Annotated in this window: 85 protein-coding genes and 2 tRNA genes (2 of these 87 running past the window's edge); 53 read left to right on the top strand and 34 right to left on the bottom strand. The window is 41.4% G+C overall.

Going from position 1 to position 115,343, the window contains the following annotated elements:
* Window positions 1-2,152, bottom strand: the 5' portion of a protein-coding gene (locus tag K2F45_RS00300; protein WP_248932762.1) for a carboxypeptidase-like regulatory domain-containing protein. 521 nt of this gene lie to the left of the window's left edge; 2,152 of the gene's 2,673 nt are visible here — the first part of the coding sequence; its start codon is at window positions 2,150-2,152; the stop codon falls past the left edge of the window.
* A gap of 123 nt (window positions 2,153-2,275) precedes the next feature.
* Here K2F45_RS00300 and purD point away from each other — a divergent pair, with 123 nt between their 5' ends.
* From purD to K2F45_RS00320, 4 genes are all read left to right on the top strand, one after another.
* Window positions 2,276-3,550 (top strand): phosphoribosylamine--glycine ligase, encoded by a 1,275-nt coding sequence (gene purD / locus K2F45_RS00305; protein WP_248932763.1) that lies wholly within the window; start codon window positions 2,276-2,278, stop codon window positions 3,548-3,550.
* A gap of 88 nt (window positions 3,551-3,638) precedes the next feature.
* Window positions 3,639-3,710, top strand: a tRNA-Glu gene (locus K2F45_RS00310).
* 399 nt (window positions 3,711-4,109) lie between these two features.
* Window positions 4,110-4,442, top strand: a complete 333-nt coding sequence (locus K2F45_RS00315) for a hypothetical protein (protein ID WP_248932764.1) — start codon at window positions 4,110-4,112, stop codon at window positions 4,440-4,442.
* Window positions 4,443-4,719: 277 nt separating this feature from the next.
* Window positions 4,720-5,598 carry a hypothetical protein gene (locus tag K2F45_RS00320; RefSeq protein ID WP_248932765.1) on the top strand — a complete coding sequence of 293 codons (879 nt, stop codon included), beginning with the start codon at window positions 4,720-4,722 and terminating at the stop codon, window positions 5,596-5,598.
* An 83-nt stretch (window positions 5,599-5,681) separates the two neighbouring features.
* Here the strand turns inward: K2F45_RS00320 and K2F45_RS00325 are convergent, their stop codons facing one another.
* The 4 genes from K2F45_RS00325 to K2F45_RS00340 all read right to left on the bottom strand — a co-directional run bounded on the left by K2F45_RS00325 (window position 5,682) and on the right by K2F45_RS00340 (window position 8,671).
* On the bottom strand, window positions 5,682-6,494 hold the full coding sequence (locus K2F45_RS00325) for a hypothetical protein (protein ID WP_248932766.1): 813 nt from the start codon (window positions 6,492-6,494) through the stop codon (window positions 5,682-5,684).
* A gap of 22 nt (window positions 6,495-6,516) precedes the next feature.
* A complete protein-coding gene (locus K2F45_RS00330) occupies window positions 6,517-6,969 on the bottom strand; it encodes a hypothetical protein (protein ID WP_157625826.1) in 453 nt (150 codons plus the stop codon).
* Between the two features lie 19 nt (window positions 6,970-6,988).
* Window positions 6,989-7,933 (bottom strand): class I SAM-dependent methyltransferase, encoded by a 945-nt coding sequence (locus tag K2F45_RS00335; protein WP_248932767.1) that lies wholly within the window; start codon window positions 7,931-7,933, stop codon window positions 6,989-6,991.
* 387 nt (window positions 7,934-8,320) lie between these two features.
* Window positions 8,321-8,671 (bottom strand): hypothetical protein, encoded by a 351-nt coding sequence (locus K2F45_RS00340; RefSeq protein ID WP_157625828.1) that lies wholly within the window; start codon window positions 8,669-8,671, stop codon window positions 8,321-8,323.
* Window positions 8,672-9,309: 638 nt separating this feature from the next.
* Between K2F45_RS00340 and K2F45_RS00345 the strand changes: the two genes are divergently transcribed.
* The 8 genes from K2F45_RS00345 (at window position 9,310) to K2F45_RS00380 (ending at window position 19,492) form a co-directional block, all read left to right on the top strand.
* Window positions 9,310-10,776 carry an IPT/TIG domain-containing protein gene (locus tag K2F45_RS00345; protein ID WP_248932768.1) on the top strand — a complete coding sequence of 489 codons (1,467 nt, stop codon included), beginning with the start codon at window positions 9,310-9,312 and terminating at the stop codon, window positions 10,774-10,776.
* Between the two features lie 13 nt (window positions 10,777-10,789).
* Window positions 10,790-13,879: a SusC/RagA family TonB-linked outer membrane protein gene (locus tag K2F45_RS00350; RefSeq protein ID WP_248932769.1), complete on the top strand. Its 3,090-nt coding sequence runs from the start codon at window positions 10,790-10,792 to the stop codon at window positions 13,877-13,879.
* 11 nt (window positions 13,880-13,890) lie between these two features.
* Window positions 13,891-15,948 (top strand): RagB/SusD family nutrient uptake outer membrane protein, encoded by a 2,058-nt coding sequence (locus tag K2F45_RS00355; protein ID WP_248932770.1) that lies wholly within the window; start codon window positions 13,891-13,893, stop codon window positions 15,946-15,948.
* Between the two features lie 15 nt (window positions 15,949-15,963).
* A complete protein-coding gene (locus K2F45_RS00360) occupies window positions 15,964-16,947 on the top strand; it encodes a DUF4973 domain-containing protein (RefSeq protein ID WP_075990489.1) in 984 nt (327 codons plus the stop codon).
* A gap of 56 nt (window positions 16,948-17,003) precedes the next feature.
* Window positions 17,004-17,750, top strand: coding sequence for an aspartate/glutamate racemase family protein (locus K2F45_RS00365; protein ID WP_075990490.1), 747 nt, complete (start codon window positions 17,004-17,006; stop codon window positions 17,748-17,750).
* Window positions 17,751-17,848: 98 nt separating this feature from the next.
* Window positions 17,849-18,562: a pirin family protein gene (locus tag K2F45_RS00370; RefSeq protein ID WP_075990491.1), complete on the top strand. Its 714-nt coding sequence runs from the start codon at window positions 17,849-17,851 to the stop codon at window positions 18,560-18,562.
* Window positions 18,563-18,647: 85 nt separating this feature from the next.
* Window positions 18,648-19,292: an MgtC/SapB family protein gene (locus K2F45_RS00375; RefSeq protein WP_248932771.1), complete on the top strand. Its 645-nt coding sequence runs from the start codon at window positions 18,648-18,650 to the stop codon at window positions 19,290-19,292.
* A 47-nt stretch (window positions 19,293-19,339) separates the two neighbouring features.
* Window positions 19,340-19,492 (top strand): hypothetical protein, encoded by a 153-nt coding sequence (locus tag K2F45_RS00380; protein ID WP_216640420.1) that lies wholly within the window; start codon window positions 19,340-19,342, stop codon window positions 19,490-19,492.
* 224 nt (window positions 19,493-19,716) lie between these two features.
* Here the strand turns inward: K2F45_RS00380 and xseB are convergent, their stop codons facing one another.
* Together xseB and xseA are read right to left on the bottom strand one after the other, a co-directional pair.
* Window positions 19,717-19,938, bottom strand: coding sequence for an exodeoxyribonuclease VII small subunit (gene xseB, locus K2F45_RS00385; protein ID WP_075990493.1), 222 nt, complete (start codon window positions 19,936-19,938; stop codon window positions 19,717-19,719).
* Window positions 19,939-19,979: 41 nt separating this feature from the next.
* Window positions 19,980-21,266, bottom strand: coding sequence for an exodeoxyribonuclease VII large subunit (gene xseA, locus K2F45_RS00390; protein WP_075990494.1), 1,287 nt, complete (start codon window positions 21,264-21,266; stop codon window positions 19,980-19,982).
* Between the two features lie 196 nt (window positions 21,267-21,462).
* Between xseA and K2F45_RS00395 the strand changes: the two genes are divergently transcribed.
* From K2F45_RS00395 to radA, 3 genes are all read left to right on the top strand, one after another.
* The gene (locus K2F45_RS00395) at window positions 21,463-23,187 is read left to right on the top strand and encodes a serine hydrolase domain-containing protein (protein ID WP_075990495.1); all 1,725 of its coding nucleotides are present in this window, start codon (window positions 21,463-21,465) and stop codon (window positions 23,185-23,187) included.
* Window positions 23,184-24,344 (top strand): dipeptidase, encoded by a 1,161-nt coding sequence (locus tag K2F45_RS00400; RefSeq protein WP_075990496.1) that lies wholly within the window; start codon window positions 23,184-23,186, stop codon window positions 24,342-24,344. The genes K2F45_RS00395 and K2F45_RS00400 overlap by 4 nt, the downstream gene beginning before the upstream one ends.
* A gap of 234 nt (window positions 24,345-24,578) precedes the next feature.
* Entirely contained in the window at window positions 24,579-25,964 is a 1,386-nt protein-coding gene (gene radA, locus K2F45_RS00405) for a DNA repair protein RadA (protein WP_075990497.1), read from the top strand.
* Window positions 25,965-26,116: 152 nt separating this feature from the next.
* Here the strand turns inward: radA and K2F45_RS00410 are convergent, their stop codons facing one another.
* Window positions 26,117-26,800 (bottom strand): peroxiredoxin family protein, encoded by a 684-nt coding sequence (locus K2F45_RS00410; protein WP_075990498.1) that lies wholly within the window; start codon window positions 26,798-26,800, stop codon window positions 26,117-26,119.
* Window positions 26,801-26,872: 72 nt separating this feature from the next.
* On the opposite strand from K2F45_RS00410, the gene K2F45_RS00415 reads away from it, so the two are divergent.
* The 3 genes from K2F45_RS00415 to K2F45_RS00425 all read left to right on the top strand — a co-directional run bounded on the left by K2F45_RS00415 (window position 26,873) and on the right by K2F45_RS00425 (window position 32,743).
* Window positions 26,873-28,021, top strand: a complete 1,149-nt coding sequence (locus K2F45_RS00415) for a methionine aminotransferase (RefSeq protein WP_075990499.1) — start codon at window positions 26,873-26,875, stop codon at window positions 28,019-28,021.
* 141 nt (window positions 28,022-28,162) lie between these two features.
* Complete coding sequence (nagB, locus tag K2F45_RS00420) at window positions 28,163-30,091, top strand: glucosamine-6-phosphate deaminase (protein ID WP_075990500.1); 1,929 nt, start codon at window positions 28,163-28,165, stop codon at window positions 30,089-30,091.
* A gap of 162 nt (window positions 30,092-30,253) precedes the next feature.
* On the top strand, window positions 30,254-32,743 hold the full coding sequence (locus tag K2F45_RS00425) for a TonB-dependent receptor (RefSeq protein ID WP_248932772.1): 2,490 nt from the start codon (window positions 30,254-30,256) through the stop codon (window positions 32,741-32,743).
* Between the two features lie 190 nt (window positions 32,744-32,933).
* On the opposite strand, the gene K2F45_RS00430 is transcribed toward K2F45_RS00425, so the two are convergent.
* Window positions 32,934-35,450, bottom strand: coding sequence for a family 20 glycosylhydrolase (locus tag K2F45_RS00430; protein WP_248932773.1), 2,517 nt, complete (start codon window positions 35,448-35,450; stop codon window positions 32,934-32,936).
* A gap of 140 nt (window positions 35,451-35,590) precedes the next feature.
* Here K2F45_RS00430 and K2F45_RS00435 point away from each other — a divergent pair.
* The 3 genes from K2F45_RS00435 to K2F45_RS00445 all read left to right on the top strand — a co-directional run bounded on the left by K2F45_RS00435 (window position 35,591) and on the right by K2F45_RS00445 (window position 37,578).
* A tRNA-Glu gene (locus tag K2F45_RS00435) sits at window positions 35,591-35,662 on the top strand.
* A 211-nt stretch (window positions 35,663-35,873) separates the two neighbouring features.
* A complete protein-coding gene (locus K2F45_RS00440) occupies window positions 35,874-36,860 on the top strand; it encodes a phosphotransferase (protein WP_075990502.1) in 987 nt (328 codons plus the stop codon).
* An 82-nt stretch (window positions 36,861-36,942) separates the two neighbouring features.
* A complete protein-coding gene (locus K2F45_RS00445) occupies window positions 36,943-37,578 on the top strand; it encodes a carbonic anhydrase (RefSeq protein WP_075990503.1) in 636 nt (211 codons plus the stop codon).
* 197 nt (window positions 37,579-37,775) lie between these two features.
* On the opposite strand, the gene K2F45_RS00450 is transcribed toward K2F45_RS00445, so the two are convergent.
* The 8 genes from K2F45_RS00450 to prfB all read right to left on the bottom strand — a co-directional run bounded on the left by K2F45_RS00450 (window position 37,776) and on the right by prfB (window position 52,000).
* Window positions 37,776-40,157: an outer membrane protein assembly factor BamB family protein gene (locus K2F45_RS00450; protein WP_075990504.1), complete on the bottom strand. Its 2,382-nt coding sequence runs from the start codon at window positions 40,155-40,157 to the stop codon at window positions 37,776-37,778.
* A gap of 63 nt (window positions 40,158-40,220) precedes the next feature.
* Window positions 40,221-42,026 carry a RagB/SusD family nutrient uptake outer membrane protein gene (locus K2F45_RS00455; protein WP_075990505.1) on the bottom strand — a complete coding sequence of 602 codons (1,806 nt, stop codon included), beginning with the start codon at window positions 42,024-42,026 and terminating at the stop codon, window positions 40,221-40,223.
* Between the two features lie 11 nt (window positions 42,027-42,037).
* On the bottom strand, window positions 42,038-45,436 hold the full coding sequence (locus K2F45_RS00460; RefSeq protein WP_083663777.1) for a TonB-dependent receptor: 3,399 nt from the start codon (window positions 45,434-45,436) through the stop codon (window positions 42,038-42,040).
* Window positions 45,437-45,672: 236 nt separating this feature from the next.
* Window positions 45,673-46,782 (bottom strand): FecR domain-containing protein, encoded by a 1,110-nt coding sequence (locus K2F45_RS00465; protein ID WP_075990507.1) that lies wholly within the window; start codon window positions 46,780-46,782, stop codon window positions 45,673-45,675.
* A gap of 139 nt (window positions 46,783-46,921) precedes the next feature.
* Window positions 46,922-47,464, bottom strand: a complete 543-nt coding sequence (locus tag K2F45_RS00470) for an RNA polymerase sigma factor (RefSeq protein ID WP_075990508.1) — start codon at window positions 47,462-47,464, stop codon at window positions 46,922-46,924.
* Window positions 47,465-47,681: 217 nt separating this feature from the next.
* Window positions 47,682-48,983, bottom strand: a complete 1,302-nt coding sequence (locus K2F45_RS00475) for a nucleotide sugar dehydrogenase (RefSeq protein ID WP_075990509.1) — start codon at window positions 48,981-48,983, stop codon at window positions 47,682-47,684.
* A gap of 34 nt (window positions 48,984-49,017) precedes the next feature.
* Entirely contained in the window at window positions 49,018-50,463 is a 1,446-nt protein-coding gene (locus tag K2F45_RS00480; RefSeq protein ID WP_216640422.1) for a glycosyltransferase family 2 protein, read from the bottom strand.
* A gap of 453 nt (window positions 50,464-50,916) precedes the next feature.
* A protein-coding gene (gene prfB, locus K2F45_RS00485) for a peptide chain release factor 2 (protein WP_157625830.1) occupies window positions 50,917-52,000 on the bottom strand; the annotation gives its coding sequence in 2 pieces (ribosomal slippage) (window positions 50,917-51,939 and window positions 51,941-52,000; 1,083 coding nt in all).
* Window positions 52,001-52,218: 218 nt separating this feature from the next.
* Here prfB and pgi point away from each other — a divergent pair.
* On the top strand, window positions 52,219-53,889 hold the full coding sequence (gene pgi, locus K2F45_RS00490; RefSeq protein WP_075990511.1) for a glucose-6-phosphate isomerase: 1,671 nt from the start codon (window positions 52,219-52,221) through the stop codon (window positions 53,887-53,889).
* Between the two features lie 110 nt (window positions 53,890-53,999).
* Here pgi and K2F45_RS00495 read toward each other — a convergent pair whose 3' ends face one another.
* Together K2F45_RS00495 and K2F45_RS00500 are read right to left on the bottom strand one after the other, a co-directional pair.
* Entirely contained in the window at window positions 54,000-55,916 is a 1,917-nt protein-coding gene (locus tag K2F45_RS00495; protein WP_075990512.1) for a heavy metal translocating P-type ATPase, read from the bottom strand.
* Between the two features lie 260 nt (window positions 55,917-56,176).
* On the bottom strand, window positions 56,177-56,518 hold the full coding sequence (locus K2F45_RS00500; RefSeq protein WP_075990513.1) for a phage holin family protein: 342 nt from the start codon (window positions 56,516-56,518) through the stop codon (window positions 56,177-56,179).
* A gap of 383 nt (window positions 56,519-56,901) precedes the next feature.
* Between K2F45_RS00500 and K2F45_RS00505 the strand changes: the two genes are divergently transcribed.
* The 4 genes from K2F45_RS00505 (at window position 56,902) to typA (ending at window position 62,286) form a co-directional block, all read left to right on the top strand.
* Window positions 56,902-57,327 (top strand): DUF2147 domain-containing protein, encoded by a 426-nt coding sequence (locus tag K2F45_RS00505; protein ID WP_248932774.1) that lies wholly within the window; start codon window positions 56,902-56,904, stop codon window positions 57,325-57,327.
* A gap of 154 nt (window positions 57,328-57,481) precedes the next feature.
* Complete coding sequence (locus tag K2F45_RS00510; protein ID WP_201666888.1) at window positions 57,482-58,729, top strand: ABC transporter permease; 1,248 nt, start codon at window positions 57,482-57,484, stop codon at window positions 58,727-58,729.
* 482 nt (window positions 58,730-59,211) lie between these two features.
* Window positions 59,212-60,402, top strand: coding sequence for a glycine C-acetyltransferase (gene kbl / locus K2F45_RS00515; RefSeq protein ID WP_075990514.1), 1,191 nt, complete (start codon window positions 59,212-59,214; stop codon window positions 60,400-60,402).
* A gap of 78 nt (window positions 60,403-60,480) precedes the next feature.
* A complete protein-coding gene (gene typA / locus K2F45_RS00520) occupies window positions 60,481-62,286 on the top strand; it encodes a translational GTPase TypA (protein WP_075990515.1) in 1,806 nt (601 codons plus the stop codon).
* Between the two features lie 94 nt (window positions 62,287-62,380).
* On the opposite strand, the gene K2F45_RS00525 is transcribed toward typA, so the two are convergent.
* Window positions 62,381-62,887 carry an ecotin family protein gene (locus K2F45_RS00525; RefSeq protein WP_075990516.1) on the bottom strand — a complete coding sequence of 169 codons (507 nt, stop codon included), beginning with the start codon at window positions 62,885-62,887 and terminating at the stop codon, window positions 62,381-62,383.
* 420 nt (window positions 62,888-63,307) lie between these two features.
* On the opposite strand from K2F45_RS00525, the gene uvrA reads away from it, so the two are divergent.
* The 5 genes from uvrA (at window position 63,308) to K2F45_RS00550 (ending at window position 72,226) form a co-directional block, all read left to right on the top strand.
* Window positions 63,308-66,109, top strand: a complete 2,802-nt coding sequence (gene uvrA, locus K2F45_RS00530; RefSeq protein WP_248932775.1) for an excinuclease ABC subunit UvrA — start codon at window positions 63,308-63,310, stop codon at window positions 66,107-66,109.
* 140 nt (window positions 66,110-66,249) lie between these two features.
* Window positions 66,250-67,893: an alkaline phosphatase PafA gene (gene pafA / locus K2F45_RS00535; RefSeq protein ID WP_248932776.1), complete on the top strand. Its 1,644-nt coding sequence runs from the start codon at window positions 66,250-66,252 to the stop codon at window positions 67,891-67,893.
* A 91-nt stretch (window positions 67,894-67,984) separates the two neighbouring features.
* On the top strand, window positions 67,985-68,425 hold the full coding sequence (locus tag K2F45_RS00540; RefSeq protein WP_046673766.1) for an RrF2 family transcriptional regulator: 441 nt from the start codon (window positions 67,985-67,987) through the stop codon (window positions 68,423-68,425).
* 217 nt (window positions 68,426-68,642) lie between these two features.
* Window positions 68,643-71,435, top strand: coding sequence for an outer membrane beta-barrel protein (locus K2F45_RS00545; protein ID WP_248932777.1), 2,793 nt, complete (start codon window positions 68,643-68,645; stop codon window positions 71,433-71,435).
* Complete coding sequence (locus K2F45_RS00550; protein ID WP_236590154.1) at window positions 71,432-72,226, top strand: GLPGLI family protein; 795 nt, start codon at window positions 71,432-71,434, stop codon at window positions 72,224-72,226. Before K2F45_RS00545 ends, K2F45_RS00550 begins: the two co-directional genes overlap by 4 nt.
* Window positions 72,227-72,307: 81 nt before the next feature.
* Here the strand turns inward: K2F45_RS00550 and metG are convergent, their stop codons facing one another.
* Window positions 72,308-74,377 (bottom strand): methionine--tRNA ligase, encoded by a 2,070-nt coding sequence (metG, locus tag K2F45_RS00555; protein ID WP_083663428.1) that lies wholly within the window; start codon window positions 74,375-74,377, stop codon window positions 72,308-72,310.
* A gap of 409 nt (window positions 74,378-74,786) precedes the next feature.
* Between metG and K2F45_RS00560 the strand changes: the two genes are divergently transcribed.
* Complete coding sequence (locus K2F45_RS00560; RefSeq protein WP_248932778.1) at window positions 74,787-75,689, top strand: S66 peptidase family protein; 903 nt, start codon at window positions 74,787-74,789, stop codon at window positions 75,687-75,689.
* 39 nt (window positions 75,690-75,728) lie between these two features.
* On the opposite strand, the gene K2F45_RS00565 is transcribed toward K2F45_RS00560, so the two are convergent.
* Window positions 75,729-76,559 (bottom strand): universal stress protein, encoded by an 831-nt coding sequence (locus tag K2F45_RS00565; protein ID WP_248932779.1) that lies wholly within the window; start codon window positions 76,557-76,559, stop codon window positions 75,729-75,731.
* Window positions 76,560-76,783: 224 nt separating this feature from the next.
* Here K2F45_RS00565 and K2F45_RS00570 point away from each other — a divergent pair, with 224 nt between their 5' ends.
* Window positions 76,784-77,191: a DoxX family protein gene (locus K2F45_RS00570; protein WP_075990522.1), complete on the top strand. Its 408-nt coding sequence runs from the start codon at window positions 76,784-76,786 to the stop codon at window positions 77,189-77,191.
* A 146-nt stretch (window positions 77,192-77,337) separates the two neighbouring features.
* Here the strand turns inward: K2F45_RS00570 and K2F45_RS00575 are convergent, their stop codons facing one another.
* The 3 genes from K2F45_RS00575 to K2F45_RS00585 form a co-directional block, all read right to left on the bottom strand.
* Window positions 77,338-78,168, bottom strand: a complete 831-nt coding sequence (locus K2F45_RS00575) for a universal stress protein (protein ID WP_201666879.1) — start codon at window positions 78,166-78,168, stop codon at window positions 77,338-77,340.
* Between the two features lie 335 nt (window positions 78,169-78,503).
* Window positions 78,504-80,624 carry a carboxy terminal-processing peptidase gene (locus tag K2F45_RS00580; protein WP_201666878.1) on the bottom strand — a complete coding sequence of 707 codons (2,121 nt, stop codon included), beginning with the start codon at window positions 80,622-80,624 and terminating at the stop codon, window positions 78,504-78,506.
* Between the two features lie 207 nt (window positions 80,625-80,831).
* Window positions 80,832-81,935, bottom strand: coding sequence for a tetratricopeptide repeat protein (locus K2F45_RS00585; RefSeq protein ID WP_248932780.1), 1,104 nt, complete (start codon window positions 81,933-81,935; stop codon window positions 80,832-80,834).
* A gap of 314 nt (window positions 81,936-82,249) precedes the next feature.
* Between K2F45_RS00585 and K2F45_RS00590 the strand changes: the two genes are divergently transcribed.
* Entirely contained in the window at window positions 82,250-83,530 is a 1,281-nt protein-coding gene (locus K2F45_RS00590) for a replication-associated recombination protein A (protein ID WP_120335710.1), read from the top strand.
* Window positions 83,531-83,591: 61 nt separating this feature from the next.
* Here the strand turns inward: K2F45_RS00590 and K2F45_RS00595 are convergent, their stop codons facing one another.
* From K2F45_RS00595 to K2F45_RS00615, 5 genes are all read right to left on the bottom strand, one after another.
* Window positions 83,592-85,418, bottom strand: coding sequence for a PepSY-associated TM helix domain-containing protein (locus K2F45_RS00595; protein ID WP_248932781.1), 1,827 nt, complete (start codon window positions 85,416-85,418; stop codon window positions 83,592-83,594).
* 11 nt (window positions 85,419-85,429) lie between these two features.
* Window positions 85,430-85,705 carry a hypothetical protein gene (locus K2F45_RS00600; protein WP_075990528.1) on the bottom strand — a complete coding sequence of 92 codons (276 nt, stop codon included), beginning with the start codon at window positions 85,703-85,705 and terminating at the stop codon, window positions 85,430-85,432.
* A gap of 3 nt (window positions 85,706-85,708) precedes the next feature.
* Complete coding sequence (locus K2F45_RS00605; protein ID WP_248932782.1) at window positions 85,709-86,041, bottom strand: hypothetical protein; 333 nt, start codon at window positions 86,039-86,041, stop codon at window positions 85,709-85,711.
* A gap of 80 nt (window positions 86,042-86,121) precedes the next feature.
* Complete coding sequence (locus K2F45_RS00610; RefSeq protein ID WP_248932783.1) at window positions 86,122-87,351, bottom strand: DUF4374 domain-containing protein; 1,230 nt, start codon at window positions 87,349-87,351, stop codon at window positions 86,122-86,124.
* A gap of 11 nt (window positions 87,352-87,362) precedes the next feature.
* Window positions 87,363-89,717, bottom strand: a complete 2,355-nt coding sequence (locus tag K2F45_RS00615; RefSeq protein WP_075990531.1) for a TonB-dependent receptor — start codon at window positions 89,715-89,717, stop codon at window positions 87,363-87,365.
* A 264-nt stretch (window positions 89,718-89,981) separates the two neighbouring features.
* Here K2F45_RS00615 and K2F45_RS00620 point away from each other — a divergent pair, with 264 nt between their 5' ends.
* A complete protein-coding gene (locus tag K2F45_RS00620; protein WP_075990532.1) occupies window positions 89,982-91,478 on the top strand; it encodes a S41 family peptidase in 1,497 nt (498 codons plus the stop codon).
* A gap of 190 nt (window positions 91,479-91,668) precedes the next feature.
* Here the strand turns inward: K2F45_RS00620 and K2F45_RS00625 are convergent, their stop codons facing one another.
* From K2F45_RS00625 to K2F45_RS00640, 4 genes are all read right to left on the bottom strand, one after another.
* Window positions 91,669-92,583 carry a hypothetical protein gene (locus K2F45_RS00625; RefSeq protein ID WP_075990533.1) on the bottom strand — a complete coding sequence of 305 codons (915 nt, stop codon included), beginning with the start codon at window positions 92,581-92,583 and terminating at the stop codon, window positions 91,669-91,671.
* A 176-nt stretch (window positions 92,584-92,759) separates the two neighbouring features.
* The gene (locus K2F45_RS00630) at window positions 92,760-92,975 is read right to left on the bottom strand and encodes a hypothetical protein (protein ID WP_172840626.1); all 216 of its coding nucleotides are present in this window, start codon (window positions 92,973-92,975) and stop codon (window positions 92,760-92,762) included.
* A 221-nt stretch (window positions 92,976-93,196) separates the two neighbouring features.
* Window positions 93,197-94,852 (bottom strand): hypothetical protein, encoded by a 1,656-nt coding sequence (locus tag K2F45_RS00635; RefSeq protein WP_083663429.1) that lies wholly within the window; start codon window positions 94,850-94,852, stop codon window positions 93,197-93,199.
* Between the two features lie 119 nt (window positions 94,853-94,971).
* On the bottom strand, window positions 94,972-95,160 hold the full coding sequence (locus K2F45_RS00640) for a hypothetical protein (RefSeq protein WP_075990536.1): 189 nt from the start codon (window positions 95,158-95,160) through the stop codon (window positions 94,972-94,974).
* Between the two features lie 595 nt (window positions 95,161-95,755).
* On the opposite strand from K2F45_RS00640, the gene K2F45_RS00645 reads away from it, so the two are divergent.
* The 18 genes from K2F45_RS00645 to K2F45_RS00730 all read left to right on the top strand — a co-directional run.
* Window positions 95,756-96,340 carry a helix-turn-helix domain-containing protein gene (locus K2F45_RS00645; protein ID WP_075990537.1) on the top strand — a complete coding sequence of 195 codons (585 nt, stop codon included), beginning with the start codon at window positions 95,756-95,758 and terminating at the stop codon, window positions 96,338-96,340.
* A 658-nt stretch (window positions 96,341-96,998) separates the two neighbouring features.
* Window positions 96,999-98,198: an OmpA family protein gene (locus K2F45_RS00650; protein WP_075994573.1), complete on the top strand. Its 1,200-nt coding sequence runs from the start codon at window positions 96,999-97,001 to the stop codon at window positions 98,196-98,198.
* A gap of 31 nt (window positions 98,199-98,229) precedes the next feature.
* On the top strand, window positions 98,230-98,736 hold the full coding sequence (locus K2F45_RS00655) for a thioredoxin family protein (protein ID WP_248932784.1): 507 nt from the start codon (window positions 98,230-98,232) through the stop codon (window positions 98,734-98,736).
* 51 nt (window positions 98,737-98,787) lie between these two features.
* Window positions 98,788-99,936: an MraY family glycosyltransferase gene (locus K2F45_RS00660; protein WP_248932785.1), complete on the top strand. Its 1,149-nt coding sequence runs from the start codon at window positions 98,788-98,790 to the stop codon at window positions 99,934-99,936.
* 16 nt (window positions 99,937-99,952) lie between these two features.
* Window positions 99,953-100,954 carry an NAD-dependent epimerase/dehydratase family protein gene (locus K2F45_RS00665; RefSeq protein WP_075990539.1) on the top strand — a complete coding sequence of 334 codons (1,002 nt, stop codon included), beginning with the start codon at window positions 99,953-99,955 and terminating at the stop codon, window positions 100,952-100,954.
* Window positions 100,941-101,828, top strand: coding sequence for a polysaccharide pyruvyl transferase family protein (locus tag K2F45_RS00670; protein WP_075990540.1), 888 nt, complete (start codon window positions 100,941-100,943; stop codon window positions 101,826-101,828). Before K2F45_RS00665 ends, K2F45_RS00670 begins: the two co-directional genes overlap by 14 nt.
* A gap of 13 nt (window positions 101,829-101,841) precedes the next feature.
* A complete protein-coding gene (locus K2F45_RS00675; RefSeq protein WP_075990541.1) occupies window positions 101,842-103,302 on the top strand; it encodes a lipopolysaccharide biosynthesis protein in 1,461 nt (486 codons plus the stop codon).
* A 10-nt stretch (window positions 103,303-103,312) separates the two neighbouring features.
* Entirely contained in the window at window positions 103,313-104,254 is a 942-nt protein-coding gene (locus K2F45_RS00680) for a capsular polysaccharide synthesis protein (RefSeq protein ID WP_248932786.1), read from the top strand.
* 1 nt (window position 104,255) lies between these two features.
* Complete coding sequence (locus tag K2F45_RS00685; RefSeq protein WP_248932787.1) at window positions 104,256-105,152, top strand: beta-1,6-N-acetylglucosaminyltransferase; 897 nt, start codon at window positions 104,256-104,258, stop codon at window positions 105,150-105,152.
* Window positions 105,112-106,035, top strand: coding sequence for a GT-D fold domain-containing glycosyltransferase (locus K2F45_RS00690; protein WP_248932788.1), 924 nt, complete (start codon window positions 105,112-105,114; stop codon window positions 106,033-106,035). Before K2F45_RS00685 ends, K2F45_RS00690 begins: the two co-directional genes overlap by 41 nt.
* Before the next feature lie 15 nt (window positions 106,036-106,050).
* On the top strand, window positions 106,051-107,049 hold the full coding sequence (locus tag K2F45_RS00695; protein ID WP_248932789.1) for a glycosyltransferase family 2 protein: 999 nt from the start codon (window positions 106,051-106,053) through the stop codon (window positions 107,047-107,049).
* A 4-nt stretch (window positions 107,050-107,053) separates the two neighbouring features.
* Window positions 107,054-108,346, top strand: coding sequence for a hypothetical protein (locus K2F45_RS00700; RefSeq protein ID WP_248932790.1), 1,293 nt, complete (start codon window positions 107,054-107,056; stop codon window positions 108,344-108,346).
* Window positions 108,312-109,451: a glycosyltransferase family 4 protein gene (locus K2F45_RS00705; RefSeq protein ID WP_248932791.1), complete on the top strand. Its 1,140-nt coding sequence runs from the start codon at window positions 108,312-108,314 to the stop codon at window positions 109,449-109,451. Before K2F45_RS00700 ends, K2F45_RS00705 begins: the two co-directional genes overlap by 35 nt.
* A complete protein-coding gene (locus K2F45_RS00710; RefSeq protein WP_248932792.1) occupies window positions 109,448-110,554 on the top strand; it encodes a glycosyltransferase family 4 protein in 1,107 nt (368 codons plus the stop codon). The genes K2F45_RS00705 and K2F45_RS00710 overlap by 4 nt, the downstream gene beginning before the upstream one ends.
* A gap of 33 nt (window positions 110,555-110,587) precedes the next feature.
* On the top strand, window positions 110,588-111,697 hold the full coding sequence (locus K2F45_RS00715) for a glycosyltransferase (protein WP_248932793.1): 1,110 nt from the start codon (window positions 110,588-110,590) through the stop codon (window positions 111,695-111,697).
* A complete protein-coding gene (locus K2F45_RS00720) occupies window positions 111,684-112,775 on the top strand; it encodes a nucleotidyltransferase family protein (RefSeq protein ID WP_248932794.1) in 1,092 nt (363 codons plus the stop codon). The genes K2F45_RS00715 and K2F45_RS00720 overlap by 14 nt, the downstream gene beginning before the upstream one ends.
* 130 nt (window positions 112,776-112,905) lie before the next feature.
* Window positions 112,906-113,643 (top strand): polysaccharide biosynthesis/export family protein, encoded by a 738-nt coding sequence (locus K2F45_RS00725; protein WP_248932795.1) that lies wholly within the window; start codon window positions 112,906-112,908, stop codon window positions 113,641-113,643.
* An 11-nt stretch (window positions 113,644-113,654) separates the two neighbouring features.
* Window positions 113,655-115,343, top strand: the 5' portion of a protein-coding gene (locus K2F45_RS00730) for a GumC family protein (protein WP_248932796.1). It continues 708 nt past the right edge of the window; the window shows 1,689 of its 2,397 coding nt (coding positions 1-1,689); the start codon lies at window positions 113,655-113,657; its stop codon lies off the right edge, out of view.

Below are 115,343 nucleotides of genomic sequence, written 5' to 3' on the forward strand. Positions count from 1 at the left end.
GCCGTCCATTGAGGCATTGAGCAAAAGTAGCACAGCCGGATAATTCGTCCGCAGAGATGACCTGATCGGCATTTCCTGGTCCATTGAGGTTTCTGGAGTTCTTGTCAGCTTTATTTGTTCGTATTCTATTGACCTGTACCTCTTCCAACCGAATGCTCTTTTGTATTATGCCCGCAGCTTCCAATTCGCCAAGGAATTGTTGGCTATTTTTCAGTTGTGTAAGCAGCGTGGTATTGATGTCATTAACCAGTAATGGTTGATCTTTACTCGTATTTGGAGGGGGGGTGAGTGGGGTGTCTATAACAATATCAACTCTTTTTTTCTCCTTAGGGCCATCACCTGTCACAATAAACTTGACGCTGTCTGCAAATAAAAGTTCGTCAAATGAAAATCGGCCATTATTGTCTGTCAGCGTATCTACACTCAGCAACATATTGCTCGTCGGTATTAGGGTTACTTTGGCATTTGGAACCACAGCCTTTCGGGCCGTTTTCTTGATGGTCCCAGCGATGGTAAGTCCTTTTTCAGGAAGGAACGAAGTTGTTGATGTACTTATGTAATTCTTCCAGTCCAACTTGCGCCAACCTTGGATCAACATAAGATTGTCCAGCTCTGTCAGTTTAATGTTCGTTAAATCCTCAAAGTAATAATTGGGCCGTTCAATAAAGCCACGAAGATCAGATTTCAATAGGAGCTCCGAGACAATAGATGAATAATAACGGTTTGTCGTGGAATCAACCTTGCTGAGGTTTACCACTGATGCGGAGAGCGCAGCAAACCTAGTGGTGTCACTATCATCATATTTAACGGAAAGATCAGCAATCACTTTATCGCGTGTTGTGAAGCTGGATTTGTTGAGTTCTATGGAGACAGGAAGTAAGGTCGATGTCGTATTGTAATTAAACACCAATCTTTCCACAATAGGAACCATTTGATCTGTTAAGATGGATAATTGTAAAACTCCAGAAGGTAGGTTTTTTTTGGGGATATTGAATAAGATCTCCGTTCCATTTAATTTCTGCTTAGCGGCATGAAGTACAAGGCCATTGTATTGGGCTACCAGATAAATATCTTTGCCATTGGCCAAGTCTGCAGTAGCGGAAAGTTGTGCTGCAATCTTATCCTTTAGTACTGAATTTACGGTTAGAACATATCCGGAATTTTGAACAGGGGGTAAAGAAGCACTTGTTGACGATCCATCTTCGAAAAGGGCTGTAGCGACGTATTTTTTTCCTGCCTGTAAGACGAGTGGTATACTTCCCATCCCCAGTGAATTTGTTTCAAAGTCTGCAATAGTCGTTTGATTTTCTTCCACCACGGTTATTTTGGCTTTTTTTCCCAATCCAGCAGGAGAAAGGATTTTGAATCCTGTCTTGCATAATATGTTGCTGACCAGTTCGCCACTTTCGGGAAAAATTTGAATGCTATTTTGGCTGTTTGGATCCGGGATAACAAAACTTTTGAGAATACGTCTTTTATCCAGAGAAAGAAATTGTAGAGACAGTGTTCCGCCTTTAAAGTCATCTTTCAATTCCAAAGCTATTGTTCCATTATCATTCGATTTTAATCGGCCGGATTTTTCTTTATTGTTGTTAGGTTGTAGGGTATAACTGATGCTGTTATTAATCAGTGGGGCTCCCTGAATGGTTTTGAGATTAATCTGGAACAAGTTTTCTGTTCCGTTTTTGACCAGTTCACTTCTCGTTATGATATTATCAGATCGACCATTTGTAATGGGAACGACGCGTTCGTAGAAATTGGCTACAGAGTCATTTTGCATCCATCTGGTAAATGATCTAACGCGATATGAGCCTTCTTCCAAGGTGTCCGGCAGATTGAAGTCGCCTATACTTAGACCGAGTGTAATTGGAATTTTGATACTTTTGATGATCTTATTGGTTGGAGATATCAATTCTACATTAGCAATTTTACTCATGTTGCTCAAATAATTAAAAGGGGCGGTGGTGCAGTATAATTTAAACCAAATGGTTTCTCCGGCCGAATAATCATTTTTGTCCAAATGGAGATAGATTTTTTCCTTGATGTGCTGCGCATGGTAAGTATCCAGTTTCTGCAACGTCTGATCGATCTGGGCCGACGCCAACAAAGCGAATAGGAGGCAATTTACTAACAGCAGTAATTTAGCGTACATATGACTAATGTTTTATGAAAATTAGAAAATATTTTCCTTTAATCAATTTATAAATCAAAATATTAGTCTCATTTTAAACGATCTGATACCTTAAAATTAGCATAAAAAAAATATCTTTGTGTTATGAATATCCTAATAATCGGTTCAGGAGGTCGTGAATCCGCCTTCGCCTATAAGTTGTCGAAAAGTCCACGTTTAGATCAATTGTTTATTGCTCCAGGAAATGCTGGAACAGGTGCGTATGGTCAGAATGTAAATATTAAAGTTACTGACTTTGCTGCTATTGCTTCCTTCGTTTTGGAGAATAACGTGCAAATGGTGCTCGTCGGTCCCGAAGAACCTTTGGTAAAAGGTATTCATGATTATTTTTTAAATCGGGAAGATTTAAAATATATCCCGGTAATAGGGCCACAACAAGAGGGGGCTCAATTGGAAGGCTCAAAAGATTTTTCAAAGCAATTTATGGATCGCCATGGCGTACCTACGGCTGCTTCAAGATCGTTTGATGCAACATCATTGGAAGATGGATTGGCTTACCTTGAAACGCAAAAATTGCCGATTGTGCTTAAGGCCGATGGTTTAGCTGCAGGCAAAGGGGTGTTGATCTGCGAGACGCTGGAAGATGCTAAAGCGGAGCTAAAAGCGATGATCGCAGATTCAAAGTTTGGAGAAGCTAGCCGAGTTGTGGTTGTTGAAGAATTCTTAAAAGGAATTGAATTGTCTGTTTTTGTTTTGACAGATGGGAATTCATATAAAGTGCTTCCTTCTGCAAAAGATTACAAACGTATTGGAGAGGGGGATACAGGCCTAAACACGGGTGGTATGGGATCGATATCTCCGGTTCCTTTTGCAGATGAGACATTTTTAAATAAAGTAGAAGAGCGTATTATCAGACCAACAGTTGAAGGACTTAAAAAAGATGGTATTCCGTATAAAGGATTTATTTTTATCGGTCTGATGAATGTAGAAGGAGAACCTTATGTCATCGAGTATAATGTTCGTATGGGAGATCCGGAGACTGAGTCCGTATTGCCTCGTATTGAATCGGATCTATTGGATTTACTGGAAGGTGTTGCACAAGGCAATTTGGATCAACGTTCGTATACGGTATCTCCTAAAACTGCCGTAACGGTGATGTTGGTTGCGGGAGGTTATCCTGGAGATTATGAGTCGGGAAAAGAGATCGTCAATATTGAAAACGTGAAAGAATCCATCGTATTTCAAGCAGGTACGAAAGAGGTGGGTGGTAAGATCGTTACTGCAGGCGGACGTGTAATTGCTGTTACCACATTGCAAGATACACTGTTTGAAGCCCTTCAACAGGCAACTGCAGATGCTGGAAGAATATATTTTGAAGGGAAATACTTCAGAAGAGATATCGGTTTCGACCTTGTTTAAAAAATATTTAATTTTTTTTTGGAATACTGATTTTAAGGTCTATATTTGCAACTCCAAAAACAACAATGTTATTGGAGTTGCATAAAAAGGCCCGTTCGTCTAGGGGTTAGGACGCAAGATTTTCATTCTTGAAACAGGGGTTCGATTCCCCTACGGGCTACACATCTAAAAGTCAAAACATACAAAATCCTGCAAATTAAACGTTTGCAGGATTTTTTGTTTTTCAGCATTTACAAAACCTATAATAATTCCCAATAAAAAAGTGAGTCATTCAGTGAGTCATTTTATCGAATGTGCTTACTCACTGAAAAGTGTTTAACATTTTGATTATCAATATGTTCAAAATTTAAACATCTTGCCCCGTTTTAGTTGCAAGGCTAATTTTGCATCGCTGAAATCTGTTTTTCAGTGGTGATGCAGAGCTCGCCGCAAAGGCGGCTCGGTTTGTTTCACTTAAATGACGTTGTTATGAGTACAAATTATTCCTTGTTCTTCTATCTGAAGAAACCTAAAAATTATGTTAACGGTCCCAAGCCGATCTACATTCGGATTACCGTAGATGGTATCCCAAAAGACGTTGCCACTGGACGGGAACGCGATCCACCTATGGAACTCCAAAGCCAACCGTGCGAAGGGAACTACCGAAGCAGTAAAGATCCTGAACAGCTGTCTTGAAACCCTCGTAACTAAAGTAAGTACGGTCCATGCGGTTATGGTTGCGGCAGCAGAGGAAATTACAGCGGAGTCCATTAAGCTGCGGTTTCAGGGAAAGGGTATCAAGCGAAAGCAATTCCTTGACGTTTTTAGAGAACATAATATGCAGATGGAAGCATTGCTTGGCAATGGATTCAAACCCAATATAGAAACCGGAAAACATCTGGCCTTTGGCTAGATGGAATTTTCGCCTGTCATAGGAGTTTTAGCATTTATCCAAAATTTGTTTCATACATTTTCTAGAAAAGCACGCTTACTCTACACCCCATTTGGCGACCCAATATTCACTATTGTAGCGGATTATCATTTTTAACGTTTATTGAAATATAAGTCTTTAATACATAACTTTACAGTTAATAATCTTTATATGATCATTCCTTTCTGCCATATTTCTAGGTTTAGATCGCTGGGGAAGGATACTGATAAAATTTAATTTAATATAGTCATACTTCATTATGAAATCTTCGACCTCTATCCTTTTGCGAAATTTCGGAATGGCATTGATTGCGATTATTTTTGTGTCGTCCTGCAAAAAAGAGAAGCAGCCTGAAACGCAAGACCTCAAATTTCAACTGGAATCTTATTATGTAACCTCCGGGAATGAAATATCCATTGATATACAGACAGGAAACAATAGATACTCCATCCAGTCTCCTGATGATAATAATTTTGTAGTGGATATCAATGAGGATGCCTGGCCATCGGGGAATATCCATATTAAGGGACTTAATAAAGGACACTCGACACTGATCATCAGGGATGAAATTACAGGTCAGAAAAAAGAGCTAAATATCCACGTGGTCGCTCCGTATCTGACAATGAGAGCCATAGGGCTCATCAGTGGAGTTTTAGGCGCTCCATATGGTAAAGATAATGCTATCCGAAAAGAAGTGAAAGAAGGAGCTGCATACAATGTCGACTTCTTTGGGAAAGACGAACTGCTTGTTCTGCAAGGAGGTAATTTTTTGGTTTTCGGCAATGAAAATGATCTGGCAAACGGTGAAGTATTGACATCTGGAAGCTATAGGATTAGCTTTGAAGGAGAGCTTGGGCATTTACTTCTCTCTTACGGAGATAACAAGCGAACAGTAGACTTTAGAATACCGGAAGGTACGTCAAGCTATTCCATTTTGAAGAATTTTTCAAATGGTATTTTAGCAGGGCCAAAGGATTTCAATCCGCAGAATCCATATCCGCATCTTTATCTTTCAAAGGATTTTACTGCAGATTTTCAGAAGGCCTATCCGGAAATAGAGCGTGTGGACCTAACAGAGGAGATGTACCTGTATCCTTATTTTCATCATCTGAAGATTGCCCAAGGAATTCTGGATTGATTCACATGACGAAAATCGGGAAGCAAAATAAATCTGCTTCCCAGATAATACATTAGCTAAATGAACTTGCCTCTTTCATTTCCCTAAATATCGGATGGAATGTAATCTTTCCAGTTCGAAGAGTCCAAATAGGCCTGTACGCCAAAATTTGATCCCGCCTCTTTCATAATGATCTGCATTCTGGTTATTGGGGAAGATTTTGTTCCAGGAACGGGATCTAAGCCCCAATTAACACCGAAAGCCAAACGGAAAAGTTCATACACTTGTCCATTGCTTCCCCTTAGGTCGAATTTATGGATCACAGAGGACTCAGTTGTCCCCGTAAAATGCCCGTTTTTATCCGAAGTATAGCGTAAGATCAGATAGGGAATCTTGGTCCCACTTTCCTCTTCGCTTAAAAATTCATAGCTCCCCTTTTGCTGTAGCACTAATTTTCCATCCTTTTCCAGAAAGAAAAAGGCATCTTTTTTTTCATTATTAACTAAGTAAAACCGCATGTTCTGTAACAGCGCAGGGTGGTTACTATTCGAAATGACCAATGGAAGATAAAAATCGGTAACTTTAAGCTTTACTTCTTCGACCGTTCCGGTTACCTTGTCGGTTATTGACATAATTGTTTCTCCTTTTTTCTTTCCCGAAATAATGATCGACCCAAAATTTAGGCTACCACCTCCCATAAAATCAGCCGTAGCTATATCGCTATTCTCGATTTTAATGGAATAGTCACTGTTTCCGCGGACTATGGGAAGATAACTCTGGCTATTTAAAGGAGCTTCCATTGTGTTTGTCGGCAGTATGAAATCAAATGTTTTCTGTTCTTCTTTTTTGCAGCCCATCAAAAAAATAAAGGTGAACAGTGCAATCCATATTCTGTATGGAATATCTAATTTAATCATGTTAGGGTTTTATTTGTTAGTTCTATTTTGTAAAAATCCAAACCTGAGTCTTTTCGTCATATTGACCGGCAATATCATTATGTTTTAGTTCTTTTAATAACATTGCGCTGCAGGGGATGTTTTTATCGGCTTCATTTCTAAATGTTATTTTGTCTATCAGGTCCGGTTTTAGTTCTATATAAAATGTTCCGCTTTCACTACGGTCTATATTTACAGCTATAAATTTCTCATTTCTGTTGATGCTGAAATATACCTCTAACTTCTGCCCGTTGGGCAATATTTGATAGATTTTCAAGTCCTCTGCGGGATAGGATGGATGATCTCCGAAGAGAAGGTCCTTTCCGTCTTTGTCCAGATAATTTATTTTAGTCAGTACCAACATGTCCAATTGCCCGCAAATGGTCTTCTCCTTTTTACATGAATTCGCGGAAACAAAAATCAATGATAATAAAAGTAAAATAGAATAATTTTTCATAGCTATCTTCTCTAAGGGATTAATAAGATGGATTTTTAATATGTGGGTTTTTCGGGATCTCGACCAATCTATATCCTTCCTTGGTAAGGGATTTCTTCAGGGATTCATTGGGCATATTCTTAAAGACGGCAATGGAAAGCGTCTGGCTGGGCAAGATTCCCCAATTAGAAAAAAAATCACGTATTTTCTTTCTGAAAAGAATACCCCTGAAAACCTTCTCCTTCCTGTCAGCTTTGATATGTTCACTCCCCGGAAACCAAAAGTTGGGGTTGAGTTTTTTAATAGCAATCAAGGGAAGATTGAGTCCGGCAGCAAATTTTTCAAATTCCCGTTCTGACACCTTATAGATAAAGTTTCCCACCGTTTCATGGGAGAACCTATTTTTCCAGATCTTATTGATCATCCTGTCGTTGATCCTTCCCAGTAGGTTGGCTAAATATAATAAGGCAGGCATCTTTGATATCGGATCCTGCGGTTCAATAATTATAATGGCTTTTCTGGCTACCCGGATCATTTCGTAAAGAGCTGCGTAGGGTCTTGGAAAATGATGGTAGCTTTCCTTACAGAGTATATAATCGACACTATTGTCTTCCAACGTTAATGATTCAGCGTTTTGGGCGGAGAAATCCTTGATAAACTCTTGTTCATGGGAAACTTTAAGGAAACTGTCATCTAGGTCACTAGCGGTAACATTATGGATATTTTGGTCAAGCAGGTAGCGGGCGTCATGTCCATAAGCATCACCAAGGGTAAGCCATTTCGCATTCTTATCCTTGGTGAAAGGTTCCAGGCATTTGAAAAAAAGCTCCTGGAGCCAGTGATTTATACTTCCTTTATAGCTATTTAGTGACTTGATTACTTTTATTTTTTGTTCTTTTTCTGGATATAGGGTATTATACCAATTGGCATGGAGGTCATAGCTATGTTCATTGAATTGATCCTGTTTTCGCAAATTATTTTCCATGATTAAGTTTATAGTAGTTGCATCATCTGATATTGATCAGACAAATAAATATTCTTTTCTTGATCTTAACCTTTCTTTAGTCTTATTTATATAAACGGATAATTATTTACGAACGCTACAGTTAAATTAAAATACTGGAATACAATTTATAATTATTGAGATATCGGAGCTATATATATTCGATGGTATGCTTGCTTATAGGGCATTTATCTGGATAATTAGCCTATTGGATATATAGCTTATCGCTGTTAAATTCAAATCTGGCTTAAAGTATACTGGGCGGTATACTAAAAAGAGGCTTAATGGTGTCATTAAGCGAAGAGAGTATCCCCGGAGGATACTCTAACCCCATTTTAGGTAAATAGGGCAAGAAAAGTAGGGCTCTGCCTAGCTTCTGCTTGCTCTATGATAGGTCCTAAAAGGATTTTGAATCTTAGGCGAGATAAAGTTTTTGAGCTGCGGGTTTAGTTTTATGCCTAAAAGAATCGGTGAATTAGGCATTTGCATTAAGCCTTTGCCCGGCAATGTTTTGTTGTTGTGAAAGTCCTTGAAGATATGCGATATATATTTATCGAATTTTACAAAGACAATATCACTTCTTACCATCGTCCGTTTATCTGTAGAATAGCCATTAAAATGAAAATTTTCTCCAAAATAATAGTCATTCCCCTGAGGGTCTTGTGCTGAAGCTCTGAATATGTGAATTAATAAAAATATTAAGAGTAACCTTTTCATCATTTATAGTTTATAAATCGAAAATGCTCAACATATATTGAAACTGCGAATAAGGTTGAGGGATTGGAATGATTTGCTGAGTATTCGGAAAATACACAGTTTAATAGCATCACTTTGTTGATACAAATAAGCAGTTTATTGAGATAATTCTATAGTATCAGAATCTTTACAATCCCTAAATTTGAGTAATCAATTATAGAAAGAAAACCTTAGAGAAGCATTTAGAAAGTCAAGATAGAATTTATCCATTCATTTCCTCGGTAAAAAGAAGAGTAGACAAACCGTCGAAATGAAAAAGGATTAAGGTCGACAGCTATTGTTAGTTTAAAAAAGAAAATAATTAGAAAAGTAATTTTGAAAACAGGAAGACTTTGAAGCAATTGTCATAAAGTCTTTTTTTAGCTTAAGAGGGCTAATACCATTTAGCTTTATATAAAAGTAACCAATTATGTGGAAATTAAAACAAAGTGTTCGTCTGATAATAGGGCGGGTATCGATCCGTTCGTCCTAAAACTATCCTATAAATAGCAGTGATGTTAAAGAAATTTTAAGGAATATATCGCAAAGTCAGCGAATCGAGATTCGACGATGCTGATATAGTAAAGTTTATAGAATAAATTCTAACCAATATATAATATCTTATGAAAACTAAACAAGCAGCGGGCTTTAGCTGGCTATTGTATCGATTAATCTGGGCTGTTGTCGGGCTAAGTTTAAGCGTTGTAAGTTGTAAAGATGATAAGCCTGTCAGTGTCAACGAGGGGATCCCTTTTGATCCTTCCCAACCTGTTGTCGTTTCTGACTTTGCCCCATCATCTGGCGGGGTAGGTCAACGTCTAGTAATCTACGGTAAAAACTTTGGTAATGACCCGAAGAATGTAGCGGTCTTTATCGGCGGAAAACAGGCTGTCGTTGTCAATGCCTTAGGAGAATCTCTGTATTGCCTTGTACCTAAACAGGCATTTAAGGGGGATATTGAGGTCCGCGTCGGTAATCAGGACAAGCAAGTTGTAGGTAAAGCTGAGAAAATATTCGATTATCAACGCAAGATGGTTGTGTCCACACTAGCGGGCTACAGAAATGCGCGTGGTGATGAACCCTGGCGGGATGGGAAATTCAAGGACGCAGACGAAAATAAAATGGCAAGCGGGTTTTGGGAGCCTTCTTTTATGAAGTTTGATCCTGCCAATCCTAAGCATCTTTGGATGACCTTTGACAATAATAATGGGTTATACCTTGTCAATTTTGAGGATAGTACCATCACGAAAAAACGTTCGGATTTTGATCGTCCACGTAGTGTTGATTTTACTTTAGATAAGAAGTATATGATTATTGCTGAGGATCGCGGCGGCGAGAATGACCGGGCAACATATCGCTTATCGCGTGACAAAAATTGGCAGGATAGGGAAGTTCTAACTACTTATAAACAGTGTAATGGCGCCTCAATCCATCCGGTGAATGGAGAGATGTATTTCAATAGCTATGAAAAGGGTCAATTTTTTCGATTTGACCTCAATAAATACTTTAGTGAAGGTTTAGGTGTCAAAGATTATGAAACGTTATTTGTTGTGCATGATCCACAATGGGAGTACAAGATTTTCATTCATCCAACGGGCAACTATGCTTATATCGTTGTCATTAATCAAGGCTATATTCTCCGTGTAAACTACAACTGGGAAAAGAAACGATTTACACAGCCCTACCTCGTATGTGGTCAAATTAGAGCGTATGGTTATCAAGATGGCGTAGGCTCTTCAGCGCGCCTAAATAATCCTTATCAAGGTGTATTTGTAAAAAATCAAGCCTATGTTGATGCAGGTAAGAATGACGCGTATGATTTCTATTTTACAGATCAGATGAATCATGCGATTCGGATTTTAACCCCTGAAGCAAGTGTTACAACCTTTGCAGGTAGGGGAAGTTCTAGCCTCAATAGTAATCCTTATGGCTATGTCAATGGGGATCTACGTTTAGAAGCACGTTTTGATCGCCCTTCAGGTATTGCCTATGATGAAGCTGAAGGTGCGTTTTATATTGGAGATCAAGCCAATCGTCGTATTCGTAAGATTGCGCTGGAAGAGATGGATCAAGCTAGCCAAAACCAATAAAATAAAAAGAATTATGAAAAGATTATTACTGCTATGTACGCTACTGCTCACGGTAATTGGCCTAACCATGGCCCAAGAAAGCGTGGAGGTTATTGGCCTTGTGTCCGATGTTCAGAAGACACCTATGGTTGGTGTGAGCGTGTCGGTAAAAGATGCTCCGGGATGGGGCGTGGTAACCGATAATAATGGACGTTATAAAATCAAGGTTGATCGCTATAAAACCCTTATTTTTTCTTCTGTTGGCTATCAAAAAAAGGAGGTTTTGGTAAAAGATAATTTGACAGTCAACGTAACCCTGCTGGAAGCGGAAACGAGTGTTTTAGATGAGGTTGTTGTAACGGGTACAGGTACGCAAAAAAGACTCACCTTAACAGGAGCTGTAAGTACAGTAGATGTGGAGACCATGAAATCAAATCCTACATCCAGCATTACAAATGCTCTCGCCGGAAATGTCCCTGGGGTGATGGCTATGATGCAGTCTGGTCAACCAGGTAAGAACATTTCTGAATTTTGGATACGTGGGATCTCGACTTTTGGCGGTGGAACCGCTGCGCTGGTGCTGGTTGATAATATAGAACGGGATATCAATGATATCAACATCGAGGATATTGCTACCATTACTGTCCTCAAAGATGCAGCTGTAACGGCAATTTATGGTTCTAAAGGAGCTAATGGCGTTATTTTAATTACAACCAAACATGGTAAAGAGGGTAAAATTAGCATCAATATAAAAGATGAAAATATCTACAATACACGTACCATTACGCCTGAATTTGAGGACGGTGTAACCTATGCAAACTTGCTGAATGAAGCACGTGTTACCCGGAACAATGCGCCGGTCTATCAGCCTGAGGAGCTCGAAATCTTACGGTTGGGCTTAGACCCCGATCTTTATCCGAATGTGAACTGGAAAGACCTGTTGCTCAAAAAAGGAGCGATGACTTACCGTGCTAATTTAAATTTAAGTGGAGGTGGACCAACTGCCCGTTATTTTGTGTCAGGAAGCTATGTTGATGAGGGCGGGATGTATAAAACAGACGAAGCTTTACGCAAGGACTATAATACAAATGCAAATTTTAGACGTTGGAACTATCGTCTAAATACCGATATCGATATAACAAAATCGACTTTGCTTAAGGTTGGTGTGGCTGGAGATCTCAGTAAAAGGAATAGCCCTGGACTAGGTGATGATTTCTTTTGGGGAGTATTATTTGGATATTCCCCCATAAGAACCCCAATAATGTATTCTGATGGCCGGGTACCTGCAATTGGCGAAGGCAATATGACAAATCCATGGGTAGTGGCAACACAAACAGGTTTCAATGAGAACTGGACAAATAAAGTACAGACCAATATTACCCTCGAACAGAATTTCGATTTTATTACAAAAGGTCTTCGTTTTCGTGGAATTGTCGGCTACGACACGTTTAACGAAAATAACATACAGCGACGAAAATGGCCGGAGCAATGGCTCGCCGAACGCGCAAGAGATGAAAACGGCGAAATAGTTTATAGACATATATCAGACCCGAGAGAAATGTACCAATACAGTCTATCCAAAGGAGACCGGCGTGAATTCTACGATATGATGTTTAATTATGATCGAAATATTGGCGATCACCATATTGGAGGGGTCGCTAGATTTACACGTGACGCACTTGTCAAAACGGTCGATCTCGGAGATGATATTAAAAACGGCATCGCGATACGTAATCAAGGGTTGGCCGGCCGTGTGACCTACAATTGGAAATCACGTTATTTTGTGGATTTTAATTTCGGATATAATGGGTCTGAGAACTTTGCCATTGGTCAGCAGTATGGGTTTTTCCCTGCATTTTCAGGGGCTTGGAATGTTTCTGAGGAAACTTTTATCAAGGAAAATATGCCTTGGATGAACATGTTCAAGATTCGTTATTCTTGGGGTAAAGTGGGGAACGATCAGCTTAAAATTGGAAATGATCTGGAACGCTTTCCATATTTATATACAATTTCTGGTATTTCTAGTGTTTACAGATGGGGAGACTATGGTGTTGATCGGAATTATACGGGTTTAAGGTATAGTCAGGTTGCGTCACCTTATGTGACCTGGGAGATGGCTGTCAAGAAGAATCTGGGATTTGATCTCGCCCTCTTTAAGGATAAAGTTATCGCCAACTTGGATTTCTTTGATGAAAAACGGACCGGCATTTATATGGAGCGTAGGTATTTGCCAAGCTTGGTGGGATTGGAAAGTACACCAAGGGCAAATGTGGGAGCGGTTAAATCACGTGGTTTTGATGGACGTTTGGAGTACAAGGGAAAATTGGGCGAAGTTAATCTGACAGGACGAAGCAATATTACTTACAGTAAAAATGAAATTACGACGATCGATGAAGAAAATAATGTGTATGGTTATCAAAATCAAAAAGGCTACCGTGTAGATCAAGCTGTTGGATTGATCGCTTTGGGGCTTTTTAAAGACTATGATGACATTCGCAATAGTCCAAAACAAACCTTCGGAACCTACCAACCCGGCGATATTAAATACAAAGATGTAAATGGTGATGGTGTTATCGATGATGGCGACCGCGTTGCTGTCGGTGCAACTAGAAGACCTAATCTAATCTATGGTGTGGGGGCGTCAGCAAGCTGGAAAAATCTAGATATCAGTGTGCATTTTCAAGGTGCAGGCAAATCCACGTTCTTTACTTATGGCAAGACCGTATATGCCTTTAGCGAAGGAGAATGGGGCCAAGTAATGAAAGGTAGCATGGGCGATAATCGATGGATTTCAGCTGATATTTCTGGAAATCCAGCAACAGAAGATCTAAATGCTTCATATCCTCGCCTTAGTTATGGACCTAATCCGAATAATTTTCGGGAGTCTACCTTTTGGCTGCGTAACGGCCAATATCTTCGACTTAAAACGGTGGATATTGGTTATAGCTTGCCCAAACATCTGGCCAATCGTATCCGGGCAAATAGCATTCGATTTTTTGTCATTGGCAGCAATCTCGTAACCTGGTCAAAATTCAAATTATGGGATCCAGAACTGGCAAGCCCAAGGGGAGAAGATTATCCATTGCCAAAATCGTTCACTTTCGGTGTCAATGTTAACCTATAAAATTTAAAGAAATGAAAAATAAGAAATTATATATTGTATTCATGCTTCTGCTTGGCACAGGCGTCATTTCTTCTTGTACAAAGGATTATTTAAAGTCTGATCAATATTTCAAGGATCGCCTCACAACGGAGAAAGTCTTTAAAAGCAAGCTCTATTCGGAAGAATGGTTAGCAAATGTATTTTTAGAATTCAAAGGTGAAAATGCCGATGTGGCAAGTAAAGGGCTTACTCCGCATTGTTTTGCAGATGATATGTACTATGGTGATCGCGATAAAGATTATGATCCATCAAAAAATGAACTGTCCTACAACATGTTTAAGATGGGCCTCTATACGGAGAATGACAAACAGGGCACATGGGCGCAATGCTACCGTGGGATTCGGAATGCAACCACCTTTATTCAGAATATCTATATGAATACTGAAATGTCTGCTGCTGAAATTGCTGACTATCGCGGGCAGGCACGTTTTGCAAGAGCTTATTTCTACTGGCTTTTGCTTCGTAAATATGGCCCCATTCCAGTGCTGCCAGATGCGGGATTAGACTATACAGATAGTTATGATAATTTGGCGGTTCCACGTAATACATATGAAGAATGTGCCAATTATATCAGCACTGAAATGCTGCTGGCGGCAAAAGAAATGGAGGCTTTGGGTATGAAAAGAAGCCAAGATGGCTCCGCCCGTCCGAGTGTAGGTGCAGCTTTGGCAACGCGAGCTAAAGCCTTATTGTATGCAGCAAGCCCGCTGGCCAATGGTAATAATACAAGTATTGGGGCGAGGTTGATTGATAATAAAGGAAAACGTTTGCTGTCTGCGGAATATAACGAAGAGAAGTGGGCAAAAGCAGCGGCGGCAGCACGGGACGTAATGGAACTAGGGGTATATCAATTGTATTGGACAGGATTGCAAACAACAGGAAATGATGCTACAGTAGTACCACCAAAAGACAATAATTTTTCAGAAAAGAGCTGGCCCGATGGCTGGGCAAATATCGACCCGGCTAAATCTTATGCTCAGGTATTTGACGGTACGTTGCCAGCCTCTGGAAATCCTGAGTTAATCTTCACACGTGGTACCAATCAGGAGAACGAGGGGATTGATGCTATGGTTGCCCATCAGCTTCCGCGCTCGGCAACGGGATGGAACACACACGGGCTGACGCAAAAGCTTGTAGATGCTTACTATATGGATAATGGTTTGGATATACCGGGAATGGATAAAGAAATAGGTCGTGGAAATGGTTCAAATCGCTTGAGTGGCTATGTATCGCAAGAAGATTATGACAAGGGAAAATACAAGCCCTTGCGCCCGGGAGTCTCTTTACAGTATGCGAATCGCGAACCTCGTTTTTATGCTTCTGTTGCTTTCAATGGTAGTTTCTGGACGCTGTTGAATGAAACACAAGAGCGTAATCGGAACCAGCAGGTGTTCTATTATCGCGATAATGACAGGGGCAATGGGTTTAACTCGTCCAATGCTTATTGGCTTCGCACAGGTTTCGGTGTTAAAAAGTTTGTCCATCCCAATGATACTTATGAAGGGGGAAGTATGGCTCGTATCGTACCGAAAGCAGAGCCAGCAATTCGCTATGCGGATATTCTGCTCATGTATGCAGAAGCATTAAATGAGCTGGGTGGGTCCTACAGTATTCCATCTTGGCGAGGCGGTGTTTACACAATCAGCCGCGATATTGCAGAGATGAAAAAGGGGATACAGCCTGTACGGATTCGTGGTGGCGTGCCAGATTATAGTGCAAATGTATACAGTAGTAAAGTCGAGCTTAGAAAAACCTTGAAGCGCGAGCGCTTTATCGAGCTTATGGGAGAGGGCCAACGTTACTATGATTTGCGTCGTTGGATGGATGCTCCTGTTGAAGAGGCTTTACCCATCTATGGCTGTAATATTCTCATGAATCAAAAAGATCGGGATCTTTTTCATCAGCCAGTTGCGGTATGGGCTTTAAAAACCACTTTTGCCGACAAAATGTGGTTTTGGCCAATTAGTCATAGCGAACTTAAACGCAACAAAAACTTAACACAAAATCCGGGATGGACTTATAACGATTAACCAAATAGATGTTTTATGAACAAGTTATATATACAATTCATTCTATTGCTGATACCCTTCATTTTTGGAGCCTGCAATGATGAATGGAAGGAAGAACAATATGAACATTATATTTCTTTTAAGGCTCCTTTGGACAACAATGGAGTTTCCAATATTTATGTTCGCTATAAGGATGCTGCGAAGAGCACATTTTTACAGCCTTTGATTGTCAGTGGATCAACCAATAATGAATCAAATTTTGAGGTTCGAGTCGGAATTGATGCGGATACCTTAAATGTGCTGAATTTTGAACGATTTCAAAACCGAAAAGACTTTTATTACCAACAATTAAGCAGCAATTATTTTTCGTTTCCCGCGACAGTCAATATCAATTCGGGCGAAAACACGGGCTTACTGGCAATAGATTTCTCTTTGAAAGGCATTGATATGACTGAAAAATGGGTGTTGCCGCTGACGATTATGGATGATCCATCTGCAAACTATAAAGGACATCCTCGAAAGTATTACAAGAAAGCAATACTTCGGGTTAATCCATTCAACGATTATTCCGGCAATTATTCAGGTGCAGCTCTCTTAACTAGAATGGAGGGACAAGAAAATGAGACACCGGTCGTAAAAAGCGAAATCCGGAGTTATGTCGTCGATGAAAATACTGTTTTTTTCTATGCAGGAAATATTGACGAGGAAAGACAAGATAGGCGGAATTATAAGATATACGCAACCTTTACTAAGACGGGTACAGTGACTTTCCGTTCGGATAATCCTAATATTAAGTTTGTTGTGAACAAAGATGCAAGTTATACCATGTCAGAAGCAATGGATAAAGTACGGCCCTATTTGAAATGGCGTTGGCTTACAATCAATAATATCGATTATGAATTTACAGACTATACGATGATTCCCAATGTGCCAATCCGCTATAAAGTCGCAGGATCTCTCACTTTAGAACGAAAATTGAACACGCAGATACCTGACGAGGACCAAGCTATAGAATGGTAATTTCTACAAACCATTTGTAAGACTATTGGTTATATCTATGATATAAAAATAGTTTTATGATTGGAATAGTAGGTGGACTAGGCCCTTATGGCGGCTTGGATATTACGAAGAAAATTATAGATGAGACGGCGGCAAGATCCGATCAGGAACACTTGCCGCTCTTGTTATTCTCATGTCCAAATTTGATCTCTGACCGAACGGCGTATTTATTGGATAAATCCAATGTTAATCCCGGTAAGGCTATCGCTGCAATTTTAAGACAACTTGAAATGGCCGGAGCGACCATTGCGGCGATTCCGTCCAATACGGCACATGCAGAACCGATTTTTTCTGTTGTTCAAGATGAGATGGCCCGTGTGGGGAGCACGTTGAAGCTATTGCATATCGTCTATGAGACTGTCCGATTTGTAGACGAAAACTATCCCGACACGACAGTCGGGATTTTGTCTACCGCAGGAGAACAGATCTGCAGTTTATATCGGGAAGCATTTATTCGAAAAGGTTTCGTTGTTGTCGAGCCGGAAGGACCGCAGCAAGAGAAGGTAAATAATGCAATCTATGATGAAGATTATGGAATAAAGGCCCAACCCGTACCGATTGCCAATAAAGCAAGGGAAGATCTATTGTTGGTCATGGATGATCTGAAAAAGAAAGGAGCGCAGGTCATTATTTTGGGTTGTGCAGAGTTACCTTTGGCTATCCCTGAACGGGATTACAATGGGATGACTATCATAGACCCGAATAGAATTCTCGCGCGTGCACTTGTTCACGCGCTAGCTCCGGATAAATTAAAGCCACTGTAGTCCTCTCTTTTGACAAATTGTCAGATTTTGGGTTTATATTCCTGTTGGTATGGGTTTTGTCCTTGATAGTTAGAAGCTTATGCAGTAAGGAGGACAACATGCAAAAGATTATACATCGGGAAGGTGATCGTGGCCACGTCGATTTCGGCTGGCTGAAAAGTGCGCATTCATTCAGTTTTGGACAGTATCTTGATCCCGAAAGGATGAATTTTGGTGCCCTGAGGGTATTGAACGATGATCAGGTGGAAGGTGGTCAAGGTTTTGATCGGCATGGACACGACAATATGGAAATTGTTAGCATACCACTGGAGGGGGCACTGGCACATCAGGATAGTATGGGCAATGGCTGTACGATCCATACAGGAGATGTGCAGATTATGTCTGCAGGTACTGGTGTGCAGCACGCCGAGTTTAATAACGATCAGAAGAATCTTGTTAAATTTCTACAAATTTGGGTAATCCCCAACGAAATAGGGTTGGAGCCTAGATACAATCAGAAATCCTACCTTCAATTAGATCGGCACAATAAATTTGCAACGATTGTTTCACCGGATAAAATGGATAACAATGCTGTACACATACATCAGGATGCATATTTTAACTTGGCAGACATCGAGGCGGGTAAAAAGATAGAATATACTGTTCATTCGGAGCAAAATGGGCTTTATCTTTTTGTTTTGGAAGGAAAGATCGGCGTAGCAAATGAAACGCTATCAAGAAGGGATGCCATTGGTTTATACGAAACAGAAAAAATAGCGATTGAAGCTTACTATGATACATCATTACTGCTAATTGAAGTACCAATGTATTAGGTCGAAGAAAAGCTATTCTTTAATAGGGAGATCATTTGATAGATCTCCCTATTTTTCTTAAATTGGATGAAGAAGAAATAAACTCATGGATAGCCTATTACAACCTTTTGAATCGCGTGACGTTTTACATATCATCTTATCAGTCTTAATAGGTCTGCTGATTGGGATTGAACGTGAATATCGCAATAAATCCGCGGGTTTGAGGACGTTTATATTGGTGAGCTTTGGATCTTGTCTTTTTACTATTCTTTCATTAAAAATTGGATTGGCAAATCCAGATCGATTGGCGGCAAACATTATTACTGGTATCGGTTTCCTAGGAGCAGGCGTGATTTTCAAAGAAGACAATAAAGTAAGTGGTATAACGACCGCTACGACAATTTGGGCTGCAGCTTCTTTGGGTATGTGTGTTGGTGCTGGATATATATTTTTAGCGTTTATTGGTGTAGGCTTGGTTCTGATGATTTTAGCGCTGCTAACTTATTTGCAAACCTATATTGACAATTATCACAAGATAAAAGACTATGAACTGCAGACCTCATCTGAGGCAGATTTTGAACATACCGAGCAGTTAATCCGAAGCATGGGCTTTAAGGCAGTCATTGTCAGTCAACGCTATAACAAAGAAAGTTTGAATACAATTTGGCGATTGACGGGAAATGTGACCAAACATCGGGAGTTTGTAGAAACGGTACGCCGTGATAGGCAGGTCGTGGCTTATCAATATTAGCAAGCTTTAGGATGAGCTGAAATGTATTAGGAAATGATAGCTATATTATGAGTACAGTTAAAATTGAAAAAGGACAGGCTTTTTGGTTAGCGGATCCCCAGGAACATGACTTCCCCGCAGCTTGCGATTATTTGGAGCTTTTATTTGTTCCGGAAGAATGTAAGGCCTTTGTTGAAAACTTAGAGGAGCAACTACGATAAAAAAGAAATCCAAGGATATTTTGCGGGCTAGTGCACTTCCGCTGCTTCCTGATACCAATCGCCACGTCAAGGAAAATCTAAGAAAGATCAAGAAGAAGGAAAAGTTATCTCCAATTCTGTTGGTTCGGGCAAATGGGAAACTTATCATAGCAGATGGTTACCACCGCTTATGTGCCAGTTATTATTTTACCGAGGATCTTGATGTGTCTTGTCGTTTGGTTTAACTATTCGTCATCATCCGTTTCCTGAGCTGGGGATATTTTCTGTAATAAACTGTTTACCTCGTCCTCCGTCGCTGTTAACTTGGCTTTACAGACTTGAATGAGGTCAGAAGCCCTTTTGATTTTTCCCGCGAGCTCATCAATATTTGTTGTGCCATTTTCAATTTCCCTTACGATTGTTTGCAATTCGTTAAAGGCGTCTGTATAGGTATAATTCTGTTCCATTATGATATGCTTTCTTTAAAATTTGTGTACCGATGGCCAAATTAAGCCTGGTTCGCATCCAGACCTTCTTTCGGAGATTTATCCGTTACAGTACTGGTAAGTTCGCCATATTCGAGTATCGTCTGTATCACATCGCCCGGGGATACCTGTGTCACCGACTGCAGTAGTTTTCCGTTAACCTTAGTAATTGAAAAACCTTGTTTCAATAACCGAATTGGATCAGAGAGTTGAATAATTCGCTCGGTATGAGCCAAAGCCGTCTTGTGCTCGTAAAGCCGTAATTTTATCAAGGAGTTCAGCTCATGTTGAAATTGCTGAACAGCGGCTCTCGAGGTTTGAATTTCCCTTTTGCCAATCCATTGTATATGTGTTGCGAGCTGAGATAGTACATTGCGCTCTTCTTTAAATCGGGTAAGAATGAGTTGTTGTATACTTTCCGTTGCCTTATCAACTGGAATAGCAAAGTTATGAAACTTCTGAATCAGAAAATCGGCTAGCTCACTGGGAGTGATCGCGTTTTTATAGGCGACCATTTCGCTAACCGTGTAATTCGTCGAATGTCCAATGCCCGTCAATACAGGGATTGGGAAGATAGCGATAGCACGTGCCAATAAGTAGTTGTTATAACTGGAAAGCCCAACCTCACCACCTCCTCCACGTATGATGGCGACGATATCGTACTTGTCGATTTTTTCAGCAATAACTGCAAGCTGATTGATAATAGAAGGTACTGACTTGTCTCCTTGTAATAATGCCGGAAAGAGCGTGCATTCTATGCGGTAACCCCAAGGGTTTTGATTAATAATTTTGTAAAAATCAGAAAGTCCCTTACTTGTTTCTACTGAAATAATCGCCAATCTTTTGGGAACCACCGGAAAGCCCAATAATTTATTGGACTCATATATGCCCTCTGCTTTCAGCTTTCGAATACTGTCTAACTTCTCCTTTTCAAGTTCACCTAAGGTAAAAGTCGGATCAATATCAACAATGCGCAAACTTAATCCGTACATGGGATCATAGGAAATACTTGCCTGAAATAACATCGTGATCCCTTCTCGCAAAGGTTCTTGGGCGACTTTAAGAAAATTGTTGTTGATACGATTGTAATCAGCTTTCCATAAGATGGACCGAATTTCAGCGACAATTTTACCATCCTGTTTCTCAACCAGTTCAGGATAACAGTGGCCAGAATGCGTATAATGATTGAGCTTGTTCATTTCGGCTTTGATCCAGTACAAACTCTTATACCGCTCCGCAAGTGTCTTTTGGATACTGCGGCTGACTTCCAGCAAGGAAAATATTGTTTTATCTTGAATCAATTCTGGCATTAGTCAAACTTACAGAAAAAACCTTCATGATGCAATCCGGGGATGGTTGAATCTGCTATGACCAAAGGGAGACAGTATTTATTAACCCCGATAGTCAAGTCGAGTAACAAAATTGATTTTTTTTCGAGCGAGTATATTCCTTCGTTATTTAATTCGTATTTTTATTTGATAGAACCTAAAAAACGATAAAAGCAGAATGAAAAAACGATTTTTTGGGGCTTTATTTGCAGGTTTGTTCTGTATTAGCCCCCTGTTTGCTCAATATAAGTCTACAATTAAGAACGAAACGATACTGTTTAATAACCTCGATCAGTTGCTGCCTTTAGAAAACCTGGATCAACTTCGTATTGCAGTTGTCGTTCCTAACGCTGCAAAATATGCGATGTTCACAGAACAGTTGGCCCGCTATGCAAACATCAAAATTTTTGATTTTAATAAATTTGATGAGGACATCAAATATTATAACACCGTTATTGTTGCTGGAAAGGAAGATGACTTAGATGCAGCTTGTCTAGCACAGTTGAAGCAGGCCGTATTAAACAATAAAAAAGTTATCCTTTGTCATTTTTTTGAAAATGAAAAGAGCAAAAAGAGTTTATCGGAGTATCCTCAGTCTGATTTGATCGAATTGCTTGCTCCTTTTTCAGAGATTGGACAGCGTCAGATGGCAATGTCTATTTTTGGTGGGATTCCTATAACCGCCGGTCATGTCAAAACCACACAGACAAGGCTGCAATATGGCGCTGCATCAAGTTCTAATCTGAACCTGACCAAATTGACGAAGAAAATTGATGCCATTGCACAAGAAGCCATCGATAAGCAAGCAACACCGGGAGCTGTTGTCATGATCGTGAAAGACGGGCAAGTACTCTTGGAGAAATCTTATGGATTTCACACATATTCCAAAGATATTCCCACAAAAACAACTGATATTTTTGATCTCGCATCTGTCAGTAAGATTGCTGGTACTACTCCTGTGATTATGCGTCTTACCGAGCGGAATATTATTAATTTGGATAGTACCATGGGACATTACCTATGGCAGGCAAAGTATACCAATAAAAAGGATATCAAGCTTCGTTCCGTCATGTTGCATGAAGCAGGATTTACACCTTTTATTCCCTTCTATAAATATCTGAAAGTTGGAGACGTTGTTTCGGTCCGCGATGATAACCATCAAGTAAAAATGGCCGACAATAGCTATATCCTCAATAATTATTACCGCGATGTTATGTGGCCCGAGATGCTAAAATCACCTGTAAAACCCACTGGAAATTATGTGTATAGTGATATCAGTATGTACGTGATGAAGGAAGTTGCAGAACATCAGACCGCTGAACCGCTGCAAGATTATGTGCAGGAGAACTTTTACAGGCCATTGGGGATGACGCGTGCGGGTTACCTTCCCCGAGAGCGTTTTGAAAAGAATGAAATCGTTCCTACCGAGCAGGATACCTCCTTTCGGAAAACATTACTAGAAGGCTATGTACACGATCAGGGTGCGGCAATGGCTGGCGGTATTGCCGGGCATGCCGGATTATTTGCTACAGCAAATGATTTGGCAATTTATGGTCAACTGTTATTGAATAGAGGAGAGTACGGGGGGGAGCGCTACTTTAAAACCGAAACAATAGATTTATTTACCTCCAGGCAATCGACAAGCAGTCGTCGGGGCTTAGGTTTTGACCGTTGGGATCCAAACCCAAAAAATGAATATCCATCTAAGTTAGCAAATAGCTCTGTATTTGGACATACTGGCTATACAGGGACATGTATCTGGATTGATCCACAAAATCAACTGATCTATATCTTTTTGTCTAATCGCGTACATCCTCAGGTGAGTACTAGGCTGTTGGATCTAAATATCAGAAGCAGGATTCAGGACGCTATTTATGAAACGATCAATGAAAGTCAAAAATGATAAAAGGCCCACTATTACTTGGACTAGCAATGACGACACTCAACAATGTTGGATATAGTCAAGACTATAAACAGATACACCAAGATTTGGTGGTCGTCGACGGACACAATGATGTGATTTACGAATCCATTTTCCAGGGGAAAAATATTGGTCAGCGAATAAGTACGGGAGCTACTGATTTACCGCGACTGCGGGAGGGAGGTGTCGATGTGCAGGTATTTGCTGTGTGGTCCGATGATGCGAAGTGGAAATCCGGGGCATTTAAGCACGCAAATGACCAGATAGATGCATTGGAAAAGATAATTGCGGCGAACACCGATAAAATAAGTTTGGCAAAATCTTCACGTGATATCGATTCGATCTTAAAAACGGGAAAAATAGTCGCTTTGATTGGGGTTGAAGGCGGAAATATGATTGAGGGAAGTGTTGATCATTTAATGCGACTCTATGAGCGTGGTGCCAAATACCTCACTTTGACCTGGAACTACAATTTGTCCTGGGCGAGTTGTGCAGCTATGGAGTCAGGTCGTATGGATCCCAAGGATAAAGGGTTGACGGCAAAAGGTCGAGCAATTATTCGGAAGATGAACAAATTAGGGATGATGGTTGATCTGTCGCATGGAGGAGAGCAGACTTTCTATGATGTGCTGGCGATAACGACCAAACCGATCTTGGTGTCCCATAGCAACGCCTATGAATTATGTCCACATTTCCGCAATCTGAAAGATGCACAATTGGAAGCTTTGAAAAAAAATGGGGGCGTTGTTGGTGTCAATTTTTATTCAGGTTTTTTGGATCCGGCCTATGAAACAAGGCTTAAGGATTTGTATGTGGGTAAATTTGGTGATAAGGGGGATACAAAATTGAGTACTTGGTCTATGTATGAAAAGTTGCCAAAAGAACTTCAACGGCAAGCCGATGCTCCACTGTCGAAATTATTGGATCATATCGACTATTTGGTCAAAAAAGTGGGTATTGATCATGTTGCTGTAGGCTCGGACTTCGATGGCATAGAATCCTCACCCCAAGGTCTGGAAGATGTTTCTAAATTTCCACTACTGACCAAAGCGCTGTTGGAGAGAGGTTATACAAAGACAGATGTTGCGAAGATCATGGGACAAAATTTTTTGCGGATCTTAAAAGAAAATGAAGAATAAACACTTCGGTTTTTTTAAGGTTTGTGAGTAAGGTTCCAGTATACACGCAGCATTGTTGACGGATTGTTAAAATAGTGATGTGGTATATAGTAATATACTGTATATTGACTTAAGCCGCCATAGGAGTAGCATTATGGAAAGGCTGATCAGTCCGTGCATAATATCCTGGGTAATATTATATGTATGGGGCATGATATTACGCTTTTAACAGCTATAAATTTGTAATTTCGTAGCATGGCAAAATCAAAATCAGCATACTTCTGTCAAAACTGTGGCTACGAATCTCCCAAATGGATGGGACAATGCCCTTCTTGCAAGCAATGGAATAGTTTTGTTGAGGAAGTCGTCGAAAAGACGAGTTCAAAAGTGCCCGAATGGCGTAGTTCTACCACAGGCGGAAGCACGAAAAGAGCGAATAAAGCTGCAATCATTCACGAGATTGTCTATCAGGATGAATTACGGATATTGACTCCTGATCAGGAATTTAACCGGGTTCTTGGTGGTGGTATCGTTCCGGGTTCATTGGTACTTATCGGAGGCGAACCCGGTATTGGGAAGTCTACGTTGATGTTACAGCTCGCTTTATCGATCCCACAAGTCAAGACACTTTATATTTCTGGGGAAGAAAGCGAACAGCAAATTAAGATGCGGGCAGAGCGATTGTCACAATCTTCTAAAGCAAATTGTTATATCCTTACCGAGACATCGACTCAAAATATTTTCAAGCAGATCGAGACGGTACAGCCTAATGTCATTGTCATAGATTCTATACAGACTTTACATTCCGCACAAATTGAATCGGCACCAGGGTCGGTTTCTCAGGTACGCGAGTGTACCGCAGAACTGCTGCGGTTTGCAAAGGAAACCAGTACACCGGTTTTTATTGTAGGGCATATTACCAAGGACGGGTCTATTGCAGGTCCCAAGGTTTTAGAACATATGGTGGATACAGTGCTTCAATTCGAAGGGGATCGTCATCATGTATACCGAATTTTACGGGCCGTAAAGAATCGTTTTGGATCTGCTTCAGAACTGGGTATTTATGAAATGCAGGGGTCGGGGCTTAGGGAAGTGTCAAATCCTTCGGAGATTATGATTTCCCAGCGCGATGAACCTGTTAGTGGCGTTTCCATTGCGGCGATGCTCGAAGGAGTGCGGCCTATGATGATTGAAGTACAGGCACTGGTGAGTAATTCGGCGTTTGGAAATGCACAGCGCTCTTCTACAGGTTACGATACGAAGCGATTAAATATGCTGCTGGCTGTTTTGGAGAAACGCTTTGGCTTTAGGTTAAGTGCACAGGATGTATTTTTGAATATTGCCGGTGGGTTGCGTGTTGAAGATCCTGCGATCGATTTGGCTGTTGTTGTTGCAATTATTTCTTCACAACAAGATATCGCGATTCGATCCAATCTGACTTTTGCCGGTGAGGTTGGTTTATCGGGTGAGATAAGGGCCGTAAATCGCATTGAACAGCGTATACAGGAGGCCGAGAAATTGGGCTTCGATGGTATTTTTATTTCTAAATTCAATACCAAAGGATTGGATGCTAAAAAATATAATATTGCCATTCGTCCGGTTGCCAAATTGGAGGACATCTTCAGTGCTTTGTTTGGCTAAGCGAGAAAAAGGGGTAATCAATCGTTTAATATCGTAATTTACTGGGATCATCTTAAAATAGATTTTTTCAGAAAAATGGCCTTCTTCAAAGAATAAAATAAAAAGACCATGCTTTTACTAAAACATGGTCTTTTTTATGGATCGTCTATAGTTTACTTTTTCAAGACTTCTTTCAATTTTGCGCGTAAAGCATCACCATGTAAATTCTTGGCGACGATTTTCCCATTGGGATCGATCAGTACATTCTGAGGAATAGATTTTACGCCGTATAATGTTCCGACATCATTTTGCCAACGTTTGAGATCCGAAACATGACGCCAGTGCAATTTATCTGCATGGATGGCTTTAATCCAAGAATTGCGATCCTTATCAAAGGATATACCCAATATTTCAAAGTTTTCACCTTTAAATTGTTGGTATGTTTTTACAAGATCTGGGCTTTCGACACGGCAATCCGGACACCAAGATGCCCAGAAATCAAGGAGAACATACTTTCCTTTAAAGTCCGAAAGCTTTACAGGGTTACCAGTAGTATCATTTTGCGTAAACGCGGGAGCTATTTTTCCAATTTGAACCGTTTCCAATGTATTTAAGTAGTCTTGGAACTCTTTTCCTTCACTTGAATTCTTGACATTTTTACTCAAGGTATTATAAAGCGCTTGAAGCTCAGGGTATACAGGGTCATAACCGCCGACTCTACGCAAGTCAACCAATGTCGAGATTGAATCCGGAGCGGCCTTAACGCGTGCAATATACTCCTCTTTGGTAAGTTCTTTTTTTTGTGCAGAACCAAAGAACGGCAGAACTAAAAAAAGTAGTGTGATGTATTTTATCATGTTATTATTCTTATATATATTTACAAATATAAGAAAATCCACTAATTTAGTAGATTAATAAAATGTCAAAAAATGAACTTCAACCTAACTTCTAAACTTCCACATGTCGGCACGACGATCTTTACCAAAATGACGATGCTCGCCAATGAACAACAAGCCTTAAATCTGTCGCAAGGTTTTCCTGACTTTGAGACCGATCCGAAGTTGGTTCAATTGGTGTCTAAGGCAATGGAACAGGGGCATAACCAATATGCGCCAATGATTGGGGCACAGGCATTACGTGATATTATCGCAAAAAAATATCGTGAAGTTTATGACGTGGCGGTTGATGCAACGGCAGAGCTTACTGTGACATCTGGTGGTACACAGGCAATTTTTACAGCTATTGCCACTGTTGTTAGGCCACAAGATGAGGTTATTATCTTTGAACCGGCATACGATTGTTATGCGCCGACGATCGAATTGTTCGGTGGTAAAGTTGTTCCCGTGCGATTATTGGCTCCTGATTTTCAGATTGACTGGGATTACGTAGCTACGTTAATTAATTCCAAAACCCGTTTAATCATCATCAATAATCCGAATAATCCAACAGGCAAAGTACTCGGTAGAGAAGAATTGATTAAACTTGGGGATTTGTTATCAGGTACCAATGCGTTGTTGCTGAGCGATGAGGTATACGAGCATATCGTATTCGATGGTGCTTCCCCACAATCGGTGCTGGAAATCCCGACTTTGCGCGAGCGAAGCTTTGTAATTGCTTCCTTTGGAAAATTATTGCATACAACGGGTTGGAAAATTGGTTATTGCATTGCCCCGCCGCAATTAACTCAAGAATTTAGAAAAGTGCATCAATTCAATGTGTTTAGTGTAAATACGCCCATGCAATTCGCTATCGCAGCATATCTAGAGGATATAAGCTATGTCAAAGGCCTATCGGACTTTTTTGAGCGGAAAAGGAATTTGTTGAAGGACGGATTAAGGGGATCCCGGTTTAAGATTCTTCCTTGTGAAGGAACTTATTTCCTTAATATAGATTATACTGCTATCAGTCAGGAGAAAGAATTTGAGTTTGCATGTTCGTTAACTAGACAACATAAAATTGCAACAATCCCACTTTCGGCATTCTATAAAGAAGCTACAAATCAACAAGTTTTGCGGGTCTGTTTCGCTAAAAAGGATGAAACACTAGTAAAAGCAGTCGAGATTTTGAATAAGGTATAACCCTATTATTGAGCTAACAGAATAGCTAAAAGGTTTTATTTAAAATATCGCTAAGAAAGAACCACTTTATTAAAATTTTACTTCAACTTGAGGTACTAATTTTATAAATTTGTAATTCACGTTTATCAACATACCCATAAAATGGCTAGATTAAATTTATTGGAAGAAACGCGCTTCGAAAAAGTCCCTGTGAGCGTCTATCCAGATCAAAATTCAGCTTCGAAAAACGTTGCAAATCGTATTGCTGAAATTATTCGTGCAAAGCAAGAGAAAGGTGAGAAAGCTGTTCTGGGCCTTGCCACTGGTGCCACACCGGTAAAAGTCTATCAAGAATTGATTCGTTTGCATAAAGAAGAAGGTTTAAGCTTTAAGAACGTGATTACCTTCAATCTTGACGAATACTACCCGATGCAACCTGATGCTGATCAGAGCTATGTGACCTTTATGAACAAAAACTTGTTCGACCACGTAGATATTGATGCGGCCAATGTAAATATTCCAGATGGTACCTTAGCTCCTGACCAAGTAAATGCATTCTGCGAGGCGTACGAACAGAAGATTACGGCAGCAGGAGGTTTAGATATTCAATTATTAGGTATTGGCCGTACAGGCCATATCGGATTCAATGAACCAGGTTCTGCACCTAACTCAGGTACACGTGTGGTAACGTTGGACGATTTAACTCGTCGCGATGCTTCCCGTGCTTTTGGTGGAAAAGAAAATGTACCAACAAAAGCGATTACCATGGGTGTAGGTACAATTTTCAAAGCGAGAGAGATCATTTTGATGGCTTGGAGCGAAACAAAGGCTGAGATCATTAAAAAAGCAGTTGAAGGTGAAATCTCCTCAGAGATTCCTGCAACTTATCTACAATTATCGGATAACGTTGAATTTATTCTTGATGAAGCTGCTGCTTCATTGTTGACACGTTTTGATCTTCCTTGGTTGGCAGAAGATGTTACTTGGACGCCTTCGTTAATTAAAAAAGCAGTTGTTTGGTTAGCTTTAGAGATCAAAAAACCAATCCTGAAACTTACCGACGAGGATTATAATGCACACGGAATGGCGAAGTTGGTTACAGAAACCGGTCCGGCATATAATATCAACATCCGTATATTCAACGAACTTCAACATACGATCACGGGATGGCCGGGAGGTAAACCCAATGTTGACGATTCACAACGTCCTGAGCGTGCCAATCCAGCGAAGAAAAATGTAATTGTATTTTCTCCACACCCGGATGATGATGTCATCTCGATGGGGGGTACATTTATTCGTCTGGCAGACCAAGGACACAATGTCCATGTTGCTTACCAAACTTGTGGTAATACAGCTGTTTGGGATGATGATGTGGTACGTTATCTGGAGTTTGCTGAAGATTTAGCAAAACAAATTGGGGCAGAGGCGGAAGCTTCTCAGATCGGTCGAATTTATGATGAGGAAAGAGCAATTTTTGCGACAAAAAAACCAAATCAGATCGATACTGAACTTGTCCGTAAAATCAAAGCATTGATCCGTAAGGGTGAGGCGATCGCAGGAGCTCGTTTAGTTGGTTTGCCAGATGAAAATATCCATTTCCAGGATCTGCCTTTCTATGATAGACAAAAGTTTTCAAAAAATGTATCTTTTGAAGATGATATTCAACAAACAATGGAATTGTTGCGTCAGGTAAAACCACATCAGGTATTTGCTGCAGGTGACTTTGCTGACCCACACGGTACGCATAAAGTATGTTTCGATATCTTGTTTGAAGCATTGAGCAGATTGAGCAAAACAGATGAATGGACCAAAGATTGTTGGTTATGGTTATACAGAGGTGCATGGCATGAATACCCAATCCACGAGATCCAAATGGCCGTTCCATTATCTCCACAAGAAGTTTATCGTAAACGTTTAGCGATCTTCAAACACCAATCTCAAAAAGATTTACCTGTATTCCCTGGAGATGATCCACGTGAATTCTGGGTACGTGCTGAAGACCGTACAAGCGAAACCGCAGCTTTATATGACCAATTAGGTCTTGCAAATTATGAAGCTATTGAAGCGTTCGTAAGATGGAAATTTGACTAAAATACCTGTCTGACTATAAAATAACTGTCTGACGACATAAAAAAGTCCTGAGCCTGAGGTGGTTCAGGACTTTTTTGTTTTTAATCATTCTAAATAGGTTATTTTTTATACCTTTGCGCTATTATTTAGAATAATTAAAAATAATTACCCAAAATTATTAACATGGACAAACACTTACTAGCTCTCGCTTCTACATTTTTAATCGGAGGTGCAGTATATGGTCAAACCTCGGGAATCGTCAAAGGTAAAGTCGTCGATACACAAAATAATCCCTTAAGTTCAGTAACCGTTTCAATCGGAGATAAAAAGGTCCGTACAGACTATAGAGGTCATTTTAGACTGCATGGCGTCGACCAAAATACGGTGATTAAATTCACTTATATGGGCTACCAGACAACCGTTATCGATTATGTTTTTAGCACGAAGAGCCCTGAAGTGGTTATTGATCCAATTACCCTGGTGAGCAATGAGCAGGCAATTGATGAGGTAGAAGTGTTTGGTGAACGCAACAAAAAGCCAAAAGGCTTGGAAATGATCACACGTATGCCATTAAAACCTTCGGATCAAATTCAGAGTATTTCTGTCATATCCAATAAGGTAATTCAAGATCAGGGTATTCTTACGTTGACGGACGCTGTAAGAAATATTCCGGGTGTAACCTTGTTTGGTTCTTATGGCGGTGTTAAAGAATCTTTGTCAACACGTGGTTTCAGAGGGGTACCTGTATTGAAGAACGGTGTGCGGATGGACTCTCAATTTCAGACTGCATCTGGAGTCGTTGATATGCAAGGTGTGGAGTCTATTCAAATGATTAAAGGGTCTGCTGCGGTTACACAGGGCGTTATTACTGATATTGGTAATGCTGGTGGGGTAATTAATGTGGTCACTAAAACTCCTAATTTCACGAATTCTGGAGAGATTGGTGTCCGTGCAGGAAGCTGGGGGCAATTCCGCCCAACCTTTGATTTCCAAACGGTACTAGATAAGAAAGAGACCGTTGCTTTTCGAATGGATGGCGCTTATGAACGTAGCGATAGCTACCGCAAAAGTGTATCCTCCAACCGTGTTTATCTAAATCCATCCTTAGCTTGGAAACCAACGGATAAGACGACAATTACTTTGGAGGGTGATTATTTTAACGATAATCGCACGCCGGTTAATTCCGCAGTCAATTTAAATCCTTCGCAAGGGGTGAATGCGCTATATGTTATCCCGAACAATAAGTTTTTGGGCTTCAATTCCGATAATAATAATACAGAGATGAAGAGCTTTATGGCCCAGATAAATCATGAATTGACCGATCGCTGGAGCATCAGAGCTTCTATTGCAACTTCATCTTACCAGGTTGATAACCAATCGTCTTCTTCCTCATTGATTAAAGACGATGCAAAACAATATAATACATTCTCGCGCTCAATGAGCAAAAACCTGCGCGATGACAAGAATAAAACTTTTCAGTTTGACTTGATTGGAAAAGATCTTTATACGGGTAAAGTAAAACATTTGGTTCAAGCTGGGGTGGACTATCGTATTGCTGATGCGACAACAACTTCTTTTGCAGGAAAATTAAGTCCACTGGAGAAAAATGTTCTTTTGAAAAAAGCGGATCAAAATAGTAATGTAATTGATATTATTGATATTCACGGCGATTGGGTAAATGATCTATCCGAGGTTGTCTACGTCGATTCTTTGGGAAACCAGCGAAAAGGAAAGCAAATCGCCTACACAGCAGGAACGCCTGTGCGAAGTTATTATTCTTCTATCGGATTTATGGGGCAGGACGTTATTGAATTTAATAAATACATTAAGGCTGTATTAGGTTTACGTTATTCCGAAATTACAACAAAAGATTTCACATCAAACGGTAATAAAAGGGAGTCTGCATGGAATCCAATGGCGGGGGTGATTGTTACGCCATTTGAGAATTTTAATGTATTTGGGTCTTATACAAACTCAACGAATTTAAGGAATGCTGCGAATCCATTAACCGATGGTACAGCAGCAGGTGCTTCTAAAACCGAACAATTTGAGGGGGGAATTAAATCCGATTGGCTGAATAATCGGTTACGTTTCAATTTAACCTATTTCCATATCTATACCTCTAACTTGACCAATGCGGAGTATAAGGCCGGAACCAATGATCCTACAGGATTATACTTTAAGGCAGGGGATCTGGTACGCGATGGAATTGAGGCTGAGTTGAACGGTCGTGTATTGGAAAATTTAACAGTGATGTTGGGCTATGCCTATTTAGATGCGCGATATAAAAATTCACCTTCTTATATGGATGGATCGGCACCGATGAATGCGCCAAAACATACGGCAAATGCATGGATACAATATGTATTTGATCAAGGAGCTCTTCGGAACCTGAGTTTAAGTGCGGGCATTTATTATGTTGGAGACCGACCTGTCAATGAATATAGCTTAACGCCAAATGGACATGGCGAATATTATGGTACAGAACCTTTCAATATGCCAGCTTATACCACATTAAATGCACAGGTGGGATACAAATGGCGCAAATTTGATGCGAAAGTATTTGTAAATAATATCACCAATGAGATTGGATTGAATTCATACTTCCGAGGTGGTTTTATTAATCAGATCGATCCAAGAAATGCTGCTGTTGCATTGAGTTATAAGTTTTAAGGATACAACATCGATATAAAATAGAAGGGCTGTCCAAAGAAGTTTGGACAGCCCTATTTTTATTCTATTTTGCCTTTATCAGCTTAAGTGCCAGTTCAAACAGCCGATTTTTGAAGTGACTGATGTTATTTTAGGCAGCTTTTTTTTATTGTCAATGCCAATAGCGTTTATCATTTTGCGGCCCAATGAATTAATAGCTGATTACATCACCTGATCGTCCTTTCGCATCAAATACTTTAAATAAGTATTTCTTTCCAGTCTGGAATGGTATCGGACTGTTCACTATTTTGGATTTCAAAGTTGGCGTAGTGCCGTTGTCGCTGTAATAGACTTTGAAACCAGGATAATCGGTATTGATAAGGAGTTGGCTACCCTCTTTCTTGATTCCAATTTTAGGAAGTCGATAGGTATAGCCTCCATTTATCTTATCCAGTTTTCTCAATTCATCCTCACCTAATTTTTTGATAAAGGAGGTATACGATTTACGATAAGTGGCCTCGTCAAAAGAATTTCCTTTTTCCCAAGTTTGTTCGGGTGCCCATGCGCGATCAGCAATCGCTATTAAACGTGGAAATATCATTTCCTCAAGACGCTGGTCAGTAGATACCTTTTCTGCCCATAAGGCGCCTTTGATACCGAGGAGGTTTTTCTTCCCTTCCGCTGTAAGCTGTTCTTTATTGGTGTATGCCTCAGGTCTAAGATCTTTTCCGGTGTCATCCTTGCGCAGATTGATGAAGAAATTTTCAGGAGAAAACGAATAAGTTCTATTCAGATTAACCGTACCGACCCAGCTGTGTCCTGGATCAGCAAAATCACGGTCCCAAGACATATCCAGGTAGTTGTTTGCAGCACTCGTATAAACAACTTTATATCCTGCATTTGCCAATCGATAGGCGAGGTCTTCCTGTCCTTGGCCAGGGAGATTGTTCCATACATTCAAATGGATGCCGGATTTTCCTAGATCGGCATTTACAACCATGCCTTTTCCTTTATTGCGCATACCCATTTCTTCCCATCCAGACATCGTTAACCCTTTTTCTTGAACAAGGGTATTAATTTTGGTAATATACAGTGGCCATACATCGAGTACATTGGCGATATTATTTTCCTTCATAAAGGCCAATACCTTTGGCGATTTTTCCCAAACACCACTTGGCGTCTCGTCGCCTCCCAAATCGATAATTTTCAACGGAACTCCAGCTTGATCATGCATCGCTTTGATTTCATCGATCACTTTGCTCAGGAAGTGATAGGTTGACGGTAGGGCAGGGTTCATGACATTGTCATTCCAGTTTTGTGCAGAATTATAAACAGATTTGTCCTCTGCATCGTCAAGCAGGAATTCCTCCGCCTTTTGTTTATCACCAAGTTTTGAGTAATGCGCAAAACGCGCGCGCATCGCTTTGATCGCTGCGCGGGCATGACCAGGAGTTTCTACCTCTGGTATGACGTCTATATGTCTTGCCTGAGCATATTTTAAAATTTCGATATAGTCAGCAACACTGTAGAATTGATGCGGCTTAGCGGTAGCGCCAGATCCATAAGCAGACTGTATTGCCTTTCCATCTTCAAAATTGGCCGAACGGTTGGCTCCGATAGTCGTTAATTCGGGTAGGGCTGGAATTTCCAATCGCCAACCTTCGTCGTCAATGAAGTGGAAATGGAACTTGTTCAACTTGTAAGAAGCCATGAGATCCAATATTCTTAAAACCTCGGCTTTGCTATGGAAATTACGGGCAGCATCCAGCATAAATCCACGGTACCCATAGCGCGGGCTATCTTCAATGTTGCAGAATGGTAATGTGATCGATTTTATGCCTTTGTTCCATTGACTGTGATTGATCAACGATTTTAACGATTGTATGGCATAAAATGCACCAGCTTTATCTGATGCTTCTATTCGTACACCTTTAGCACCAATCGTCAAGTGATAGGATTCGGGCTTTAAGTTGTTTGCTTTGACAATCTCAATGCCGCCTTGTGGACTGGATGAAGCTGCTAGCTTAACGCCTGAATAGCTGGTCAGGAAGTCTGTCAGAAAGCCTCCTTCGCTAGCAAATTCATGGTCAATAAAAAAATTTGTACCTGTCGATAGGTTGAATTTTTCGTTATTATTGATGCTGATATTGCTTGGTAAAGGGATGATATGCTGTGCTGCTATACCCTCTACCAGCTTATTTTGATCGTATTTAAAAGCAAAGTAAGCTGTTTTTTCAGCGTCCGACTGGGGAGCAATTTTAACCGCAGAATAATCCGAAATATTTGTTGCAAGCCCGGTCTTATTATTTTTTAGGTATAGACCAATTGGCCCATCCGTATAATTGACCAGTCCAGTCGTGATAAAATCGATGTGGACTGTATCTTGCGCATTTAATAAAAAGTTATTTTTCTTAAAGCTAACCTGAAAGAGATCTCCGTTTCGGTGGTCTATCGCAAAACGTTTGTCGACCTTATCGGGATCGATAGATCGGATAAAATTAAACCAGAGGCTCCAGTCGTTGAGTTGAACAGCACTTTTTCCCTTGTTTTTTAAAATTAGGGTGGATACCGGATTTTTACGGATATTCTGTCCGTCTTTGACCTTCCAGGTGAGTTGCAGTTGATCTGCGATAGCGCTCGATTTCTGGGCATAGGCTTCCTGACTTAATAAAGCCAAGCCTAGTCCGGCATAGAGTAGCGGTTTTTTGATTTTTTTAAAATTAGTCATGTTGGTTACTTTTTCAATGACTCTAAATATAGCTATTCTAGAGGGTTTTATGATCTATTTCAAAAAAAATGAATAAAAAAAAGATAAAAATTTTGACACATTTATAAATATTTCTATATTTGCACACCGAAACAGAAAACGGCCCGTTCGTCTAGGGGTTAGGACGCAAGATTTTCATTCTTGAAACAGGGGTTCGATTCCCCTACGGGCTACAGATCGAAAGATTAAAACTTAAAAAAGCTTGCAAATCATATTGCAAGCTTTTTTTTGCTATTAGTATCTACAAAACCAATATGAACTTCCGGGAACAAAGTGAGTCATAAACAAAAGTTGTAGGGGGATAAAAAATAATCTGCTATTGATCATAACCCTGAATGGAAAAACATCCTTCATCAACGAAACTATAAATTTAACGTAAAAAAAATGACAACATTTCCGGTTATAGCCTCTACTCTTTCTGCCAAACAATTAGGAGATTTTGTGAAAGATAGATATGGCCTAGACGACAAATACAATTGTACCCTATTCAGAACAGGAATGAATCACACGTATTTTCTTTCCAACACCGAAACGAAATACGTTTTGCGAGTTTATAGTCATAATTGGAGGTCAAGAACCGAAATTATTGAAGAGCTTGAACTTCTGAAATCATTGAAGAATGAAAATTTAAGTGTTTCTTTTCCAATTGAAGATAAAGATGGAGCATTCATTCAAGAAATAAATGCTCCTGAAGGAAACAGATACGTTGTACTTTTTTCCTTTGCTCAAGGTGAGAAAATTCGATTTATGGACAACGAAACTTGTTTTCGAATAGGTTCTCTAATGGCGAATATGCACAACCATACCGAAAACAAGAACATTAACCGAGTATCTTATCATAAGGAGTCTCTTATAGAACTGCCTTATGCGTATTTAAAACAATTCTTTTCGGACAAGTTGCCAGAAATGGAATTCATTAGGGAATTTGGAGGAAATTTTCAAAATTCAGATTTCGATAATACGAAAACCGGAATTATTCATATGGATATATGGTATGATAATATGGCCGTTACGGCTGAAAAGGAGATTACGATTTTTGACTTTGACTTTTGTGGAAATGGATGGCAAATTTTAGATGTTGGATATTTCTGCAAACAACTGTTTTTCATAGAATCAGATAAAGAGCAGTATGAATTAAAAATTCAAAGCTTCTTACGTGGATACCAGAGCAATAGATTTTTATCTGAAAAAGAGCTCAGCTTAATACCAAAAGCTGGCGCATCTATTTTTATTTTTTATCTGGGCGTACAGGCACAAAGATTTGATTGGTCCAACATATTTTTGACAGAAAACTATCTTAAAATGTTTGTCGGAAGAATTAAAGCTTGGATGGATTATTACACAAAGAACGAAGTCACTGGGGCTATATAAGAAATTACAGGTATTTTCTCCTATTGGTAATTAAAATGTAACGTATTAATTTTACCTTTAATATTCCAAATAATAAAATTTTATGAAGGCACATACGTACGAAACACAATCGACGATTACACCTGAAAAAGCATTAAATTTCCTGAAGGAGGGAAACCAGCGCTTTGTTAATAACCTGAAAGCTAACCGCGATCTACTTGAACAGGTGAACGCTACGCGTGAGGGACAATGGCCATTTGCCGTGGTGCTAAGCTGCATCGATAGCCGTACTTCAGCTGAACTTATATTTGATCAGGGATTGGGCGATATCTTCAGTATCCGGATTGCCGGAAATTTTGTCAATCAAGATATTTTAGGTTCGATGGAGTTTGGTTGCAATGTGGCAGGTTCTAAACTTGTTGTCGTTCTAGGGCATACCAAATGTGGAGCATTAAAAGGAGGATTGGATGCGGCACAGATTGAGGGTATGGGAATGGATAACCTAAATCATTTGATTAATCATTTCGACCCGATCATTAATGAGGTGATCGATAAGGGGGAAGAACGTTCTTCTAAAAATAGTGTGTTGCTTGAAAAACTAAATCAACAGAACATTAAACATGCGATCCGTGACATTCGCAGACAAAGTTCAACGCTTCGTAAACTTGAAGAAGAGGGTAAAATTAAGATTGTTGGCGCAAACTATGATGTTGAAACTGGTAGCGTAAGTTGGATGTAAGTTGTAGAAACAGACAAATAGGTTTTGTCGGTTAAAAAAGATGGACAACCGTATCTGACTTTAGGTAAGATTAGGTATCCCAAGATTCGCTGATCATAAGTCGAATGGGTGTGTACACTTTTTAAGAATAAAAGAAAAAGGGAGGTGCTAACTCATTTTAAAGTTAGCACCTCCCTTTTTTGTTCTATGTATAAATACTAGAGTTTAAAGCAGGAAACATTTCCTGCGAAATCAGCCACATAAATCAAATCGCCATCCACCGTGATGTCTGAAAATATCGGCGAACCCAGGTTGAATTTTGATAGGAGTTTACCCGCTTTATTAAGGACGTAGACATAGCCGTCTGAAGCACCAAAAACTAACTTGTCTTTGACTTCAATAACTGCAGATTCAACTGTACCGACCAGTTTATGGTTATCAGGACTACTGTATGCAGAAGAATAGACAAGCGCTTCTCCAGTGGAAAAATGCCACTTCTCTTCCAAAGTCTGCAGATCATAGGCTTTTATTCCGTTGGTGGAAGTTGGCATAACCAAAAGGTTTTCACTGATCTTTGGTGCAGTCATCACCTTGAAATCGTCGGTTTTAATGCTCTTCTGTGAGATTTCTCCCGTTTTTAGATCGATCTTAAAGATGCCATTGAGGCCGGTCGTATAGATGTAATCATTTTGAGCTGTTACCCCACCACTTCTAAACCGTAAACCATCTTCCTGACGTTTCCAGAGCAGTTTTCCAGTATGGATATCATAAGCACAGAGTGCATTCCAGTTGTATCCAGCTAAAAGAACTTGACCGACAACCGATAGCTCTGCTGGAGTAGCTTCTCCGCCTGACGGTTCTACACCTTCCCATAACGGTTTGCCTGTATGGATATCAATCGCCGACATTCGTTTTCCTAATCCAGTATAATAAATCCCGTTGGCAAGCGCAGCGCCAGAAACAAAGGTCGGGAGACTTGGAGCCGAAGGTTTCTTTGTCCACAGGATTTTCCCTGTATTTGCATCTATTGCATAGACATTGGTTTCAACATCGGTGGCCAACAATATACCATCACTGAAACGTAATCTATGCTTAATGGAATTTATCGTTGGCAGAGACCATAATACTTTTCCACTCCGTCTATCCAGGGCTTTGATTGCATGATTGGTTCCTATGCCATCATCCATTGTGGCTATAAAAAGTTTATCGCCAACTACCAGAGGGCTTGTTTTCCAGATATTTCCATTGACTGAAGTGGACCACTGTAGTTTGATCTTATCATTTTCTGCTGGCGCGAGGCTAAACGTTTCTTTCTTTAAGGTCTGTTCGCCATTCTCGTAGCGAATCGTGATAAGTGCATCGTGTTGTCCTTTGTGATTTTGTTTTTGGAAAGGAACATTTGCTTGCCATGTCCAATCTCCGGAAGCTTTCAGCGAAATCGAGCTTATGCGATTTCCGGTCTCATGTGCGGATATTGTGAGGTCTACGCCCTGTATTTGTCGCTCACTATCGTAGGCGTTGACCAGTATAGGCAGCGTTTGGTCAGCGTTTAACGACTGATTTTCCACGGGCCGTACCAACTGGACGTGATCACGTAAGTTTGTGTAGATCGGCTTGATATTCTTGATACCTTGTTTGTCAATATCGACGACAACAAACTGTGCGGCAGAATTATCAATACCACCTTTGTTAGGGGCATTGGAACAAACGACATAGACACCATTTTGTTTGAAGACGAAATTGTTGTGCCAGTGCCCATAGAACCAGGCCTTAAGGTTATATTGCTTTAAATCGATCTGTTCTTTTTCTCCTTTAAGTACAAAATCAGGCCCTACAAAGAAGTCATGGTTAATAAAGATCAATGGCTTGGATTTATCCATGGCAGCTAGATCTTTTTTGAGCCAAGCTATGATCTGATCAGCGGTGTAGCTGGGTTTATAGTCGCCATTTGGCATTGGTGTAACGACGAAGTGAGCCGGCCCGGCGTCGAATGAGTAATAAGTCGGTCCAAATAGATCTTCAAATAGCTTCTCGCCATATTCACCTTTGACAAGATCATGATTTCCGACAGTATAATAGGTGGGTCTGCCCATGAGTTCACTGTTGACCTGCTTGGCATGAAAAAGCATGCCCGGTTCATAGCAGATATCTCCGGTATGCATGATCAGACTTGCACGCTGTTGCTTGGCGTAGTTTCTGACATTGTCAATCCAAGGTCCGTATAGCGGTGTTTCTGTATCCGTGATTTGGATAAAGCGTAGAAAATCGTTTTGTTGAACCGCATCTTTGACTAAAGCGAAGTCTAGATTTTTGGCATCCGCACGCAATGGAATGTAATGTGTTTTGGTAGCCTTGTAACCACTGGGCACAGTGACAGACAAAAAGCGGGCATTGGGGTTATAGGGCAGCGTATACGTTCCGTCTCTATTTGTTTTTACCACATCATAGCCATCGGATACAGTGATTCCGCCTAGGAGATTTTCGTTCTTTTCGAACAGGTTATTCGCATTCTGATCTTCAAAAACCCGACCAATGCGTTGTTGTGCAAAAAGGGAGGGAATAGGAAGGAGACAGCAGGCAAGTAATTTGAGTAATTTCATGTTGTTTAAATAAAAAAGCTAGCTCCGGTTTCAGAGCTAGCAAAAAGTGATTAAGGTTATTAACTATTTATCCCATCCGAATACTTGTTTTAAATTGGGATTCAATGTTATTTGACCCAATGGGATTGGTTTGTAATAATATTTTGGAGAGACAAATGACCGCTTATTTTTTTGGTCAACAGTCATCATAATATACCCCGAAGTACCATTGCTGAGGTAGAATGCACCTCCATCGAGGTAATATTTTACCAGCTTGGTTTTTACAGCATCCGGTAACTGGTCAATTGGACCTGTTGCTTTCTCATTTTCAAGAATGGCAATATCCGGATTTCCATCACCTGTAACGTCCATAGCTCCTAATGCAGGCACGTAGATTCCATGTGGGGCAACGGCTAGTAGGTCTCCTGTTTTCCAGCGTAGCACATCGTTGAAACGGAAACCTTCACAGGCAAGCTCAACCCGGCGCTCACGACGGATCTCTAACAAGGCCCCTTTATTGGCCCCTTGAGCGTTCGGATAGCGTGCAGCAAGAACAGGATCTACCTGTGTATTGGCCGTTGCTAACAGTAAGGCTGGTACACCGACGCGTCCACGTAAAACATTCACGGTTGCATCCAGATCAGCTTGTGTAAGCGTACCCAATTCAGCTTTCGCTTCAGCATTGATAAGCAATACTTCGGCATAACGCATAATAGGAAGATCGGTGTAGTTTGCATTCCAACCGCCACGAAGAGCAGGATCTCTAGGGTAGAATTTAATCTGTAAATATCCACCAAAACTAGGTTTTATTAAATAAGCTGTGGGGTTATTCGGATCAGTCTTAAATCCGGCAGGCATAATGGTTTCAGCCAGGCGAGGGTCCCTGTTTTGAAATATTTGCGTAAAGGTTTTCGTTTTGTAATCCGGAGTCGATGTAAAAGATTTTCCGTCAGCTGTTAGAAATTCTTCCATCAATTCTCCGCTTAATGCCCACTGCCAGTCCAATACGGTGTGTGAATTGTTTGCAATACCCAGTGAACGGTCATTCTTTTGGATAAAAATCGCTTCTGTATTCGAGGATAAATTGTTGCTGCTGAACAATGTTCTAAAGTCGACCTCTTTGGCACCAGTATTATGAATTTTGTATTTTCCGGAACTGATAACTTCTTGGGATGCTGAAGCTGCTCTTTTTAAGAATTCATCTGCTGTAGCCTGTAAATTTAACTCCTCGTGGTATTTACGGAATGTTCCTTCGTGTAAGGCAATGCGCGCTAATAGTGTTAATGCAGCGCCTTGTGTGACACGCTCTTTGAAATTACCGGCTACTTTATCTTCTCTGATATGGGCTGCGGCAAATTCAAGATCCTCCATAATATGTTTAACGACCACTTCGCGCGAATCTTGGTCTTTGTACATGGCTTCGTCCTCAGCACCCAAAGCCGTATCATACCAAGGAACATTGTTATAATCGCGCACTAAATTAAAGTAGATGTAGGCACGAAAGAAGCGGGCAATTCCAACGTAATGGTCTATTTGTGCTTGATCGCCGGTTACAGTACCAAGGTGATCCATCATATAATTGATGCGGCGTAAATTTTTCCATTCATCCGACCATCCAGATGCGTTGCCTGGTGTTAGTGTGCCACGGAGCATATTGTTGGTTGAACTGCTCCCTGTGAACCCACCGATATTATCGGTGAAGATATCGTCATATGATGCGCCTATAAATCGATAAAAACCATTGGTATAAGTCTTGAGATCTTCTGGAGTTTTAAAGAAATTTTGATCTGTGACAGCCGTCTTGTTGCTGCGATCCAAAAAGTCTTTATTACAGCTTATTGTCAATAGTGATAAAGACAATGCTAGTGTAGTATAATGAAATATTTTCATGAATATGCGTATTAAAACTTAACATTTAATCCAAAGGCATAGGTGCGTTGGAAAGGATATACTTTTGTATCGCCTAACGCTTCTGGGTCTATGCTTACTTTGAGTCCTGAACGTTCAAATAGATTTTCGCCACTTACATAAAAGCGGACGGCCTGTAAGCCTATTCTTTTTGTGAAATTCTGCGAAAGGCTATAGCCGAAAGTGATGTTTTTTACCCTTAAATAGGCTGCATTCTGCAAATAACGTGTATTAGGTATGCCGAGTTCTTGCCCAGTATCTTCTGCACTGTAAGATTTTATCCGTGGGAAATACCCGTCTCTGTTATCTGGAGACCAATGGTCTAAGTTCTGTTTGGTCACATTCGTCCAGGGTTGTGCATAAATTCCCCAGAAATAGATTTGGCTTCCCGGTGGATACCAGTCTCTTTTTCCGACACCTTGAAGAAATACACGTAGATCAAAACCTTTCCATGAACCTGAAAGGTCTAAGCTATAGGGGTATTGAATTTCTGAATTGCCTAGAATCTTGAGGTCACCATGGTCAGCAAGGGTTTGTTTACCTTTAGTGATCTTACCGTCAGGTCCTCCATCGGGCCCGCCCGCAATATCCTTGAACTTGATATCACCAACATAGTATTTATATTGCTGATCATCCGTTCCTACATCGGTTTGATCCAATTTGGCTAGCTCATCTTCATTTTGGAAGAAACCATCTGCTTGAAGACCCCATATCTCACCGATGCGCTGTCCGGCGTAATGCTGTCTAATATCGCCCGTTGGGTTGTCAAATTTGGTAATTGTGGCTTTGCTGTTTGCTAGTGTAAATGTCGCGTTATAATGGAATGGCGATCCAGCTAGGTCGAATTTGTCTTTCCAGCTAATGCGTAGATCCCAACCATTCGTTTTCATGTCGGCCGCATTGAAGTTCGGTGCGTCAGCACCAAAGGCACCGGGAAGAGTTCTTCCTGGGATCAGCATACCCTCATTGGTCCGTTTGTAAATATCAAATGTCGTATTTAGGCGACTGTTGAGTAGATTAAAGTCAATACCCCCATTGATTGTTGAAATACGCTCCCATGTTAAGGATTTGGCGACCACTAATGGTGGATTCAAGGATATCGGACGATTACCTTCAATAAATCTAGGAATGCTGTTATCCACTGTCATAGACGGCAAATAGGGATAACTTAGTGGATTCATATACTTGTCATAGACGGTTTGGTTGCCCAATTGTCCATAAGAGCCCCTTAGTTTCAAAAAGTTGATCGCAGATTTGAGCGGGCTAAAGAATTGTTCTTCAGAAAGTACCCACCCCGCAGATACCGATGGGAAAAATCCCCAGCGGTCTCCTTGAGGAAAACGTGAGGAACCGTCCAGACGGCCATTGGATTCAATAAGGTAACGCCCTTTATAATCATAGTTCAGACGATAAAATACACCTTGCAGTGCATAATCGTCGATACTATGGGTAACTGTTGTCGCTCCACTACCTAAGCCGATGGATGGTATATCAGCCGAATAAAGACCATTTTTAAGCGCATAATTCTTTTCTGTATTTCTATATTCTTGGTTATAACCGACTAAGGCGCTGACATGGTGGTCATTAAACTGTTGTGTATATTGTGTATACACGTTGATTACATCATATCGGGTGTTTTCCTGCTGCTTATATGCGGAAGGTACAGTTCCACCAGCATACTGAGGCGTAGCATTCGGCCCTGTCTTGTACTGCACAGGACGATCATACCCATCTGTTACACCAAAGGAACGACGGAAAGTAACATCTGCGTTAGCTGTCCATATGTTTTTGATCAGATCTGCTTTGGCATTGAATGTTGTTTGGAACTCGTTGATATTTTCTTTTCTTCGTCCCCCTTCTTGTAATAGTCCCAAAAGGCCAGCGCCTGCTTGCGTCCAGCTGCCATCCGGATTTTTTGGAACATCCAAAGATGAGGTACGGTTCACATTCCAAAAGAAATCACCGCCCATGAAAACAGGAGCTTCGTATTGTCGGCTTGTTAATACCGTATTATTTCCGAAGTTCAACCAAGGAGTGACTTGCATATCCATTTTATTGCGAACATTGTAACGGTTAAGTTTGTCATTTCCATATTTTAGCGCACCGCCGAGCTTATAGTATTCTCCAGAGAATAAGTAACTTAATTTGTCTGTTCTTTTACCCAAACTCAAGTTGAGCGTGTTGGTAGGAGCCATTTTTTTATAGGCTTCCTTCATCCAATCGGTTTGGCCATAATAAGCCCATTTTTCTGGGTTTGTAGGGTCCAAGATCGTGTTAGGCAAACTCGGATCCTGCTGAAGCTTTTTAGCATATTCACGTACTGCATCTGGATACAAATCATATAATGGGTAAGCAGCATCGTGCTTATATTGCATCACGGTAAGCGGATCTGTGACAACATCAGGCAATTTACCGGTGGTACGCCATTGTGTGCTCATTCCTACATTCACCTGAAGCTTTTCGGATTTAGCAGATTTGGTTGTTACAAGAACTACACCGAATGCTCCACGAGCTCCATAGATTGCAGCTGAAGCCGCATCTTTTAAGACCGATACGTTTTCAAAATCATTTGGATTGAGTCTCGCTAATTCGTCACCAGTGACAGGAATATTGTCTACTAATATAAGAGGCTCACCACCATTGATTGATGTGATACCGCGGATATTGAATTTTGCACTTTGCGAAGGATTACCGCTCGCGTTGGTGATGTTCAAGTTGGGGATCAATCCCTGCAAGGCAGCACCTAAATTGGTGACCGGTCTATTCTCAATTTCTTTAGCGGAAATCTGGTCTACTGCGCCCGTTAAATTTATTTTCCGTTGTGTACCATAACCAACGACCACCACCTCATCTAATTGTGATGTGCTCGTTTGTAAAGTTACATTTAATGTGTGTTGATTTCCCACCTGTATACGCTCTGTTGTGTAGCCCATATACTGAAATGTCAGCACTGCTTTCTCAGGTATCCGAAGCGAGAAGTGTCCGTTGGCATCTGTTTTTGTAGATAATGCGGAATTTCCCTCTACAGACACCGTTACACCGGCAAGTGCTGCTTTTGAATCGCGAACTGTACCTGTAATTTCGAAATCTGTACGTTGTTTTTCGGAAATAACAATGGTGTTATTGAGAATCTGATAGCTTAGATTCTGTCCTTTAAGTGCTTTGGATAGCACTTGTGAAATGGAAGCATGATTTGCATCCACACTGATGGGCTGTAGATTATCCAGCAGTTTTTCATCATAAAAAAATCGTAAGTCTGTTTGCTTAGAAATTTCTTGTAAAACTTTCTCAACCTTTACTTTTTTTAAGGAGAGATTGACTGTTTGTGCATTTCCCGAGGCATATGCTCCCAAAGCAAGGGAAAGCAAAGAAAGAGTGCTTAACTTTATCATACATAAAGTTTTAAAGGCTGGAGGGATCCGGAATTCCCGTGTTTTCTCCTGCCTTTTCATTGGAGAAAAAAAATTCATAAATTAGAATGATTTTTGAGGTTTTAAATTTCTGTTGGTAATCAGTAAAATAAGCCTTGGATTTAACTGGGGATGCGTCAACATCCCCTTCTTTTGTTATTGCCAGGCGATAAGTCGATGTTTATGCCATAGATGTATTTTTAGGTAGATAATCAATTTCATTGCACGATTACGTTCCGACCGTTGATGTCGAATTTTCGCCCTGTCGCTAAAGCAAGGATTTCCAATACTTCCGAAAGCTTGCTGTTTCTGCTTATGGAGCCTTTGTAGGTAGAAGCGTTAGTGATGGCTTCGATATTTTTAAATTCAACATTATACCAACGTGCAATTTGCTGCGTGATATCGTTGAAATTGCTGCCGTCGAAATAAAATTCTTCACGCTGCCATGCTGTATTTTTCACTATATCACTTACTTTGACCTGAATATCATTCGCCAATGTTGTCGCTTGCTCACCGGGTTTAATAATAGTCTGCTTACCTTCTTTAAGAACTTTGACACTTCCCTCTACGAGTGACGTGGACACTTCATTTTGATACGCGTTGACGTTGAATGTGGTTCCAAGGACCTCGATCGTTGTGCCATTGGCGTGGATGCGGAAAGGTCGGCTAGCATCCTTAGCGACCTTAAAATAAGCTTCTCCCGTTAATGTAACTTGACGTTGATCTGCCTCAAAATGTGTTGGATAAGAAAGCTGAGTGAGCGAATTGAGCCATACTTTTGTACCATCTTCTAAAATGACCATATAAGTACCGGCCTTGGGTACATCAACACGGAAATTTTTCCCGGCTATAGCTGTCGTTGAACTATGCTGTTGGACAAATGGATCTGCGAGCTGTTGCTCTTTTCCTGTCGGTGTTATAAGTTTTGCATAATGTCCTCCCGGAAGGATGTCGTTGTGAAAAGTCTTGTTGTGGGAACGAACCTCCGCTGCCAATGTAAGCGGTATTTGTGCTGGCGAGGACAATTTTTGATAGAACCAGAAGCTAAACCCCGAAACGGCGATAAGGGTGGCAGCAACCATCGATTTAGATCGTACCCAGCTCATTCGTTTGAGTGGTGCGGGTTCATCAAATAGTTGAGCATCTAATCTTGCATTGATACGTGATGCCAGATCGGGTGGATTTTCGTTCACTGACAGCTCGTTCTCGGATTGGTCCAATGTATAAAACCAACGGAGTACCTGTTGTTCTTCCGCAGCTGTACATTGGCCTTCCAAGTATTTTTTAAGCAAGGCTTTGGCTTGATCTGATGATTCTTGTTCCTTCATACAAACCTATAATCCCCTTATGCGAAGAGAAGTACCGAAGAAAAATCAAAAAAAAGGTATAAATTGCTGTATTACAGTGTTTTTAAATGTGAGGTATTGGGAAATGAGACCGCATGACGCAAGTTCGTCTAGCGGACTATTATTTAAATCGAAGCTTGAGCCAGCCTAGAGCCAGTGAGATATTGTTTTTTACGGTTTGTTCTGATAATGCAAGTTCGGTGGCGATATCTTTAATAGACATGGATTCTTTTCTGCTAAGCGAGAAAGCAGATCGCATTGTTGAAGGCATCTTGTCAATTTCTTGCTCGATCAGTATCGAGAGCTCTTTTGCCAAGAGTTCTTCTTCAGATGTTGCTGTTGTAGACTGTGTTTGGTAGGTCTGTAAGAGGGCTTCAGCGCGGACAACCTTACGCTGCTCTTGTATGGTCCAGTCAATGATTTTGTATTTGGCTGTTTTAAAAAGATACGGATAGAGGGAGGACTCAATGCTGATTTTGTGTCTATTGTTCCAAAGGGCGACAAATACCTCCTGCAGGATATCTTCACAGTCTTCAACACAGGAAACACGGCGCTGTATAAATCGAAAAAGTATAGCAGAATAGCGATTGACTAATTCCGAAAAAGCATGACGGTCATTGGCTTGAATCCCAACGAATAGCACGGTGTCATCTAACTGTTCCATAATTACCGCAATTTATGTACTCCCTTAGTTTAATTTTAGGCCAAATTTATAATTGTGGTGTTAAGTTAGTATTAAAAACAGAAAATATGATGATGTTTTTTTTAATCAAACGATTGCATAAAATGTTAGTTAACAAAAAAATCTTTATCTGCTCCTTTTTGAATAGGGAGCAGATAAAGATGTGAATAGTGCTATTAGAAATCTTTTAAATCTATTCTTACAAACGAGCATCCACTAATTTTCGATCGAGTATGCCCTTGATGTCAAAAACAACGGATGGATTCTTTTTTAAGTTGTTGAGATCCAAATGTAAAAATTCTCGATGTCCAACGGCAAGTATAACGCTGTCATAATCTGCAGATTCAGGAAGAGATGACATTAGATCGAGATTGAAATGTGATTTCACATCATCTACATTTACCCATGGATCGTAGACATCTACCTTTAAACCAAACTCTTGGAGGTCATGGATCATGTCAATGACCTTGCTGTTTCTAATGTCAGGACAATTTTCTTTGAATGTAATACCTAATACCAGCGCTTTGGCTCCCTCAAATTTGATATTTTTTTGAATCATCAGTTTAACAACTTTTGAAGCAATGAAAGAAGCAATTTGATCATTCACCTCTCTGCCAGATAAAATGACGTGGGGATGATAGCCTAGTTGAGTTGCTTTTTGAGCAAGATAATAAGGGTCCACAGAAATACAATGGCCTCCGACTAAACCCGGTTTAAAACGAAGGAAGTTATATTTTGTACCTGCAGCATCTAACACGTCCTGTGTATCTATGCCCACTCGGTCGAAGATTAGCGCGAGCTCATTCATAAAGGAAATATTTACATCACGCTGAGCATTTTCGATCACTTTGGCAGCTTCGGCAACTTTGATTGAGGGGGCCAAATGTGTCCCGGCTTCAATAATATTTTTATAAAGTCCATCTACCACCAATCCTGCCTCAGGCGTACTTCCGGAAGTCACCTTCATGACTTTTTGAAGTGAATTTACTTTATCGCCTGGATTAATGCGTTCTGGTGAATAGCCAACAAAAAAATCTTGATTAAATTTTAATCCCGAGAAAGTCTCCAAAACAGGTATACACTCTTCTTCAGTACAACCAGGATAAACAGTAGATTCATAGATCACCAAATCACCTATTGTCAAAAGCTCTCCAAGCATTTTAGAAGCTTTTAACAAAGGGGACAAGTCTGGAGAATTATAACGGTCTATCGGAGTTGGGACAGTTACAATATAGACATTTGCATCTGCAATGTCAGCTATAGAATTACTCGCATCATAACCTTTGTTTTGGTTAGATGTATGGAATAAATCTCGCGCCCGTTTTAACTCTTTTTGATCCGTTTCTAGGGTGCGGTCAAGCCCTTGCTTAAGCTCTTCGATACGTGTTTTATTTATGTCAAATCCAATCACCGGGAAAAAATCGGAAAATGCTATTGCTAATGGCAATCCTACATATCCTTGGCCGATGACGGCAATTTTTTTTACCTTAAAATCTCTCATATATAGCTGTAAATATACGTTCTTTGCTTTACTTTTAACCTCTTGTCAACCAACCTCTGCGTCCGGCTGTCGCTATCGCATACGGTGTAATCCAGAATAAGCTGAAGGCATAAAATATACTGTAACTATAAGCCCAAAAAGCTTCTTTGGCGTCGGAGTTTTTCGAAGCAAAGAAATAGGCCTGAATGCTGGAAAATATTAAGATACCGACCAACGTTGAGCTTAAGAACATTAATGGATAATGAAATACTGTCCACAGCATCAAAAACATCATTGGATAAGACAATAATACTTTTTTCCATTGCATAAGCAATAAGATACGTGCTCCCCATTTAGGTCCTTGACGGAAATTCTTAAATGCAAATTTACTCATCGCAATGTTTTCGCGCACGTTACTTCGTTCCCAACGGATGAACATTTTGTACAAATTTTTATAACGGACCGGCGTGTCGGTATAAACGTATGCATTGGATTGAAATAAAACATGATAACCTTGTTTTAGGATCATATTGGTCATTGCACGATCTTCACCGATATCGGACGGTTGCCCCATAAAAGTCTGGTTGATCCAATCCTCCAAACAGTTCATGACAGCCTCTTTACGGTAGCCGGACAAGGCTCCTGGTGTACACATGACCGTGCCCAACATACTTTGCGCAGACCGTACAAACTCAAAGCTGAATACGAAGCTAACGTTCAACATACGTGGTATAATCGCTTTTTTAGTATTCAATACGCGCACGTTGCCCGCAACTGCTCCACACTCCTTGTTTGTTACAAAAGGACTCGCCATATTACGTATGGTATCCTTTTTAACAATAGAATCACTATCAACCGTAATAAAGATTTCTCCCGTACCTAACTTAAATCCACGGTATAAAGCATGTCTCTTACCCATATTCTTGGGCTGCTGATAAATTTCAACACGATCGCCCAATTCCATTTTGGCACGTTGTATCCAGGCAAAGGTATTGTCCTTACTACCGTCGTCAATGGCAATGATCTGAAGTTTCTTCTCCGGATAATCACTGCTAGCCAAACTATGTAAGGTATCATAGACTAACTGCCCTTCGTTATAAGCCGGAACAATAATCGTACAAGTAGGTAGCTCATCGTCCGATACAGAAGCAATGGGCTTATATTTACGGTGAAGTACAATTAAAAAAATCAAAAAACTGATGGCAATAGCCGCTAAAAGTATCCCGAAAATAATCAAAAATGTTCCGCCAATACTGTCTAAACGTTGGAAACGTAACGCATCAAAATCGGGTTGAAGCATGTATACGCCAAAAACAGACGCAAATAGTATAAAAAAAGTCGCTCCAAAAATACCATATTCTCTTGGACCAAAGTTGCTTTCCTCGTTTTTGCTCACTGTATGATCAGATCGCTTTTCTCCTGCATTTACATCGTATACCGCAGGCTGCCATGGTTTGGTCATCTGCTTGGATACGATCGAGTTTTCTTTCATGTAATTCATAACCGTTCTATTTTAGATACACATTCGTTCATTCTATATTTAACCGATACCGCAATCGGCATCATTTGTAATGAAAATATTACGATTGCATAAACGCAAAAGACATGCCTTTATTTTGTGCCAAAAATGGCCCCACTGTTCAAATTGTAACGTTCTTGATACAAATTAATGTTAAGTAAGTTGTTCTTTTTCAGTGTTTTAATTTTATTTTGTAATAAAAATCGATTAAAATATAATAACGATATGGGCAGTAGACTTTTAAGGTTTTTTAACATTTGCCTGCTGATTGTTAAGAGAAATTGACAATTTTTGTGACAAACTGTGTAGGAAAGGGGGCAGTCGGTCAGGTGAAGAATTCGGCTGAAACCAAATAAAAAAATGCAAGGGATGGAGAAAAAAAAAGACGCTCCCAAAAGAGAGCGTCTACAATATGATTGAGTTTCTAAATCGTATTTATCCGCCAAATTCCATCAGATAATTTTTTAGAAAATCATTCAGATCACCGTCCAGGACAGCTTGTGTATTGGATGTTTCGTAATTGGTCCGTAGATCTTTAATTAACTTGTAAGGATGTAGGACATAATTTCGAATTTGGGATCCCCATTCTATTTTCTTTTTGTTTCCTTCAATAGCAGCGGTAGCTTCCTGGCGTTTACGCATTTCAATCTCATATAACTGCGATTTCAATAAGCGCATCGCATTTTCTTTGTTTTGTAATTGCGATCTGGATTCCTGATTTTTAATAATAATGCCTGTCGGTTTGTGATGTAATCGGACTGCTGTTTCCACCTTATTAACGTTCTGGCCACCCGCACCACCTGAGCGGAACGTGTCCCATTCGATTTCCGAATCCTTAACATCAATCTCAATATTATCATCAATCAAGGGATAGACATAAACAGACGCGAATGAGGTGTGGCGTTTTGCATTGGAATCAAACGGGGAAATCCGAACGAGCCTGTGTACACCGTTTTCTCCCTTAAGGTAGCCATAAGCAAAATCGCCTGATATCTGTAATGTTACACTCTTAATGCCTGCAACATCACCTTCCTGCGAATCCTGTTCGGTCACTTTATACCCATTTTTTTCGCCCCACATAATATACATACGCATCAGCATGGCAGCCCAGTCACAACTTTCAGTCCCGCCGGCACCAGCTGTAATCTGTAAAATTGCATCGAGCTGATCTTCTTCGGCGCTAAGCATGTTTTTGAATTCGAGCTCCTCAACTTTCTCTAAAGCTAGTTTATATTGGTCGTCCACTTCCTTTTCATTTGCGTCGCCAGATTGGAAGAATTCATACATGACATAGGCGTCCTCAACCGCCGCTGCAACTTCGTCGAAGTGGTCTGTCCATACCTTTTGGTTTTTTATGGCCAAGAGTATTTTCTCTGCAGCTTTGGAATCGTCCCAAAAGCTCGCTTCAAGCGTAATAGCTTGATCTCTTTCTATTTCTTCTTTGCGTGCATCGATGTCAAAGATGCCTCCTCAGGGAAGTAACACGATCCCTCAAGTCTTGAATTTGTTCTTTTGTCATATCTGCTAAAGTAGAAATTTTAATTAATAAATTCGTGCTTCTATCGAATAACTTCGCACCCAATATAGATTGCCAAATAGGGATAATTTGACCTTTTTTTTTTAGTTTTGGTATTGTCAACGGAATAAACCTTCATTTAAGGATCTACACAATGTGTAACAATGAAATACTGAAGGCTCTAATTGATGTTTAAAACAAATAATTTCAGTAAAAACAGTATGTTCCCAAAAATTAATTTTACAAAAACTGAGGCCTATAAGAATCTAGCGCAGCATTTTGGTTCTTTATCAGGTCTATCTAACAATAGCGGAAAAAATGATCTACGCGCACTTTTTGCCGCAGATCCCGAACGTTTTGAGAAGTTCTCGATCGCTTTCGAAGATATACTTTTGGATTACTCCAAAAATCGGATTACCGAAGAGACAAAAGCGCTCTTGATACAGCTCGCGAATGAATGTGGTCTTGAAGAAGCGATAGCCGCGATGTTCTCGGGTGAGCGCATCAACGTGACCGAAAACAGACCGGTGTTACACACCGCTTTGCGAAATCAATCCGATCAGCCCGTTTATGTGGACGGAAAGGATGTTATGCCCGACGTTAAACGCGTGCTGGCACAAATGAAAGCCTTCACGGAAAAGATTATAGCTGGTGAGTGGAAAGGATATACGGGTAAAGAAATTACAGATGTGGTGAATATCGGTATCGGTGGTTCAGATCTAGGTCCTGTGATGGTAACAGAAGCATTAAAAGCGTATAAAACGCGCTTAAATGTACATTTTGTCTCCAACGTAGACGGTACACACATTGCTGAAACATTGAAAGCTGTGGATCCTGAAACAACCTTGTTTCTGATTGCCTCAAAAACTTTCACAACGCAGGAAACGATGGCCAATGCGCATACAGCTAAAGACTGGTTTTTGGCGAGCGGAGCCCTTCAGGAGGATGTCGCTAAGCATTTTGCAGCATTGAGCACCAATACAGAAGCAGTACGTGCCTTTGGAATAGATACTCAAAATATGTTTGAGTTTTGGGACTGGGTAGGCGGACGTTATTCCCTGTGGTCTGCTATAGGTCTTTCCATTAGCTTGGCAATAGGCTTTGATAATTTCGAGGAACTTTTAAAAGGTGCCTACGATGCGGATGTTCATTTTAGGGAAACTTCTTTCGAATCCAATATTCCGGTAATATTGGCTTTGCTTGGTGTATGGTACAATAATTTTTTCCAGGCCGAAAGCCATGCAATTCTCCCTTACGATCAATATCTGCACCGTTTTGCTGCATATTTCCAACAAGGGGATATGGAGAGTAATGGCAAATATATTGACCGTAATGGTCAACAGGTGGATTATCAGACTGGACCGATTATATGGGGTGAACCTGGTACGAACGGACAGCATGCCTTCTATCAGTTGATTCACCAGGGAACCAAATTGATTCCTTGTGATTTCATTGCGCCTGCCAATAGTCTTAATCCGATCGGAAACCACCACCAATTGCTATTGTCTAACTTTTTTGCACAGACTGAAGCTTTGATGAATGGCAAAACGGAGGAAGAAGTAGTTGCCGAATTGAAGAAAGCAGGTAAATCGGAGCAAGAAATAGAAGCGCTTAAAGCCTATAAAGTCTTTGAAGGCAATCGCCCGACGAATTCCATCCTGTTCAAAATAATGACACCACGTACTTTAGGACGACTTATCGCATTTTATGAGCATAAGATTTTTGTGCAGGGTGTGATCTGGAATATTTATAGTTTTGATCAATGGGGTGTGGAGCTAGGTAAACAATTGGCCAATCAAATCCTTCCGGAATTAAGTGACGCCAATACGGTTACGAGTCATGACTCTTCTACCAATGGATTGATCAATGCATATAAAGCTTGGCGGGATTAAATTTCTAACTAGGATCTAAAAGAGATCCTTTATACAACAGTACTGCCCTCAGAAAGTATTTAACTTTTTGGGGGCAGTGCTTTTTTTGGCATTACATGATCGCTCAGTTTTTAAACTTTTTTATGCTGGATCCGAATGGCATTTAAAATCGCCAGAAGAGCTACGCCCACATCAGCAATGACTGCTTCCCAAAGTGTTGCAATACCTCCGGCGCCGAGGATCAAAACAATGATTTTTATTCCCATCGCCAGGATGACATTCTGCCAGACAATACTTCGGGTTATTTTTCCAATTTTTATGGCCGACAAAATCTTGTGTGGCTCATCGTTTTGGATCACAACATCAGCAGTTTCAATAGTTGCATCAGCTCCCAGTCCACCCATAGCAATGCCAACATGTGCTAAGGCAACTACAGGGGCGTCGTTTACGCCATCGCCGGCAAAGGCAACGCGGCGTCCTTGATTAATCAGCTGCTGTACATGGCTTACTTTATCCTCAGGAAGAAGATCGCCATAGGCTTTGTCAAGTCCAAGTTCTTTGGCGACTTCATCTACTACCGCTGTTTTATCACCAGATAACATGACTGTATACAAACCTTGAGCATGCATGGCTTGGATCACTGCCCTGGCATCTGGTTTAATTCGATCCGCAACAGTAATATAACCCGCATATTGACCTTCGATGGCGAGTAATACAATGGAGTATGCCATTTGCCTTAGATCTGCCGGATAGCTAATATCGAATTTGTCCAGTAATTTGCTGTTGCCCGCGAGTGTGGGCTTTCCGTTAACAGTGGCGAAAAGTCCATGGCCTGCCATTTCCTGGATTTTCTCAGCTTGCAATGCGGCAATGCCGGGATGATAACTGGTGATCGCCTTAGCAATGGGGTGCGTTGAATGTGCCTCAATGGCTTTCGCATAGTTCAGTAATTCCGCTGGATCTCCATTGACGGCAAAAACTTCCGTTACCTCAAAGACACCGGCTGTAAGCGTGCCCGTTTTATCCATGACAACGGTATCGACTGAAGTGATGGCATCGAGAAAGTTCCCGCCCTTAAATAATATGCCATTTCGGGAGGCTAAGCCTATACCACCAAAATAACCCAGGGGAATGGAAACGACCAGGGCGCAGGGACAGCTGATCACCAGAAAGACTAAACTCCGGTAGAACCAGTCCTTAAAACTATAGTCATGAACAAAAAATAGGGGTAAAATAAGAACTAAAAGTGCAAGGCCGAAAATAATAGGAACATATATTTTTGCAAATCGAGCGATAAACAGCTGAGTTTTGGATTTTCGTGCAGTGGCGTCCTGAACCATTTCTAGAATTTTGCTCAACTTGCTATCTTCAAATACGCTGGATACCTCGATTTGAACAACTGTTTCCAAGTTGATCATTCCTGCAAAGACAGCATCACCAGAATATTTTGTATCGGGTTTACTCTCTCCAGTCAAAGCAGCAGTGTTAAATGCGGCTCTTTCCGTTTTCAATGTACCATCTAGAGCCACTTTTTCTCCAGCTTTTACAAGGATAATTTCGCCAATTTTGACAGTTTTTGGATTTATCTGCTGTTGCTGCCCATTTCGTATGACCGTTACTGCGTCAGGGCGGATATCTAATAAGGATTTGATTGATTTCTTGGCATTGTCGACGGCAGTATCCTGAAACCATTCTCCGATTTGATAGAACACCATGACCGCGACGCCCTCTTCAAACTCTCCAATGGCGAAAGCTCCCAATGTTGCAACGGTCATCAAAAAGAACTCATTAAAAATATCGCCACGGCTTGCCTTACGGAATGCCATTTGAATAACGGGGATTCCCGCGAGAAGATAGGCGATGCTATTTAAGGTCAAGTTGATGCCAAAGGGAAGGCTGATCTTAAAAGCATATTTCAATAGGAGCAACGTAAGTAGAATGACAAGAGCCATGAGGAGTTTACGTTGGGTAATCCACCAAGGACGCTCCTGTGTTGGAAGGCCGTGCTCCTGTGTGTCATGGCTATGCTCGTGGTTGTGTTCGCACATATATCAGCGGTTCTTTTAAAGAATTAAATTTAGCGAATTCTGCTATAAAAAGCGAGGAAAATGAGGATAAACTCACCCATAAGGGCAATTATTTTAGACGATTATTTAAAGGAATTGGAACAGTAAACTATCTGTTTTTCAAACGACAGATGCTGTCAGTAAGGGAAGCTGATTTCAGCAAGGAAGGGGGATAATCGTTGAGTAATGAAAAGGCGTCCACATGTATTGATGCGGACGCCCGCTATTTTATGAATGTATTTTTAATCTTTCGAAGTACTGCCAATAATCATTTCCAATATGGCAACGACAATGGCAAACAGTGCGGCAGTCCAGAATCCATCGACATCAAATTTGGAGCCGAGTAGCGAGTCTGATAACAAGACCATCAATACGGTAATAATAAAGGAAACCAGGCCAAGGGTAAGCCAATTCAACGGGAACGTAAATAACCTTAAAATCGATCCCACAGTCGCATTGACAAATCCAATAACGAGTCCTGTAACGATAGCCCAACCGAATCCAGCAACATGAGCGCCGGGGACAATCCAGCACGCTATTGCGACGACTACACCAGTAAGTAAAAGACTAATAATAAATTTCATAATATGTGCTAATTTATAAAGAGTAAATAAAGTAATAATATAATAACTATCGTGCAAACCCGATGCCAAACTTTGTTTAGATTTTGAATTTAAGTCTTTTGGAAAAATGGGCTTGGAGTAGCCTTCAATGTGAAATATTAGGGGCTGTCTGATCGGGAAGGACCAGTATTTTGAAATAAAATATATGCAAGCATAGTAAATATTTTGTATATTTATTCAGAAGCTATGATGCTATTGTTATTTGGTGGTCAGTCATTATACTCGTTAGGGCGATTGCTGATGGTGGAAAAGGATTGGCAGGAGTACTTGGGTGGTTTAAATAAGCGATCATATTGACAATAGGGCGGAAATTGAAAGATTTAAGTTCATAAAATAATAGACCCATGAAGAAAATTATGATGTCATTCATAATGCTGCTGACTAAAGTAGCATTATTTGCGCAAACAGATCCCATCATCGGAAAGTGGGAAAACCCAAGCGGCGAAGGCCGCGTTGAAATTTACAAGAAAGGCGATAAGTTTTTTGGTAAGCTCTATTGGCTGAAATTTCCAAATAATGAAGCCGGTCAGCCGAAGAAAGATATAAAAAATCCAGATAAAGCACTGCAGAGTAGAAATGTACAAGGGCTAGAAATCTTGACCAATTTTGATAAAGATGGCAATACGTATGTTGACGGAAAGATCTATGATCCGAAGTCGGGCAAAACGTATAGCTGCAAGATGACCTTAAAAGGCGATAAGCTTGATATCAGAGGTTATGTGGGTGTGAGCTTGCTTGGACGAACCGAGACATGGAAAAGAATTAATTAAGATAGAAAATGGCTGCAAAATCAAAATAATCCGCTTGCATGGATAGGTCAGATTCCACCAAAAAGGCAATTTATTTCTAGGAAGTAAATTGCCTTTTTGGTTTTGTGCTGGAATTACAGTATTTTCATCCCTACAAATTATAAATACCAGCTCTATGGCCGTAAAGATGTCTTATGTTGAAAATGTCAAGCTTGCACTACAGTCCATTGTAGGGAATAAGCTGCGGACATTTTTAACAGCACTGATCATTGCCATAGGGATGATGGCGTTAATAGGGGTATTGACCTCGATTGATGCCATGAAAAACTCGCTGACAGATTCCTTTTCGTCGATGGGATCAAATTCCTTCAACATACGCAACAGGGGATTGAATGTTCGGATCGGTAATGAAGGGACTCGCTCAAAAGTCTTTGCTAATATTACCTACGCACAGTCTGCAAGATTCAGACAGGATTTTCACTTTAATGCGTTGACATCAATCAGTGCCAATGTGAGTTGGAATACGACCGCAAAATATCAATCCAAAAAAACAAACCCCAATATCGGCCTGATCGGAACGGACGAAAATTATCTGCAGACATCAGGGTATGTTGTCAGCGAAGGCCGTAATTTTTCTACGCGGGAGGTTGAAACAGGTAGTGGCGTGATCATCATCGGTAGTGAAGTGAGTAAAATGCTATTCAACGAAATTATTGATCCAATAGGACAGTTTATTACTGTTAACAATATCCGCTATTTGGTGATAGGAGTCTTAAAAAGTAAAGGTTCTTCTGCCGGGATGGGTGGGGATAGAGCCTGCTTTATTCCCCTGATCAAGGCCCGGGCCGTGATGCAGGGTACCGAGCCTTCCTATGTGATCACTGTTTCTTCCAATGACCCCATGCGATTGGAAGCCGCAATCGGCGAAGCTACAATCGTATTTCGAAATATTCGCGGACTGTCTTCACGGCAGTCAAATGATTTTGAAATCACCAAATCAGATGCGGTTGCCCAGATGCTGATGCAAAATATGGCTATGGTTACTTTGGGAGCAGTCGTGATCGCTTTTATTACCCTTGTGGGAGCCTCAATCGGATTGATGAATATTATGCTGGTTTCAGTTACCGAACGTACCCGAGAGATCGGTATACGCAAAGCAATTGGTGCAACACCGAGTGTTATACGCAAGCAATTTCTGATGGAAGCAATTGTGATCTGTATGATTGGGGGTGTCGCCGGGATCTTTATAGGCATTTTGATTGGTAATATTCTAGCGCTGCAGCTCGGCACATCTTTTATTATTCCATGGGGAGCGATTATTTTGGGTTTCGCGGTATGTGGACTCGTCGGTATGCTATCGGGCTATTACCCGGCCTCAAAAGCATCTAAACTGGATCCAGTCGATGCGCTTCGTTACGAGTAATTCACATTGCAGCGCCTAACACGCTATTTTCACGAAATTTTTATGGATAAGACCTTTTGTTATGCTATAGCTTAAATCCGCTAGCTTTCGTTCCTATCTGTTATTAAAATTCCGGCGCTTTTCGTCTAAAATGCGAGAGACCAAAGTTGAGATAAGGTTATACCAACTTCGGACTGCAAGCACAATGAGTCCACCTTGAGTCCACGTTGAGTCCACCTTTTCTATGTGGATTTACCATTGAGACACCGCGCATGCACCCTGCTTGCAGGACGAAGATGTCTAGGGCTCGTCGCCCAGTTGGTCGCTATCAAAGCAAGAGGAAGAGTAGATCGATTGAAAAAAGGAATTTTATGCAATCGGTTTAATGTTACCAAATCATTGATTTGGGGTGAATTCTCCGTGAATAGCCCTTTTCTCGAAAGGTAAAGCAACTTATTCCAATGAAAAAACTGTAATATTGTATAAAAAAATAAAATCGAATTATGTACAATACATTACAACCAGTTTTAGAAAAGGAATTGGAAGCAATCAAAGAAGCGGGATTGTATAAACAAGAGCGAGTGATCGTTACTCCCCAAGGAGCAGACATCAAAGTGAGTACAGGACAAGAAGTTGTCAATTTTTGTGCGAACAATTATTTGGGCCTGTCTTCGCACCCAAAAGTAATCGAAGCTGCTAAGAAAGCGATTGATACACACGGTTATGGAATGTCTTCCGTACGTTTCATCTGTGGTACCCAAGATGTGCATAAAGAATTAGAAGCAAAAATTTCTACGTTCCTCGGAACAGAAGATACTATTTTATATGCGGCAGCATTCGACGCGAATGGTGGGGTGTTTGAACCATTATTTGGCGCTGAGGATGCCATCATTTCCGACGAATTAAATCATGCTTCTATCATAGACGGTGTTCGTTTGTGTAAAGCACAACGCTTCCGTTATAAAAATGCGGATATGGCTGATCTGGAAGCGCAATTGCAGGCCGCATCCGGTGCTCGACATAAAATCATTGTTACAGATGGAGCGTTTTCGATGGATGGATCTGTAGCTCCATTGGACCAGATCTGTGATCTAGCCGATAAATACCAGGCGCTAGTGATGATCGATGAATCGCATTGTACAGGGTTTATCGGTGCAACTGGACGTGGTACACACGAGCTTTTCAATGTAATTGATCGTGTAGATATCATTACAGGTACGTTGGGTAAGGCGCTAGGCGGTGCTTCTGGTGGTTTTACTTCCGGTAAAAAAGAAATCATCGATTTGTTACGTCAGCGTTCACGTCCTTATTTATTTTCGAATACCCTAGCACCCGCAATTGCAGGGGCTTCTGTTGCAGTCTTGGACATGCTGAGTGAGACAACTGCATTGCGCGATAAACTGGAATCCAATACGATTTACTTCCGTGAAAAAATGACAGCTGCTGGATTTGATATCAAACCCGGTTTCCATCCAATCGTGCCTGTGATGCTGTATGACGCGAAATTAGCGCAGGAGTTCGCAGCCAAGATGTTGGACGAGGGAATTTATGTGATCGGTTTTTACTATCCTGTTGTACCTCAGGGAAAAGCTCGTATCCGTGTGCAGATTTCGGCAGGACATGAAGTTGCTCACCTGGATAAAGCAATCGCCGCCTTTACCAAAGTAGGTAAAGAATTAGGTGTAATTAAATAAAATACACATAGTTATAAATTTTATGGTGCAAAATGTTTATCTTTGCACCCTAAAATTTTATAAAAATATTCTTGCTCAATGCAAAACATTAGAAACATTGCGATCATCGCTCACGTCGACCACGGTAAAACTACGCTTGTAGACAAAATTTTATATTTTACCAATCAATTCAGAGAAAATGAAAATGCTGGTGAATTAATCCTAGACAATAATGATTTAGAGCGTGAACGCGGGATCACTATTGTATCTAAGAACGTATCAGTAACATATAAAGGTGTTAAAATCAACATCATCGATACACCAGGTCACGCCGATTTCGGTGGTGAGGTTGAACGTGTATTGAAGATGGCCGATGGTGTAGTACTATTGGTAGATGCTTTTGAAGGCCCAATGCCTCAAACACGTTTCGTTACAGGTAAAGCTTTAGGTTTAGGTATCAAACCTATTGTTGTTGTCAATAAAGTCGATAAAGAAAACTGTCGTCCTGAGGAAGTTTACGAACATGTTTTTGACTTATTCTTCAACTTGGGCGCTACTGAAGAGCAATTGGATTTCCCAGTATTGTACGGTTCTTCAAAACAAGGTTGGATGTCTACCGATTGGAAAAATCGTACCGAAGACTTCACTGACTTATTGGAAGCTATCATCAAATATATCCCTGCACCAGAAGTATCTGAAGGTACTTTGCAAATGCAGGTAACATCGTTGGATTACTCAACTTTCGTAGGACGTATCGCTATCGGTCGTGTTGCCCGCGGTACAATCAAAGAAAACCAACCGGTTTCTTTGGTAAAACGCGACGGAAAAGTTGTGAAATCAAGAGTTAAAGAGCTACAGGTATTTGAAGGCCTCGGCCGTATCAAAGTATCTGAAGTACATGCAGGTGATATCTGTGCTGTAGTAGGTATCGAAGGTTTCGATATCGGTGATACAATCGCAGATTTCGAAAATCCAGAGCAATTGGAAGTTATCAGCATCGATGAACCAACAATGAACATGTTGTTCACGATCAATAACTCTCCTTTCTTCGGTAAAGAAGGTAAATTGGTTACATCACGTAACATTTACGATCGTTTGCAAAAAGAGTTGGAGAAAAACTTAGCACTACGTGTAGTTCCTACTGAATCTCCAGATGCTTGGTTGGTATACGGACGTGGTATCCTTCACTTGTCCGTATTGATCGAAACAATGCGTCGTGAGGGTTATGAATTGCAAGTAGGCCAGCCACAAGTTATCATCAAAGAAATCGATGGTCAAAAATGTGAACCTATCGAAGAACTTGTTGTTGACGTACCTTCTGATGTCTCAGGAAAAGTTATTGAGTTGGTTACACAACGTAAAGGTGAGTTGTTGATTATGGAAGCTAGAGGAGATATGCAACATCTTGAGTTCTCTATTCCTTCTCGTGGTATCATCGGTTTACGTAACAACGTGTTGACAGCAACAGCTGGTGAAGCTGTTATGGCGCATCGTTTGAAAGGTTACGAGCCTTGGAAAGGTACAATTCCTGGTCGTTTGGCAGGTGTATTGATCTCTTTGGATACAGGTTCAACAACTGCGTACTCCATTGATAAATTACAAGACCGTGGTCGTTTCTTCGTAGATCCAGGTGTGGATGTATACGAAGGACAAATTTTAGGTGAACACATCCGTGATAATGATTTAACGATCAATGTTACTAAAGGAAAACAGTTGACAAATATGCGTGCATCTGGTTCTGATGATAACACACGTATTGCACCGGCAATCAAATTCTCATTGGAAGAATGTATGGAGTATATTCAAGCTGATGAGTATATTGAGGTGACACCACAATCAATGCGTCTACGTAAAATCTATTTGACGGAAAACGAGCGTAAAGTTAACGCGAAGAAATTTCAATAGTCAATAGCGAAACGCGATATAAAAAAGCCCTCGAACATTGTTCGAGGGCTTTTTTATTGCCTAGCTATTTGATGCGCCAAATTACTTTAGCAGTTTATTTTTTTGTTCTTACCTCTGCTGCACGGTAGGTGTCACCGTCAGTTGTATAGATTTTGAATTGCACATCATAAGCTTCAGGTACATAAATCACAATCGGCATTCTGCCATTGTAACGTACAGTCTCCGGTTGAGCTGAAACAAAAAGGTTTCTTTTTTCTTTGTTTGGGCAAGCCATCATAGTGCTGGCGACGTTGCCATTTGTTTTGAATACATAATAGTCATACCCCCAGCCTTGAAGATCCTTCTTCTCTAAAGTGCCCGATAAATTAAAGGTATTACATCCGTCTACTTCCATCCATTTTCCCACCGAAAACTCTATTTTTTTGTTTTTGTCACTTTCTGAATAGGGAACTTCAATCACCATTTTTTTATACCCTTTTTCTGGGCTAGGAAAAATGCCTAAGTCAATTTTGTCGATAACCATTTGCGCTTTACTAATAGTTGTTGAGGATACTAATGCGATCATCAATAGCATCATTACTTGAAATACATTTTTTTTCATATATGCAATTATTTAATTTTAATGGCCATGAAATATTCCGGTTTTGTATGTGTTGTAAACTCGAATACCCCATTTTCTTATTTTTATTTCTTTTTTAAACGCGCTATCTGTAAAAAATGCTACACGCTTATAACAGATATAACACCTATAGGACTGTAAAGTTTTTGGAAGGATTAATCGAAAAACAAAAAATGTTAAACGATAATTGTTTGGGAAACTAAATTGTTTGATGTATTTCAATTTATAGCTGGTCGTAGATTTGCCTGTTTGCCCTGTATGAAGCCTTTCATCAAAATTTTGCCGACTTTGGAACAGTTCCTCTTTTTTTGAAATTCAGGTGATAGAAAACCGAATAGCTTTTTAATTCGCAGGAATATAATCAGCCAAGAATACGTAACTTTGTGTGAGATAAGGATTATTATGAGTAAACAGGTGGAGCACACTCCAAAAGAATATATTCAGATAAAGGGCGCAAGAGTTAATAACTTAAAGAATATTGACGTTGATATCCCTAAAAATAAATTAGTTGTTATCACTGGAATGTCGGGCTCAGGAAAATCCTCCTTAGCTTTTGATACGCTGTATGCCGAAGGACAGCGACGCTATGTCGAAAGTCTCTCTTCGTACGCAAGACAATTTATGGGACGGATGAATAAACCGGAGGTGGATTACATCAAAGGTATCGCCCCTGCAATTGCCATTGAGCAACGTGTCATTACTTCCAACCCCCGTTCGACGGTAGGAACATCCACCGAGATCTATGATTATCTGAAATTGTTATATGCCCGAATCGGAAAGACAATTTCTCCTGTATCTGGTCGCGAGGTGACCAAAGACAGTGTGAGTTCAGTGGTGGATTTTGCCTTGAATTTGGAAGAGGGGACAACGGTGACACTTCTCGCGCCACTTATTCCTTCTCATGGGCGTAAACTCAAGGAAGAACTGTCTCTCTTGTTGCAGAAAGGTTTTGTGCGTGTCGTCTTTGGGGATAGTATGCAGAAAATCGAAACTATTATCGATGATAAGGCCATCGCCAATAAAGACCTTCAGGATGGTGAAGTGCTTATTGTCGTCGACCGGGTTCGCATTGAACAGGACGATGATACAGTCAATCGACTTTCTGACTCTGTCCAAACAGGTTTTTTCGAGGGTAAGGGTGAGCTCTATATGGAAGAAAATGGTCAAAGACATCATTTCTCCCATAAATTTGAACTTGATGGAATAACATTTGAAGAACCTACACCAAATTTCTTCAGTTTTAATAATCCGTATGGTGCCTGTCGCCGATGTGAAGGTTATGGAAAGATCATTGGTATTGACCCTGATCTTGTTATTCCAGACAAAAGCCGTTCGGTCTACGATGGTGCAATTGCTCCCTGGCGAGGGGAGAAAATGGGGGAGTGGCTACAAGTGCTTGTTAAAAGTTCACTGAAATTTGATTTTCCCATACATCGTGCCTACATGGACCTGACTGCGGCGCAGAAAGAGCTGCTGTGGACGGGAAATAAATATTTTGCGGGTCTTACCCAATTCTTTGAAGAGCTCGAAGCTCAGACCTATAAAATTCAATATCGGGTGATGTTGTCTCGCTATCGCGGGAAGACAGATTGCCCGGACTGCCGCGGAACCCGATTACGTAAAGATGCCACTTACGTGAAAGTAGGGGGCAAGTCTATCACCGATATCGTTTTGATGCCGCTTGAAGAAGCCTTGGAGTTCTTTAAAACTTTACCACTGGTGGGTAATGAACTGGTCATTGCCAAAAGACTTCTTGCTGAAATTAATAACAGATTGCAATTTTTGTGCGATGTTGGATTAAGTTACCTGACCTTGAACCGGCTATCGAATACCCTTTCTGGAGGGGAATCACAGCGGATCAATCTGGCAACTTCATTAGGAAGTTCGCTCGTAGGCTCTATTTATGTGTTGGACGAGCCAAGTATTGGACTTCATCCACGTGATACACAGCGACTCATCTCTGTGCTGAAATCCCTGCGTGATGTTGGGAATACAGTGGTTGTGGTCGAGCACGAACAGGAAATGATGGAGGCGGCTGATTACCTGATCGATATCGGGCCAGAAGCTGGGATCAATGGCGGCGAAATGGTCTTCGCAGGTACATATCAGCAGATTCTGAAAGATACAAAAAGCCTTACGGGTCAATACCTCAGTGGCAAAAGCCAGATTGAGGTACCCAAAAAGCGCCGTCCATGGTCCAATAGTGTGACCATTAAAGGAGCCCATGAGAATAACCTCAAAGGGATTGATGTACAATTTCCATTGAATACGTTTACTGTGGTAACGGGTGTTTCGGGATCAGGCAAGACCTCCTTGGTCAAACGTATCCTTTACCCTGCATTGCAGAAGTCGATAGGTAATTACTCCGGTGAGCAGACGGGGGTCTATGATGCGATAGAGGGGGATATTACCCAGATAGAACAAGTTGAAATGGTCGATCAAAACCCGATCGGTCGTTCTTCGCGATCCAATCCGGTGACTTACGTGAAAGCCTGGGATGAAATCAGGGCCTTATATGCCAACCAGGCGCCAGCCAAAGCTGCTGGACTGAAACCTGCGGCATTTTCATTTAATGTTGAAGGTGGACGTTGTGATGTCTGTCAGGGTGAAGGTGAAGTTAAAATTGAAATGCAATTTATGGCCGATATCGTTTTGCCATGTGAGGCATGTGGGGGCAAACGATTTAAACAATTTGTGCTTGATGTATACTATAAGAACAAGTCGGTAGCAGATGTCCTCGAGCTGAGTGTTGATGAAGCGATCGTATTCTTTGCAGACCAGCCTAAAATATTGGCGAAATTGCAGCCTTTACAGGACGTTGGACTAGGCTACGTTAAGCTCGGGCAATCGTCAAGTACATTGTCTGGCGGTGAAGCACAGCGGATTAAACTGGCCTCCTTCCTCATTAAGGGAAATAACAGTAAGAAGACACTTTTTATCTTTGATGAGCCAACGACAGGCTTACACTTTCAGGATATTAAGAAGTTATTGAAATCATTTGATGCACTGATTGCCCTAGGAAACAGTATCTTGGTGATCGAGCATAATATGGATATGATCAAATCGGCAGATTGGGTCATCGATATTGGTCCTGAGGGCGGTAATAAAGGTGGAAAGCTAGTCTTTGCGGGGCTTCCTGAAGAACTTATTCATTGTAAAGATTCTTATACAGGTCAATTTTTAAAGGCACATTTAAAAGATTAAATCCTACTTTAGCGAAGTGAAGTAATCTGTCTCAGGGCAACTGAGCTGCCAATAAGTTCCGTTTATTGTTCCTTTTGTTAAGGCCTGATGGAATACTATACAGTAAATAAAAAACTAATATTTCAATATTTAATACGATTATGATTAAAAGATTTTTTTTAAGTGTCGTCCTTGGAATAGCGGCGCTTTCGTCCATGGCGCAACAACCGGAAAGACCAAAATTGGTTGTCGGCCTGATGGTGGATCAAATGCGTTGGGATTATTTATATCGTTTTGCAGATCGATATGGAAATGATGGTTTCAAACGACTTTTGAAAGAAGGATTCTCCTGTGAAAATACATTGATTAATTATATTCCGACATACACCGCTATTGGACACAGTTCGGTATATACAGGATCCGTTCCTTCCATACATGGTATTGCGGGCAATGACTGGATTGAAGAACAGACGGGTAAAAATATGTACTGTACGCAGGACGATAATGTCGTTGGTGTAGGTACTACAGCCAAGGAGGGACAGCAGTCTCCACGTAATTTACTTGCATCGACCGTAACGGACCAATTGAAGCTCGCTTCTAACTTTAAATCCAAAGTGATCGGTATCGCGATCAAAGACCGCGGTGGTATTCTACCGGCAGGGCATTTTGCCGATGCAGCGTATTGGTTCGAAGCTAAATCCGGAGATTGGATCACCTCTAATTTCTATATGGATAAACTGCCAAAATGGGTGGTAGACTTCAACAAGAAAAAATTGGCTGAAAAATACCTGAAAGGCGACTGGAAACCAATGTATGATATCAGCACCTATGCTGCCAACAGTATTGCAGATGATAACATCTACGAAGGTAAGTACCCTGGTGAAGAAAAACCGACTTTGCCGCGTGCAACTTCTAAGCTAATGAAAGACGAAGGCTATGAGCTGATCAAAACCACACCAATGGGAAATCAGTTTACGTTGGATCTGGCTATGGAAGCAATCAAAAATGAGCAGATGGGAAATAACCCAACTAAAAATACCGACTTCCTTTGTGTGAGCCTTTCTGCAACAGACTACGTTGGACACCGTTACTCATTGACAGCAGTGGAGATTGAAGATATCTATCTGCAGCTCGATAAACAGCTTGCCGATTTCTTCAACTACCTCGATAAGACCGTGGGCAAGGGTAACTACACGTTCTTCCTGACAGCAGATCATGGCGCTTCTTATAACTCTCGTTTCTTTATGGATATGAAAGGAAACGGTGGTTATTTCTATTCCCGTCAGATTATCACAGGACTTAACAAAACCCTTAAAGAGAAATTTGGACAAGAGAAGCTTGTTAAAAGCATGATGAACTACCAGGTGCACTTAAATAATCAATTGATTGATTCTTTGAACTTGGATCGTGATAAAATAAAAGAGACCATCATTCGTGAACTTCGCCATACAGAAGGTGTCGCTTATGTTGCTGATATGGAAAAAGGGGAAAGTCTGATGATCCCGGCGCCTATTCGCGAAAAAATGATCAACGGTTACAACTTTAAACGTAGTGGTGCTATTCAGATCGTTTGTGAGCCACAATGGTATGACGGCACGCCGCGCTCGACCGGGACAACACATGGTACCTGGTCTGGCTATGATTCCCATATTCCTTTGGTATTTATGGGTTGGGGAATTAAACCGGGTGTATCTAATACGGAGGTACATATTGTGGATATTGCACCGACAATTTCTTCACTACTCCACATCACTGAGCCCAATGGTAGCATCGGAAAACCGATCACGGCGGTATTGGGGCAATAAGGAGACTGTTGCTGCATGCGTGAAATCATGAAGGTTTTATTCTATTGAATAAAAAACGTAAATTTGCAATTCAACAGGGGGTTAACAAATTATGCTGTCCAAAAAGACAAAATATGCAATAAAGGCACTGATGGTGCTTGGTCGTAATTACGGTAATGAGCCGATGCAAATCGTGAAGATTGCGCAGGAGGAGAATATTCCAAAAAAATTCTTGGAACAAATTCTACTTGAAATGCGAAATGCCGGAATTCTGTATAGCAAAAAAGGTGCTGGAGGTGGTTATAGCCTCAATAAGGCTCCCGAAGATGTTTTTTTATCGCAGGTGATGCGCCTGATTGATGGCCCCATAGCCTTGCTGCCATGCGTGAGCTTGAACTTCTACCGCTCCTGCGAAGAGTGTACACAAGAGCATGCCTGTGGCATACGCGATACTTTTGTCGAGGTGAGAAATGCCATGTTGCAGATTTTAAATGATACAAGTATTGCCCATTTAATCAATAAGGAAAAAGAATTGAACCTAAATGTAGATTAAAGGAAATAAAATATATTTTTCTATTTAGATTGGAGGCGTAACAAATAAGTTACGCCTCTTTTTTTACGAGATAAAGTTATTGGCATAGAGTGAATTATCGTGTTTTATTTGACCGAGGTAAGTTTCATTTTTTAATTACATAATTATTTAACATTATTTTACGAATTTTCCGTAGCAACATTTATATATTTACCTCGACAATATATAAACGAAATTTATGAAATTAACCTATTCCCTAGTTTTGTTTCTTTTATTTTCAGTCCTGAGTTCCAAGTCCTATGCACAACATAAACTTGTGGGATCGGTGGCAGATATCAAAGATCTTGCAAAACTACATCAAGCTTCAATCGCGCTGCTCAGCCCCAAAGATTCGATTTTGGTTAAATTCGGTCGGACGAAAGAAAATGGAACATTCCAAATTGCGAATCTCGACACAGGTACCTATAAAATGGTGGTTTCCTATCCGCAGTATGCTGACTTGGTAAAAGATATCCATGTGGCCGCCGAAGATCTAGATATTGGTATTGTAAAGCTATCCAAAGCAGCGCTACTATTGGAGGAGGTGCAGGTGAATGGCAAAATTCCTGTGGTTATTAAAGGCGACACCATCGAATACGATGCCGGTAGTTTTAAAGTAGAGAAGGATGCTAAAGTAGAGGACCTATTGAAGGTCTTGCCGGGTATTACGATGGATGGATCAGGCAAGATCATTGCTCAGGGCAAGGAAGTAAAAAAGGTATTGCTTGATGGGGAAGAGTTTTTTGGTGATGATCCAACCCTGATTACCAAGAATATTCGGTCAGATATGGTTAGCAAGGTACAAGTGTATGAGAAGAAATCAGATCTTGCTGTACGTACCGGAGTAGATGATGGCGAACGAACGCAGACAATTGATATTAAGCTCAAAGAAGATAAGAAAAAAGGAATGTTCGGCCAAGCTGTTGCCGGAGCTGGTACAGATAAATATTATGGCGGAAAAGTCATGCTCAATAAGTTTAAGGGATCGCAGAAAATTGCTGCTTATGGCATTCTCGCCAATGATGGAATGGTCGGATTAGGATTTGAAGATAGCCAAAAATATGGTGTGGGCGGAAGCAGCAATGTACAGATGATGGACGGCGGCGGCATCATGATTTCTTCTAGTGGTGATGGCTCCGACGGTGGATGGGATGGTAATTACTATGGTGGTGGCGTGCCTAAGGCCGTGAACATGGGAGCAAGTTATTCCGACAAATCCAAAGATGATAAGCATAAGATCAATGTCAACTTCAAACGGAATCAGATCAATGTCAATAATACAAGTACCTATAATGCGCAGAACAATCTTCCTGAACGTGCGCAGGTCGATAATAATGTGACAGCATCTGAAACCGAAACACAGGCCAATATCGCGAATTTAAGGTATGACTATAAGCTTGATTCGCTCGCAGACTTGACTGTCACTATGGGCTTTACCAAATCTAGCCGCGACAATTTATCCAATTCCGAAGCAGACCAGCGTAAATTGGATGGCACATTGATTACACGGACTTCGTCCAAGACAGATTTAAATAACGATCAGGATAAGTTTAATGTAAATGCGATGCTTACACGTCGTTTTAAAAAGGACCGCCGCTCCATTACTTTCAATGTCAATGCGAATACAGATCAAAATCGTAACAAGACACAGTATTTTTCGGAAAATTTCTTCCAAAGTTCCGGAGATACAACCTTGATCGATCAATATAAAAATGATAAGTTGGCCAACAATACGTATGGTGCTTCAGTAACCTATTCGGAGCCTTTGTCTAAAAGGTTGACTGCTGCAATAGGTTATGCATTCAATCAAAATAAATCGGAAACACTCAATCAGTCATTTGATAGAGATCCGGTTACAGGAAAATATACGGTATTGGACCAAGACCTGCTAAACGATTTTGATTTTAACAGTTTAAAAAATGGTGTCAACGCCTCCTTGAACTACAAGTCCAACACATTAACTGTAAATTTGAGCAATAGGGTTGATTTTGAGCAGGTCAAGAGAACCTATAACAACCTGAATACAATACTACAGCGGAACCAGACTTCTGTTGCTCCAGTCCTTTCCGTCAACTACAAAATCTCGAAAAGCAAAAATGTGAGCTTCCGATACAGCGGCCGCACGAGCCAGCCATCGTTGACGCAAATAGAGCCGTTGAAACAAAATGCCCAGCCACTCGTCGAGTATTTGGACAATCCAGATCTGGAAGCGGGCTTTAACAACTCCTATTCAATTAATTTCAACAACTACAAGCAGTTAAAGGACCAGAGTATTTATTTTTATGTCAGTGCAGATCAAGGAAAGAAAAGTATCAACAATAGCGTACGCTATGATCTAGATAAAGGTACGCAGCAAATTTCCTACGTGAATATTGATAAAGACAATTGGCGTATGTATGGCGGTGGAGGATACAGTTTTGTATTGAAGAAAAAATGGGGATTAAAAATGAACTTGGGTATGAACGCGCAGTATAACAGCCAGTTTAGCTATTTATCTACTTACAACGAAGATCCTGAGCTCAATAGAAATCAAACATGGAGTGTGGCGCCGAGCCTTGGCTTCAGTCGGTACAAGGCAAATAAAATGGATTTTTACATCTCCATGAGCCCTGGTGTGGAGCAGATGAATTCCTATTTGCAACCTGAGTTAAATCGCACGACTTTTAAATTTAGGACGTTCTCGGAGATTACGTATTATTTACCAAAAGACTTCAAGATTTCCCTGTCGACAAACCAGAATTATCAGGCTGCGACGAAAACATTGCAATCCATTAATATCATTAATATGAATGGTTATGTTTCCAAAAAATTATTGAAAGATAAGTCTTTGGAAGTACAGGTATTTGTCAACGATATTTTAAACAAAAATAATGGGGTGTACCGTTATCAAAATGGAACTTCATTTATCCAGACCAGCAACGATGTACTGCGTCGTTACGGAATGCTAAAAGTAATCTACAATTTTACAACAATGAAAGGAGATGCCAAATGAGTAAGTATATAAAGTTGATGGTCTGGGTATTATTGCTGAGCTCAGGAGCAGCCCATGCACAACACGCGTATTTTCCGAGCAGCGGAACAGTAACTTATGAACGGAAATTTCATGTGCAGAATTTCTTAAAACGTAATTACCTCAGCAAACCCGATCTAGATACCTGGGATAAGCTGATGGTCGACAATGCGGTAAAGAATGGGCCTGCAGAGGTGGTGACCCACCATATTCTGAAATTTTACGATAATGAAACCCTGTTTGAAACGGTGCAGGAAGATTATCCCGCAAATTATCGTAATGTGACTCACTATAATTCTATTCTCCCGGATTCAAAAACGTATATTAATTTCCAGAATCAGGAATTCTTAAAATTGCTCCCCTTTGGAGATGATCAGCTCTTGCTTAAAGATTCATTGCCTACTGTAAAATGGAAGTATACCGATGAATACCGAAATATTGCAGGATATGACTGCAGAAGAGCCAATGGAATTATTCAAGATTCGGTCTATGTGGTTGCGTTTTTTGCGGGGCAAATACCCATCTCCGGTGGTCCTGAACTTATACACGGACTTCCGGGCTTAGTGATGGGGATATCCATCCCAAGTATGAATGTAAATATGTTTGCCACAAAGGTGGAGATTACCAATACCGCATTTTCCAATGTGCTGACCAAAAAGAAAAAAGTTGTTGCGGAATCCAGGGCAGAGATCATAAAAAAACTGAAAGATACCGTCTATGATTATCTGGATGAGAAGGCGTTTAAGAAGCGGTTGCAGAGTATACTCTTTTAGGGGATAATCGATGCTATCTGGATGATAAAAAAGCCTGTTCGTTTGAACAGGCTTTTTGTATAAAAGGAGGTAGGTCTTATATTAACGTACCGTACTTCCGACTTTAATTGCTGTATCTGGTTTGACAAAATCCAATCGACCATCAGCGTCTTCTGCCATAAGGATCATTCCTTGTGACATAATTCCTTTTATTTCACGAGGCTCAAGATTGACCAGGATGGATACCTGACGACCTACGATCTCCTCAGGGCTGAAGAATTCTGCGATACCCGAAACGACCGTGCGTGTATCAATACCAGTATCGATTGTTAATTTCAACAATTTTTTTGTTTTCGCAACTTTTTCGGCTGCTGTAATCGTTCCGACACGGATATCCATTTTAACAAAATCGTCAAAACTGATGTTTTCTTTCGCTGGAGCAACTTTTGCATTATCAGCTAGATTTTTTGCTTTTGCTTCGGCAAGCTTATTCAATTGGAAGTCGACTTGTTCATCGGTTATTTTGTCGAATAACAATTGCACTTCACCCAATTGGTGTCCAGCTTGGATCAAAGCATCTGAACCTGCGTCGTTCCAGTTTCCTTGTGGAAAATTAAGCATTTCAAATAATTTGATCGCTGTTTTCGGTAAAAACGGCTGTGCAAGAACAGCAAGGTTAGCAACGATCTGTGCCGCTACATTTAGGATGGTTTTGACACGTTCCTCATCTGTTTTAATGATTTTCCATGGTTCCTCATCGGCAAGATATTTATTGCCCAGACGAGCTACATTCATAAATTCTGCCAATGCCTCACGGAAGCGGAATTGCTCCAAAGACGATTTGATAGAAGTAGGGTATGATTTTAGTTCATCCAGTACCGCTTGATCTACAGCTGTTAGTGGCGAGCCGTTCAATACCTTGCCATCAAAATATTTGTGGGAAAGTACCAAGACACGGTTGACAAAGTTTCCAAAAATAGCAACGAGCTCATTGTTGATCCTAGCTTGGAAATCTTTCCATGTAAATTCTGCATCCGAAGTTTCCGGTAATATGGATGTCAATACATAACGCAATTCATCCTGCTTGTCAGGAAATTCCTGTAGGTATTCATGTAACCAAACCGCATGGTTTCTGGACGTGGATAGCTTATCGCCCTCCAGGTTAAGGAATTCGTTGGCTGGAATATTTTCTGGTAAAATATAGTCGCCGTGTGCATGAAGAATCGCCGGGAAAATAATACAGTGGAAAACAATATTATCTTTTCCAATAAAATGGATCAGCGTAGAATCGTCTGCTGGGTTTTCATGGGTTTTCCAATAGTCTTCCCAGTTTTTACCATGGTCTAAAGCCCACTGTTTTGTTGCTGAGATATAACCGATAGGTGCATCTAACCAAACATATAGTTTTTTACCCGCTGCTTCAGCCAAAGGTACATCGACGCCCCAATCGAGATCTCTTGTCATTGAACGCGGCTGTAAACCGGATTTAAGCCAAGATTGACATTGGCCAAAAACGTTGGATTTAAGGATATTTTTCTTTCCTTCGATCAGCCATTTTTCAAGCCAAGGCTGGTATTTATCCAAAGGTAGGTACCAATGTTTCGTTTCTTTCAAAACTGGCGTTTTTCCGCTTAACGTTGAAATTGGGTTGATCAGATCTGTTGGGCTAAGTGATGTCCCACATTTTTCACATTGGTCACCATAGGCGCCTTCAGACTTACAATTTGGACAAGTTCCCGTAATGTAACGGTCGGCCAAAAACTGATGGTATTCCTCATCGTAGTACTGCTCTGAAAATTTCTCAACAAATTCACCTTTGTTGTAAAGGTTCAAGAAGAAATCCTGCGATAACTGGTGATGTATGGGCTCCGATGTACGGTGATATATATCGAAAGAGATACCAAACTCCTCAAAGCTTTCTTTGATTTGTTTATTGTATTTGTCAATGATTTGTTGCGGGGTGATGCCCTCTTTTTTTGCACGGATGGTAATCGCCGCACCATGCTCATCTGAACCACATACATAGACTACATCTTTTTGATTCAGACGCAAATAGCGGACAAAGATATCCCCTGGGATATAAGCTCCGGCAAGGTGTCCAATATGTAAAGGACCATTGGCATAAGGTAATGCCGATGTGATGGTATAACGTTTTTTATCTAGAATACTCAATGCTTGAAAGTATATTAAAGTGTGTACTTGTTTTCTTTGGCAAACTTAGATAAATTGCTGTTTATATGCAATATAAATGCGTGTCATATCGAACAATTTATTCTTGAATTCTTGTTTTGGCTCATTTCTACGATTGTTTCAACTTGATTAAAATGCGCTTCCATTTAACAGCTTGTTATCGTAGAAATATTATTCAAAATAGCGGTAGAAAACTTAGATAAATTTACGTTTATTTGTACATATAAGCACAATATATCAAGTAAATTTATAATCGGACTTTGCAATGTAGAGGTCCTTTTTTTTGAAAGTGTTTGATGTTATTGGCCAGAAAGATTCTTCAGTTCGATTGCATAGCTGTTGCTGTCTTCGAAGCCATGAAGTTTTTGTTTGATCATTAGCGATAAAAAAGATGTCCAAAATACCTGATTTTCTGAAAGAAGGCGATAAAGTAGCTATCGTTTGTCCTGCGAGTTTTATACGTGGCTCTATTGATGTTGGCATAAAAACATTGGAGAACTGGGGGCTGGAGGTTGTGGTTGGGAAGACTGTTGGGACATCGTTCCATCAGTTTGCCGGAGATGACAATTTACGCGCTGCTGATTTGCAGTGGGCACTTGATGATCCGTCGATTAAAGCGGTTTTTGCCGCGCGCGGAGGTTACGGTTGTGTTCGTATTGTCGATCAGATAGATTTTTCAAGCTTTGAAAAAGATCCCAAATGGTTGGTGGGTTTTAGCGATATTACCGTATTGCATAGTCATATTCAACGGAACTATAAAATTGCAACAATACATGGGCAGATGCCAAAGTCTTTTGAAACGGGCACAAAAGCATCGTTGGAAACGTTAAAAAATGCATTGTTTGGCCATACTATGGATTTTACCTACGAGCAAACGTTATTCCCCAATCGTGCGGGTAAAGGCGAAGGCAAATTGGTTGGTGGAAATTTGGCGATTTTATTATCTGTACTTGCGTCGGACTCGGATGTCAATTACAAGAATAAAATTTTATTTATTGAAGACGTCGGTGAAGCCTATTATTCCATAGACAGAATGTTATGGGCGTTGAAACGCGCAGGAAAACTAAAAAAATTAAAAGGTCTGATTGTGGGAGGGTTCTCTGCCATGAAAGACAATGATCCTACTTTTGGGCAAAGTGTTGAAGAAATTGTGTGGGATAAAGTGAAAGAATATGATTTTCCGGTGGCTTTTGGCTACCCTGCCGGGCATATTGATGACAATCATGCCCTGGTATTTGGCCGAAAAGTAACATTGGAAACTACCGATAATTCTGTTCAGTTAACTTATTTGTAAGCCTAACTGAACAGAACTTTTCCAGACCATATATCTTGGTTAACCTGAATGTACGGGGATGACCATCATCGCAGCATGGCTTTTCCAAGCCATCTTCTGCGCTATACTTGTATTGAATATTCTGCTTAATAAGCCTTTATCCCGATGGAAAGTGACCATCATGTCGATGTGATTTTCGTTGATGTATTGGTTGATTCCTGAAGCAATGTCTGCATTGAGGATATAGCTATAGATGGGATGATAAGGAGCCAGTAAATCCTGCATGGTTGTTATTTCGGCATTTACTGCTTTATTTGCAGGGTCTTCTTTAGTCACATGGACGACATAGACCTCACTTTTCCGTAATACTTCGGCGGCATTAACCAAAAGACGGTTTAATTTTAGTTTTACCTCTTTGAGATTGGTGGCGATCAACATCTTTTTGGGTACCCGAAATTCTGCTCGTGCGGGGACCACCAGTAATGGTGTGTGACAATTTTCGATCAGCTTGAGGGTATTGCTCCCAAGAAGCAGTTTCTTTAAACCACTTTTACCTGCAGTTCCGACGATAACAAGGTCAATGTCCTCCTCAGCACAGGTACGGTTTACACCATAGCTCAGTTCATATTCCTCAAGAACTGATTTCCAGGCAATGCCCTCAGGGAAAAGCAATATCAGTTCCTGTTGCCAGGTATTGAGATCTTTTTGTTTTTCTTCCAAGATTTCTGAATTGCTGATAACAACAGGTTCAGTACCAACGGTAGGGATTACTTCGTATGTGTGGTATAGGACAACTTTTTCAATGCCCCAAAGTGGAGCTAATTGTGCGGCATATCGAGCAGCAGCATAGGCATTGTCCGAAAAGTCTGTTAACAAGAGTAGGTTTTTCATCCTTTAGTTATTTGTTGATCCATAATCCGTGGCTAAGGTTTTTTACGCTGTCTTAGCCGTTCCAAAGCATTATAATCGGGTCTATAGTCATCAAATTACGCATTAAGTATTATAAATGCAATAGCTTTATTTATTATGGTGAGTACTGTGAGGGGTTCAATTTAAATAATTTCATTAATTTAGGGAGATCGGTAATTCAAGTTTTAATAAATTAAACGTTTTTTATGGCAATTTGGAATTCATTGGGTAAATATAGGGATACGGGACTTTTGGTCTTGCGTGTTGGACTTGGGGTGATGATGATCATGCACGGTCTGCCCAAATTGCAGGGCGGTCCTGAGCTCTGGGCAGGTGTCGGAAAATCAATGGGTAATATTGGTATTCATTTTATGCCTACCTTTTGGGGTTTTATGGCAGCTGCAACCGAAACTGTTGGGGGCCTATTTTTACTGCTGGGGCTCTTTTTCCGACCAGCGGCATTATTGCTTGCATTTACGATGGTCATCGCTGGATTAATGCATCTTTCTAAAGGAGATGGTATCTCTGGTGCATCACATGCGATTGAGCTTTGCTTTGTGTTTTTAGGACTTATCCTTGTTGGACCGGGTAAACATTCGGTTGACAAGAAATAAGAGACTCCCCGGTAAGAGATTTCCCGGAGGAAGAACTATACGACAAAAACGCCGCAATGTATTCTAAATTGCGGCGTTTTTGTCGTATAATTTGTTTCTATTGGACAACGAGTCCATCGTTGTTGATATTTACAAAGCACAGATTTCTACGATCTATCCATGGGGATCACCAGTAAGTTGGCAGCGCCATTCCAGGCTATTTTTTTAGAAATGCTTGTTTTGAATAAGCTCGCTAATAGTCCTTGCTTTTTATGGAATGAAAGTATGAGATCAATATGTTTCTCTTTGGCATATTCTTCAATACCTAGTGCAATATCATCATGGCTGATGTAGTCATAAATCGGATGATATTTGTCCAGGCGTTCATGGAGATGCTTTAATTCTTGTGCCAAGTCTGCTGCTGAACCTTCTTTTTTAGCAACGTTCAAAACATACAATTGTGCATTGAAAGTATCTAAAACCTGATCTAAATTGAATAAATCCAGCTTTCTGTCTACCTCCTTCAGATCGGTTGTAGCCAACACATTTTTGGGGACGGCAGGATTTACCTTATGGGAAACGATAAGCATGGGCTTATTGCAGATGTCCATCAGTGTAATGGCATTACTTCCGACGAGGATCTTTGCAAAACCTGTTTGTCCGGTGATACCCAATGCGACAAGGTCAATGTCGTGCGATTTACACATGTCATTGACTCCCAATGGCAGATCAACATCTTCCATCTGATGTGTTAGTTCCACTTGTGGAGGGAACAATAATCTAATTTGGTCAAACCATGCTGTCAGTTCTTTCTCTTTGGTCTCTTTTACCTCATCATTGACAATGACAATAGGTTCGTTATTGACAATGGTAACACTGTTGTACGTATGGTAGACAATAACCTTTTGAGTTTTCCAGGCTTCTGTGCATAGGGCTACTTGTTGTGCTGCCAGAAGAGCATTTTCTGAAAAGTCAGTTAACAGGAGGATACGTTTCATGATATTCTTTTTTATACGTTTAACTTCTATAACCTGGTTGGTGCATCCTGTCCTGCAAAATCTTTAGCGTATGAGCTATGGGAATCATTCGGACTTCAAGCAGTACCGGTATATTACTAAAACAATGAATGTAGCGATAAGTTACAAAGAAAACGTGAATTTAATGTTAAACTCTCCCTATTGTGATGAATGTCATAAAACCTTCACGGCTTTGTAAGACACCAACAGCGATGAAAGCGAACTGAAGGTTCTTTCTGGCCAATAAGATCAGACACTTTCAGAAAAAAAAAGGCAACCGCGATTACGGTTGCCTTTTTTTAGAGAGAGAATACGTTCTATTTTTTTGCTTGAAAGTTGATGATATAATCGGTCATCACTTTGGCACTTTCATCTTTCACAAAGTCAAGATCGATTTTAGGTTGGGACTTACCTTCCTCCCAAGCTGGTTTACCCTGCAATTTCAGTAAAGCGTTGATGCGGTCTCTATTTTTCTTGAGGTTGTCATCTTTCTCTTTTTTGAATTTGTTGAGTTCCAATGGAATTTTAACATCCTCATCTTTTTGAGCTTCTTCAATATCCTCTTTCAGATACTTATATTCCAATGAGTTTTTAATGCGTGCCTCATGCATTGCTTCTAATTTTTTGTCAACAGTACTTAGATCAGCTACTTTTTTGAAGTTGCTCGATTGGATCTGATCCCAAGGGAGTGCTGATTTTTCTGAGCTCTCGCCAAATTTCTCTGCAGAAAACTGAGAAGGGAATACGATATCTGGTGTAACCCCTTTATGTTGTGTACTACTACCGTTTACACGATAGAATTTACCTAGTGTGATATTGATCTGTCCATATTGAGGAGCACCTTCTGGGGTGTCCGGATCTTTTTCACCTGAGGCTTTTAGCAGTAAGCGGCTGGTTGGGCTGATAACGCGTGACATATCGATTGCCGATTGCACTGTTCCTTTACCATAACTTTGAGATCCTAAGATAATACCTCTTCCATAATCTTGAATAGCACCGGCGAAGATTTCAGAAGCCGAAGCCGAGAAGCGGTTGATCATGATGCCCAGTGGACCATCCCAGGATACACCCGCGTTTTTATCTTCTTCGACATCGATGTTATTTTTTGTGTCTCTTACTTGTACAACTGGACCTTTATCGATAAATAAACCTGTTAAATCAATTGCTTCCGGTAAGGAACCGCCACCATTGAATCGCAAATCGATAACCACAGCATCTACTTTTTCTTGTTTCAACGTGTCTAAGATTAACCTAACGTCTCTCGTTGTGCTCTTATAGTTTGGATCGCGTCTTCTGTATGCTTCAAAATCCATGTAGAACTTCGGAATATTGATGATACCCACTTTGTACGTTTTTCCATCGGCACCTTTGACGTTCATAATCTCTTTTTTCGCAGACTCTTCTTCAACGACGATTTTCTCACGTACTAAAGATACAATGCGCGGATGAGAGTTCATTGGCTGACCAGCAGGTATAATTTTCAGGCGAACAATGGTTCCTTTTGGACCTTTGATTTTTGCTACGGCTGCATCAAGTCTCCAGCCAATAATGTCTTCGAATTCACCATCTTTTCCTTGGGCTACAGCAATGATTTTATCATTGACATGAATGCTCTTGTCTTTGAATATTGGTCCACCAGGGATAATTTCGAAGATGCTTACGGCCTCGTTGTCGACGACAAGTCGTGCTCCGATTCCTTCAAACGTATTGGCCATTCCTTCATTGAATGCCTGTGCAAACGAAGGGTTAAAATACGACGTATGTGGGTCAACAGCATCTGTCAATGCTTGCATGACCACCTGAAAAGCATCGTTGGCATTGGTTTTCTTTGCCTGCGAGATCAAATTGACATAGCGTTTCTTTAGTGTTTCCACCTGTTTAGTCCTCGCGCTGTCGGTCGATTTACCACTCGCGGTTTCTAAGTTGAGCAGATCATATTTTACACGTTTACGCCATTGGTCGTTGGCTTCATCTGCTGTTTTGAACCAGCCTAATTTTTCACGGTTAGGTTGGTAATACTCATCCTTCGTATAATCCTGTTTCTTATCGATTTCTGAAAGCGCATATTGCATTCTGTCCAGGTATCTCTTTGAATAGACATTAAAAATATGGAATGCAGCAGAAAGATCTCCATTTTTGATATCCTGCGCAAGATTGTTTCTGTACGCTTGAAATTCATCAATATCCGCTTGAAGCAAATAATTTTTTCCTTGATCCAAAGTTTTGATTAGATTATCGTATATGATACCCGATATCGAATCATTCATTTTGACCTTTTTGTAGCTCGCATTTTCCAATAATCCCGAGACTTCTTTAGCGATAATTTGATGTTGTGTGCTTGGTTTAAGCCCTCCATCATCAGGAAGCGCCACTCGTGGTTTTGAACCACAAGAAACAATGGATACAACAAAAAGTGCAAATATGAGTTTCCTAAACATATTTTCGACGGTTTTAATAATCATTCTTTTTAAAAAATATTCAGCTCCTATTGATGAGCGTGCTAAATTTAGTGAAATTCGTAGCACATTATCGCAGAATCTAAAAATTTATTTGATTTATCCTTCAATATTTACAAAAAGCTTAAAATCTCTTTGTAGACTGCTCTTTCAACAGACCAGTAGAAGGGGTAGATTGTTTTAAATGTTTCAATTGTACAATTCATTTTTTAACTGCGTATAGGCTTTGTAGGTCTGATCAGCAGATGGATAATCTTTTAGCACAAGATACACCTCACCCAGTTTATCCAATATAGCAAGTGAGAGCTGTTTGTTATTTTCATCTGACGCCAGTTCAGCGGCCTGTACAAATTCTTTGATCGCCACCTTATAATTACCATCTTTTTGCTTCGATGAGGCCAGCAAGTATTCGATTTCAGCGAGCTCGCTACTTAGTTTTTTTGCATTGGCCAAGTCGCGGGCTTGTAGCAGAAACCACTGAGCCTCGGTAAATTTATTTTGCTTAAAATAAATTTCAGCAAGCATTTCCCATGCAAAAATCTTCCCTTCATAGGCTTTGGCCTTATTGAGTAAAGGGATCGCACTGCGGATAATATTATTCTCGGCAGCTTTATAATTTCCCTGACCGGCTCGTGCCATAGCAAGTAAAAGCCAGGCGTTGGCTTGGTCTGCATAGCTTTTGCTCTTCATCGCATAGGTATGATAATTTTGTGCGCTCTCTTCAGCACGTACAAAGTCTCCACTATACAGCTGGAAATTGCTGATGTTCATATTAATTGTAGCAATATCATCCCTGTTATCGGTACGATTTGCCAAGGAAAGCGCCTGATATAGAAATTTTGAGGCATTGCTGCTATCGTTATTTTTAATTGAAAATAAGGCTGCTTCATTGGCAAGCGCATAACCCGCAATCCAGTTTTCAGCCTTTGTCTGCGTCTCTATAGCGCTATCCCAGCTATTTGCCGCCGTAGGCATGGGGTTCATCAAATATTGAAAATGGCCCAAGTTATTGGTGCTCCGCAGTTGCAATAGCAATCGCTGGAGCAGGAGCTGCCTGGCAATTTCTTTGCTGAAAGACTTCTTGTCGGCATAATTCTCTGCTAGTATTTCATTGGCTGTTTTTGGAGGTGGTAAAAAATAGACCTCTGGACCGATACCTTTAAAGGTAGCATCGTATTGTTTTATTGCGCCCGTATAATCTTTGGCAGCATCCTGTGCGATTACCTGACATGGTATATTCATGAAAGCAGTCAAAGCGGTAAATATAGAAATCCAGTATTTTGTCATTCTCATAAAATATTACGTTATTATTAACGTCTACATAAATTTAGCTAAAGGACATATTTGAGCAATCTACTACTTAATTCGATAAACCTGTACGGTCGGTTATGCTCTGCCAAAAGCAATTTACATATATAATAGAGCAAATATGACGAAAAATTGTGTGAAAAAATGTTAAAGTAATATCGAACGGCGAATGATGCCCCTCAAAACTATGCTTGTGAAAGCTTGATGCTTATTACTTTGCAGAACTCATAATAGAAGAGTTTGGATGAATAAAGCTAAAATATTTAGTCGCTGTGCTGTTTAATTTTTAACTTTGTGTTATGGCGACACGAATTCCATTAGCAGAACGACTTAGACCGCGGCAATTGAGTGATTATGTGGGACAACAACATATTGTGGGCCCAGATGCGGTACTCTACCATGCGATCCAGCAAAAAAATATTCCATCCATGATTTTGTGGGGACCTCCCGGGGTCGGAAAAACAAGTTTGGCCTTGCTGATCGCAAGAGAGCTGGACCGGCCGTTCTTTTCATTAAGTGCGATTCAAGCAGGGGTGAAAGATATTCGTGAAGTCATCGAAAAAGCCGAACGGCTGATGAACTTCAACCAAGATCAACCCATTTTATTTATTGATGAGATTCACCGTTTTTCCAAGTCGCAGCAAGATTCGCTTTTAGGTGCTGTTGAACGCGGGCTGGTGACACTGATTGGTGCAACAACAGAAAACCCATCGTTCGAGGTCATTTCTGCATTGCTCTCGCGTTGCCAAGTGTATGTATTGGAACATCTTTCGGAAGAAGATCTTATTGGATTGATTCAAAAAGCATTACATGAAGATGAATATTTACAGAAACAAGCGATTGTTGTAGAAGAATATGAGGCCTTGTTGCGGCTTTCTGGTGGCGATGCACGTAAATTGTTGAATGTTCTCGAATTGGTTGTGAATGCTGCAGTATTGCACAAAGAGCCAATTACAAATGCTTTTGTATTGAAGCAGGTACAGCAAAATATGGCCATTTATGATAAAGCGGGTGAGCAGCATTACGATATTATTTCGGCCTTTATTAAATCAATCCGCGGGTCTGATCCAAATGCAGCAGTATATTGGCTTGCTCGGATGATCGAAGGCGGGGAGGATCCGTCGTTTATTGCACGGAGGTTGTTGATTTTAGCTTCTGAAGATATTGGCAATGCCAATCCGAATGCCTTGTTGCTGGCCAATAATTGTTTTCAGGCTGTCAATGTCATTGGGTGGCCCGAATCACGTATTATTCTTTCGCAAACAGTGATCTATTTGGCGACTTCTGTCAAGAGCAATGCTTCGTACGAAGCAATCAATAAGGCACAGGCTTTGGTGAAACAAACGGGCGATCTATCGGTTCCCTTGCATATCCGTAATGCGCCGACCAAATTGATGAAGGATTTAAATTATGGTGCCGAATACAAATATGCACATGCTTATCCGGGAAATTTTGTCATTCAGGAATTTCTTCCCAAAGAAATCAGCGGTGTCAAATTGTATGAACCAGGGCAAAATTCGCAGGAGGAAAAATTAAGACAGAGTTTACGGGACAAATGGAAAGAGAAATATAAGTATTAATGTGGGTATAGCAAAAGGCGAGCGTTAAAGCTCGCCCAGTGCAGATATGAACAACGAAATTTTAGATCTCTGTAGCAGGTTTGTTTTTTAGGGCAAACGCTCTCTTTGGCGGCACTGGACTGCCTGTACCAGTTGCACTGTCGCTATCGCTGCTATTGCCAGACTTCGTATGGCCTTTGGTAGTTGCTCCAGTAACTTTTTTGCCATTCGCATTTTCCTTTTTTGCCGTTTGTAACATCTTTTTAAAGATGAGTAGTCCGATTATTCCCAAGGATAACCATAGTAGATCTACCAGTAAAATGTCATTTGAGCCTAAGCGATAAGTTTCCCATATCCAGTTTCCCGTTTTCATCCCATTCACAATAGGTACTGCTAAAGACAATACCGAGCCAAGTAGGAGTGTTTCTAAGTTTGTTTTCCCTATGTTACGTCGGATAATGTAAAACACACCTAATGCCAGCCAACTATAGAAATACACATGGAATATAAAAGGCTGGTCCACTTTCGTCGCCAGCTTGACCGCGATAAAGGTTATTGCGGTGACAGGGAACATCGTTAGGCAGCTGGCCATAAATACATTGGCAGCCCAAAAATTAAAGATACGTTTGCGCTTTGGGATATTATTTTTATCCCGTGCGACCAACCAGATCAGTATGCCCGAAATGATGACAAAACAGCCCATGATACCCAGCACAAAATAAATGATTTTGACAGGATAGCCGCCAAAATCCGCAAGATGCAAACGGTAGATGAACCCCTTCATATAATCTAGATAGGAACCGTTTTCTGCTGCGGATTTTTCAAAAAGGATCTTATCATCGGCTACGCGATAAATCAGCCTGCCCGAACCAGCAAAATTTTTATCAATATCAGCATCATATAAGGCAACAACATGCATGCTTTTGTCGCCGTAGTTTTTGATAAAGATGCGGTTCATATGGCTATTTGGCCATTTGTTCTCTACTTTATCTAAAAAATTCCCCATGTTGAAAGCTGTGGTGAGTGGTTCATACAAATAAGTATATTTTGTATTGTCGTTGTAACCGAGCGCAGCATAAACCTCATCCTCCTTACCATCGTATAGGTATTTGCTAAAGGGAATAATCAGTACCGAGTTCACAATCAGCACGATCCCCGTCAGCGCATACATAAACTGGTAAGGGAATCCGATCACACCCAAGGCTGTGTGCATGTCCGTCCATACCGTTTTCCATTTATTTCCGGGCCTAAATACAAAGAAGTTTGATTTGATTTTGTCCCAGTGAAGCATTAGACCTGAGATCAATGCGAATAGGAAGATAAAGGATACTAGTCCAGCCAGGGTATAACCAAAAGGGCGCCCGATATTTATTCCGATCTGGTTGAGCGGAGCAAGGAAATGGAGGCGATAGAGAAACTCCCCCATCGTGTAGCTATCACTATAATCTGACGGTTTTTTTGTGGCAAGGTCATAGGTAAAATACATCGAGTCCTCCGCACCACGGCGCCCACGCCCTCGTTTTTTCTTTTTTCCTTCCTCTACGTTCGCTTTTCTATTCTTTTTTTCCTCCAGTTCTTTTTTTGCCGCCAACTCTTTGGCCTTATTAGCAATTATCGTATCCTGCGAGGTACCTATATTGACATAACTTGCATGGCCGTTATGTTGCATATAGAACGCAATATCCCTGCCTTTGAGTTCTTTGATCCGACCAATGGAGTCCAGTAGGTGGTCAAAAACGATATTTCGGTAGGTTCCACCTTTGTCGGATTCATTTTTTTGCCAGGCATTGATTTCATTTTTAAAAAAGGAAAAGGAGCCGGCGAAGAAAATTACATATAAAATGGCACAGATGATTATTCCTGAGATTGTATGCGTATTGAAATAGATATTATAACGTCTTAGATTCATAATTTAGGTGATTATAGGTAGATAAATATGCTATAGAATATAGCAATAAGAAGCAGGTAAATGCCCCATATTATCCAACCGTTTCGTGAAAGAAAGGCGATAAGCAATAGCACACCCCAAGCGATAAAACCTGTAACATAAGCCGTAATCAAAATGTCTGTTTTATCAAATACTTTTGTTAGGCAAAGATGGAGATATAACATCACGAAATAACCACCAAAGAATCCGGCGGTCAATTTGAGGAAACGTTGGAATGGGCTGCTCAGATATTTTTTATTGGCCGGCATGTTTTAAAAAATAAAAAATTCAAAAAGAAGGGCGATTAGAAGGACAGCTGTCAGTTGTTTCCACTGAAAATATCGATAGGGCCATAAAAGTACAACTAGGCTGAAGAATCCCATGGTATAAGCGCCAAAGGCCAGTGTTCCTGAGAGTATGCCCTGCAGATAGATGGTCAGTATCCATGCCAGTCCGAGAAGGACAATGGCTAATATTCTTGAGCGGTTTTTATCTTTTGCAAGATTCAACAAGAGGCTGGGGCCTTGTGTTATTTTGACCTTTTCGGAGGAACAGTACCAGAAAAAGCTACCGGTGAAAATAAGCAGCAATAAAAATGTGTACATAGTGAGTTCTGTTGATTTATGGATATACCCAATATGCTATGAATTCGCATATTGGGTATACGATTATCAGTTAAGAAAGACTAGTCTAGGTGTTCGATTGCGGTAATCGTACCACCTTCAACTTTTAAGCCTTTGGTCGCTGTTGCAGCCGAGGCATCGATCTTATACACATAGCTCTCTCCAGAAGTCAGGTTTACGCCAATGTAGCCTGTTTTGCCATCTTTTTTGCTATAGTTGTTTCTTTGGGTAAATGATTTTACCTCATCTGCTTTTGGTAAACCCGATACAATTTTAAATGTTTTGTCTACGACGTTTACAGCTGCAATTGTTGTCGTCGCGCTGTAAGTGCCATCGGATTGTTTTTTCTTTGAACTTACGATGAAATTATTTCCGCCAACATAGGTCCAGTTAACGATGTTATAACCACCAGAAATCTCAGCCACATTGAAGAAATAGTTTTTATCAAATTCCGTCGTACCTGATGCGATACGTAAAATAGCGGGCGGGTTTGTTGACGTGATTTTGGTAACGTCACCAACTTTTGACGTGGCATTTGCTGCGGAGAAGGCATAAATATCACCATTTTCTACTGTACCTAGACCGTTGGTAAAGTACTGGCCTACATAGCTGGTACGCTCATCTGTAAAAACTTTTTCAAGTTTCATCTCCGGATAAGAAAATACTGCAACCCATGCTTTGTTTGGGTATGCAGTAGTAAAGGATGAACCTTGGATACAAAAGAATGGCGCATATACTTTATTACCTACTTGCGTCAACCAACTGAAATAGCCAATTTCGCCATTGTTGGCCAGTTCCAGCGCATTCAATGATCCTTCTCCCACAATAGACAGGCTATTGGTGTTGACTCGGTACCAGGTGTGAGTTGGTGCCGCCAGATTTCTGGACATTTTAGTCATCAATACATCTTCTTTGACCGCCGCAAATGCGGCTACAGTTTCCGACTGAAAATTTGTCAATTTTTTTAACTTGCCTTCTGTTAAATTGTAGGCCGTCACTGCTCCTGGATTACCTTGTCCGTATAAGAAGCTGAAGAATTTGTTGTTAGTTGTCAAATAATAGCGGTAAGTTCCGTCTTGCTCGATTCCGTTACCGAGGATCGAAACTGTTCCCTCATCAAGACTATTAGCCGTAACCAGGTAGTCTGCTACGCCAGTGCTTGCAATTGGAGTTACTGCAACGATATATTTGCTGCCACCATCAGTGCTTTCGCCTCCAGAAGATTCGCTTTTTGAGCAAGATCCGAATAAAATAGCTGCTGCTAATAGGGAGAATAGAGATTTTGTTTTCATGTTTGAAATATTTATAAATTATTTTGTTTGTTGAAGAAATAACGTAAGTTGAGGTAGAAACCGCGGCTTGGCTTTTGTAGACTGAAATTGTCAACCAAACGGTTGTCCGTGAGGTTTTTGCCTTCCAGAGCAATATTGTACCGACCATTTGCGATGGAGTATACCACATTGGCATCTACACTTAACTGTGTCGGGATTTTTCTCTTTTCAGCATCTGCGTCGGTAGAACCTAGGCCTGGCCAATACAACCAAAACTCATGAACATACAGGAGGTTGGCTCCAACATTTAACCGGTTGTTTTTGCCTCCGAGCTCTGGAAAAATAACTGACGCGTCCAGATTGCCAAATAGATAGGGAATATTTGGCATCTGATTTTTGTATAGTGGACTTACGCCTGTGTAACCAGGCTCTACTTTTTGCATATTCTTGACAGATTGATAAGTGGCATTTAATCCAGCCATAAACCATCTTTTGTGCGAGTAGCGCAGATCTAAGTCGCCACCGATTGATCGAACGCCATCTCTATTGTCCGATACATATTTGGACTGGTTGTTGTTCAACCGTTGATAAATAAAGTCGTCCGCGTGACGATAGAAAGCATTGGCTATTAAGGCGAAGCGATTGTCCGGATTCAAATTGAAATCATAAAGTACCCCTAAATTCATGTTGTTGCTTTTCTCTGGTTTCAAACTAGCATTTCCCTCGTAATTTTCTACATCACCAAAAAGTTCTGTTGGTGTAGGCATTTTGGTTGTGAGTTCATAAGATCCCTTGATCTGTAAAGTCGGAGCTAGGTAATAAGAAAGGGCTGTTCCATATCCTAATCTTGAAATGTTCTTTTCCAGCTCATTATTGCCGCTCGTATTATGTTGGTTGTAATGTTTTAAAAAGGCATTCAAACTAAATCTATCTTTGATATCGTATTGATAACCGAAGGATAAAACATTCTTTTGACTTAGCTGAGCACGTTCGTTAGCTGCGTTCTGTGGATTTACCTCATCCTGACCGCTGCGTTTGAAGGTATTAAATACGTTTGTCAGTGATAGACTTTGTCTTTCCGAAAGTTTATAGTTAATAATGGCATTTGCTACCCCAGCATTGTTTTTGTATTTGTACATCGAGTAGGAACGTTCGCCGCCTGGTCCGTCGAGATTTTTTCTATTGCCATACCAGTCGAAACGGGCGTGAACAGTGTCAATATTCTGGTTGCTTCCCAAATTGATGTTTCCATTGATGATCACATCTAGTCCTTTGGTCAGGAAGTTGTTCTTTTTATACTTAAATGTCGGCATTACCGTAGTACCTCTATTGTGCCAACCGCCAAAGACAGATACCATACGAGCTCCTGTTTGTATTTCCTTATAGCTTTGCCCTAGGACGACACCAAAGAGAAGTTTATCTGCATAAGGTTTATTAACGATACCGATATTCGCGATAAGCGATTCGTTATGGTAGGTATCATGGAATCTTTTAAGTTTAACTCCCTCTTTATAAACCCCAGTATTAATGTCAGCTACGTCGACGGTGACTTTATAATTATTGTCAGAATAATTTTGAAACGCATTCAATTGGAAGTATAAGCCTTTCTTTGTTGTATGAGCCGCATTAATCACGGTACGGTGTGTGTTAAAGGATCCAAAAGAGTAGCTGGCATCTACATAACTGTTCATGCGGTCACCTGTAACAATATTCACTGCCCCACCTAAGGCATCCGAACCGAGCCATACTGGTACGACACCCTTGTAAATCTCGATCCTTTCTGCGATATTGATTGGAATATTATTAATTTGGAATGCCGACCCGAAGTTCTCCATTGGGATACCGTCGATAAAATAACGAATCTGATCCCCATTAAAGCCATTCAGCATCAGATTGAAATTAGATCCTACACCACCGGATTCCCGGACTCGTACACCTGCCACACGATCCAAGGCACTTGAAATATCCATTGTGGTATTGTATAGTTTTGTCGCATCGACTGCCGTCACATTAAAAGCTTGTCGATTCACTTCCTGAGCTTTGGTGCGTCCAAAGACTTCGACCTGATCAATTTCTTTTTGATCCGATATCAACTCAAGGTTTAAATTGTTCTCGCCCGTTTTAAGAACGATGGTTTTTGATAGCTTTTGGAAGCCTACAGCCGAAGCACTGATTGTAATGCTTCCCTCTTTGATATTTTTGATCTCATAGTATCCATTTTCATCAGTTGATAGGTTGACTTTCCCTATTCGCACGGTTGATCCCGCGATGCCCTGTTGGGTCTGGGTTTTTACAAATCCTTTGAGTGATGCTGAGAACTGTTGTGCGTTTACTGTGCAGTGAATAAAAAGGAGAAATAAGATACTATGGAACTTTATGTTTTTCATGATGGATTGATCCGATGATCGTTTATACACTTGTTAAATATTTATTTAGATTAATTATAAACAACGCAAATGTATGAATATTCTTTTTCCTGACAAATCATTTGTTAAAAAATGTTATTTTCTTAAAACCTTTTTTTCTTTTCGGCTGTTTTATTAACGTTTTTCAATAGGTAGTAAACACGCTGGCACTCTCCATAGTTAGCGTGTTTTTTTTATTGCGGATCAACTTAAATTATTTATGTTTGTTTTACAAATGTTTCAACTATGAACTTAGAGCCTTTAAAACAAACAGGACGTTTGGCCACCATAGCACTGACTGGACTTTTTGTCTTTTCCTGCAAAAAGGATAATCCTAAACCCGAGCCCGAGCCGGAACCAGTGGAGCGTACCGAAGCACAGCTGATTAAGGATGATATCTATAAGTATTATAAGTTATATTCACTTTGGGATAAATCCATTCCTGATTATACCAGTGATCCTTCTCAATTCACGGATAAATATGGTTCAGCAGATTTGGTGCTCGATGCGCTGAAGAAGATGACGCCAGCACATACGGCTTATCCAAATGGAGTCTTTGACCGATTTTCCTATATGTTGGGACTAGATGGTTATAATACCGGAGCAGCCGCTTCTGGCAGGCTTAAGATGGATACGAACGATGGGTACGGTCTTTATTTTCAGTTTGGAACAGAAGACGGTAAAATTGCTTTTCCTATTATCTATTTTGTAGAAGGTGGTTCACCCGCGCAAAGAGTAGGTTTAAAACGGTCGGATTATATTACTGCTGTAGGTAATGACACAGATTATTCATTGGCTGTAACCTGTGAGGGCGAGAATTGTAGCTTTAATAGAAGCGATATGGATAAAATTCAGAACAAACTGAATGCTGCCTTGGACGCTGGTACACTTAAGCTTCAGGTGAAACATCAAGACGGGACAACAACCACTAAGGATCTTACATACGCGAATGGTTATACCATTGACCCGATCTATAAAGATTCGATCTACACGTATAATGGAAATAATGTTGGGTACCTCGCTTTATCGTCTTTTGAGGAAATTGAGAATAATAATGTCAATCAACAAAAGATTGATGCAGCTTTTGATAAATTCCAGGCTCAGCAGGTTAAAAGTTTAATTGTTGATTTACGCTACAATGGCGGTGGTTATGTTGACGCTTCTGCTTATGTCGCCGATAAAATTGGCGGAGCCATAACGAAAGGAAAGCTGATGCTAACCTATGAGGTGAACGATTATATTAAAGCGACACCGAGCATCAATAAAATGTTTCAGGATACCAAGTTTGAGGGCAAAAGCAATCTGAACTTGAGTAAAGTTTATTTCCTGGTGAGTGACCGTACAGCATCGGCAGCGGAAATGTTAATTAATGTGCTCAAGCCCTATCTGCAAGTTCAGATCATAGCCTCTGGTGCGCGTACATACGGTAAACCTGTAGGCTTTTTTGAGCAGGTTGTCCAAAAGAAGGTGTCTTTCTGGCCAGTTTCCTTTCTTTTGAAGAATTCTGCGAATTTTTCAGACTATTGGGATGGGTTGGTTCCCGATAAAAGCAATATAACAGATTACGTGTTTGTCGATGTAGGCGATAAGAAGGAGACCATGCTGGCGACAGCATTGAACGATGCAGCACCGGGTATAACCACCAAAGCTTCTATCAATGCAGTAAGCCGAAAGGGCTACCGCACGCTTGACCAAGGCGAGGTTAATATACGACCAGACCGTGGCATGATCAAGAAACGTTAATCAAGGAACATTCGCCTTGTGTTCGTACTTTGTTCGGACAGCGTTCGGGGCTGATCAATACGTGTAGAAACTTTGTGCAGATCCTGACCAGATAATTCCTGTTCAGGATCTGGTCAAGGTCTGTTGCATATTGGGTCAAAGTCTGTCCGCATCCGAAGCAGGTACGAACAAAGTACGAATCTGATCCCTTTTATTCGTTCGAAAAAAGATAAGAATGGCACAGTTCTGCTGCGGCAGCATCCGGCAAACATTTTAAGTAGCCAACAGGAACCTGAGCGATGATTTTTTCAAGAATAGTATTCATGTTGGAAAATAATTCCTTGTTCCACCGGATGGAAGTACAGCTCGGCAATACAGCGATAAAGCCTTTAAGTCCAGTTTGCCATTCGAACTCATTCTTAGGAGCCTGTTGCAAGCGAACGAATCCTTGTAAGGGCAGTTGTTCATTTTTATAACACGGCGTCTTGCCGCTCCAAGGTGTTCCATAAATTAATATACCTTCATCGCTTATTCGAATAGCTGGATTATCGTCGTTGAGTAAAGAGGTGTTTGGGATATGTTTTAACCAAAGGCGGCTATGTGTACTCTTACCGGTACCGCTCTTGCCTAAAAATGCGACACCTCTGCCGGCGTGGTTTGCAACAGAAGCGTGGATCATGATGGTGTTATGCAGTAGGCTGGCTTGCCCAAAGATCATCATTGCCATCCAGGTAATAACGCCGCCCTGTTCATCCGCTGTGCTTGCAGGAACATAAAGTAAAGAACGTTCAAAGTTGCGGTCACTTTGGAGGTACCAGATCCCATTGCCCTGTTCGTTGCTGATTGTTGTGATGAAAGTATCCTCTTTTTCATAAAAGCGAAATCGATCTCCCCATGCAATGGACTCGTCTGTCCGAAGTATACCCATATCCTCAGGTATCGGTGCTTTTGCTACACTGAAAGTGATACTAATGTCTGTTTTTTCGGTGGGGTTTAGCCATTGGAAGTCGCGAAACGAAGGAAGAAGCTGGGCTAGCGGATAATCTGCAGGATGATTAAACTCCAGTATTAATTCCGCGATGCGGTAGCGTGTCTGGGATAATGTTAATAGTTCCGGTATCTCCATAAATGCAATGTAAAAATGAAATTCGTCGTTAAGTATATTGATAAAATCGGTTGTATGAAGGCATAACAAATTCAACCTACGGGCAAATTACAAAACAAAATCAAAAGTTTCATAAAAAGATCGTCTGATCAATTTGTTATGCCATAGATTGTGACAGATTTTCTAAACTAATGGACTCATTTACTTTTCTTATCCGATAAGGTCGTGCTTTTTTTGAGCTTCTGTATCCTTCTTAATTCTTGAATGATACTAGAAGGGAGTATTTCGTATTTTTCTACAGCTTCTTCAATAAATAACCTACCTTCTAATATACTGGCCACTGCCATCTGAAGCCTTTCTTTGAATGGGGGCTTCGCAGCATTATGATCTTCTTTTTTGCGTTTACTCTGCATGTTGATAAGTTTAGGATAATATGTGTCTTTTGTTTTATTATTTTGTTTAAAAAGCCTTAAAGTTTCTTTTAAAGAAAATATAATAACAGAAAATAGCTCTAATGAATTTGTATTATTAAGTTTAAGATTGTTATGACTTTTTAATGAGAGGAATATTAATTTGGATATAATAGACTGGATAGCCATTAAGCTTTTGGCTACCCAGTTTTTTGATTTAGTTTTTAATTATTGACAACTTGTCTTACACAACGAATATTTCTTCCTTCCATTTTATCCAAGTTAGGATAAGTAACATTTCCCCAAGAGAAAAGCCAAGCCAATCGAGTAAAGGAAGATTTAACGGCATAGGCTGTGTTTGTATCGTAATTATTTGAAGTCCAATAATGGCATTCACCAGCAGCCAATGCACCCAGTAAAATACCAGCAGGGCTTCCAGATACAGAGCTTCCGCCAAGAGAGGATGCTTTGGTACGGTACCCTCCGAAGGATAGCGTGAGATTGTTGTCGTCATAAGCGGCATTTGCAGGGTTATCACTGTCACGATTCCATATATAGGCATATTGCGCGCCCCAAAGAAGCCCTAAAATTTCTTTTTTATCATCAGGTTGACCAATGGATTCCCATTCTTGTTTCGTAGACATTCGCCAGGTGCCAGCTGGATAAACCGAAAGACATGGATCGGTGTTACCGGAAGCCCCTGTCGGAGTGGCGGATTTCCAGTTCCAGAATTCTGTATCTTTCGTAGCAGCGGTTGATCCACCGGGATTCGATTTTAACCGGTAGCTGTCTGTGTGGGATGCATCATAGATCAAGTTTGATCGTGCCCACAATACGCCCTTCACTTTAACAGGCGATTCGATCAGTCGGATACTCATCGAGTAGGTGGACCCAATCGTTGGGGTATATGCATTTGGGAAAGTGTATGTATTTGCATTGAATGTACGTATGCGAGCATCGTCTAATGTGACTTTTAAGGTGTTAAATTTAATCTTTAAGCTATTAGCTGCGATAGCATTGGTATTTAAGGTGAAAAAATTGGCAATTTTTACAGTCCCTGTTGGGTTGCCGCTATCTTCGACCATTGCTGAAGCCAAGACTGCACTATTCACGTCAACCACATTAGTAAATTGTCCGGTCAATATATTAAAGTCGCCCATTTGCAACACCGTCGTATTGCTGCTTCCTTTTACCAATGACATACTTGTGCTGTTCTCAATCGTGCCAAAAAGACCACGAACGTTCAATTTTGCTTGAATGCGTGAAGTCATCCGTTTGAATATGATGTCAAGATAATTTGCGCCATCGAGTGCATTGAAACTGCCCGATGCATACAGAACATCTTTATTTTCAAGGCTCGAACGGGCGATGATACCCGAGCTCGGAACATTAGGCATACTGCTATTTTTTTGATTCAAGGATACGGCATACCAAGTGTAGGGTTTGTATGCGACAAGCTCGATCTGTGGATTTACGCCAGAAGTAACTTCCTGATTATAGACTAATGTATTAGTATTGTCGTATATTACTAAGCGAAATTTTACGCCTGTATCCATAATGGAAGCGGCAGCCTTTAATCCATTTGTAGTTGCCTTGCTTGTCGCATTAGCTGCTGTCTGAATCACAGTCGATGTTTGCTGTGCCGCTATACTTGCTTCTTCGGTATTGATTAATGCGTCTACATCACCCAGCGAGACAATGGGCTGTGCAGATGTGCTTGTGTTGTCATTCGCCGCAGCTTTTGTTGCGGCTACAGCCAAGTTGCTCGAAACGACCTCTTCAATACCTTTGACGCCTACATTTAATATGGCTCCTTTAACTGATGGAGTCTGCTCTTCTTTTGATGAGCAGGAAAAAAATGCCGCTGCTATGCCTAGCATGAGCAGAGGTTTATATGCTTTAAATATGTTCTGTAATGACATAAGTGTTGTATTTCATTTGAATGTTTAAACGCGATTATTGATACTCTTATTTTTCTATCGTTTTGCGATACGACATTTTATATATCAAAATCTTTGCTGTTATTGCCTTTATCGGTCCAGTCCTCGACTTTAGGGTTGTTTGGTGTGGAAGAACTCCCAGGATTAATTGTTCCTACGGAAGTTGCCGCAATACCTTGCTCCATGTCAATAGCCAAAATAGACAGGTTGGGAGCACTGTAAGGTTTACGTGTTAATTTTCTTTTCATTATTAAAAAATTTAAAATGATCGTTAGCTTATCGCTCTGTAGTAAAATGGCCGTTATTGCTTACGAAAGTATTAATATGTTTTTTGGAATGGCTGATAATCAATGTTTTTAATTATTTAAATAACGGATCGGCCACAAGTTGTAGCGGAACAGCTACAAAATGAAAATTAGATTTTGTTATTTCAATAAGCATCTTTAACTATAATTGCGTATTTGAATTTAATTGTCGTTAACCGAAATATGGATGGAGTTAATAAGAATTTGGTACTTAAGGCTAGCTAGATAGGCAATTAAACATTGACGGCCTACTTAGTTTTATTGATTAAACTATTTGCATGAGAAACAAGAAAAAAATGTTTAAATAAAAATTATTCATTCATGCTTGTGTCGAAAGTAAGAGAAGATCTTTATTCTGTGGCTGTTCCGCTACAAAGTAGTAGTGGCACTACTACAAAACTACTTGTAAACGAAATAAAGCATACCGGTAATACCTTTTTAATGCAAATTAGTATCGTCTATATTATTATGGGTGCTCTAAGTTGCTAGAACAAGAGCCAACTGATGAGCTAATTACAAGCCAAATTGATAGTAGAAAATGAACTTGGAAATGGATTATAACGACTTATTTACGCTGATTAACTGTATTCTTTCAGTGGTGAACTTTATGTTGTTGATATTTTTTGTACTACGCTATAAGCAATCTCGGCAAAACCTTAATAGGAGTTCTATTCCACTGGTTGACGAAAATGTTATGGACAACAGCAAAGAACCAGAGATAACATGTGTGAGAGACGAGCTCAAGCGCACAGAAGTTCTCATGAGTAAGGTGACGGAAGACCGCTTGGTTGAGCAGTTTGAGAAAGCGCAGGCTGCCCGGTTTTTCCTAAAAAAAGGCGTCAGCTTGCAAGATCTCGCTGATTTGTTAGGGACCAACCAGCGGTATGTATCTTATATTTTAAATCGTTACGTTGGGCTGGATTTTAATAATTATATACAGCAGGCTCGTATTGAATATTTGATTCATTGTGTCGAACGTGATCCGGATCTGCTTAACGTCAAATTCTCTGTTTTGGCCGAAAAGGCCGGCTTTTCAAGCATTAGCAAATTCTCTTCTGTATTCAAAGCGGTAAAGGGTATTCCGCCCTCGGAATATTTTCAACGTTTGCGCATGTCATTATAGTGGCTCACCGCGCATTTAAAGATTTCTCTCTTCTTTACTGTAGCTTTTAAAGTTTTATTCTCTGTAATACATATTACTTCTATTCTCCGCTATTGAAAAATAGAGCACATTCTAGGTACTCGATTCTTTTTAATATTCCTATTAGTACACTCAATTAAGCGGCATCCGAACTATCAGATATCACAATATATGTCGTTATTCTATTTTAACAATGGGGATAAGGAGATGATTTGGTTCTTCTTTTTTAACCATACGTTATAGTTAGCGGAAATCTATTCGCTAATCTAGTTCTATTTGGTGAATTAAAGAATTACGCGACATGGAGTTGGTTTCTATTTTGTAGCTTAATCGCTACATTTTGAGTGTGTTATGATTTTTAGCTATTTTAGAGGCTTACCACTGGCCGAAATTTGATTTCCATTAAAGGAAAAAATGTCTTTGCTAATAGGTAAATATATGTTTCAAATTTCTTCAATCCGGTGTTTAATACATGATTTCCTTTAAATTAAACCTTGTTCCCTTCATTTTTTCTGAAAATGGAAAGTCATAGGTATTAGACGCTATAGCGCATTAAAAGTTTGTTTTGGCCAATTTTGTTGAGAATAACAAAGCAATATTATCAACTATTATTAAACAACTATTTTGACCGAAGATGATTTTGAAAAAGACACTCTTAATGCTTTTAGCTGTCGCGGGCGCCAAGGTTGCCCTGTGCCAGCAAATTGATGTAAAGCCAGATACGGTAGTCTCCGTATCTAAAGATCGCTATCAGATCGAAACAAACCGCTTCTGGGACAACTGGTATATTAATGCCGGCGCTGGTGCCCAAATTTATTTTGGTGATCACGATAAGCAAATGAAATTTTCCGAACGGCTGACACCTAGTTTTGAATTCAACCTTGGCAAATGGTTTAGCCCAGGAATTGGAGTAAGGGCAGGTGTTACGGGCTTTAAAGTGAAAGGACTGACACAAAATGGAAGCCATTCCACCGGCGTTCAGTATGCAGGAAAACCTTGGGATGGATATTGGCTATACAATCAGGAATTTAATTATTTCCACATCCATGGAGATGTATTATTCAATTTATCCAATATCTTCTCAGGCTACAAAGAAGATCGTTTTTATAACATCAGTCCTTACCTAGGATTGGGCTGGATGGTTACAAACGATGTCCCTTCTCAAAAAGAAGTAAGCGCCAACATTGGTATATATAACAGTTTTAGGCTCAGTGATGCCCTTGATCTTACGTTTGACGTGCGCGGAGCTATGGTAAACGATCGATTTGATGGTGAAACCGGTAACCGTAGTCAAGACGGAAATCTCAGTGCTGCACTTGGACTGACGTACAAGTTCAAAAAGCGGGGCTGGAAAAAACCGAGCGCTGTTGTGATCACTTACAGTGATGAACTTTTAAATAGTCTGCGCGAAAGGGTACGCAAGCTTTCTGAAGACAACGAATCGTTAAAAGCACAATTGGCTTCATCGCAAGGCAAAACCATTACCGATATCCGGGTGGAGGAAAAAATATTGGCTGCACCTATACTCGTTACCTTCCCGATCAATCAAAGTGTTGTGAGCAACGAAGCCCGTGTCAACTTAGGCTTTTTTGCGAAAGTGATTCAGGCTGGGAATAAAAATATTACGTATAAAGTGACGGGCTATGCAGACAAGGGGACAGGTACTAAAGCCATTAACGATCGTCTGAGCCGTGAGCGTGCGAAGGCTATTTTTGATGTGTTGGTGCAAGAGTTTAATGTGTCACCGCAGCAGCTTGAGTTGGGGTATGAAGGAGGTGTCGAGAATATGTACTACGATGATCCACGTCTAAGCCGCGCAGTCATTACCATAGCCAAATAATCTGTTTCTAAAGTAGCCTATATCTATTCAAATGAAGTCAATCTATTTATATCTCGCTTGTATGCTTTCAATTTCCTTGTTCGCCTGTCAGGGCAATGGCCGTTATCCTGATAAGCAGCAGGGAAAATTGAAAGCTTCACCAGCAGCGTATGAATTTATAGACATTGAAGGTACAAGGCACTTGCTGAAAGATATTAGGGGAAAGTACAAGCTTCTGTTATTTTATGATCCTGCCGCTGCGGAAAGTCAGCAGGAAGTTGTTGCCATGAAGCAATCTGTGCCTTTGGCGCATTTAATCGCATCGGGCAAGGTAAATGTACTGGCTATCTGTGCCTCTGGCGATCTAAGTTTTTGGAGTACATATCAGAAGCATATTCCATCCCGCTGGATCAATGGATTCGATATTAAAGGGGAAACTCGTATGAAATCCTATTTTGGGATCAATTCCTTTCCTCGGCTGGTCTTATTGGATGATAAGAACGAGCTGGTTAAAATGGCGGTGAGTCATGATTCGCTGATTAATCTCCTTGAAAATTAGATATAAACGGGCATTGACCTAGAATTTTTATAACAATAGATTTAGATAACCATGAACAGTTTGGAGTTGATGAAGTATGGGGCTGTGCTTTTGCCTTTTCTTTGTGCCATGCTATTGAGCTGGGGGATGCTCCCCTATATCTTGCTGATTTCTTACAGAAAACGTTTGTTTGATCCCGTAGATTCGCGAAAATTGCACCAGCATATCATCCCCAGGCTTGGGGGTGTAGCTTTTGCGCCTATTCAGTGCTGTATACTTGTCATCACTTTTGTCAGTCTGTATAAGCTCAATATCGGCAATGTCGATCTACAGGTAGCTTCTTGGATCATCCTGCCAAGTATGGCTTTATTGGTATGCGGTCTTGTTATCCTATTTATGATCGGTATCGGCGACGACCTGATCGGGGTCAGTTACAAATGGAAATTTGTCGCCCAGATTATGGTAGGCTGCCTCCTACCACTTAGTGGTGTCTGGATTAATGACCTATATGGGCTGGGCTTTATTATTAGCATTCCGGCCTGGATAGGAATGCCATTTACGGTATTTGTTGTAGTACTGATTATCAATGCCATTAATCTGATTGATGGGATAGATGGTCTATGTTCCGGTGTGGTGACGATAGGGTTGGCTGTTTTGGGAATTCTTTTCTCCTATTATGGCGCTTGGCTACATGCAATTTTTGCGTTTATCACCGTTGGCGTGCTACTTCCTTTCTTCTATTTCAACGTTTTTGGAACGGTACGGCGCAGGCGGCGCATATTTATGGGCGATACCGGAAGTATGACGCTGGGGTTTTCCATTGCTTTTCTGGTGGTCAGTTTCGCTATGAACAATCATTTTATCAAACCTTTTTCGGAAGGAGCCATTGTGGTCGCCTTTTCGACCTTGATCGTGCCGGTACTGGATGTGGCTCGGGTGATGTTTGTACGTTGGCGTACCGGTAAGCCGATCTTTAAACCCGATCGCAATCACCTTCATCACAAATTGCTGCGGGCGGGATTGAGTCGCCATAGTGCCCTCATTTTTATCCTCCTGATGACGCTGCTTTTCTGCTTATTTAACATCCTAGCAGTACAGTACGTCAGTAACAACCTGGTTGTGCTGATCGATCTGCTCTTTTGGGGTGGCTTTCATTACCTGTTCAATTTACTGGAAAAAAGACAGCTCATCGCTAGACTGCAATTATTTATCAATCTATAGCAAGTAAACATTAAAGATGAAAATAGCCCTAATTGGTGGGTCAGGTTTCTTGGGAACGAGACTGACCGAACTACTGCTTTATACCACAGATCACGAAGTCGTGATTATAGATAAAGTAATAAGTGAAAAATATCCCAAGCTTACCCGAATCGGGAATGTGCTGGATCGGGATGCTTTGTGTGGTCTTCTTCAGGGAGTACACCAGGTAGTACTACTGGCGGCAGAGCATCGGGATGACGTTACCCCCCTATCAAAATATTATGAGGTCAACGTGAAGGGGATGGAAAATACCCTATACGCCATGGAAGCCAATTCCATTACGCGCATTGTATTTACAAGTTCTGTTGCTGTGTATGGATTAGGAAAAGAGAATCCGAATGAGGCTACGGCGGTAGCTCCTTTCAATGCCTATGGCGAGAGCAAGCTACAGGCCGAAAAGGTTCTGGAAAATTGGTACGCAAGCCATGCCGATTGGAACATCCAGGTGATCCGGCCTACGGTGATTTTTGGCGAGGGCAATCGTGGCAATGTATATAACCTGTTGCAGCAGATCGCCTCCGGCCGATTTATGATGATCGGTAAAGGGAACAATCAAAAGTCCATGTCTTACATCGGCAATATTGTTGCTTTCATTGCCTATCTAATTTCGGAAGAATCCATGGGGTTCGATCTGTATAATTATGGCGATAAGCCCGATCTAACCACCAATGATTTGGTGTATTATACAGGTAAAGTGTTAGGTAAAAATATTCCTACGCTACGCATACCTTATGCACTTGGCCTCTTGGGCGGCTACGCTTTTGATGCGCTGGCTTTTATTCTTCGCCGCAAGTTTGCGATTAGTTCCGTTCGTGTCCGCAAATTTTGCGCTGTCACACAGTATGATTCGTCGAAAGCTATGGCGAGTGGATTTCAGCCACCATTTCTTTTGCAGGAAGGGCTCCTTCGTACTCTTGAAAGCGATTTTTCAGCTTACATTAAAATCAACAGCCAAATTGCGAGTTATGAAAACAGTTAACTTGATCTATTGGGACGGGAAAAATTTTGGGGATGCGCTAAGCCCCCGATTGATCGAAGAGTTGACAGGTCTTCCTGTGCAGTACAAAAGCTGGGATCCTTCCGCCATTGACCGTTTAAAGAACCTATGTAGGAAGTTTTTACGTTTTCGTTTTTCGGGCGTTCGTAGCATTCTTTGGCCTTCTCAATCATCCTTGATTGCGGTAGGATCAGTCATTCGCTGGGGGAATAGTAAATCATCGGTTTGGGGCGCGGGATTTATGAATGCCGACGATCCTTTTGGAGGGGGGCGCATTTATGCTGTTCGCGGAAAGTATACCAGTCAAAAGCTGGAGGCTATGGGCTTTCCTCCTTGTACTACCTTCGGTGATCCAGCCTTGTTGCTCCCCCTTTGGATTCGTGGCAAGGAAAGAAAAACGAAGCAGCTCGGTGTTATTCCGCATTGGAAAGAGGTGGATACTTTTCGGGAGAAGTTTGGACCGGATACTAATCTGATCGATTTTCGAACGGCCGATGTTGAGCGTATTGTCCACGAGATTACGGACTGTGCATATATCCTTTCATCCTCCCTTCATGGCCTTATCGTAGCCCATGCCTACGGAATACCGGCATTGTGGATTAAAATGGGCTATATCGATACCGACGGATTTAAGTTTGACGATTATTTTAGCTCTGTTGGTATCCCTTCCTATCAGGGATTTGAGCAGCTGGATGACATTTTGGCCAGTGAAGAAGGGTGGATGAGCTTGTTTGCGTCCCATTGGGACAAGGCGAACTGCCAAGCTGATCTTGACGATCTGCAGCGCAGGCTTTTAGCTGCTTTCCCTCTTCCTTTACAACCAAAGTACCAGGCACTAACCAAGCAATTGGCTTAATTACCGATTTCAGATGGAGTTAAAAAAACAAGTCGCGAAAGGAGCAATCTGGGTATTTATGGACCAATTTGGGGTTCAGCTAGTCTCATTTGTGGTCAACCTGGTATTGGCCCGCCTGTTGATGCCGGCAGATTTCGGGACGATTGCTTTATTCAATGTGGTCATTAATATTTCATCCGTCCTGATCAACGGGGGCATGAGCAGCAGCCTGGTACGTACACAATCGGTAGATGAACGCGATTTATCCACCGTCTTCTGGTTTAACATGGCTACGACAGTCCTGTTGTACCTTATTGTATTTATAACCGCTCCCTGGATTGGCCAGTTCTATAAGCTACCCATCCTGGCGCCCATTATTCGCGTTTATAGTATTGTGCTGATCATCGATAGCTTTGTGCATGTGCAAGCGGTTCTTTTTGATAAAAAATTGGATTTTAAGACCACCTTCAAAGTTCGTCTGCCTTCAGTTATTGCCGGAGGAATTGCCGGTATTGGCTTTGCGCTGGCAGGAATGGGGGTCTGGTCATTGGTTTATTCCGCCTTGCTTCAAAATCTCCTATATACCCTTCAATACTGGTTTTACAGTGACTGGCGGCCTACGTTTACATTTGACCGGGAAAAATTTAACTATCATTTTGCTTTTGGATTTAGGCTTACGCTCTCTGCGCTGCTCAATGTGATTTTCAATAATGTGTATTCCATTGTGATCGGAAAGCGATTTTCGGAAACAACGTTGGGTTATTATAATCGAGCAGAGTCACTGAAAAACTTACCTGTCAATAATATTTCAACGGCATTGAACAAGGTTACCTATCCCTTATTTGCTAAGTTTAGCACAGATAATCAGCAATTACGCCATGCCTACAGGCGTGTTCTCAAGCTGGTGATTTTTATTATCGCACCTACGATTTCGCTGATGGTTATTGCGGCCGAACCTATTATCCGGCTCTTGCTCGGTGCGAAATGGTTGCCGGCTGTCCCGTATTTTCAGCTGATGGCATTGGGTGCACTTTTTCAGCCTATTCATAACTATAATCTAAATGTATTGCAGGTCAAAGGCCGTTCAGACCTTTATCTAAAGCTCGAAATCATTAAAAAAATATGTATCGTGATTGCTGTTGTACTGGGCTTAAGGTATGGGGTGTACGGTTTAATATGGGGGCAGGTTGCCGTTTCTGTTGCTTCCCTATGTATCAATACCCATTATACGGCCAGATTTCTCGATTATTCGATGCGCCAACAGCTGTATGATCTGCTCCCTAGTATTTTCATATCCTGTGCACTTGGATTCGCCGTATGGTGGGGTACTGGGCTGCTTCCGTATGAGCTTACGGACGTGATGGAAGCGCTACTGGTTTTGTCCACCTACATCGTAGGATTTGCGACGATATGCTGGCTTATTCAACTCGAGGAATTCCGGTTTTTTAGCGGCGTACTCAACAGTGCATGGAAAAAAATATCAAGTTACAAATAATAGCAACCTAATGATGAAGAAGTCGATCGTAAAAACAGCCTGGAGTATGCTCCGTGAACAGAAGATCTTGCGAAAACACCGTAAGGTTGCCGCGTTTTGGGATCAGATGATCGCGCGGGAGCAGGCAGGCCAGCTCGAACATTTTCCACTTCAGCCAAAAAAAGATCTGCCTTTAAATAAAGTCATCTGGCAATATTGGGGGCAAGGTATACAATCGGATCGACTGCCGGATGTCGTCAAAATCTGCTTTCAGTCGGTCGATACCTACCGGGCTGATTATACCGTCATCCGTGTAGATGATCATACTTTGGCAGACTATCTCGATATACCCGATTTTATATGGTCAAAAAGAAAGGCGGATATTATCAGTCGGACTTTTTTTTCGGACATTATCCGGCTGGCGCTATTGTATGTCTATGGCGGTGTGTGGCTCGATGCCACAATTTTGTTGAGCGATCAGTTACCGGTTCAATTGCGTGAACAGGACTATTTCGTCTACCAGAGAGATGCGCAGGAACCCTATGCCGACTATTGGAAAAATAGCTACGCCTACTACTGGGGCTGGCATGAAGACTATAAGGTAAAAATGCTCAACAGTATTATTTTCGCAAAGAAAGGATATGCCCTGCTCGGTCAGCTATGTCATCTGCTTTTCAATTACTGGAAAGCGGCAGATGGCGCGCTCGACTACTTCTTTTTTCAGATCTTGCACGAGCAGTTGCTGCCCGTTGAAAAATCTTCTGAGCAGGGTCTTCGTATCAGTGATGTTGAACCCCATCTTTTACAGAACAAGCTGTCCGGAGGCAATTACCCGGTCGCTTACGCCGATATTTTTTTGCGGACCAGCATCCACAAGCTGACCTATTTTCCCGATGCTACCATCGCGCATCTCAAGCACATCCTGAGCCAGACTCAAGCGGAAACTCCCGCAGGAAAGGATAATGGTATATAATATGGACAGCTTAAAACATGCTTACCTTATTATGGCGCATACCGAGTTTGAGGTGCTCCATTACCTTTTGTTGTGTCTGGATGATAAACGTAACGACATATACATACATTTTGATAAAAAAGTAGCGCAGTTGCCCAAGCTGGCAACGCATCATGCGACGCTATATCTCCTGAAAGAACGTGTCGACGTGCGTTGGGGGGACGTTTCTGTGGTGGCGGCAGAATATCAGCTTTTTGAAGCAGCTGCAAAGCGGCAGAAATACGCTTACTACCATTTATTGTCCGGTGTCGATCTTCCGCTTAAAAATCAGGATGAGATTCATGCTTTTTTTGCTGCACATCAAGGACAGGAATTTATCGGTTTCCAGAAAGGGGATTGTGAAAAGGAGATCGACCGAAAAGTACGGCGGACACATCTGTACCCCAGCAGATTTAGAGCAGGCAAGGGAATTTTTGCATATTGGTACCGTGCTGCACGTGCCCTTAGTTTACGCTTTCAATGCCTGTTTAGGCTCCGTCGCAATCGAGATGTAGACTTCAAGAAAGGAACCCAATGGGTCAGCCTGACCGACGCATTTGTCCGCTATGTATTGGCCCACAAAAGTGCGGTGCTCAAGATGTATCAAAACACCTTCTGCAGCGATGAAATCTTTATACAGACACTCTGCTGGAATTCCAGTTTTCAGTTGAAGAGGCATCATACGGATAGCGAATATCACGATTGCCAGCGTATGATTGGCTGGCACAAGGGTCAATTGATCGAATGGACCAGCGCTGATTTTAATCGCCTGATTGCTTCCGATCTATTATTTGCCCGCAAGTTTAGCGCTAGTGATATGGAACTTGTCGAACGGATAGTTGAACAGGTGCGTGATAAACAGACTTCCACTTCAAATTAACCCTATGAATATACTACGACGCTGCTACTTAACGATTAGATACAGGCTCTTCAGGTTGTTGTTGCCCTTTCCAAAAATTCATACCAATGAAGAGACGCTGGAAAAGCTGCTCCATTCCAATCTTTCGATGGCCCGATTTGGCGATGGCGAATTCCATATGATTAATCAGACCGAACACCTGGGTTTCCAGAATATGGACGAGAGGCTATCCCAGCGACTCCGTGCTATTCTGAGCAGCAACAGTGCGTGTTGTATGATCTGTATCCCCTTTGGCTTACGCTCGGTGAAGCATCTTAATGCGCAGGGCAGTTTTTTCTGGCGTCAATTTGTGGTGTTTCATTACCGAAAATATATTCCCTATCTGAATTATTCACGACCCTATTACGATGCCTGTGTGACCCGTCCTTATATAGATTGGCTGGATAAGTCCCATAGTGGTAGCTTTTTTTCCAGGCTCAAGGGGCTCTGGCAAGAGAAGAATATCTTAATTGTGGAAGGTGAAAGAAGCCGTCTGGGTGTGGGGAACGATCTGTTTTCAGGTGCAGCGTCGATAGGCCGTATAATTACCCTTGCTCAACAGGCCTTTACCTGTTATGATGCCTTGCTTGCGGAGACAAGGCGTCAGGGAGAAGCCTACGACCTGGTGCTGCTGGCGCTTGGCCCGACGGCGACAGTACTCGCTTATGATCTTTCCCAGTTGGGGCTGCGTGCCCTGGATATTGGGCATGTGGATATCGAGTACGAGTGGTTTCTGCAGAAAGCATCCAAAAAAGTAGCCATCCCTGGCAAATATGTCAATGAGGTGAAAGGGGGGGACGGGCAGGAGGATCGGGCAGATCAACAGTACGAGCAGGAGATTGTAAGTCGCATTTTTACACCCTAACCTATCAAAAGCGTAATGAAGAGTTTACCCTTAGTCAGCATTATCACTCCGGTCTACAACGCACAGGAGACCCTCGAACGGACTTTAGTGTCACTCCGTCGGCAGACCTATGGACATATTGAATTTATCTGTGTCAACGATGCCAGTGCAGATCTCAGCTTAGCGATGCTACAGGTATTTGCCGATGCGGTGGGCGCACAAGATGGTTTTTCGGCCAAAATTATTTCCCATGTTAAAAATAAAGGGGTTTCTGAAGCCCGTAATACGGGGCTCAATCATGCTTCGGGCGAGTTTATTCTCTATGTCGATGCAGATGACAGTCTGGAGCCCGATGCGGTGGAAAGCTGTGTGAAGGAAGCACAGCGTGGTCAGGCAGACATCGTGTACTTTCAGTGGTGCCTTGTTTTTGAAAAAAGTGAGCGTACGATGCTACAGCCTTATTGTGCGAGTCCTTTGGAAGCCATACAAGCCATGTTGGCCGGACGTATGCGCTGGAATCTTTGGTTATTCATGGTGCGGCGATCGCTGTATGAAGATCATACTATCCGTTTTATACCGGGAGCCAATATGGGTGAAGATCTCTTGGTCACGCTAAAATTGTTTGTCCATGCTGCGCGCATCAGTTTGCTGGACCGCATATTGTACCATTACCGGCAGGATAATACGGGGTCTATTAGCAAAACTTTCTCTGTGCAGCATATGCGGGAGGTTGAAACGAATATCTTGGAGGTCGAGCGCTATCTTCGGGAAAGTAAATATGCACTGGAAATAGGTCCTGGGATCGACTTTCTAAAATTGACGATCAAATTGCCATTGCTCGTCACGGGGCAAAAAGCGGACTATATCCGCTGGACAAACTGGTTTAGTAGTTCCGACCGCTATATTCTCCAAAATCGCGCAGCCTCGCTGCATACGCGCCTGTTGCAATGGTTCGCTTCTAAAAGGCAATACTGGGCGGTGCGGGTCTACTACCTGCTTGTACTACGTTTCATTTATGGTGTCATTTATAAATAACGCTATGATAAAGGTACTTATGATGTGTTTTGTCGGCCTGTTGGTGAGTTGTTATTTTTTCTCTTTCGGGTTTACATTTTTGCCACCGGCGGTCAATACGAAAATTATTTTAGCGGGTATTGGAGCAGCACTGCTGTTTACACAGCTTTTTCGCTCGCGACGGGTCGAAATAAGCCGGCAGCTGTTTACGGCGACCGGATTAGCTATTGTTTTTTCGCTGGTTTGTTATATTGCAACTGACCTCAACCGCACAGACGATTTTGCATATGCCACCTATTACCTGAGTTTTGCAATATGGCTTCTTGCCGGTTATACGGTAGTTTTTGCGATCCGTCAGGTACATGGGTATACTAACTTTCATATCCTCACTTACTATCTCGCCGCTGTTTGTCTCGCGCAGTGTATTCTGGCGATATGGATCGATAGCTCGCCGGCCGTGCAATCGCTGGTGGATCGCTACATCGAGCAGGGGCAGGCCTTCGCCCAGGAGGTCGACCGCCTTTATGGCATCGGTGCCTCCTTAGACAATGCCGGCGTGCGGTTCTCACTGGTGCTGATCATGCTTTCCGCATTGTTTACACGAGACCTCTTTCAAAAAAGGACCATGTGGCTGACGGTCATCTTGCTGATTCTCTTCTTTGCCATCTTAATTCTGGGCAACATCATTGCGCGGACCACCTCCATTGGCGGAGTGATGGGACTGCTGTCCATATTTTTCACCACCGGGCTTTTTCACCGCATTATCCGTGTGGAGTTTGTCCGGTTTTTTACCGTTCTTTCTATCCTTATGCTGGTTTCAATTCTTGTGGCCATGTACTTTTATACACATAATGAGCTTTTCCGGGGCTATATGCGCTTTGCTTTCGAAGGCTTCTTCAATTATTACGAGACCGGGGAATTTCGTACCGATTCGACGGACAAATTAAGTACTAACATGTGGGTTTGGCCCAAAGATACGCGCACCTGGCTGATCGGTACAGGGCTTTTTGATGGTTGGATCTTTAACACCGACATCGGCTATTGCCGTTTTGTACTCTATTGTGGCATTGCCGGATTCAGTGTCTTTGCCAGTTTTTTTATCTTCAATGCTTTATCATTCGTGTCCAGATATAAACGTTATAAACTTTTGTTTCTTTCGTTATTGGCATTCTCCTTTGTCATCTGGTTTAAGGTCTCCACCGATATATTTCTGATTTATGCCCTGTTTTATGGTGTCGAAGGCGTGCAGGGCTCTTTGTTCACTTCCAAATCTACTGTCGAAAATGAAAATAGTCTATTCAATCTTGGGAACGTATAATGCCGGAGGCATGGAGCGCGTATTGGCCAATAAGGCTAATTACCTGGCCAAATTGGGGCACGAGCTAACGATTGTAACGACAGATCAGAAAGCGCGCGAGCCTAATTTTGAGCTGCATCCGCAGATACGGCAGGTAGATCTTGGTATCAATTATACCGATGATGATGGCCTAGGGATTTTTCGCAAAATGCTCTCCTATAAGCGTCGACAACGTATCCACCGGGAGCGGCTTGACGCATTCCTTATGCAGTTAAAGGCCGATATTGTGATCTCCATGTTTGATCACGACGTCAGTTTCATGCACGAGCTCAAGGATGGGAGCAAGAAAGTCCTGGAAATTCATTTTTCAAGGTTTAAACGCTTGCTGTACGATCGGAAAGGGCTTTGGAAAATAGTGAATACATGGCGCACAGCACAGGATCTGGCATTGGCGAGGAAATACGACCACTTTGTGGTACTTACCCATGAAGACCTGACCTATTGGAAAGGGTTAAAAAATTGTGTTGTTATTCCCAATGCACAGACCTTTTCACCGCCGCAGCGGGCTGCCCTTATTGAAAGGCGTGCTATTGCTGTCGGACGGTTCGATTATCAGAAGGGATTTGACCAGCTTATTTCGATCTGGAAGGTTATCCATGCGCGATGCCCCGACTGGAAGCTCGACATCTATGGGCAGGGCCCTTTGAAAGAAGCAATGGAAGCCCAGATTCATGAGTTGGGATTGGAACAGCAGATTTCCCTTCATGCACCGGTCAAGAATATTATGGACGTTTATATGCAAAGCTCGCTGGCTTTGATGAGCTCCCGCTACGAAGGGCTGCCGATGGCCTTACTTGAGGCGCAGGCCTGCGGTCTGCCCATGGTATCCTATGCCTGCAAGTGTGGACCACGTGATATCATCAAACCGGGTAAGAATGGATTTTTAATTGCCGAAGGTGATCAGCAGGATTTTGCCGATAAGGCATGTCGGCTGATGGAAAATCAGCAACGGAGACAGCAGATGGGAAAGGTGGCATGGGAAATGGCCGAAAGTTTTGATGAAGAACGGATTATGCGGCAGTGGATTTTGTTATTTGAGCGCTTAATGAAAGGAGAGAAACGATGAGAAAGACGATTGTTATCTCAGCGGTAAATCTCGTGGAGGCCGGACCTTTGACCATACTCAGGGAATGCTTGGCCTGCCTGTCGATTATGGCAGTAGCAGATAATTATCGGGTTATTGCTTTAGTATATAAGCAATCACTGGCCGATTTTCCAAATATTGAATATATCGAAACGCAGTGGCCAAAAAAACGCTGGGTCAATCGCCTATGGTATGAATATGTATCGATGCGGTCCATATCCAGACAGATCGGTCCCGTTTACCTCTGGTTTTCGCTTCACGATACCAGTCCGTCGGTCATTGCCGAACGACGGGCCGTATACTGTCATAATGCATTCCCTTTTTATCGTTGGAAGTTGCACGATCTACTTTTTGCGCCGAAGATTGTGCTGTTTGCACTCTTTAGCGAGTATATCTACCGGCCCAATATTCAGCACAACAATTATCTGGTTGTACAGCAGCAGTGGTTACGTGAGGCATTTCATCGGCTATTTGCTATACCCATAGCTAAAATTATTGTTGCTCCAGCTAGAGTTACCGCAAAAACTGTCTCGGCTTTGGAAAAAGAGGAAAAGCCCGGCTTTTACTCCTTTATGTTTGCTGGATCACCGAACAGTCACAAGAACTTTGAAGTGATCTGCCAGGCTGCAGCACTGCTCGAGCAGCGGGGGCTTGTGCACTTTAAAGTACATCTAACCGTGAAGGGTGATGAAAATAAATATGCGCAGTGGCTTCATCGCAAATGGGGACATCTACAATCGCTTGATTTTATGGGCTTCGTCACCCGTGAACAGCTTGAAGTTTACTATGCCAGCTGCGATTGTCTTATTTTTCCTTCAAAAACGGAGTCCTGGGGACTTCCCATTACGGAGTTTTCCGTTTATGGCAAGCCTATGTTACTGGCCGATTTACCGTATGCGCATGATACTGCTGCGGGGAATTCGTCTGTATCGTTTTTTGACCCCGACGATCCGCAAGCTTTAGCTACACAAATGGGCGCACTTATGGGTGGAGACGAGTCTTTCTTGCATGCCGTGGAAAAGGAAAAGCTGGTTGAACCCTTTGTCTTAAACTGGACCGATCTATTTCATAAGCTCTTACAATAGCACTATTAATAAATTGTTAAACGCAATAATTTGATGAAGATATTACAACTGGGAAAATTTTATCCGATACGCGGCGGTGTGGAAAAAGTGATGTACGATTTGATGCTGGGGCTATCCGAGGCCGGGGTGTACTGTGATATGCTCTGTGCATCGACCGAAGATCATCCCGCGGCTGAAATACAGCTAAACCCCTGTGCCAAATTATTTATCGTACGTACCTCCGTCAAAATTGCCGGCACCATGTTAGCTCCCGCCATGATTGGCAAACTAAAGAAGATTGCTGCTCAATATGATATTATTCACATCCATCATCCCGATCCCATGGCCAGTCTGGCGCTATACCTATCGGGCTATCGGGGGCGTGTTATTTTACATTGGCATTCGGATATTTTAAAACAGAAAAACCTGCTTAAATTATATAAGCCACTGCAAAGCTGGCTAATCAAAAGGGCCGATCAGATTGTGGGAACCACACCCATATATGTGGAGCAGTCGCCTTTCTTACAACATGTGCGGGCTAAAATTGACTATATCCCGATCGGTGTAAATCCGATGGAATATGATCCAAGGGCTGTTGCGGTGCTTAAAAACCGTTATCCCAATAAGAAAATTATCTTTTCGCTGGGCCGCCTTGTGGAATACAAAGGTTATGCCTATCTGATCCAGGCGATGCAACAGCTAGACGCGCATTTTCACCTCATTATTGGCGGAAAGGGCCCGCTGGAGCAGCAGCTTGTCCAGCTCATCGCGGAGCTGAATCTGCAGGAGCGGATCAGTATGGTGGGTTTTGTGGCCGATGATGAAATCCCTACCTATTTTGGCGCTGCCGATATTTTTTGCCTGAGCTCTATCTGGAAAACGGAGGCCTTTGCTATTGTTCAGATCGAGGCCATGTCATGCGGTATACCCATCGTTTCTACCAATATACCCGGGTCAGGCGTGAGCTGGGTCAACCAAGACCAGGTATCGGGTCTTGTCGTTGCGCCCGAGAATGCAACAGCTCTGGCTCAGGCCATCCAACAGATCGGATCCGATCCAAGCCTCTATCAAACGTATGCCGAAGGAAGTCGAAAAAGGTATCATGAAAATTTTTCGCGCGATAAAATGATCGAAAAGTGCAGGAGGATTTATGGAACGTATTAAAATTCAGGCCGCCTTCTTTTTTCTTTTACGTTGTGGACTTTGGGGAAAGAAACAAAGGGCGCATGAAAAGGAGCTCTTTCCCTTATCCGAGGCGGAATGGTCTGGGCTTTATCGCCGGGCGAACGAGCAGACCGTTCAAGGGATTGTTTATGATGGACTGCTCTGTCTGGAAAAAGCCAATCTGCCGCCACGGCAGCTGCAGCTAAAATGGTCGGTACAGATCGACCGGATCGAACGCAGCCATCACTTCAACAATAGCATGATCGCCCAGCAGCACGCTTTTTTCACAAAACGGCTGCTCCGGCCTTTGCTTTTAAAAGGTCAGGGTGTAGCGGCTAGCTATCGGCTGCCACAGCATCGTGTCTGCGGCGATATCGACTGGTATTTTGAATCAAGGCGGCAGTGTACACTTGCCGGTCTTCACCTCATCAAAAATAGCATACCCCGGGTCAATGCCGGGGGTCAGGTCTATCGTTGGGCTGATGCCGAAATGGATCTGCATGACCGGCTTTTTGATTTCTACAATCCTTTTAGTAGGCAGGTGTTGAAACGGTATAGGATCGATTTTCCCGATACCACACTTACAATTGCTGGGCATCAAGTCGCTGTATTGGCACCACAGGTTCAGATTATTCAGGTGACGGCACACATTCTCAAGCATTCAATGGCTTTTGGGATCGGCCTTCGTCAGTTCTGCGACCTGGCGGCGCTGTATCACAGTTACAGTCATTTGTTAGATGGGACGCGTTTAGAAAAGCTTTACCGCCAGATCGGCTTGTTGCGCTGGATTGCTCCGGTACATCAGTTTCTGGTGCATGAACTTGGTTTAGCGAAAGACAAACTTCCTTTTCCTACACCGCCTGCAACAGATGGAATGGATATCCTCCAGGATGTCTGGGAGAGTGGCAACTTTGGATTTTATGATGAAGCTTATGTGCGACGTGTTGACGGAGTTTCTGTTGCACGTAAGAATCGGGCCGAAGCACTGCTGAGACGTATTGTACGCCACTTTCCTTATGCGCCTAAGGAGGCTTTTTGGTTCCCTATTATTCATTTTTTAAACCGACGGGGCATATAATTCAATTTATCAGCGCTCATGCAGCTAAGTGCTCCTGCAGCTGAAACATTTAAAAACAAACGATTATTACGATATGAAAAGACAGATTTTAGGAATGATTTTACTTGGTATAAGCCTGCTAAGTTCGTGCATGGCACCCAAGAAAGTGGTGTATGTCAACGACATGGTTCCAAATATTGCCTATCGCGCACTGGATGTACCGATGTTAAAGCTACAGAAGAGTGATCGGCTCAGTATAACGATTAGCGCGAAAAATCCCGAACTCGCGGCTCCTTTCAATGTAATGGGAGGTAGCTACGCTGTCGTGGAGAAGGAGAATAGTCTCAGTTCAAATACCGCTGGTGCCAGCAGTCCAAGTTATCTTATTGATCAGCAGGGTAATATTACTTTTCCAATTTTGGGCAATTTCCACCTCGAAGGCCTGACGCTGGAGCAAGTACGCGATATGTTGGCCAAGCGTTTGTCGGATGGCGGCTATATTAAAGATGCCATCGTGAAAGTCGAGTTATTGAATCTCAGGGTCAACGTCATGGGTGAAGTCAACCGTGTGGGCATTATTGATGTGCCAGATGCCCGTATTAATTTGCTGGAAGCAATTTCCAAAGCTGGTGGACTGACCCGAAACGCTGCATCAGATCGCGTGACGGTGATACGGGAAGAAAATGGCGTCCGAAAAAAGATGCTGACCAACGTCGGGTCTCAGGACATCTTTGACTCCCCGGCATACTACCTGCAACAAAATGACATTGTGTATGTGGAGCCTATAGCAGCCGAAAATACGCCGCGTGAAGATCGAAGCTGGCGGTTCACCACCATTGCTACTGGCGTGGTTACGGTCATATTGACGGCCATAAATCTGCTAAAATAACGGATTGAGAAATGAAAACAACACACTATAATCAATTACAGAAGGACAAATCGATCAATGTGCTGGATGTTTTGGCACATCTGCTTTACCATTGGAAATGGTTTGCACTGTCCATTCTCTTATTTGGATCATACTATTATTATCAGTATGCAAAATCGCCCTTTATCTACCGCAGTGCAGAGACGATCATCATTAAAACACCGATGAATACACCGCGTACGGCCCGGATTTCCCGCACGAATGAAGCCTACAACTCCATTAGTGTGGCTAGTGAGATCCTACAGCTCAAATCCAAGGAACTAATGCGGCAGACCGTTACCCGTATTGGTGCCGAGATGAGCTATACAGTAGGCGATGGGTTGCGACGCAAGGAACTTTATACAGCAAGTCCGATTAAGGTAATTGTTCCACAAACAAAACCCGAAGATTCCTTTTCCTTTACGGTCATTCCCGTTGGTGGCAAGGAAGTTGTTTTGAGTAACTGGAGCGAGGGTGATGCCACACTGGAGGTTGATGCTACCTTAGACAAACCTGTCAACACGCCCTTTGGGCAGATCATTATACAGTCGGCGCTAAAGCCCAATAAAGCGCTTCCGCAGCAAGAAATTAAAGTGGAGAAGTTTGCTTTAGAGGGTATGGTCAATTACTTTATTTCAACTATTTCCATCACCCAGATGGAAGAAGATGCTTCATTACTGCAGATTGTAGCCGAAGATACCAATCCGCTACGCGCGACAGCCTTGATTGCTGAGATGATCAACGTGTACAATGAGGTTGCTTTGCAGGACAAAAACCAGATTGGGGTAAATACCGCTAACTTTATTCGTGAAAGACTAGCCATTATTGAGCAGGAACTAGGATCTGTAGAATCGAGTATTGAAGATTTGCGGACACAAAACCAAGGAATGGATGCTTCCACGGTCGGAACAGCCTATTTTGAGGACAGCAGATTGTATCAATCCGAGCGCAACAAGGTCGAGACCGATATCAATCTTGCGCAGATGATGCGTGGTTATCTGGCCGATGGCAGTAAGAAAAATGAACTTATCCCAAATAATACAGGACTGGTAGATGCCAGTGTCGAAACACAGATCAACGACTACAATACAACTTTGCTTCGGCGCAATCGCCTTATTGAAGGTAGCAGTGATGCCAATCCGGTGGTTCAGGATTTAGATCGGGCTCTCCAGGCCATGCGTGGTAATATCGCGCGGGCAGTGGATAACGCGATCGGTGGATTAAAGATCAAAGCCGGCAGCATGAAGAAAGAAGAAAATGCTGCCCGTGGCAAAGCGATGCAGGTACCCCAAAAGCAACGGGTCATGTTATCGGTAGAGCGGCAGCAAAAGGTCAAGGAAGAGCTTTATCTGTATTTGCTTAACAAGCGCGAGGAGAATGCCATTAACCAGGCCATGACCGAAGATAATATCCGCGTTATTGATCCAGCCATCGTTTCATTTGATCCTGTTGCCCCGAGCAGAATGAGGAAGCTGGGCTTAGGTATGGCAATTGGTTTTATACTGCCGGCCATTGTGATTATGACCCTTTCCATTCTGGATACCGGCGTACGGCGTCGTCAAGATATTGAGGAAGCCATTGATGTGCCCCTTTTGGGTGAAATTCCCTTGGCCAATAACAGGCGTATATCCCAGAACAATATTTTGGTGAGCGCCATGGGCAGAGACCCGCTCACGGAGGCC

Origin of the sequence: Sphingobacterium siyangense (assembly GCF_023277505.1) — a bacterium.
GTDB lineage: Bacteria > Bacteroidota > Bacteroidia > Sphingobacteriales > Sphingobacteriaceae > Sphingobacterium > Sphingobacterium siyangense.

Bases quoted from the DNA above. Each gene is read 5' to 3' on its own strand.
- purD (WP_248932763.1), top strand. From the start codon at position 2,276: ATGAATATCCTAATAATCGGTTCAGGAGGTCGTGAATCCGCCTTCGCC.
- K2F45_RS00315 (WP_248932764.1), top strand. From the start codon at position 4,110: ATGGTATCCCAAAAGACGTTGCCACTGGACGGGAACGCGATCCACCTA.
- K2F45_RS00320 (WP_248932765.1), top strand. From the start codon at position 4,720: ATGAAATCTTCGACCTCTATCCTTTTGCGAAATTTCGGAATGGCATTG.
- K2F45_RS00325 (WP_248932766.1), bottom strand. From the start codon at position 6,494: ATGATTAAATTAGATATTCCATACAGAATATGGATTGCACTGTTCACC.
- K2F45_RS00330 (WP_157625826.1), bottom strand. From the start codon at position 6,969: ATGAAAAATTATTCTATTTTACTTTTATTATCATTGATTTTTGTTTCC.
- K2F45_RS00335 (WP_248932767.1), bottom strand. From the start codon at position 7,933: ATGGAAAATAATTTGCGAAAACAGGATCAATTCAATGAACATAGCTAT.
- K2F45_RS00340 (WP_157625828.1), bottom strand. From the start codon at position 8,671: ATGATGAAAAGGTTACTCTTAATATTTTTATTAATTCACATATTCAGA.
- K2F45_RS00345 (WP_248932768.1), top strand. From the start codon at position 9,310: ATGAAAACTAAACAAGCAGCGGGCTTTAGCTGGCTATTGTATCGATTA.
- K2F45_RS00350 (WP_248932769.1), top strand. From the start codon at position 10,790: ATGAAAAGATTATTACTGCTATGTACGCTACTGCTCACGGTAATTGGC.
- K2F45_RS00355 (WP_248932770.1), top strand. From the start codon at position 13,891: ATGAAAAATAAGAAATTATATATTGTATTCATGCTTCTGCTTGGCACA.
- K2F45_RS00360 (WP_075990489.1), top strand. From the start codon at position 15,964: ATGAACAAGTTATATATACAATTCATTCTATTGCTGATACCCTTCATT.
- K2F45_RS00365 (WP_075990490.1), top strand. From the start codon at position 17,004: ATGATTGGAATAGTAGGTGGACTAGGCCCTTATGGCGGCTTGGATATT.
- K2F45_RS00370 (WP_075990491.1), top strand. From the start codon at position 17,849: ATGCAAAAGATTATACATCGGGAAGGTGATCGTGGCCACGTCGATTTC.
- K2F45_RS00375 (WP_248932771.1), top strand. From the start codon at position 18,648: ATGGATAGCCTATTACAACCTTTTGAATCGCGTGACGTTTTACATATC.
- K2F45_RS00380 (WP_216640420.1), top strand. From the start codon at position 19,340: ATGAGTACAGTTAAAATTGAAAAAGGACAGGCTTTTTGGTTAGCGGAT.
- xseB (WP_075990493.1), bottom strand. From the start codon at position 19,938: ATGGAACAGAATTATACCTATACAGACGCCTTTAACGAATTGCAAACA.
- xseA (WP_075990494.1), bottom strand. From the start codon at position 21,266: ATGCCAGAATTGATTCAAGATAAAACAATATTTTCCTTGCTGGAAGTC.
- K2F45_RS00395 (WP_075990495.1), top strand. From the start codon at position 21,463: ATGAAAAAACGATTTTTTGGGGCTTTATTTGCAGGTTTGTTCTGTATT.
- K2F45_RS00400 (WP_075990496.1), top strand. From the start codon at position 23,184: ATGATAAAAGGCCCACTATTACTTGGACTAGCAATGACGACACTCAAC.
- radA (WP_075990497.1), top strand. From the start codon at position 24,579: ATGGCAAAATCAAAATCAGCATACTTCTGTCAAAACTGTGGCTACGAA.
- K2F45_RS00410 (WP_075990498.1), bottom strand. From the start codon at position 26,800: ATGATAAAATACATCACACTACTTTTTTTAGTTCTGCCGTTCTTTGGT.
- K2F45_RS00415 (WP_075990499.1), top strand. From the start codon at position 26,873: ATGAACTTCAACCTAACTTCTAAACTTCCACATGTCGGCACGACGATC.
- nagB (WP_075990500.1), top strand. From the start codon at position 28,163: ATGGCTAGATTAAATTTATTGGAAGAAACGCGCTTCGAAAAAGTCCCT.
- K2F45_RS00425 (WP_248932772.1), top strand. From the start codon at position 30,254: ATGGACAAACACTTACTAGCTCTCGCTTCTACATTTTTAATCGGAGGT.
- K2F45_RS00430 (WP_248932773.1), bottom strand. From the start codon at position 35,450: ATGACTAATTTTAAAAAAATCAAAAAACCGCTACTCTATGCCGGACTA.
- K2F45_RS00440 (WP_075990502.1), top strand. From the start codon at position 35,874: ATGACAACATTTCCGGTTATAGCCTCTACTCTTTCTGCCAAACAATTA.
- K2F45_RS00445 (WP_075990503.1), top strand. From the start codon at position 36,943: ATGAAGGCACATACGTACGAAACACAATCGACGATTACACCTGAAAAA.
- K2F45_RS00450 (WP_075990504.1), bottom strand. From the start codon at position 40,157: ATGAAATTACTCAAATTACTTGCCTGCTGTCTCCTTCCTATTCCCTCC.
- K2F45_RS00455 (WP_075990505.1), bottom strand. From the start codon at position 42,026: ATGAAAATATTTCATTATACTACACTAGCATTGTCTTTATCACTATTG.
- K2F45_RS00460 (WP_083663777.1), bottom strand. From the start codon at position 45,436: ATGATAAAGTTAAGCACTCTTTCTTTGCTTTCCCTTGCTTTGGGAGCA.
- K2F45_RS00465 (WP_075990507.1), bottom strand. From the start codon at position 46,782: ATGAAGGAACAAGAATCATCAGATCAAGCCAAAGCCTTGCTTAAAAAA.
- K2F45_RS00470 (WP_075990508.1), bottom strand. From the start codon at position 47,464: ATGGAACAGTTAGATGACACCGTGCTATTCGTTGGGATTCAAGCCAAT.
- K2F45_RS00475 (WP_075990509.1), bottom strand. From the start codon at position 48,983: ATGAGAGATTTTAAGGTAAAAAAAATTGCCGTCATCGGCCAAGGATAT.
- K2F45_RS00480 (WP_216640422.1), bottom strand. From the start codon at position 50,463: ATGAATTACATGAAAGAAAACTCGATCGTATCCAAGCAGATGACCAAA.
- pgi (WP_075990511.1), top strand. From the start codon at position 52,219: ATGTTCCCAAAAATTAATTTTACAAAAACTGAGGCCTATAAGAATCTA.
- K2F45_RS00495 (WP_075990512.1), bottom strand. From the start codon at position 55,916: ATGTGCGAACACAACCACGAGCATAGCCATGACACACAGGAGCACGGC.
- K2F45_RS00500 (WP_075990513.1), bottom strand. From the start codon at position 56,518: ATGAAATTTATTATTAGTCTTTTACTTACTGGTGTAGTCGTCGCAATA.
- K2F45_RS00505 (WP_248932774.1), top strand. From the start codon at position 56,902: ATGAAGAAAATTATGATGTCATTCATAATGCTGCTGACTAAAGTAGCA.
- K2F45_RS00510 (WP_201666888.1), top strand. From the start codon at position 57,482: ATGGCCGTAAAGATGTCTTATGTTGAAAATGTCAAGCTTGCACTACAG.
- kbl (WP_075990514.1), top strand. From the start codon at position 59,212: ATGTACAATACATTACAACCAGTTTTAGAAAAGGAATTGGAAGCAATC.
- typA (WP_075990515.1), top strand. From the start codon at position 60,481: ATGCAAAACATTAGAAACATTGCGATCATCGCTCACGTCGACCACGGT.
- K2F45_RS00525 (WP_075990516.1), bottom strand. From the start codon at position 62,887: ATGAAAAAAAATGTATTTCAAGTAATGATGCTATTGATGATCGCATTA.
- uvrA (WP_248932775.1), top strand. From the start codon at position 63,308: ATGAGTAAACAGGTGGAGCACACTCCAAAAGAATATATTCAGATAAAG.
- pafA (WP_248932776.1), top strand. From the start codon at position 66,250: ATGATTAAAAGATTTTTTTTAAGTGTCGTCCTTGGAATAGCGGCGCTT.
- K2F45_RS00540 (WP_046673766.1), top strand. From the start codon at position 67,985: ATGCTGTCCAAAAAGACAAAATATGCAATAAAGGCACTGATGGTGCTT.
- K2F45_RS00545 (WP_248932777.1), top strand. From the start codon at position 68,643: ATGAAATTAACCTATTCCCTAGTTTTGTTTCTTTTATTTTCAGTCCTG.
- K2F45_RS00550 (WP_236590154.1), top strand. From the start codon at position 71,432: ATGAGTAAGTATATAAAGTTGATGGTCTGGGTATTATTGCTGAGCTCA.
- K2F45_RS00560 (WP_248932778.1), top strand. From the start codon at position 74,787: ATGTCCAAAATACCTGATTTTCTGAAAGAAGGCGATAAAGTAGCTATC.
- K2F45_RS00565 (WP_248932779.1), bottom strand. From the start codon at position 76,559: ATGAAAAACCTACTCTTGTTAACAGACTTTTCGGACAATGCCTATGCT.
- K2F45_RS00570 (WP_075990522.1), top strand. From the start codon at position 76,784: ATGGCAATTTGGAATTCATTGGGTAAATATAGGGATACGGGACTTTTG.
- K2F45_RS00575 (WP_201666879.1), bottom strand. From the start codon at position 78,168: ATGAAACGTATCCTCCTGTTAACTGACTTTTCAGAAAATGCTCTTCTG.
- K2F45_RS00580 (WP_201666878.1), bottom strand. From the start codon at position 80,624: ATGTTTAGGAAACTCATATTTGCACTTTTTGTTGTATCCATTGTTTCT.
- K2F45_RS00585 (WP_248932780.1), bottom strand. From the start codon at position 81,935: ATGAGAATGACAAAATACTGGATTTCTATATTTACCGCTTTGACTGCT.
- K2F45_RS00590 (WP_120335710.1), top strand. From the start codon at position 82,250: ATGGCGACACGAATTCCATTAGCAGAACGACTTAGACCGCGGCAATTG.
- K2F45_RS00595 (WP_248932781.1), bottom strand. From the start codon at position 85,418: ATGAATCTAAGACGTTATAATATCTATTTCAATACGCATACAATCTCA.
- K2F45_RS00600 (WP_075990528.1), bottom strand. From the start codon at position 85,705: ATGCCGGCCAATAAAAAATATCTGAGCAGCCCATTCCAACGTTTCCTC.
- K2F45_RS00605 (WP_248932782.1), bottom strand. From the start codon at position 86,041: ATGTACACATTTTTATTGCTGCTTATTTTCACCGGTAGCTTTTTCTGG.
- K2F45_RS00610 (WP_248932783.1), bottom strand. From the start codon at position 87,351: ATGAAAACAAAATCTCTATTCTCCCTATTAGCAGCAGCTATTTTATTC.
- K2F45_RS00615 (WP_075990531.1), bottom strand. From the start codon at position 89,717: ATGAAAAACATAAAGTTCCATAGTATCTTATTTCTCCTTTTTATTCAC.
- K2F45_RS00620 (WP_075990532.1), top strand. From the start codon at position 89,982: ATGAACTTAGAGCCTTTAAAACAAACAGGACGTTTGGCCACCATAGCA.
- K2F45_RS00625 (WP_075990533.1), bottom strand. From the start codon at position 92,583: ATGGAGATACCGGAACTATTAACATTATCCCAGACACGCTACCGCATC.
- K2F45_RS00630 (WP_172840626.1), bottom strand. From the start codon at position 92,975: ATGCAGAGTAAACGCAAAAAAGAAGATCATAATGCTGCGAAGCCCCCA.
- K2F45_RS00635 (WP_083663429.1), bottom strand. From the start codon at position 94,852: ATGCTAGGCATAGCAGCGGCATTTTTTTCCTGCTCATCAAAAGAAGAG.
- K2F45_RS00640 (WP_075990536.1), bottom strand. From the start codon at position 95,160: ATGAAAAGAAAATTAACACGTAAACCTTACAGTGCTCCCAACCTGTCT.
- K2F45_RS00645 (WP_075990537.1), top strand. From the start codon at position 95,756: ATGAACTTGGAAATGGATTATAACGACTTATTTACGCTGATTAACTGT.
- K2F45_RS00655 (WP_248932784.1), top strand. From the start codon at position 98,230: ATGAAGTCAATCTATTTATATCTCGCTTGTATGCTTTCAATTTCCTTG.
- K2F45_RS00660 (WP_248932785.1), top strand. From the start codon at position 98,788: ATGAACAGTTTGGAGTTGATGAAGTATGGGGCTGTGCTTTTGCCTTTT.
- K2F45_RS00665 (WP_075990539.1), top strand. From the start codon at position 99,953: ATGAAAATAGCCCTAATTGGTGGGTCAGGTTTCTTGGGAACGAGACTG.
- K2F45_RS00670 (WP_075990540.1), top strand. From the start codon at position 100,941: ATGAAAACAGTTAACTTGATCTATTGGGACGGGAAAAATTTTGGGGAT.
- K2F45_RS00675 (WP_075990541.1), top strand. From the start codon at position 101,842: ATGGAGTTAAAAAAACAAGTCGCGAAAGGAGCAATCTGGGTATTTATG.
- K2F45_RS00680 (WP_248932786.1), top strand. From the start codon at position 103,313: ATGATGAAGAAGTCGATCGTAAAAACAGCCTGGAGTATGCTCCGTGAA.
- K2F45_RS00685 (WP_248932787.1), top strand. From the start codon at position 104,256: ATGGACAGCTTAAAACATGCTTACCTTATTATGGCGCATACCGAGTTT.
- K2F45_RS00695 (WP_248932789.1), top strand. From the start codon at position 106,051: ATGAAGAGTTTACCCTTAGTCAGCATTATCACTCCGGTCTACAACGCA.
- K2F45_RS00700 (WP_248932790.1), top strand. From the start codon at position 107,054: ATGATAAAGGTACTTATGATGTGTTTTGTCGGCCTGTTGGTGAGTTGT.
- K2F45_RS00705 (WP_248932791.1), top strand. From the start codon at position 108,312: ATGAAAATAGTCTATTCAATCTTGGGAACGTATAATGCCGGAGGCATG.
- K2F45_RS00710 (WP_248932792.1), top strand. From the start codon at position 109,448: ATGAGAAAGACGATTGTTATCTCAGCGGTAAATCTCGTGGAGGCCGGA.
- K2F45_RS00715 (WP_248932793.1), top strand. From the start codon at position 110,588: ATGAAGATATTACAACTGGGAAAATTTTATCCGATACGCGGCGGTGTG.
- K2F45_RS00720 (WP_248932794.1), top strand. From the start codon at position 111,684: ATGGAACGTATTAAAATTCAGGCCGCCTTCTTTTTTCTTTTACGTTGT.
- K2F45_RS00725 (WP_248932795.1), top strand. From the start codon at position 112,906: ATGGCACCCAAGAAAGTGGTGTATGTCAACGACATGGTTCCAAATATT.